Annotated in this window: 100 protein-coding genes, 2 tRNA genes and 1 pseudogene (2 of these 103 cut by a window edge); 56 read left to right on the forward strand and 47 right to left on the reverse strand. The window is 56.7% G+C overall.

The window, feature by feature from the left end; genetic code table 11:
• From nusA to HH1059_RS05735, 10 genes are all read left to right on the forward strand, one after another.
• On the forward strand, positions 1 to 495 hold the final stretch of the coding sequence (gene nusA / locus HH1059_RS05690) for a transcription termination factor NusA (RefSeq protein WP_096409146.1). Its footprint begins 1005 nt before the window's first position; 495 of the gene's 1500 nt are visible here — the last part of the coding sequence; its start codon lies beyond the left edge, outside the window; it ends in the stop codon at positions 493 to 495.
• 63 nt (positions 496 to 558) lie between these two features.
• A complete protein-coding gene (gene infB, locus HH1059_RS05695; protein ID WP_096409148.1) occupies positions 559 to 3324 on the forward strand; it encodes a translation initiation factor IF-2 in 2766 nt (921 codons plus the stop codon).
• A gap of 6 nt (positions 3325 to 3330) precedes the next feature.
• A complete protein-coding gene (rbfA, locus tag HH1059_RS05700) occupies positions 3331 to 3732 on the forward strand; it encodes a 30S ribosome-binding factor RbfA (protein WP_096409149.1) in 402 nt (133 codons plus the stop codon).
• 8 nt (positions 3733 to 3740) lie between these two features.
• Positions 3741 to 4658: a tRNA pseudouridine(55) synthase TruB gene (gene truB, locus HH1059_RS05705; protein WP_096409151.1), complete on the forward strand. Its 918-nt coding sequence runs from the start codon at positions 3741 to 3743 to the stop codon at positions 4656 to 4658.
• A 123-nt stretch (positions 4659 to 4781) separates the two neighbouring features.
• A complete protein-coding gene (gene rpsO / locus HH1059_RS05710; RefSeq protein ID WP_096409152.1) occupies positions 4782 to 5051 on the forward strand; it encodes a 30S ribosomal protein S15 in 270 nt (89 codons plus the stop codon).
• A gap of 39 nt (positions 5052 to 5090) precedes the next feature.
• Entirely contained in the window at positions 5091 to 7178 is a 2088-nt protein-coding gene (gene pnp, locus HH1059_RS05715) for a polyribonucleotide nucleotidyltransferase (protein WP_179948783.1), read from the forward strand.
• 393 nt (positions 7179 to 7571) lie between these two features.
• Positions 7572 to 9776 (forward strand): RelA/SpoT family protein, encoded by a 2205-nt coding sequence (locus HH1059_RS05720; RefSeq protein WP_096409156.1) that lies wholly within the window; start codon positions 7572 to 7574, stop codon positions 9774 to 9776.
• A gap of 70 nt (positions 9777 to 9846) precedes the next feature.
• Positions 9847 to 11610, forward strand: a complete 1764-nt coding sequence (locus HH1059_RS05725; protein WP_162549380.1) for an ExeM/NucH family extracellular endonuclease — start codon at positions 9847 to 9849, stop codon at positions 11608 to 11610.
• Positions 11611 to 11813: 203 nt separating this feature from the next.
• Complete coding sequence (locus HH1059_RS05730; protein ID WP_096409159.1) at positions 11814 to 13487, forward strand: P-loop NTPase family protein; 1674 nt, start codon at positions 11814 to 11816, stop codon at positions 13485 to 13487.
• Positions 13484 to 15226 (forward strand): GTPase, encoded by a 1743-nt coding sequence (locus HH1059_RS05735; protein ID WP_096409160.1) that lies wholly within the window; start codon positions 13484 to 13486, stop codon positions 15224 to 15226. The genes HH1059_RS05730 and HH1059_RS05735 overlap by 4 nt, the downstream gene beginning before the upstream one ends.
• Positions 15227 to 15336: 110 nt before the next feature.
• Here the strand turns inward: HH1059_RS05735 and HH1059_RS05740 are convergent, their stop codons facing one another.
• The 3 genes from HH1059_RS05740 to ectA all read right to left on the reverse strand — a co-directional run bounded on the left by HH1059_RS05740 (position 15337) and on the right by ectA (position 17622).
• A complete protein-coding gene (locus HH1059_RS05740) occupies positions 15337 to 15717 on the reverse strand; it encodes an ectoine synthase (RefSeq protein ID WP_096409162.1) in 381 nt (126 codons plus the stop codon).
• 51 nt (positions 15718 to 15768) lie between these two features.
• Complete coding sequence (ectB, locus tag HH1059_RS05745; protein ID WP_096409163.1) at positions 15769 to 17052, reverse strand: diaminobutyrate--2-oxoglutarate transaminase; 1284 nt, start codon at positions 17050 to 17052, stop codon at positions 15769 to 15771.
• A 75-nt stretch (positions 17053 to 17127) separates the two neighbouring features.
• The gene (ectA, locus tag HH1059_RS05750; protein ID WP_231902042.1) at positions 17128 to 17622 is read right to left on the reverse strand and encodes a diaminobutyrate acetyltransferase; all 495 of its coding nucleotides are present in this window, start codon (positions 17620 to 17622) and stop codon (positions 17128 to 17130) included.
• A 281-nt stretch (positions 17623 to 17903) separates the two neighbouring features.
• Here ectA and tsaB point away from each other — a divergent pair, with 281 nt between their 5' ends.
• Genes tsaB through HH1059_RS05770 form a run of 4 tightly spaced genes read left to right on the forward strand, consistent with a single transcriptional unit; the run spans position 17904 to position 21149 of the window.
• Positions 17904 to 18581 carry a tRNA (adenosine(37)-N6)-threonylcarbamoyltransferase complex dimerization subunit type 1 TsaB gene (gene tsaB, locus HH1059_RS05755; protein ID WP_096409167.1) on the forward strand — a complete coding sequence of 226 codons (678 nt, stop codon included), beginning with the start codon at positions 17904 to 17906 and terminating at the stop codon, positions 18579 to 18581.
• Positions 18582 to 18597: 16 nt separating this feature from the next.
• Positions 18598 to 19530, forward strand: a complete 933-nt coding sequence (locus tag HH1059_RS05760; protein WP_096409168.1) for a zinc ABC transporter substrate-binding protein — start codon at positions 18598 to 18600, stop codon at positions 19528 to 19530.
• 52 nt (positions 19531 to 19582) lie between these two features.
• Positions 19583 to 20338 carry an ATP-binding cassette domain-containing protein gene (locus HH1059_RS05765; RefSeq protein ID WP_231902043.1) on the forward strand — a complete coding sequence of 252 codons (756 nt, stop codon included), beginning with the start codon at positions 19583 to 19585 and terminating at the stop codon, positions 20336 to 20338.
• A complete protein-coding gene (locus HH1059_RS05770; RefSeq protein WP_096409171.1) occupies positions 20328 to 21149 on the forward strand; it encodes a metal ABC transporter permease in 822 nt (273 codons plus the stop codon). Before HH1059_RS05765 ends, HH1059_RS05770 begins: the two co-directional genes overlap by 11 nt.
• Before the next feature lie 174 nt (positions 21150 to 21323).
• Here HH1059_RS05770 and HH1059_RS05775 read toward each other — a convergent pair whose 3' ends face one another.
• Together HH1059_RS05775 and hisI are read right to left on the reverse strand one after the other, a co-directional pair.
• A complete protein-coding gene (locus tag HH1059_RS05775) occupies positions 21324 to 22088 on the reverse strand; it encodes a class I SAM-dependent methyltransferase (protein WP_096409173.1) in 765 nt (254 codons plus the stop codon).
• Positions 22089 to 22167: 79 nt separating this feature from the next.
• Positions 22168 to 22596: a phosphoribosyl-AMP cyclohydrolase gene (hisI, locus tag HH1059_RS05780; RefSeq protein ID WP_096409174.1), complete on the reverse strand. Its 429-nt coding sequence runs from the start codon at positions 22594 to 22596 to the stop codon at positions 22168 to 22170.
• A 111-nt stretch (positions 22597 to 22707) separates the two neighbouring features.
• Here hisI and HH1059_RS05785 point away from each other — a divergent pair, with 111 nt between their 5' ends.
• Both HH1059_RS05785 and HH1059_RS05790 read left to right on the forward strand, forming a co-directional pair.
• The gene (locus HH1059_RS05785; protein WP_096409176.1) at positions 22708 to 24243 is read left to right on the forward strand and encodes a bifunctional aminoglycoside phosphotransferase/ATP-binding protein; all 1536 of its coding nucleotides are present in this window, start codon (positions 22708 to 22710) and stop codon (positions 24241 to 24243) included.
• A gap of 17 nt (positions 24244 to 24260) precedes the next feature.
• A complete protein-coding gene (locus tag HH1059_RS05790; RefSeq protein WP_096409177.1) occupies positions 24261 to 25628 on the forward strand; it encodes a glutamate--cysteine ligase in 1368 nt (455 codons plus the stop codon).
• 225 nt (positions 25629 to 25853) lie between these two features.
• Here HH1059_RS05790 and HH1059_RS05795 read toward each other — a convergent pair whose 3' ends face one another.
• The 6 genes from HH1059_RS05795 to HH1059_RS05820 form a co-directional block, all read right to left on the reverse strand.
• Positions 25854 to 26702 carry a universal stress protein gene (locus HH1059_RS05795; RefSeq protein WP_162549381.1) on the reverse strand — a complete coding sequence of 283 codons (849 nt, stop codon included), beginning with the start codon at positions 26700 to 26702 and terminating at the stop codon, positions 25854 to 25856.
• Positions 26695 to 29139: an ATP-binding protein gene (locus tag HH1059_RS05800; RefSeq protein ID WP_096409180.1), complete on the reverse strand. Its 2445-nt coding sequence runs from the start codon at positions 29137 to 29139 to the stop codon at positions 26695 to 26697. Before HH1059_RS05800 ends, HH1059_RS05795 begins: the two co-directional genes overlap by 8 nt.
• A gap of 85 nt (positions 29140 to 29224) precedes the next feature.
• Complete coding sequence (locus tag HH1059_RS05805; protein ID WP_162549382.1) at positions 29225 to 29890, reverse strand: diacylglycerol/polyprenol kinase family protein; 666 nt, start codon at positions 29888 to 29890, stop codon at positions 29225 to 29227.
• Between the two features lie 10 nt (positions 29891 to 29900).
• Positions 29901 to 31112 carry a porin gene (locus tag HH1059_RS05810; RefSeq protein ID WP_162549383.1) on the reverse strand — a complete coding sequence of 404 codons (1212 nt, stop codon included), beginning with the start codon at positions 31110 to 31112 and terminating at the stop codon, positions 29901 to 29903.
• Between the two features lie 244 nt (positions 31113 to 31356).
• Positions 31357 to 32418, reverse strand: coding sequence for an NAD(P)/FAD-dependent oxidoreductase (locus tag HH1059_RS05815; protein WP_096409185.1), 1062 nt, complete (start codon positions 32416 to 32418; stop codon positions 31357 to 31359).
• Between the two features lie 57 nt (positions 32419 to 32475).
• The gene (locus HH1059_RS05820; RefSeq protein WP_096409187.1) at positions 32476 to 32754 is read right to left on the reverse strand and encodes a hypothetical protein; all 279 of its coding nucleotides are present in this window, start codon (positions 32752 to 32754) and stop codon (positions 32476 to 32478) included.
• Between the two features lie 208 nt (positions 32755 to 32962).
• On the opposite strand from HH1059_RS05820, the gene HH1059_RS05825 reads away from it, so the two are divergent.
• Entirely contained in the window at positions 32963 to 33745 is a 783-nt protein-coding gene (locus tag HH1059_RS05825; RefSeq protein ID WP_096409188.1) for an ankyrin repeat domain-containing protein, read from the forward strand.
• Positions 33746 to 33818: 73 nt separating this feature from the next.
• Here HH1059_RS05825 and umuC read toward each other — a convergent pair whose 3' ends face one another.
• The 6 genes from umuC to HH1059_RS05855 all read right to left on the reverse strand — a co-directional run bounded on the left by umuC (position 33819) and on the right by HH1059_RS05855 (position 41439).
• Positions 33819 to 35090, reverse strand: coding sequence for a translesion error-prone DNA polymerase V subunit UmuC (gene umuC / locus HH1059_RS05830; RefSeq protein WP_096409190.1), 1272 nt, complete (start codon positions 35088 to 35090; stop codon positions 33819 to 33821).
• Positions 35090 to 35518, reverse strand: coding sequence for a translesion error-prone DNA polymerase V autoproteolytic subunit (umuD, locus tag HH1059_RS05835; protein WP_096409191.1), 429 nt, complete (start codon positions 35516 to 35518; stop codon positions 35090 to 35092). The genes umuC and umuD overlap by 1 nt, the downstream gene beginning before the upstream one ends.
• A gap of 21 nt (positions 35519 to 35539) precedes the next feature.
• Entirely contained in the window at positions 35540 to 37675 is a 2136-nt protein-coding gene (locus tag HH1059_RS05840) for an ATP-binding protein (protein ID WP_096409193.1), read from the reverse strand.
• A 99-nt stretch (positions 37676 to 37774) separates the two neighbouring features.
• Positions 37775 to 38794 carry a bile acid:sodium symporter family protein gene (locus tag HH1059_RS05845; RefSeq protein WP_096409194.1) on the reverse strand — a complete coding sequence of 340 codons (1020 nt, stop codon included), beginning with the start codon at positions 38792 to 38794 and terminating at the stop codon, positions 37775 to 37777.
• A gap of 257 nt (positions 38795 to 39051) precedes the next feature.
• A complete protein-coding gene (locus HH1059_RS05850; protein WP_096409196.1) occupies positions 39052 to 41007 on the reverse strand; it encodes an AMP-dependent synthetase/ligase in 1956 nt (651 codons plus the stop codon).
• A 30-nt stretch (positions 41008 to 41037) separates the two neighbouring features.
• Entirely contained in the window at positions 41038 to 41439 is a 402-nt protein-coding gene (locus tag HH1059_RS05855) for a DnaJ family domain-containing protein (RefSeq protein ID WP_096409197.1), read from the reverse strand.
• A 143-nt stretch (positions 41440 to 41582) separates the two neighbouring features.
• On the opposite strand from HH1059_RS05855, the gene HH1059_RS05860 reads away from it, so the two are divergent.
• Positions 41583 to 42134 (forward strand): class I SAM-dependent methyltransferase, encoded by a 552-nt coding sequence (locus HH1059_RS05860; RefSeq protein WP_096409199.1) that lies wholly within the window; start codon positions 41583 to 41585, stop codon positions 42132 to 42134.
• Positions 42135 to 42395: 261 nt separating this feature from the next.
• On the opposite strand, the gene HH1059_RS05865 is transcribed toward HH1059_RS05860, so the two are convergent.
• Positions 42396 to 43754, reverse strand: coding sequence for an OmpP1/FadL family transporter (locus tag HH1059_RS05865; protein WP_096409200.1), 1359 nt, complete (start codon positions 43752 to 43754; stop codon positions 42396 to 42398).
• A 171-nt stretch (positions 43755 to 43925) separates the two neighbouring features.
• On the opposite strand from HH1059_RS05865, the gene HH1059_RS05870 reads away from it, so the two are divergent.
• The 3 genes from HH1059_RS05870 to HH1059_RS05880 all read left to right on the forward strand — a co-directional run bounded on the left by HH1059_RS05870 (position 43926) and on the right by HH1059_RS05880 (position 45620).
• Positions 43926 to 44408 (forward strand): hypothetical protein, encoded by a 483-nt coding sequence (locus HH1059_RS05870; RefSeq protein ID WP_096409202.1) that lies wholly within the window; start codon positions 43926 to 43928, stop codon positions 44406 to 44408.
• Between the two features lie 144 nt (positions 44409 to 44552).
• Positions 44553 to 45485: an exopolyphosphatase gene (locus tag HH1059_RS05875; RefSeq protein WP_096409203.1), complete on the forward strand. Its 933-nt coding sequence runs from the start codon at positions 44553 to 44555 to the stop codon at positions 45483 to 45485.
• Positions 45486 to 45534: 49 nt separating this feature from the next.
• A tRNA-Leu gene (locus HH1059_RS05880) sits at positions 45535 to 45620 on the forward strand.
• Positions 45621 to 45678: 58 nt separating this feature from the next.
• Here HH1059_RS05880 and HH1059_RS14070 read toward each other — a convergent pair.
• A pseudogene (locus HH1059_RS14070) lies at positions 45679 to 46116 on the reverse strand (AAA family ATPase); the annotation flags it as partial.
• Between the two features lie 129 nt (positions 46117 to 46245).
• On the opposite strand from HH1059_RS14070, the gene HH1059_RS05890 reads away from it, so the two are divergent.
• Positions 46246 to 46488: a hypothetical protein gene (locus HH1059_RS05890; protein ID WP_162549386.1), complete on the forward strand. Its 243-nt coding sequence runs from the start codon at positions 46246 to 46248 to the stop codon at positions 46486 to 46488.
• Positions 46489 to 46527: 39 nt separating this feature from the next.
• On the forward strand, positions 46528 to 47475 hold the full coding sequence (locus HH1059_RS05895) for a hypothetical protein (protein ID WP_162549387.1): 948 nt from the start codon (positions 46528 to 46530) through the stop codon (positions 47473 to 47475).
• Positions 47476 to 47735: 260 nt separating this feature from the next.
• Here the strand turns inward: HH1059_RS05895 and HH1059_RS05900 are convergent, their stop codons facing one another.
• On the reverse strand, positions 47736 to 48989 hold the full coding sequence (locus HH1059_RS05900; RefSeq protein WP_096409208.1) for an HD-GYP domain-containing protein: 1254 nt from the start codon (positions 48987 to 48989) through the stop codon (positions 47736 to 47738).
• Between the two features lie 149 nt (positions 48990 to 49138).
• Positions 49139 to 49387, reverse strand: a complete 249-nt coding sequence (locus HH1059_RS05905; protein WP_096409210.1) for an EAL domain-containing protein — start codon at positions 49385 to 49387, stop codon at positions 49139 to 49141.
• A gap of 99 nt (positions 49388 to 49486) precedes the next feature.
• Between HH1059_RS05905 and pyrF the strand changes: the two genes are divergently transcribed.
• Positions 49487 to 50287, forward strand: coding sequence for an orotidine-5'-phosphate decarboxylase (pyrF, locus tag HH1059_RS05910; protein ID WP_197710740.1), 801 nt, complete (start codon positions 49487 to 49489; stop codon positions 50285 to 50287).
• Here the strand turns inward: pyrF and HH1059_RS05915 are convergent.
• From HH1059_RS05915 to HH1059_RS05925, 3 genes are all read right to left on the reverse strand, one after another.
• Positions 50284 to 51192: an EAL domain-containing protein gene (locus tag HH1059_RS05915; protein ID WP_096409212.1), complete on the reverse strand. Its 909-nt coding sequence runs from the start codon at positions 51190 to 51192 to the stop codon at positions 50284 to 50286. The genes pyrF and HH1059_RS05915 overlap by 4 nt on opposite strands.
• A 152-nt stretch (positions 51193 to 51344) precedes the next feature.
• Positions 51345 to 52181: an aldo/keto reductase gene (locus HH1059_RS05920; RefSeq protein WP_096409213.1), complete on the reverse strand. Its 837-nt coding sequence runs from the start codon at positions 52179 to 52181 to the stop codon at positions 51345 to 51347.
• Positions 52182 to 52339: 158 nt separating this feature from the next.
• Complete coding sequence (locus HH1059_RS05925) at positions 52340 to 54136, reverse strand: PHA/PHB synthase family protein (RefSeq protein ID WP_231902045.1); 1797 nt, start codon at positions 54134 to 54136, stop codon at positions 52340 to 52342.
• 224 nt (positions 54137 to 54360) lie between these two features.
• On the opposite strand from HH1059_RS05925, the gene HH1059_RS13940 reads away from it, so the two are divergent.
• Together HH1059_RS13940 and HH1059_RS05930 are read left to right on the forward strand one after the other, a co-directional pair.
• Entirely contained in the window at positions 54361 to 54495 is a 135-nt protein-coding gene (locus HH1059_RS13940; protein ID WP_274521861.1) for a hypothetical protein, read from the forward strand.
• Positions 54496 to 54539: 44 nt separating this feature from the next.
• On the forward strand, positions 54540 to 58961 hold the full coding sequence (locus HH1059_RS05930) for a chemotaxis protein CheB (protein ID WP_162549388.1): 4422 nt from the start codon (positions 54540 to 54542) through the stop codon (positions 58959 to 58961).
• 2 nt (positions 58962 to 58963) lie between these two features.
• Here HH1059_RS05930 and HH1059_RS05935 read toward each other — a convergent pair whose 3' ends face one another.
• From HH1059_RS05935 to tnpA, 3 genes are all read right to left on the reverse strand, one after another.
• Positions 58964 to 60202: a PAS domain-containing protein gene (locus tag HH1059_RS05935; protein ID WP_096409216.1), complete on the reverse strand. Its 1239-nt coding sequence runs from the start codon at positions 60200 to 60202 to the stop codon at positions 58964 to 58966.
• A gap of 8 nt (positions 60203 to 60210) precedes the next feature.
• The gene (locus HH1059_RS05940; protein WP_096409218.1) at positions 60211 to 61407 is read right to left on the reverse strand and encodes a PAS domain-containing protein; all 1197 of its coding nucleotides are present in this window, start codon (positions 61405 to 61407) and stop codon (positions 60211 to 60213) included.
• Between the two features lie 144 nt (positions 61408 to 61551).
• Entirely contained in the window at positions 61552 to 61968 is a 417-nt protein-coding gene (tnpA, locus tag HH1059_RS05945) for an IS200/IS605 family transposase (RefSeq protein ID WP_096409219.1), read from the reverse strand.
• Positions 61969 to 61990: 22 nt separating this feature from the next.
• On the opposite strand from tnpA, the gene HH1059_RS05950 reads away from it, so the two are divergent.
• The 4 genes from HH1059_RS05950 to HH1059_RS05965 all read left to right on the forward strand — a co-directional run bounded on the left by HH1059_RS05950 (position 61991) and on the right by HH1059_RS05965 (position 66674).
• The gene (locus HH1059_RS05950) at positions 61991 to 63265 is read left to right on the forward strand and encodes an RNA-guided endonuclease InsQ/TnpB family protein (protein WP_096409221.1); all 1275 of its coding nucleotides are present in this window, start codon (positions 61991 to 61993) and stop codon (positions 63263 to 63265) included.
• A gap of 279 nt (positions 63266 to 63544) precedes the next feature.
• Positions 63545 to 64855, forward strand: a complete 1311-nt coding sequence (locus HH1059_RS05955) for a hypothetical protein (protein WP_162549389.1) — start codon at positions 63545 to 63547, stop codon at positions 64853 to 64855.
• 10 nt (positions 64856 to 64865) lie between these two features.
• On the forward strand, positions 64866 to 65972 hold the full coding sequence (locus HH1059_RS05960) for an extracellular solute-binding protein (RefSeq protein WP_162549390.1): 1107 nt from the start codon (positions 64866 to 64868) through the stop codon (positions 65970 to 65972).
• Between the two features lie 63 nt (positions 65973 to 66035).
• The gene (locus HH1059_RS05965; RefSeq protein ID WP_162549391.1) at positions 66036 to 66674 is read left to right on the forward strand and encodes a hypothetical protein; all 639 of its coding nucleotides are present in this window, start codon (positions 66036 to 66038) and stop codon (positions 66672 to 66674) included.
• A 15-nt stretch (positions 66675 to 66689) separates the two neighbouring features.
• Here HH1059_RS05965 and HH1059_RS05970 read toward each other — a convergent pair whose 3' ends face one another.
• The gene (locus HH1059_RS05970; protein WP_096409227.1) at positions 66690 to 67223 is read right to left on the reverse strand and encodes a hypothetical protein; all 534 of its coding nucleotides are present in this window, start codon (positions 67221 to 67223) and stop codon (positions 66690 to 66692) included.
• A gap of 85 nt (positions 67224 to 67308) precedes the next feature.
• On the opposite strand from HH1059_RS05970, the gene queA reads away from it, so the two are divergent.
• A complete protein-coding gene (queA, locus tag HH1059_RS05975) occupies positions 67309 to 68337 on the forward strand; it encodes a tRNA preQ1(34) S-adenosylmethionine ribosyltransferase-isomerase QueA (RefSeq protein ID WP_096409228.1) in 1029 nt (342 codons plus the stop codon).
• Positions 68338 to 68412: 75 nt separating this feature from the next.
• Here queA and HH1059_RS05980 read toward each other — a convergent pair whose 3' ends face one another.
• Positions 68413 to 68931, reverse strand: coding sequence for a SprT family zinc-dependent metalloprotease (locus tag HH1059_RS05980; RefSeq protein ID WP_096409230.1), 519 nt, complete (start codon positions 68929 to 68931; stop codon positions 68413 to 68415).
• A 229-nt stretch (positions 68932 to 69160) separates the two neighbouring features.
• On the opposite strand from HH1059_RS05980, the gene HH1059_RS05985 reads away from it, so the two are divergent.
• Both HH1059_RS05985 and HH1059_RS05990 read left to right on the forward strand, forming a co-directional pair.
• A complete protein-coding gene (locus HH1059_RS05985; protein ID WP_096409231.1) occupies positions 69161 to 71311 on the forward strand; it encodes an ATP-dependent helicase in 2151 nt (716 codons plus the stop codon).
• Positions 71295 to 73676 carry a DEAD/DEAH box helicase gene (locus tag HH1059_RS05990; protein WP_096409233.1) on the forward strand — a complete coding sequence of 794 codons (2382 nt, stop codon included), beginning with the start codon at positions 71295 to 71297 and terminating at the stop codon, positions 73674 to 73676. The genes HH1059_RS05985 and HH1059_RS05990 overlap by 17 nt, the downstream gene beginning before the upstream one ends.
• Here the strand turns inward: HH1059_RS05990 and HH1059_RS05995 are convergent.
• Genes HH1059_RS05995 through HH1059_RS13945 form a run of 3 tightly spaced genes read right to left on the reverse strand, consistent with a single transcriptional unit; the run spans position 73673 to position 75271 of the window.
• Entirely contained in the window at positions 73673 to 74650 is a 978-nt protein-coding gene (locus HH1059_RS05995; protein WP_096409234.1) for a ribonuclease H-like domain-containing protein, read from the reverse strand. The genes HH1059_RS05990 and HH1059_RS05995 overlap by 4 nt on opposite strands.
• On the reverse strand, positions 74619 to 75113 hold the full coding sequence (locus HH1059_RS06000) for an NfeD family protein (protein WP_096409236.1): 495 nt from the start codon (positions 75111 to 75113) through the stop codon (positions 74619 to 74621). The genes HH1059_RS05995 and HH1059_RS06000 overlap by 32 nt, the downstream gene beginning before the upstream one ends.
• A gap of 23 nt (positions 75114 to 75136) precedes the next feature.
• Positions 75137 to 75271 (reverse strand): hypothetical protein, encoded by a 135-nt coding sequence (locus tag HH1059_RS13945; RefSeq protein WP_274521809.1) that lies wholly within the window; start codon positions 75269 to 75271, stop codon positions 75137 to 75139.
• Between the two features lie 109 nt (positions 75272 to 75380).
• On the opposite strand from HH1059_RS13945, the gene tsaA reads away from it, so the two are divergent.
• Entirely contained in the window at positions 75381 to 75872 is a 492-nt protein-coding gene (tsaA, locus tag HH1059_RS06005; protein WP_096409237.1) for a tRNA (N6-threonylcarbamoyladenosine(37)-N6)-methyltransferase TrmO, read from the forward strand.
• Between the two features lie 35 nt (positions 75873 to 75907).
• Here the strand turns inward: tsaA and HH1059_RS06010 are convergent, their stop codons facing one another.
• The 11 genes from HH1059_RS06010 to HH1059_RS06060 all read right to left on the reverse strand — a co-directional run bounded on the left by HH1059_RS06010 (position 75908) and on the right by HH1059_RS06060 (position 84381).
• Positions 75908 to 76342, reverse strand: a complete 435-nt coding sequence (locus HH1059_RS06010; RefSeq protein WP_096409239.1) for a SoxR reducing system RseC family protein — start codon at positions 76340 to 76342, stop codon at positions 75908 to 75910.
• Entirely contained in the window at positions 76339 to 76635 is a 297-nt protein-coding gene (locus HH1059_RS06015) for an RnfH family protein (protein WP_231902046.1), read from the reverse strand. Before HH1059_RS06015 ends, HH1059_RS06010 begins: the two co-directional genes overlap by 4 nt.
• Positions 76628 to 77278 carry an electron transport complex subunit E gene (locus HH1059_RS06020; RefSeq protein ID WP_096410360.1) on the reverse strand — a complete coding sequence of 217 codons (651 nt, stop codon included), beginning with the start codon at positions 77276 to 77278 and terminating at the stop codon, positions 76628 to 76630. Before HH1059_RS06020 ends, HH1059_RS06015 begins: the two co-directional genes overlap by 8 nt.
• A gap of 109 nt (positions 77279 to 77387) precedes the next feature.
• Entirely contained in the window at positions 77388 to 78047 is a 660-nt protein-coding gene (locus HH1059_RS06025) for an RnfABCDGE type electron transport complex subunit G (RefSeq protein ID WP_096409240.1), read from the reverse strand.
• A complete protein-coding gene (locus HH1059_RS06030) occupies positions 78044 to 79114 on the reverse strand; it encodes an RnfABCDGE type electron transport complex subunit D (RefSeq protein WP_096409242.1) in 1071 nt (356 codons plus the stop codon). The genes HH1059_RS06025 and HH1059_RS06030 overlap by 4 nt, the downstream gene beginning before the upstream one ends.
• Positions 79111 to 80700, reverse strand: a complete 1590-nt coding sequence (rsxC, locus tag HH1059_RS06035) for an electron transport complex subunit RsxC (RefSeq protein WP_096409244.1) — start codon at positions 80698 to 80700, stop codon at positions 79111 to 79113. Before rsxC ends, HH1059_RS06030 begins: the two co-directional genes overlap by 4 nt.
• A complete protein-coding gene (locus HH1059_RS06040; protein WP_096409245.1) occupies positions 80690 to 81235 on the reverse strand; it encodes an RnfABCDGE type electron transport complex subunit B in 546 nt (181 codons plus the stop codon). The genes rsxC and HH1059_RS06040 overlap by 11 nt, the downstream gene beginning before the upstream one ends.
• 3 nt (positions 81236 to 81238) lie before the next feature.
• Positions 81239 to 81820 carry an electron transport complex subunit RsxA gene (gene rsxA, locus HH1059_RS06045; protein ID WP_096409247.1) on the reverse strand — a complete coding sequence of 194 codons (582 nt, stop codon included), beginning with the start codon at positions 81818 to 81820 and terminating at the stop codon, positions 81239 to 81241.
• A gap of 380 nt (positions 81821 to 82200) precedes the next feature.
• Positions 82201 to 82494, reverse strand: coding sequence for a type II toxin-antitoxin system RelE/ParE family toxin (locus tag HH1059_RS06050; RefSeq protein WP_096409248.1), 294 nt, complete (start codon positions 82492 to 82494; stop codon positions 82201 to 82203).
• The gene (locus tag HH1059_RS06055; protein WP_096409250.1) at positions 82482 to 82766 is read right to left on the reverse strand and encodes a CopG family ribbon-helix-helix protein; all 285 of its coding nucleotides are present in this window, start codon (positions 82764 to 82766) and stop codon (positions 82482 to 82484) included. Before HH1059_RS06055 ends, HH1059_RS06050 begins: the two co-directional genes overlap by 13 nt.
• Positions 82767 to 83022: 256 nt before the next feature.
• The gene (locus HH1059_RS06060) at positions 83023 to 84381 is read right to left on the reverse strand and encodes a sensor domain-containing diguanylate cyclase (RefSeq protein WP_096409251.1); all 1359 of its coding nucleotides are present in this window, start codon (positions 84379 to 84381) and stop codon (positions 83023 to 83025) included.
• Positions 84382 to 84962: 581 nt separating this feature from the next.
• On the opposite strand from HH1059_RS06060, the gene nifB reads away from it, so the two are divergent.
• From nifB to HH1059_RS13265, 12 genes are all read left to right on the forward strand, one after another.
• Positions 84963 to 86036 carry a nitrogenase cofactor biosynthesis protein NifB gene (nifB, locus tag HH1059_RS06065; RefSeq protein ID WP_096409253.1) on the forward strand — a complete coding sequence of 358 codons (1074 nt, stop codon included), beginning with the start codon at positions 84963 to 84965 and terminating at the stop codon, positions 86034 to 86036.
• 3 nt (positions 86037 to 86039) lie between these two features.
• On the forward strand, positions 86040 to 87251 hold the full coding sequence (gene nifV, locus HH1059_RS06070) for a homocitrate synthase (protein WP_096409254.1): 1212 nt from the start codon (positions 86040 to 86042) through the stop codon (positions 87249 to 87251).
• Positions 87248 to 87679, forward strand: coding sequence for a nitrogenase-stabilizing/protective protein NifW (locus tag HH1059_RS06075; protein ID WP_096409256.1), 432 nt, complete (start codon positions 87248 to 87250; stop codon positions 87677 to 87679). Before nifV ends, HH1059_RS06075 begins: the two co-directional genes overlap by 4 nt.
• A complete protein-coding gene (locus tag HH1059_RS06080) occupies positions 87660 to 88121 on the forward strand; it encodes a nitrogen fixation protein NifZ (protein WP_096409257.1) in 462 nt (153 codons plus the stop codon). The genes HH1059_RS06075 and HH1059_RS06080 overlap by 20 nt, the downstream gene beginning before the upstream one ends.
• On the forward strand, positions 88118 to 88966 hold the full coding sequence (nifM, locus tag HH1059_RS06085; protein WP_096409259.1) for a nitrogen fixation protein NifM: 849 nt from the start codon (positions 88118 to 88120) through the stop codon (positions 88964 to 88966). Before HH1059_RS06080 ends, nifM begins: the two co-directional genes overlap by 4 nt.
• A gap of 291 nt (positions 88967 to 89257) precedes the next feature.
• Positions 89258 to 90139, forward strand: coding sequence for a nitrogenase iron protein (gene nifH / locus HH1059_RS06090; RefSeq protein WP_096409260.1), 882 nt, complete (start codon positions 89258 to 89260; stop codon positions 90137 to 90139).
• A 57-nt stretch (positions 90140 to 90196) separates the two neighbouring features.
• On the forward strand, positions 90197 to 91642 hold the full coding sequence (nifD, locus tag HH1059_RS06095; RefSeq protein ID WP_096409262.1) for a nitrogenase molybdenum-iron protein alpha chain: 1446 nt from the start codon (positions 90197 to 90199) through the stop codon (positions 91640 to 91642).
• 15 nt (positions 91643 to 91657) lie between these two features.
• Complete coding sequence (gene nifK / locus HH1059_RS06100) at positions 91658 to 93229, forward strand: nitrogenase molybdenum-iron protein subunit beta (RefSeq protein WP_096409263.1); 1572 nt, start codon at positions 91658 to 91660, stop codon at positions 93227 to 93229.
• A 224-nt stretch (positions 93230 to 93453) separates the two neighbouring features.
• Positions 93454 to 93654 (forward strand): 4Fe-4S binding protein, encoded by a 201-nt coding sequence (locus HH1059_RS06105; protein WP_096409265.1) that lies wholly within the window; start codon positions 93454 to 93456, stop codon positions 93652 to 93654.
• A gap of 60 nt (positions 93655 to 93714) precedes the next feature.
• Positions 93715 to 94455, forward strand: a complete 741-nt coding sequence (locus HH1059_RS06110) for a dinitrogenase iron-molybdenum cofactor N-terminal domain-containing protein (protein WP_096409266.1) — start codon at positions 93715 to 93717, stop codon at positions 94453 to 94455.
• Between the two features lie 91 nt (positions 94456 to 94546).
• Positions 94547 to 94831 (forward strand): 2Fe-2S iron-sulfur cluster-binding protein, encoded by a 285-nt coding sequence (locus HH1059_RS06115; protein ID WP_096409268.1) that lies wholly within the window; start codon positions 94547 to 94549, stop codon positions 94829 to 94831.
• Between the two features lie 82 nt (positions 94832 to 94913).
• The gene (locus HH1059_RS13265) at positions 94914 to 95129 is read left to right on the forward strand and encodes a hypothetical protein (protein WP_162549394.1); all 216 of its coding nucleotides are present in this window, start codon (positions 94914 to 94916) and stop codon (positions 95127 to 95129) included.
• Between the two features lie 128 nt (positions 95130 to 95257).
• On the opposite strand, the gene nifN is transcribed toward HH1059_RS13265, so the two are convergent.
• Both nifN and nifE read right to left on the reverse strand, forming a co-directional pair.
• Positions 95258 to 96643 (reverse strand): nitrogenase iron-molybdenum cofactor biosynthesis protein NifN, encoded by a 1386-nt coding sequence (gene nifN / locus HH1059_RS06120; RefSeq protein ID WP_096409269.1) that lies wholly within the window; start codon positions 96641 to 96643, stop codon positions 95258 to 95260.
• 3 nt (positions 96644 to 96646) lie between these two features.
• Positions 96647 to 98104, reverse strand: a complete 1458-nt coding sequence (nifE, locus tag HH1059_RS06125; protein WP_096409271.1) for a nitrogenase iron-molybdenum cofactor biosynthesis protein NifE — start codon at positions 98102 to 98104, stop codon at positions 96647 to 96649.
• A 584-nt stretch (positions 98105 to 98688) separates the two neighbouring features.
• Here nifE and HH1059_RS06130 point away from each other — a divergent pair.
• From HH1059_RS06130 to gdhA, 3 genes are all read left to right on the forward strand, one after another.
• Positions 98689 to 99714, forward strand: coding sequence for a lipid A deacylase LpxR family protein (locus HH1059_RS06130; protein WP_162549396.1), 1026 nt, complete (start codon positions 98689 to 98691; stop codon positions 99712 to 99714).
• A gap of 5 nt (positions 99715 to 99719) precedes the next feature.
• A complete protein-coding gene (locus HH1059_RS06135; RefSeq protein ID WP_096409274.1) occupies positions 99720 to 102455 on the forward strand; it encodes a PEP/pyruvate-binding domain-containing protein in 2736 nt (911 codons plus the stop codon).
• 359 nt (positions 102456 to 102814) lie between these two features.
• Positions 102815 to 104164, forward strand: a complete 1350-nt coding sequence (gene gdhA, locus HH1059_RS06140; RefSeq protein ID WP_096409275.1) for an NADP-specific glutamate dehydrogenase — start codon at positions 102815 to 102817, stop codon at positions 104162 to 104164.
• 1 nt (position 104165) lies between these two features.
• Here the strand turns inward: gdhA and gspD are convergent, their stop codons facing one another.
• Entirely contained in the window at positions 104166 to 106178 is a 2013-nt protein-coding gene (gene gspD / locus HH1059_RS06145; RefSeq protein WP_096409277.1) for a type II secretion system secretin GspD, read from the reverse strand.
• A 237-nt stretch (positions 106179 to 106415) separates the two neighbouring features.
• On the opposite strand from gspD, the gene HH1059_RS06150 reads away from it, so the two are divergent.
• Positions 106416 to 107672 carry an HD-GYP domain-containing protein gene (locus HH1059_RS06150; RefSeq protein ID WP_096409278.1) on the forward strand — a complete coding sequence of 419 codons (1257 nt, stop codon included), beginning with the start codon at positions 106416 to 106418 and terminating at the stop codon, positions 107670 to 107672.
• Positions 107673 to 107876: 204 nt separating this feature from the next.
• On the opposite strand, the gene HH1059_RS06155 is transcribed toward HH1059_RS06150, so the two are convergent.
• Positions 107877 to 108764, reverse strand: coding sequence for an ATP-binding protein (locus tag HH1059_RS06155; protein ID WP_096409280.1), 888 nt, complete (start codon positions 108762 to 108764; stop codon positions 107877 to 107879).
• 66 nt (positions 108765 to 108830) lie between these two features.
• Between HH1059_RS06155 and HH1059_RS06160 the strand changes: the two genes are divergently transcribed.
• The 6 genes from HH1059_RS06160 to HH1059_RS06185 form a co-directional block, all read left to right on the forward strand.
• On the forward strand, positions 108831 to 109376 hold the full coding sequence (locus HH1059_RS06160) for a NapC/NirT family cytochrome c (protein ID WP_162549398.1): 546 nt from the start codon (positions 108831 to 108833) through the stop codon (positions 109374 to 109376).
• A 66-nt stretch (positions 109377 to 109442) separates the two neighbouring features.
• Positions 109443 to 110861 (forward strand): glutamate--tRNA ligase, encoded by a 1419-nt coding sequence (gene gltX, locus HH1059_RS06165; RefSeq protein WP_096409283.1) that lies wholly within the window; start codon positions 109443 to 109445, stop codon positions 110859 to 110861.
• A 283-nt stretch (positions 110862 to 111144) separates the two neighbouring features.
• A tRNA-Ala gene (locus HH1059_RS06170) sits at positions 111145 to 111220 on the forward strand.
• Between the two features lie 588 nt (positions 111221 to 111808).
• Positions 111809 to 113173: a tetratricopeptide repeat protein gene (locus HH1059_RS06175; RefSeq protein ID WP_096409284.1), complete on the forward strand. Its 1365-nt coding sequence runs from the start codon at positions 111809 to 111811 to the stop codon at positions 113171 to 113173.
• Between the two features lie 12 nt (positions 113174 to 113185).
• Complete coding sequence (locus tag HH1059_RS06180) at positions 113186 to 114838, forward strand: FecR family protein (RefSeq protein WP_096409286.1); 1653 nt, start codon at positions 113186 to 113188, stop codon at positions 114836 to 114838.
• Between the two features lie 134 nt (positions 114839 to 114972).
• Positions 114973 to 115343 carry the beginning of a PQQ-binding-like beta-propeller repeat protein gene (locus HH1059_RS06185; RefSeq protein WP_096409287.1) on the forward strand. The gene runs 4072 nt beyond the window's last position, so the window shows 371 of its 4443 coding nt (coding positions 1-371); its start codon is at positions 114973 to 114975; its stop codon lies off the right edge, out of view.

The following is a 115343-nucleotide window of genomic DNA, read 5'->3' on the forward strand; positions in this document are numbered from 1 at the left end:
GGCTGGGAGCTAAACGTGATGACTGCCGAAGAGGCAGAGGCTAAGAGTGAGCGGGAGGCGGGCGAGTTGCTGCGCTTGTTTGTCGATAATCTTGATGTCGACGAAGATGTCGCAACCGTTTTGGTCCAGGAGGGTTTCTCAAGCATAGAGGAAGTCGCCTATGTGCCCACGGCCGAACTGCTCGAGGTGGAAGAGTTCGACGAGGAGATAGTTGAGGCCCTGCGCGCTCGTGCACGCGATGTCTTGCTCGCTCAGGCCATCGCCCAACAAGGCAACGGCAGTGAATCAGGGCCTAGTGATGAGCTACTTGCGCTTGAGGGAATGGATGAGCAGACTGCTCAAGCGTTGAGTGAGCGGGGCATTGCTAGTGTTGAGGATTTGGCAGATCAGTCGGTCGATGAGTTGATGGAAATCGATGGCATGGATGAGCAGCGCGCCGGAAGATTGATTATGAAGGCTCGTGAACCATGGTTCGCTGATAGTGCAGATAACTAACTTGCTGAATAAACGATAGGGCTGACGAGGTCTTGATGTAGTGGGCCGCGTCTGGAGAGTGTTATGGCGGAAACGACGGTTAAGCAATTTGCGCAGACGGTAGGGATTCCTGTCGAGCGCCTGCAAATGCAGCTGGATGCAGCGGGTCTCGGGCAGCGTGATCAGGAGGCCGTGCTTTCGGCAGAGGATAAGGCGACTCTGCTCGCCCATCTGCGCCAAGATGGTGAGCAGCAGGGTGAGGAGGATGGCGCGTCGCCTAAGAAGATCACTCTCAAAAGGCGCAGCCACAGCCAAATCAAGATGCCGGCAGGGCGGGATACCAGCTCTCGCGGGCCGCGGCAGACACGAACTGTGAATGTTGAAGTGCGTAAGAAGCGTACTTATGTCAAGCGCAGCGATATCGAGTCCGAAGAGCAACGTAAGAGTTCGGCTGAGGATGAAAAGGCTCAGCTTGAGCGCGCCCTTGTAGAGGATCAGGCCCATCGTGAAGAGGCGCAGGCTCTGGGCGAGGCTGACAAGGCAGCGACCCCAAGTAGCGACGAAGCTGTGGAGAGTGTCAGCGAAGCCGATCAGGATGCGACAGCTGCTGTTGAGCAGGCAGATCATGCTAATGCAGGAGCCGAAGGCGTTGCAGAGGAAAGCGCGCAGGTCGAGACCGACACTGTCTCCGCCGCACAAGAAGGTGACGAGGAGACTGGCGAGACAACTGATCAATTGCAACCAGATCATGATCAGCCCGCTGACCCAGAACAGAAGGTAGCGGAGGAGACTGCCCGGGCTCAGGCTGAGGCGCTTAAGGATAAGCCTAAGAGTCAACAGGATGAGGCTAAGAAGCGTGAAGAGGAGCGCGAGCGCAAACGCACTGAGCTGGAGGCGAAAAGAGAGCGCGAGGCTGAAGAGCGCGCGGCCCGCAAGCAGGAAGTCAAGCCTAAGAAGAAGAAAAAGGATAAATCCGCTGAATCCTCGGCATCTCCGGGGCGCGGCGGAAAGCGCAAAAAGCAGAGTTCTGCTGAGCAGCAACAGACTGCGGCAAGCCAGTTGCAACAGGGGTTTGAGCGGCCAACCGCGCCGGTGGTGCGCGAGGTCGAGATACCGGAGTCAATAACCGTTGCTGAGCTCGCGGAACGGATGAGTGTCAAAGCGGCTTCATTGATCAAGGAGATGATGAAGCAAGGGGTGATGGCGACCATCAACCAGGCCATCGACCAGGAAACGGCTGCTATCTTGGTCGAGGAGATGGGTCATAAGCCCAAGCTGCAAAGTGATAATGATCTAGAGCAAGAGATCCTGCGTCAGAGCGAGGAGCCCGAGGGTGATCGGGTTGGTCGAGCCCCGGTGGTAACCGTTATGGGGCACGTCGATCACGGCAAGACCTCACTGCTCGATTATATCCGTCGCGCCAAGGTAGCTTCTGGTGAGGCGGGTGGTATAACCCAGCATATAGGTGCCTATCGGGTTGAGTCTTCCAGTGGTAGTGCAACCTTCCTGGATACCCCCGGCCACGAGGCCTTCACCGCAATGCGCGCACGGGGAGCCAAGATGACGGACATCGTGGTCCTTGTCGTGGCTGCCGATGACGGGGTTATGCCGCAGACTAAAGAGGCCGTCGAGCATGCCCGAGCCGCCGAAGTGCCTATCGTAGTTGCCGTGAATAAGATGGACAAGCCAGAGGCTAACCCGGATCGGGTCAAGCAGGAGCTGGCGCAGATGGAGGTCATCCCCGAAGAGTGGGGCGGAGATACTCAGTTTGTCCACGTCTCTGCTATCAGCGGCGATGGGGTTGATGAGCTGGTTGAGGCGATAGTGTTGCAGGCCGAGCTGCTTGAGCTAAGCGCTGTAGAGGATTGCCCTGCGCAAGGTGTGGTGCTGGAGTCGAGCCTGGATAGAGGGCGTGGCTCTGTAGCTACAGTGCTGGTGCAGAATGGCTACCTCAAACGCGGCGATACTATGATCTCGGGCACCGAGTTTGGCCGTGTCAGAGCTCTTATTGATGAGCATGGCAAGCGGATTGAGCAGGCTGGCCCCTCGTCGCCGGTTGAGGTACTGGGGCTTTCTGGTTTGCCCGAAGCAGGTGATGACTTTCACGTTGTTGAGGATGAGCGCAAGGCTCGCGAAATCGCTGCGCAGAGAGCTGAGCGCGAGCGCGAAAAGCGTCTGGCACAGCAGCAGAAGGCGCGCATGGAAAACCTCTTCTCACAGCTCAAAGAAGAGGATATGGCTACCGTTAACCTGGTTGTCAAGGCAGATGTGCACGGTTCGGCTGAGGCCTTGCGCCAGTCGCTTGAAGATCTCTCGCGTGATGAGGTCCGGGTGCGCGTTGTCTCCTCAGGAGTGGGCGGAATCACTGAGTCGGATGCCAACCTGGCTCTGGCCTCAGAGGCAATAATAATCGGCTTCAATGTGCGTGCCGATGCCGCTGCGAAGCGCATTGTGCAAGAGAACGGGGTAGACCTGCACTACTATAGCGTCATCTATGACGCCATCGAGCAGGTTAAAAACGCTATCTCCGGCATGCTTGAGCCGACCCTCGAGGAACGCATTCTGGGCACTGCTGAGGTGCGCGATGTCTTCCGCTCTTCGAAGATGGGCCTGATAGCCGGCTGCCTAGTTGTGGATGGGGTAGTGAGACGCCGCAACCCGATTCGTGTGCTGCGTGATAATGTGGTCATCTTCGAGGGCGAGTTGGAATCATTGCGCCGGTTCAAGGACGACGTTAATGAGGTGCGCGCTGGTACCGAGTGCGGTATCGGTGTCAAGAACTATAACGACGTAAAGGTTGGCGATCAGATCGAGTGTTTCGAGAAAATAGAGGTGCAGCGCAGCCTGTAGCAGGTTATGGCAAAAGATTATCCGCGCAGCCGCCGTATGGCCGAACAGATTCGCCGTGAGCTGGATGAGGTTATCCGAGAGGATGTAGATGACCCGCGGGTTGGATCTGTGACCCTTTCAGAGGTGCAGGTAAGCCGTGATTTGGGTCAGGCGCATATATATGTCTCCGTTCTTGGGGCCCAAGCAGAAGAGGTTGAATCCTGCGTGGAGGTGCTTAACCAAGCCCACGGCTTTCTGCGCACTCGGGTGGCGAAGAAGATTAGATCCAAGCGGATGCCGCAGTTGCGCTTTGTGCACGACACTGCCTTCGATCGAGCTGCACGCTTGAGTGCTATAATCGACGAGGTGGCACCCCAAAGCGAGTCTCAAGCCGAATCTGACGTTGATAGCGAAGCGAGCAAGGAGTAATACGCTACATGCCGAAGAGGCGCAAAGGACGCAAGGTAACAGGGATACTGTTACTCGATAAGCCCGCGGGTCACACTTCCAACGATGCCTTGCAGAGGGTGAAAAGGCTTTTCGGGGCGCGTAAGGCTGGCCACACGGGTAGTCTGGATCCCTTGGCTACCGGGCTTCTGCCAATCTGTTTTGGTGATGCCACCAAGGTATCTGGCTTTTTGCTGGATGCCGACAAGCACTATCAGGTCACCTGTAAGCTTGGGGTTGCAACAGATACCGGTGATGCCGAAGGTGAAATAACCGAACAGGTTGGAATACCAGATCTCGATGAGTCGAGTGTTGAAGCTGCGCTTGCAGGTTTTCGTGGGTGCATTGAGCAGTTGCCGCCGATGTACTCCGCCATTAAGCATCAAGGCCAGCGCCTTTACAATCTCGCTCGTCAGGGCGTTGAAGTCGAGCGTGACCTGCGCGAGGTAGAGATACATCAGCTGCTCCTGGAAGATTTGCGCGAAGGTGAGTTGGACTTGCGGGTGCACTGCTCGAAGGGGACTTATATTCGCACCTTGGCTGAGGACATAGCCCAGGCACTGGGAACAGTTGGCCATGTCATTGCGCTGCGCAGAGACGGCTTGGGGCCGTATCGGCAGCCGCAGTTGTGGACTATTGAGCAACTTGAGAGTTGTGCTGAACGTGGACGAGATGCCTTGGATGCTACTCTGGAGCCGATGGACACTGCTCTTGAGCAGTATCCGGCCATTGAGCTAGCCGATGATCTGGCATTTTTTGTCAGCCAAGGACAGCCGGTATTTGTGCCCAAGGCCCCGAGCGAGGGATGGGTTCGCCTGTATGACGCCAAACGCAAGTTCTTGGGTATGGGGCAGATTCTTGATGATGGGCGGGTTGGCCCTAAGCGCTTGATAGCGAAAGCCGCTTGATGGGCGCTGAATTATCAAAATCAAATCTGTCGGGGCGATTTCTTGTTTATATACCCTCGGCGAGGATAAACTAGCGGCCTTATCGCCGAGGCGAAACCGAGAGTTAGAGATCAGGAGTTATAAATGTCGTTAGATGTAGAAAAGAAAGCGGAGATTGTAAAGAACTTTCAGCGTTCTCCCTCAGACACTGGTTCTCCGGAAGTTCAGATTGCTCTGCTTTCGGCACGAATCCAGCATTTGACGGATCACTTTGCTGTCCATAAGCAGGATCACCACTCGCGCCAAGGTCTCCTTAAGCTGGTTAGTCAGCGGCGCAAGTTGCTCGATTACCTCAAGCGCAAGGATCGTAGCCGTTATCTTGATGTGATCAATCGGCTCGGGATCCGCAAGTAAGCGCAAGGGGAATAGTAGATGAGTGAGAGCGAGCTAAACCTGCCGACAATCAAGAGATCTTTTCAATACGGTGACCATGAAGTCACCCTTGAGACCGGAGGGATTGCCCGTCAGGCAGATGGTGCGGTAATTGTGAACATGGCTGACACTGTCGTTCTGGTAACGGCGGTCGGCGATAAGGATCCGAGTGCTGCGCGGGATTTTCTGCCCTTGACGGTAAACTATCAGGAGCGTACCTACGCAGCGGGGCGGATACCGGGCGGTTTTTTCAAGCGCGAGGGTCGCCCGTCTGAGAAAGAGACGCTTACCTGCCGGCTTATTGATAGGCCTATCCGTCCGATGTTTCCAGAGGGTTTCCGTCAGGAGGTGCAGATCATTGCGACCGTGCTCTCACTCAATGATGAGGTCGACCCGGATATTCCGGCAATGATCGGTACTTCTGCGGCGTTGGCCATCTCTGGGATCCCGTTTGATGGGCCGATGGGTGCATGCAGGGTTGGCTACATTGACGGCGAGTTTAGCCTCAATCCTACTTACAGCGATTTGGAAAACTCGGATCTCGATTTGGTCGTGGCGGGTTCGCGTGATGCGGTCCTGATGGTTGAGTCGGAAGCCAACCTGCTGCCTGAAAGTACCATGCTGGATGCCGTTCTCTTCGGCCATGAACAGCTGCAAAAGGCCATTAACGCCATCGATGAATTAGCAGCCGAGGTGGGTAAGCCACGTTGGGATTGGCAGCCGCCGCAGAAGAGTACTGCTCTTGAAGAAGCGGTTGCCGAGTGCATCTATGCGGAGCTTGAGCAGGCTTATCAGATAGCCGATAAGCAGGAGCGACAAGAAAAGGTAGCTGCCCTTAGGGATAAGGCAGTTGAGCAAATTGGCGATGATGAGCGCGAAGGATGGAGCTGCGCAGAGGTCGGTGAGGTCTTTAAAGGGCTTGAGAAGAAGATAGTCCGCGGTCGCATCATAGCCGGGGAGCCACGGATAGATGGGCGCGATAATCACACTGTGCGTCCGTTGAATATCCAGGCAGGTGTTCTGCCCCGCACACACGGATCGGCAATCTTTACCCGCGGCGAGACGCAGGCGATAGTCGTTACGACTCTCGGTACTGGACGCGATGCCCAAGTCATCGATGCACTTGAGGGCGAGCGCCGCGAACAGTTTATGCTCCACTACAACTTCCCGCCTTATTGTGTTGGTGAGACTGGCTTTATTGGCACCCCTAAACGTCGCGAGATAGGCCATGGCAAACTGGCCAAGCGCGGTGTCGAGGCAGTGATGCCTAGTCAGGAAGAGTTCCCGTATGTGATTAGGGTAGTTTCCGAGGTAACAGAATCGAACGGATCTTCCTCGATGGCTACCGTATGTGGCACCAGCCTTTCGCTTATGGATGCGGGGGTGCCCCTTAAGACGCAAGTTGCCGGGATTGCCATGGGTCTTATCAAGGAGGGCGATCAATTTGCTGTCCTAACCGATATCCTTGGTGATGAGGATCACCTTGGTGATATGGATTTCAAGGTCGCCGGTAGCCTGGACGGCGTTACAGCGCTGCAGATGGATATCAAGATCGATGGTATTACCCGTGAGATTATGGAGAATGCCCTGGAGAGTGCCCGCAACGGTCGTCTCCATATCCTTGAGCAGATGAATAAAGTGTTAGGGCAACCGCGCGATCAGATGTCGGAGTATGCACCGCGGCTGTTGACCATGAAGATTGACCCGGAGCGTATCCGTGACGTCATCGGCAAGGGCGGGGCTACCATCCGTGGACTTACCGAGGAGACGGGCACCAGCATCGACATCAGTGATGAGGGGGTTGTTACCATAGCCTCGGCTGATAAGAGTGCCGCGGAGGAGGCCAAGCGGCGCATCGAACTGCTTACCGCTGATGTTGAGGTGGGCAGGGTCTATGACGGCAAGGTTGCTAAACTCATGGACTTCGGCGCCTTTGTCAACATCCTCCCCGGTCGTGATGGTCTTGTACATATCTCCCAGATCTCCAATAATCGCGTTGAGAATGTTGCCGACGAGTTAGCCGAAGGGGATGCGGTGCGCGTCAAGGTCCTTGAGGTTGACCGTCAGGGACGGATTCGCCTGTCGATGAAAGCAGTCGAGGAAGAGTAGCGGCCGCTTTTCGGCGTTTTATCCCAGCCCGTCCCTAACCGGGGCGGGCTGCGGTCATTTTTGGTGAATTTTGCCAGTGCTAAGAAGAAGCACTAGGAGTAACCTCTACCAACTCCCCCGGAGCCACTCGACTGCCTCGGTTTGGAGGAGGCAGTGGGTCCACCCTAGGAGGCTTCATAGCGCCATCCCTGGCGACAAGAACTCCAAACCGGTGTGGTCGAGTGGCTCCGGGGGAGTATTAGATGTCCCCTAGGGTTTGTCCCTGCACCATTTTTAGTAGCAACCACTTGTATCCCCTCACTATCGCCCTCATAACAGCGCAAAGATCTGCGCAGCACTCGCTGAAGGTGCGATTGCCACGGATGGTTAAGCCACAATGGGGGTCCGGATAATATGGTCCAGACAGCTTTTACAGATATCGATGATCTCTCCACGCTGACTGTCGATGGCTGGCTGCGCCGGCTTCCTGCGCGCTTCGATAGTGAGGAATTGGGCTTAATTGCCCAGGCATGGGATCTGGCTCGGCACAAGGGCGATAATCTGCAGCGTCAGAGCGGTGAAAGCTATTTTGAGCACGGTGTAGCTACAGCGACGGCCTTGGCTGGCCTCGGCCTTGATGCAACCACCTTGGCCGCTGCTCTGGTCCACGACCTACCGGATCTGGATGGTAGTTATAAGCAGATTCTCCAGCGTAAGCTAAATGCCGATATCGCCGATTTGGTGCAGGGCGTGTGCCGTATGCACGGGTTGGGTAGTTTTCATGATTCGGCTGAACTGGAATCTGCTCACGGGAGCCGGGTTGAAGGCTTGCGCAAGATGCTGTTGGCTATGGCGCGTGATGTGCGTGTGGTCTTTATTACCCTCGCCGAGCGGTTGCACGATCTGCGCAGCGCTAAGGAGATGGATCCGAGCCAGCGCCAGCAGCTAGCCCGCGAGACTCAGGAAATCTACGCCCCGCTGGCTAATCGATTAGGGATTTGGCAGCTTAAGTGGGAGTTAGAGGATTTATCCTTCCGCTACCTTGAGCCTGATAGCTATCAAGAGCTGGCTAGCATGCTCGCGGAACGGCGTAGCGATCGTGAAGTCTATATTCAGCGGGTACGGGCCGAGCTTCAGGCAGCTCTCGACGAGCAAGGGGTTAGCGCCCAGGTCTATGGGCGACCTAAGCATATATTTAGCATCTATCGCAAAATGCAGCGCAAGGGATTGCGCTTTGATGAGCTCTATGACCTGCGCGCTCTGCGTGTCTTGGTCGATAGTGTGCAGCAGTGCTACGCCGCAATGGGTATAGTCCACGGGCTCTGGACACCCATCCCGCGTGAGTTCGACGACTACATTGCAACACCAAAGGAGAACAATTATCGGTCACTGCACACTGCTGTAGTCGGCCCAGAGGGTAAGGCACTGGAAGTGCAGATTCGCACCCACCAGATGCATCAAGAGGCCGAGCTGGGTATTGCTGCACATTGGCGCTATAAAGAGGGCGGCAAGCAGGATGCGAATTTTGAGCGCAAGGTCGCATGGCTGCGCCAACTTCTTGAATGGGGCGGGGAGGATGGCGAGGCCGAGGACTTCGTCGATCAGGTGCGTGCCGAGGTATTTGCTGACAGGGTCTATGCCCTGACGCCAAGTGGTGATGTTATAGATCTGCCTCGTGGAGCCACCCCGCTGGACTTTGCCTATCATATTCATACCAGCTTGGGGCATCGGTGCCGGGGAGCTAAGATAAATAACCGCATCGTGCAATTGACCCGTCAGCTTGAGAATGGTGACCGGGTCGAGATAATGACTGCGCGCGAGGAGCGCCCGAGCCGTGACTGGCTTAACCCGCAGCTCGGGTTCCTCTACACCAATAGGGCGCGGAGCAAAGTCCGCACCTGGTTCAAGCAGCGTGACCACGATAAGAATGTCGCTGCCGGTAGACAAGTACTGGATAAGGAGTTGACGCGTCTTGGTGTGGACGATGTCAGCATCGAAGAGCTAGCCAACCAGAGCCGGTACCAGAAGGCTGAGGCATTTCTATCCGCTCTGGGTCGGGGTGAGGTGACCAGCGGGCACATAGCCTCGTTGTTGCGTAATCGTTTGTTGCCCCAGCGTCCTGAGCCCCCCCCGGCCAATGCCCAAGCGCGCCGAGCTACCGGCAGCGAGGGTGACATAACAGTTGAGGGGGTAGGCAATTTGTTGACCCGGATGGCGCGCTGCTGTGCACCTGCCCCAGGGGACCCGATAGTCGGCTTTATCACTCGCGGATCAGGGGTTACAATCCATCGTCAGGACTGCAAAGATTTCGGTCATTTGCGCGAGCGTGAGCCGGAACGGGTGCTCGATGTAAGCTGGAGCACCGAGCCCGAGGGGCGCTATCCGGTAAGGATAAATGTTCGCTCCGCCGAACTTAATGCCGTGCTTGCTGAGATTACCCGCTTGGTATCCAGTGAAGGGGCGCGCTTAGGTGGCGTGACGACCCATACTGAGCAGGCCGATAGTTACCGTACCGAGCTCGACCTGCAGGTAAGTGATGTTCAGCAGTTAGCCCGGCTAATGGAGAAGTTGTCCGGTTTGGAGAACGTCGATTCGGTCTGGCGCGGCAGCAGCTCATAAAGGGATTTTGTAGAGATTTGCGCAGTGCAATTAGGTCTGCGCAATCAGCACTCGAAGAGGAGATGGCGACGTGGTTGACCAGGGAAGGAAGTCAGCGAGTATTGCTCGGCTAGGTGTTCTCATGGTGCTGGCATGGATTGCTGGCTGCGAAGGGCTCGATAGCCACGGCTCGGAGCAGTTAAAGCCGGTTTATTTGGTTGCTGGGCAGGGCAGTGACCGCGCCCAGCCCCAGGGTAGGGTTACCGTAAAGGGGGTGGTGAGCGGTGAGTTCCTTGGTGAAGATCAGCTTAACGGCTTTTTCATTCAAGGGCTGGAGAGCGCACCTGATGGCAAGCCGGCTGGATTGTTTGTCTATGCCCCGCAAATCGATGAATTTGCTGCCGAGAAGGTTGCTGCGTTGGAACAGGGCAGGGTAGTGCGCATAACTGGGCAGGCCGGTGAGTTCCATGGCCGTCCCCAATTAAGCCGTATTGAATCAATCGAGATAAAGGGCAAGGCCCCGCTAGAGAGCTACGAGTTGGCGTGGCCGGCGCAGAATAAGTGGCGATTTGAGGGGGTCCATGTAACCATCGCAACAGATATGTTAGTTAGCGGCAACTATAAGCTGTCGCGTTTTGGTAGCCTGAAGCTGACCCCCGAGCGGCGGGCCTTTCGGCCGACTAACTTTGCCCCTGGAGATGGCCCGGAGCAGCCGCGCCTGCGCGGACAAAGGCTGATTCTAGATGATGGCAGCTATTCGTGGTACCCCGATCCTATCCCCTACCTCAATGATGATAATACCCGCAGGGTCGGCAGTCGGGTCAAAGAACTAAGCGGGGTGCTCACCCACGCCTTTGAGCAGTGGCGTATCCACCCCACCGAAGAGCCAACCTTTAAGGACTCTAATCCGCGTCCGCAACCTCTTGCAGAACCGGCAGCGGAAGAGGTGCGGGTAGCCGCATTCAATGTCGAGAACTATTTCCTTACCCTCGGCGAGCGCGGGGCCTCAAGCCAGCGCGAACTCGAGTTTCAACGGGCCAAGCTAATTGCTGCGGCGAGCTATCTAAATGCCGACATATTGGCCTTGGTTGAGATGGAGAACCGTGCCGACGCCCCAGAGGGTTTGGTCGAGCGGCTGAGTAAGGCCACAGATCAGCCGTGGGAGCTAGTGCGTGATCCTGAGGCAGGTAGCGCTGATGCAGGCAGCGATGCTATCAAGGTATCCATCGCGTATCGTGCTGATCGCGTTAAGAGAGTTGGTGAGGCACAGCGCGATAGAGCCGAGGTCCATCACCGACCGCCATTACTGGCCGTTTTTCGGGCCAGCGGCGGGGAGCACGACGACGGCGAACAGCAGGGTGAGCCTTTTGCGGTGGCAGCCATCCACTTCAAGGCCAAGGTGGGCTGCCCTGAGAGCGGTGATATAGACCGCGGGCAGGGATGCTGGAATCTGCGGCGTAAGGAACAGGCAGAGGCACTGATTGAGTTTATCCGCGCCTGGCAGGAGGAAAATGACGATATACCGGTACTGATTGCCGGCGATCTCAATGCCTATGGTGATGAGGATCCGGCGAGAGTCCTGGCGAGCGCCGCGAAGGTCGATTTGTTAGCTGAGCATATCGCTTGGCCGCAACGCTATACCTATGTTTTTCGCGGGGAATCGGGTTATTTAGACCATCTTCAAGCTGCCCCCCGGTTGGCAGAAAGGGTTACAGCCGTTCACACCTTGCCGATCAATGCCGATGAGCCGCGCTTTTTGGAATTCGATGATGGCGGTCCGCGGGGCAGGTATCGTGACTCGAGTCCGTTTCGCTCGTCAGATCATGACCCTATCGCTGTAGATCTGCGCCAATAGGTGGCCTCTAAAAACTCCGCCGGCGCCGCCATCCGCCCCGGTGTGGAGGTCTTGGCGCCAGGGATGGCGCCATGAAGCCTCCAGGGATGGATTCACGGCGTCCTCCACACCGGGGCGGATGGTGGCGCCGGCGGAGTTTTTAGAGGTTCCCAATAGGCAAAAATAGATGAAATACAGGGGCATTTGCTTGTATCTTACCCGCCATGAATCGTGAACAACTTCACCAAGCGCTCAATCAGCTGCCGGAGCAGCTGTTAGCACTAGATAGTCTGATAGCTCGGGAGCGCCAGGCCCCATGGCTAGCTAGGCGTGATCAAGTCATTCGCCGCACTAGATCTATGCTCGGGCGCATTGAGCGTGTCGATGAGCCTCTCCTGGTGGTTATTGCCGGAGGCACCGGGGCTGGTAAATCGACACTCGCTAATACCCTGGCTGGAGATGCCGTCTCGGCCACTAGTGCCCGCCGTCCGACCACATCGAGCCCCACCGCAATTGGTCAGGTTGCTGACCTTGAGGCGGTTTTGCGCCACGGGGTTTTGTCCGCTCAGAGTGAATCCGGGTCAATTCAGGCGGTGCCGGTTGAGAGTGTCCCCGCCGGATTAGTGGTAGTCGACTCACCGGATGTAGATAGTATTGAGACCGCTAACCGGGATGTTGCCGAACGCTTGCTAGAGGTCGCGGACGTATGGCTATGGCTGGCTACGGCGCGTACCTACGCCGATGAGGCGGGGATGGTCTATTTGCGGCAAGCCGCACGGCTGGATGTCTCAAGCCTGGTAGTGCTGACGCAGGTCAGTCTTGCCGAAGCCGATGAGATCATTCCCGATCTCGAGGACAAGCTGCATGAGGCGGGCCACCGGCAGGTGGAAATATATGTTGTGCCGCAGGTAGATACGGCTCAACAGCAGTTGCCGGTCAGCGCGGCTGCTGCGGTAGTCGAGCGGATACGTGACTTGGCTCCCGAGCAGGAGCGCGCCGAACACCGGTGGCGAACCGTTATAGGCGGTGTGCGCGCCTTACCCGATGAGCTTGATGAACTTATCAGCGAGGTCGAAACTGATAGAGCTAGCGTGCTCGCCTTAGAGAATACCCTGGAGCAAATCTATGGCGCTGCGCCGCAGCGGGTTATTGAGCAGTTAAAGGATGCTGCCCCGCTGCGCCATGAAGTGCTGCGCCGCTGGAGTGAATTGGTTGGTGATGGATGGCTGCAGCGTCAGCTACATGCGGCGGCGAGCCGTTTCCCGCGCGGTATTTTCGATCGCCTGCCATTTTTTGGTAAGCGCGGCGAAGCTATTCAGCAGCAGGCTGTCGAGCAGGCTAGGGAAGGTGTGGCGGGATTGATAACGGAGGTGCTTGAGCATGCTGCCGGGGAGGTCGAGTCAAACTGGCGCGCTAACGGCAATGGTCGGGTTATCCTCGACAGGCTTGGTTCCCCTCGCGCTAGTGGTGAGGCAGCTCAGTACGAGCAAGCCCAGGAACTTGTTGAGGCTTGGGAAAAGAGGGTGGCTGAGCACGTTGCCACTATCGGCCAGGAGAAGTTGACCCAGGCGCGGCGAGCAACTACCGGGATTAACGCCACAGTAACCAGTGCCGCGGTTGTTCTGTTTACCCTCAGTGGTGGGCTGACGTTGGGGGAGGTGGCTTTGACCGCGGCCGGTTCAACCACCACTCACACGGTGCTCTCACGTATCCTCGGCGAGCGCAACGTCAATCAGCTCATTGAGGATATCCGGGTCGATCTTGAGCAGCTCATAGAGGGCCTTGCTAAGCAACAGGCAGGGCTTTATCGAGATTTGCTTGAGCAGGCTGTGCCGAGCGATGAGCATATAGTCGCTGTGCAGGAGTATCGTCAGCGGTTGGGGGCATTGCAATTATGATCCATCGGCAAGGAAGCTATAGCGATTCCGCAATTGATCATAAAGTCGCTCCTAACTGCGAGGGTGAGCCAACAGCGCAGCAGAGCTCGACAAATGCAGCATCAGGTAAGGGACATACCCAGCAATTACAGGCGTTGCAAGATATCGTCGATCTAGCCGAGCTCGGCGCGGGACGCCTAGATAACACTTTGCTTGATCAGCTGCGCAACCTAGAACAGCGCGCAGCGCAGCGCCTATCCCGATCCCGCGAGCATGTGGTTATCGCCCTTGCTGGAGGCACGGGTAGCGGAAAATCTTCGCTGCTCAATGCAATTATCGGCACTAACGTCTCCTCCCCGGGCGTCAAGCGGCCGACTACTGATCATGCCATTGGGGTTAGCATAGGGTCGGGAGAGGATGCGGCGCCGCTACTCGATTGGTTGCAGGTATTTGAGCGGCACTGTTTGGAGGCTGAGGGGCAGCTGAGCGGGATGGCTGGGGCGGTCATTCTCGATTTGCCGGATATAGATTCGGTTGTCGCGGCGCATTGGGATAGCGCCGAGCGGCTTATCGAACGCTGCGATTTGCTGATCTGGGTCGTTGATCCGCTCAAATACGCCCACGCCATAGGTCATCAGCGCTATTTAGCTAATTTGGCCCACCATGCCGAGGTCCTGGTGGTTACTCTTAATCATGCTGATCGTCTGGCTCAGGGCGATAGAGCTGATTGCATTAACCATCTCCAGCAACTGCTTGCCGAACATGGCCTTGATAAGGCCAGAAGCTTACCTGCTTCGGCCAATACCGGTGAAGGGGTTGATCTGCTTAGGCAGATCATCGCCGAAGAGGTGCGTGAGCGCAGGGCCCCGGTAGAGCGGCTGCGCGCTGACTCGCAAGCGCTCAAGCAACAGGTCGGGCAGTCGGTGCCTGATCCCGGTGTTTTCTCTATAGACACACACGAGCTGCTTGAGATGCAGCATGAGGCTCTCAATGAACGCGATCTGCTCCAAGCTGCGGCGGCTCTCTACCGGCGTATGGCCATCCAGTCGACCGCCTCGCCGCTAAAGAGGATGGTCTTTTGGGGGGCTAAAAAGCTATGGCGGGGGGTGTTCGGTAACGGGCAAGAGGGCAATAAACTCGCCAGTAAGGCATCAGATAAAACCGCCACCAACACCTCAGATCATCTCACTAGCGCGGATCGCCCGCCAATAAAAATTTCTGAGCAGCGCCTGCGTTATGGCTTGGTAGATGCAGTTGATCACCTTGTTCAGCGCCTGCCGGCACCGGCCGCTCATCGCCTGCGCGAGGCGGCTGCTCAAAGTGCTAAACCATTCGCCGCCGGACTGCGACAGCAGCTCGAAGAATCCCTGCTTATAGAGCCCCGTAGACGCTGGTGGTGGCGCTCGGTGGCACTGCTGCGAGGGGTGGGTGAACTCGCTGCGTTGGCTGGAATTGCCTGGCTTATGCTGCGCTCGCTAGCCGATTGGTTGGTCTTGCCGCCAGTGCCGGTACCAATGTTTGTCGGTGAATTGGGCTGGCCGCCGGTGTTGATATTCGGCGGTATCAGCGCCAGCATCCTCATTGGTCTTGCCGCCAGGCCGGCTGCTAGTGTCGGTGCCCGGCGTCACAGTGCGCTATTGCGCCGCCAGATAAGTCGAGTTGTTGAATCCCAAGCAGCAGAAAAGAACCTCGGCAGCCTCAGCGGTGAACTAGATAAGATCCGCCAACTCTCGCTGCGTGCCTGTCGCGGGGCAAATTAAGGGGGGCGATAAACAAACTCAATTTGCCCCCCATAGACATAGACCTGATGAATCCCAGGTGCCCGCAGCACACTCCACCAGCGCCGCTGTCCAGAGAACCGTTGCTCCGGTTAATCGAGAATCGGGTAAGTACCGTTTTCGTCATGCACCTCGCGACCGGTCAAGGCTGGGTTGAAGACGCACATTAATCGCAGCTCTTGTTCGGCACGAAGATAGTGTTTCTCGTGGCCGTCGAGGGCATAGAGCATGCCCGGCTCAATCGGGTAAGTCTCACCACCGACTACTTCGATCTCACCCTTGCCCGAAATGCAGTAGACCGACTCGACGTGGTTGGCATACCAGATAAACATGTCTGTTCCGGCCTTGATGATGGTCTCATGAAAAGAGAAGCCCATCCCGTCACTCTTGAGTATAAAGCGGCGGCTTATGAAGTTGTCCGTCTCTACCTCGCGCTCGGAACCGCGAATATCATCCAAATGGCGTACGATCATGCTGTGTTTTACCTTTAAATTGCAGATATGGTTAGTGAGCTGAACCTGATATCAGCTGATAGAGCAACGCTGCAGCGCCTCTCCGACCGCTCGGTCGATTATCTCGAGGCCGATATTTAAGTCCTCATCGCTAATGATTAATGGCGGAAGTAGTTTCAGCACATCGTCTTCGGGGCCTGAGGTCTCGATTATCATGCCGTTCTCAAAAGCCACTTCTGATACTGTGCCGGCTATTTCAGCGTCAGCGCTGAAGCGAATGCCACGCATCATGCCGCGACCGCGGTGTTCGCCGCCTGCTGCCGGGTACTTGTCAATGATCTTCTGCAGTGCGGAGTAGATAAGTTGACCCTTGCGTTCAGTTTCACGTTGCAGCTCGTCGTTGCTCCAGTAAAGCTCTAGGGCACGTTTAGCAGTGGCGAAGGCCAAGTTGTGGCCGCGGAAGGTGCCGTTATGTTCGCCCGGTTCCCAAATATCGTGCTCTGGTTTGACCAGGGTAAGGGCCAGGGGTAGGCCGTAACCGCTAATCGATTTGGATACGGTAACGATATCCGGCGAGATCCCCGCTTCTTCGAAGCTGAAGTATGGACCGGTGCGGCCATTGCCAGTTTGGATGTCGTCGACAACAAGCAGTAGATCGTGTTTGCGACATACATCCTCCACTGCTTTGAGCCACTCCATGCTGCACGCAGCCAGCCCCCCTTCGCCCTGCACAGTCTCAGTGATTATGGCGGCTGGCTTATCAATACCACTACCTTTATCCGCAAGCAGCTTGTCCATATAGTCGATGGTATCGACGTCTTTGCCAAAGTAGCCATCGTAGGGCATGCTCTCGCTGTAAGTCAGCGGGAAGCCGGCGCCACGGCGTTTGAAGGCATTGCCGGTGACAGCCAGGGAGCCTACCGTCATGCCGTGGAAGGCGTTAGTAAACGACAGCACCTTATGGCGTTCGGTCACCTTGCGCACTATCTTCAGGGCGGCCTCGACCGCATTGGTGCCGGTTGGTCCGGGGAACTGGACGCGGTAACTCATCCCGCGCGGCTCAAGGATATAGCGATTGAACGCATCGAGAAACTCAGCACGGGCAACTGAGGCCATGTCGAGGCTGTGGACAATGCGATCGCTCTCGATATAATCGAGCAGTACCTTCTTAAGTTCCGGGTTGTTGTGGCCGTAGTTAAGGACACTGGCTCCGGCGAAGAAGTCGAGATAGGGGTTGCCGTCGGTGTCGTAAATCCGCACCCCTTGGGCCCGGTCAAAAGGCTTGGGGAAGGTGCGAATATACGAACGCACCACCGATTCGTGGCGCTCAATGGTCTCCATTACATCTAGGGTCATGGCGCTGCCTCTCACTAGTGAAGTTGAATCTGGAGCACATGGGCTGTTTTAACGACTCCCATGGGCATGCAGCAATCAGCGAATAGGTGCGATGCGGTAAAGTTCCTCGGCCTCATGTCCTGCAGGGAAGTGATCTTCGCGGAAATATTCGCTTGTACTTACCGTAGCCCCGCGTTCGCGCGCTATTGCCTCAAAAAGGCGCTGCGAAGCGGTATTGGAGGGGGATATGGTGGTCTCAAGAGTAGTCGCTTGGGCTGCCCCGGGGCTATCCAGAAACGCCCTTAACAGCCTTTTGCCAAGCCCCTTCCCTTGGGCATTCGGATCTACCCCGATTTGCCATAGGAAGATGCTATAGGGACGCTTAGGCGGGCAAAACCCGGTGACAAAGCCGATCAGATGCTCGTCTTCCTCGGCTACAACGCACGTATCAGCGAACTCGCTGCTCAGGAGCAGGTAGAGGTAGCAGGAGTTAACATCCAACACGCCGGTTCGCTGAACCACGCTATGGATCGCCGCGCCGTCATCAATCGAGGGCGCCCGGAAGACGATGCTGTCGTCAGTGTAAGTCAATTGGCCACGCTCTTTAGCGTATAATTTGCTTAGTTTATAGCAAGCGCATGCGTTGTGGTCAAGCCCAACGGCAGGTCCTGAATATGCCAATATGGGGACGCTACAAGCCATCCCTGGAAGCTCTATGCTCGCCATCCATGGCGAGCAAAGCCCCATATTGGCATATCTCAGGACCTGCCGTTGGCTGCTTGATCCAGATGCTTATTCAAGGAACTGTTTTCAGGCTAGCGCTATAAGCTATAATTGCAAAAAAATTGCATCATCAATCGAGTAGTTGCTTAATGAGCCACTCCGTCATAATCGCCATCGAGACCGCAACCGAGGGCTGTTCCGTCGCTGTTGATACCGCGCATGGAGTAGTCGAGCGCTTTGTTGAAGCGCCGCGCGAGCATTCGGCAAGGCTGCTGCCGATGCTCGAAGAGGCCATGGCAGAAGCGGAAATCAGCTCAGCGCAGATTGCTGCTGTTGCATTTGGCCGGGGGCCGGGGGCATTTGTCGGGGTGCGCTTAGCCGCCTCGGTTGCTCAGGGTTTGTGTAGCGCCTGGCAGGTGCCGGCACTGCCGGTATCAACCCTCGAAGCGCTAGCCGCTGGGGCGGCTCGTGAACACGGCGCCGCTCGGGTGATTGCTGCCCTGGATGCGCGCATGGGGCAAGTCTATTGGGGAGCATATAGCCTGGCTGACGGGCAGCTGATGGAGGCTGAATCGGTCGATGCTGTTGCTGATCCTGAGCAGTTGGCAGCTGGTATATCTGGTGGCATATCTGGGCGTGACTATTTTGGGGTTGGCCGCGGTTTTGCTGCCTATTCCCATCTTTTGCCACGCCCTAGAGCAGGGCTTGCCGCGGATAGCTTGCCGCGAGCCGAGGATCTGTTACCGCGCGCGCGCAGCTTATTGGCGGCTGGACAGGCAGTCGCCCCAGATCAGGCGTTGCCGGTCTACCTGCGCGAAGGGGTCTAAGGACGCAATAATTACTATGCAGTTGAGAAAGATATCACTTTTAATTGTGTTGTGGTTGGTTGGCGCTAGCGCCCAAGCTTCGCAGGAGCCACAGGTCGTTGCCTCGATCAAACCTTTGCACTCTCTTGCCGCTGCTGTAATGGCAGATGTAGGCGAGCCGCAATTGCTGCTCTCCGCTGGAGATTCACCCCATACCTATTCGATGCGTCCATCTGATGCTCGAGCGGTGCGCGGGGCCGATTTAGTGCTATACGTCTCCGATCATCTTGAGGCATTTCTCAAGCCGGCATTGGAGGCGCGTGGCGATCAAAGTGGCAATATGGCGGCCGCCGACATGGATGGCATAACGCTGCTTGATGGCAGGCAGGGGGCTGACCGGGAGTTGTCTGAGCACTCCAATGGCCACGACCATGCACACGGCCATGGGCATGACCATGAGCGTGATTACCATCTGTGGCTTGATCCGCACAATGCCCGGGTAATAGCTCGGCAACTCGCTGATAGGCTGGCGGAGCTGGATGCAGCGAATGCGCAAAAATACCGACATAACGCCGAACAGTTGAGTAAGCGCCTCAAGGAGCTTGATGAGCGGATCAATGAGCGACTCGAGGGACTAAAGGGTAAGCCCTATGTTGTTTTTCATGATGCCTATCAGTATTTTGAGAGGCGTTATGGGCTGCAATCGGCAGGGGTTGTAACGCTGACCCCGGAACAGCAGCCGGGGGCCGGGCATCTGCGCGAGATCCGCAGGCGGATGGTCGAGGAGGATGTGGTCTGCGTCTTTGTTGAGCCGCAGTTTGAGCCATCCATTGTCCGGGCCTTAACGCGTGGAGTGGAGGTTGGTGTCGGTGAGCTCGACCCGATCGGGGCTGGACTTGAGCCAGGGCCGGAAGCTTACTTTAACCTGCTTGAGGATCTGGTCGAGTCGCTAAGAGACTGCCTTGAATAGAGCTGCTCAGGATAGGCGGTGCTAGACATTATAAGATGCCTAAGGGTTGCCATTGGACATACGGGCAGGTGAGCGAGATAACAACTGGATAAAGGGTAGGGGGATACGCGTTCATTATGCCTCCAGGTGCATAATTGATGGCGTAGATATTGATGTTAATGCTGGCCGTATTACGACCCTGGTAGGTAATAACGGCGCCGGTAAATCTACCCTACTGCGGGTTCTGATCGGGCTTACGCAGCCAAGCTCAGGTGCAGTAGAGCGCCGCGATGGGCTGCGGATTGGCTACGTCCCGCAGCATTTTAGCGTCGATTCAAGCTTGCCGATTACAGCACGGCGCTTTATTGCTTTGCGCGGCAAGGTCAGCAAGCAGCGCTGGCAGCAGGCAACTGCCGAGACCGCAGTAGAGAAGCTGCTTGAGCAGCCGCTGCAATCGCTCTCCGGGGGAGAGATGCGGCGGGTGCTGTTGGCCCGGGCGGTGCTGCACAACCCTGATGTGTTGGCCCTGGATGAGCCGGCCGCGGGCCTGGATGCCGGCAGTCAGGGGCAGCTCTATCGCTTGATCGGTAGCCTGCGAGAGCGCTACGGATGTGCCGTAGTCGTTGTCTCCCACGATCTTAACTTAGTTATGGCGGCTAGTGATGATGTGCTCTGCCTGGAAGATGGCCGCGTCGCCTGCCGCGGGGCACCGGCTTCGGTAGTCGAACATCCTGAGTATCGTAAGCTCTTTGGGGCGCACTTAGGGCCGGATACGGCGGTATTTCGCCATAGCCACCCGCATAAGGTGGAGCTTAGCGATGATCATTGATGATCTGTTGCTCTTCGCCTTGGCCGCCGGCTTGGGATTGGCGCTGGTCACCGGGCCGTTGGGCAGTTTTGTCGTCTGGCGCCGCATGGCCTATTTCGGCGATACCCTTGCTCATTCGGCGTTGCTCGGTATAGCTCTGGGGTTTCTCTTTGGTATCGACCTTAACTTCGGCATCCTGGCGGTCTGCACCGCTATGGCAGTGCTGCTGGTTGTCTTGCGCCAGCGCCAACGCCTGGCTAGTGACACCGTGTTAGGGATACTGGCACATAGCTCCCTGTCGCTGGGGTTGGTGGCGATTGCCTTCATGGAGGGTTTGCGCGTCGATTTAATGGGCTACCTATTCGGTGACATCCTGGCAGTCGGGGGCAGTGATCTACTGTGGATATACGGCGGCGGGGCGGTTGTTTTAGGAGGGCTGATAGCTATATGGCGACCCCTTTTAGCCTCTACCCTGCATGAAGAGCTCGCTAAGGTTGAAGGGGTGAGAACGTTGCCGGTACAGCTGGCCTTCATGGGGCTCATGGCCTTGACCATAGCCCTGGCGATGCAAATAGTCGGCATCCTGTTGGTGACTTCGTTGCTAATAATACCCGCTGCGACGGCGCGAGCCTTCTCAAGAACGCCTGAGCAGATGGCAGTAGTCGCTGCACTGATCGGCTGCTTAGCGGTTATTGGCGGGCTGCTGGCCTCTTTTCATTGGGATCTGCCGACAGGCCCGAGCATAGTGGTTGCAGCTACGCTGATCTTCGCCTTAGTAACGGCTGTGCGCGGCCCTGGAGCTGCAGGGGGGAGCTTTGCAGCCAAGAGGTAGCGCCATGGCAGGTCTCTACCCCACTAGAGGGCCTTAAAAAAACCTCGAGCCATTAGCTGCCCCGGTATGGAGGTCATGGCGCTAGGGATGGCGCCATGAAGCCTCCAAGGATGGATTCACGACGTCATCCACACCGAGGCAGCTAATGGCTCAAGAGGAAATGTGTTGCGATCTTTAGCGCCGCGGTCGCTTGAGTACCCATATCTCCAGCAGAGCCCACTCCTCTCCCGGGTAGTTCTCCTGCTCGAGGGCGGAGAGCTTGCGGTGGCGTGAGGCCATGCTGCCCACAAACTCCAGCTGTTCCAGGAGCACTCGCTTGGTGGCATCCGCCTTGTCAAGGGCGAAGGGGTTGAGGAAGTTGACTAGCATGTAACCTTCACGCTCGGTCTGAGCGAACGAATCGATAAGCTTCTGAATCGCCTCTGGCTCCAGGTAGACTAGGGCAGCTGTGGAGATGACGATATCGGCCTGGGCCATAGCCTCATTGACGGCGTTCTGTTGCTGCTCGGTGGGGGCGTTGAGATCAGCAGTAATGGTCTGATCAAACAGACCTGCCGACGCGCCGTAGGCCATGGCGTTGGCGGAGATATCGATTGCCGTGGTGTGCGCCGGAAAGCGCCGTGAGCCGTTGACTTGTCGGCAGGCCGCCTCGTCGCGCCAGTTCTCGCGGATCTGCTGAAAGTCCATGCCGTACAAGGTGGCCATGGTGGTATTGCCGAAACAGGCGCACAGGTCGAGGAAATTTAGCTGCTTGCCAGCAGAGGCTTGCTCTTTTGCCCAGGGCAGAATCAGCCGATCGAAGGTCTGGCGGTTGAAGTCATCCGAGACATACTCCAAATCATCAAGAATACGCTCTTTGAAGGGAACCGGTGTCTCGGCTACGTAGATGTCGTCAAAGTGCTGTTTTTTCTCGTCGGTCTTCACGCCCGAGTTGGACATAATTGGCTCCTTTGAAATTTGCTTGTAGTTGGCGCCCTCTGCGCGAGCGCGGGTGCTAGCCGGGGTATCGGCGCAGAGATCAGCGCCGATAAAGCCGATCGGGCGGGATGAGGGGGTCTTCTATTACCTCCACACTATCACCGCGGATGGCGTTATAGAAACACGACTCCCTGCCGGTATGGCAGGCCGGTCCTTGTTGATCTACCAAAAGGAGGATGGTGTCGCCGTCACAGTCGAGCCGTAAGTCAATCAGCCGTTGTACTTGGTTAGAGGTCTCACCCTTGCGCCAGAGCTTGGCCCGGGAGCGCGAATAGTAACATACTCTGCCTGTAGCGATGGTCTCTTGTAGCGCTTCACGGTTCATCCAGGCCATCATCAGCACCCGGCCGCTATCGTGCTGTTGCGCAATAGCCGGTAGCAGCCCATCATTGTTAAAGGGCAGGCTATCGAGGGTCTGTTGCAGTGGTAGACTTTCTCCGGTCTTTGCGGTCTCGTTTGTTTCGATCATGCGCGGTACTATAAGGGCTGAAAGCAGTTAAAATCTACACCTAAGCTACATGGTTGCTGAACAGTTAAGTAACTCACCTTGCCTGCTTAGCAAAACCAGCTAGGAGAGAAAGTGACCGATATAATCGATTCACTTGAACAGCATCGTAAGCTAGTCGAGCGGCTTTGTCGCGGACAGGGGCTTGGTTGGGAGGTCGATGAGGTTAAACGCATTGAGACCCACATCTCTACCGTTTTGCTTGCCGGTGAGTATGTTCTCAAGCTCAAAAAGCCTGTCAACCTTGGATTTCTTGATTTTTCCACCCTCGAGCGGCGTGGCCACTTCTGTGCTGAGGAGATTCGCCTTAACTCGCGTCTTGCGCCGCAGATCTACTTGCGTCGGGTAGAGATAACCGGCGACGTAGATGAGCCCGTTATTGAGGGCGACGGTGAGGTTCTTGAGTACGCAGTGCTGATGCGCCGTTTCCCTGAGAATGAGCTGATGAATCGGCTGCTGCGGGAGGGGCGTTTGCCGGATAACGCGATAATCGATTTGGCAGAGACGGTCGCGCAGTTCCACCGCTCGATACCGCAGGTCGAGACGGATAGTGACTACGGTCAGCCTGAGCGCGTTGCTGAGCCGGTTATGCAGAATTTTCAGCAACTGAGCGGGCAGAGTGCCGCCGAGTCGGTGCGTGCCGAGTTACATGCCTTGCGCCGCTGGAGCGAGGCTGAGTTGCGCCGGCTTGAACCGGTGATGCGCGAGCGGCGCGAGGCAGGCATGATTCGTGAGTGCCACGGCGATCTGCATTTGGGCAATGTGGCTTGGCATGACGAGCAGGTCATCGTCTTCGATGGCATTGAATTCGATCCGGCCCTGCGTTGGATCGATACCGTCAGCGAGATTGCCTTCACAGTCATGGATCTTGAATTCCAGGGGGTTAAGCGTCTGCGAAACATCTTTCTGGATGCTTATTTGCAGCGCACCGGAGACTATCAAGCCCTCAAATTACTACCTTTTTACGCTGTCTACCGGGCGCTGGTGAGGGCCAAGATAAACGGCTTTGAGGTTGAGCAGGGGGCCGGGTGCGGTGCTCAAGAAGCACTTGAGGAACACGTTCAGCTGGCGCGCAGTTTTACCCGGACGCGTAATCCGGAGCTGGTTATCACCTTCGGGTTGTCGGGGTCCGGGAAGAGTAGAAGGGCGCGGCGTCTGGTAGAGGAGCGGGGCTTTATTCGTTTGCGTTCCGATGTCGAGCGCAAGCGGCTGTTTGGGATGGATCCGCTAGATAGTTCCGAGTCAGGTCTGGATGAGGGTTTGTATACCCAAGATGCCAGTGATATGACTTATCAATACCTCTTGGACCAAGCGCGCACGGCCCTGCGCGCGGGCTTTTCGGTGGCGGTTGATGCCGCTTTCCTTGCAGCAAAAAGGCGTAAACCTTTTCTCGATTTGGCCGAAGAGCTAGGTTGCCGGTTCCGCATCTTGCACGTCAGTGCTCGTGAGGAGGTCCTGCGCGAGAGATTGCGCCAACGCATGGCCAAGGGTAAGGATCCGTCCGAGGCCGGCGAGGCGGTGTTGGATGCTCAACTTAAGAGCGCCGAGCCCCCCACAGGTGAAGAGGCCCCATTCGTTGAGATGATCGACACCGAAGAGCGATTTCAGTAAACCAGTAAAGGGAATACATGTCTGGAGCACCTAGCTCGTCTACCGAGCCAGTCACCCATATCCATCAGTTAATCGCCTACATTGAGCAAGGAGCCCGCCCCAAGCACGAGTGGCGCATTGGTACCGAGCATGAGAAGTTCGTCCACCGGCTGGAGGACTTCGGCCCGGTAGATTATGCCGGGGAGAGGGGGATTGGCGAGTTTTTGATCAGGATGCAGCGCTTCGGTTGGGAGCCGGTCCATGAGGCAGGTAATGTGATCGCCCTCAAGCGCGCTGGAGGGGCCTCTATCAGCCTAGAGCCGGGCGGGCAGATAGAGCTTTCCGGCGCTCAGTTAGAGTCTCTGCACGATACCTGTTCGGAGGTAGGCAATCATCTCGAGCAGGTCAATGAGGTCTCGCGCGAGCTGCAGGTGGGCATGCTAGGGTTCGGTTTCCACCCGCATTGGCGCCGCGAGCAGATCCCGTGGATGCCTAAGCAGCGCTACGATGTGATGGGCCGTTATATGCCGCAGGTCGGCAGCATGGGCCTGGATATGATGCTGCGCACCTGCACGGTGCAGGTCAATCTGGATTTTTCCAGCGAGTCTGACATGGTCCGCAAGATGCGCGTCGGCATGGCTCTGCAGCCGATTGCTACCGCCTTGTTCGCCAACTCGCCGTTGTGTGAGGGTAAGCCCAACGGCTATTTGAGCTATCGCAGTCGTGTTTGGGAGGATACCGATCCGGATCGCTGCGGGATTCTGCCCTTTGTCTTCGAGTCGGGCATGGGCATAGAGCGCTATGTCGAATACGTCCTCGACGTTCCCATGTACTTTGTCCATCGGGACGGCTTTTATGTCGACTGTGCCGGGGAGTCTTTCCGCGATTTTCTCGCCGGTCGTCTGCCGCAGTTACCCGGTGAGTATCCGACTCTGGGCGATTGGGATTTGCATTTATCGACCCTCTTCCCGGAAGTGCGGCTAAAGCAGTTTTTGGAGATGCGCGGGGCCGACGGCGGCGGCTGGCAAGGACTTTGTGCTTTGCCAGCACTGTGGACTGGACTTCTCTACGATAGCGCCGCGCTCAGTGCCGCTGAAGAGCTAATAAGTGACTGGAGTGGTGAAGAGGTTATGCAGCTACGCCATGAGGTACCCCGAACTGCCCTGCGGACGCAATTTCGCAATACTACGGTCCGGGAGATTGCCCGGGATGTTTTGGCTATAGCCGATGAGGGGTTGGCCAATCGTAATCGCCTGGATAAACGTGGCCGTGATGAGCGCCGCCATATTGAGCGGCTGTGGCAGACGGTGGATAGTGGTGTGACGCCGGCTGAGGAGCTGCTTGATGTCTTCCATAACCGTTGGCGAGGGGACATTGAGCCGGTCTATACTGAGTTTGCCTACTGAACTCGTCGCTGGAGCTTGCTGATAATCCTGCCGATTAGGCCGTTCTTTCCAACAGCCTCAAAAATCCCCCTGCGCCACTTGGTGCCCCCGGCGTGGAGGACGCCGTAAATCCATCCCTGGAGGCTTCATGGCGCCATCCTTGGCGCCAAGACCTCCACTCCGGGGGCACCAAGTGGCGCAGGGGGATTTTTGAGGCATCTTGCAGCAGATCAGAAGAAGCTCTCCTCAAGGTAGTACCAGTAGCGGGATGCGCAGCCGATCCACCAGTAACTCGGCTGCCTCGTAATGGATCAGCTGGCTGCGGCGGCTGAGGATTAGTTTACCTATACAATCATCTGCGACTATGCCGGCTATCTGCTCGGCATCGATGTCGGTTGTTGAGATCAGTCTTGCCCTTGGGTAGTGATCTAGGAGCCAGGGGCGCAGCTGCTTATCTATAAGCTCTGAGTCATTTTCCGGCTCAACAACTACCGTCGCTAGAGTCTCATGCTCGCCGAGCATGGCGTGGGCTAACCGTAACGTCTCGAGGCCAGAGTGGCTAGTAGAATCTGCTTCAATGAGAAGCGCTGCGCGCAGTTGCGTCTGTCTGCCTGCGACCGGCTGCTCCCAGACCATTACCGGCCCCGGGGCTTGGCGGGTAACAGCCCGAGCCGTTGAGCCGAGGCGCAGTCCCCGAGTTCGGGCGTAGCCGACCCGGCCGAGGATCAGGAAGTCATCAGCGCTGATTTTCTGCAGTGTCTCGGGGATGACCCGGCCCCGACTTACATGCAGCTGCCATTTTATCTGGCGGCTGCCCGCGCAGCGGTTAAGGGCCCTGCGTGCCTCTTCGGCACGGTGGCGCATGCTCTCTTCCAGGGAGTTGCGGTCGATCTTGCGCACAGCACCTGATAGGCCGATTTCACGCGCCCACGGGTAAGCGGCGCAGCGCAAGAGATCTTCCTCCTCGATAAATAGGGCAAGTAGCTCAGTCTGCCAGTGACAGGCTATATCAATAGCAGTATTCAACGCTTCAAGGCTGTTACGGGAGGCATCAATCAGCACAACAACCCGTTTGGGGCTGTACTCATTAACCATTGATTTCCCCCTGGGACTCATCCGGTGAGCTGTTATCAGCGCCTAACCTGTTATCACCCTGACTGTTATCATCCGCTCTGGAGCCATGCTGCGCCTGGGCGAATTTCTCCAGTCTTGCTGCTATCCTGGCGTATAGCGACCCTTCGCTCCAATTGCCTTCGGCATCCTGTTCACCCACCGGGGAGTCGGTCAGTAGATGCACAGCCTCATCGACGTAGTGCAGTGGATAGATATGGAATTGCCCTGCAGCTACAGCATCTCTGACCCTCTCGGCCAACATCAAATGGGCGACATTGCTCGCCGGCAAGGCGACCCCCTGGGTGCCGGTTAACCCTGCATCCTGGCAGATATCAAAAAAGCCCTCGATCTTCTCATTCACCCCGCCTACCGCTTGCACTTCGCCGAGTTGGTTAATCGAGCCGGTAAGGGCAATGTCCTGGCGCAGGGGTAGCTCACCGATAGCGGAGAGCAGGGCGCACAGTTCGGCTACCGAGGCACTGTCGCCATCGACGCCGGAATAGCTCTGCTCGAAGGCTATGCTGGCTGACAGGGATAACTCGCTCTCTGGTGCGAAGCGCTTGGCTAAGTAGCGGGAGAGGATCATCACCCCTTTGGAGTGGATATTGCCTCCGAGCTTGGCCTCACGTTCGATGTCGATCAGCTGCCCTTTGCCGGGCCGGGCGGTAGCTGTTATGCGGGTCGGGCGGCCGAAGCTAAAGTTGCCTAGCTGAAGTACAGAAAGCCCGTTAACGCATGCTATCTGCCTGCCATCCGTATTGATTACAAGTGTGCCACGACCGATCATCTGCCGACTGCGATCGCGCAACCTGGCGGCGCGCCGCTCCTGTGCGGCAAGGGTTTGTTCGATATGGCGGCGCTCAATGATCTGTTCATGATCGCCGGCAGCGTAATTATCGGCCTCCTGGAGTAGATCGGCTAGATTGCGTCCGCCCGCCTCAAGGCGCAGGCTGTCTTCGGCCATACGGCTGCTGTACTCGATTATCCGCGCTACGGCCTCGTTATTTAGATGGCGCAAATCAAGTTGTGCGGCGAATGTGGCAATTAGCCGGGCGTAGAGCCTCTCGGTTTCACTATCCCGCGGTAGATCATCCTCAATGTCGGCCTCGATCTTGAAAAGATCAGGGAAATCCGGGTCGTAGGCCGAGAGCAGGTAATAGATGATGCGGTCACCGAGTAGAACGACCTTAGTGTCTAGTGGCATCGGTTCGGGCTCAAGGGTTACCGTACTCCAGAATCCGTGGACCTGTTCAAGCGACTCAATTCGCACCTCACCGGCGAATAGGGCCCGTTTCAAAGATTGCCAGGCATAGGGCTGAGTCAAGAGTTTTTGGGCATCGATTATCAGGTAGCCGCCATTAGCCTGGTGCAAAGAGCCGGGTCGGATGAGCCTGAAGTCGGTTAACAGTGCCCCTTGAAAGACGTGATGCTCGGTGCGCCCGACTAGGCGCTGGTGGTTGGGCAGATCCTCGTATACTACCGGAGCCCCTTGGTCCGGTTCGTGGTTGACGATAAGGTTGCCCCGGTACTGGTTTAGTACCGCTTCCATAGAGTCCTGGTTATCCTGCGGCTTGAATGCCTCGATGTTTTCAATGATGTCATTGCGGATTGCCTCTAGGTGTTCGGCAGCTACCGGGTTGTCAGCGCCGTAGCGCTGATGAAGCTGCTGAATACGGTGACCGATAGCGAGCAGGGTCATCTCTTCGTTGAGCTTGCGGGTCTGCTCTTGTACCTCTTTGCGCCACTTCGGCGCCTGTTTTGCTATCTGCTCGAGCTTCTCCTGTAAATATTCGATATTCTTCTGAATTTCCTTGCGCTCTTGCTCAGGAAGCTGCTGAAACTTGTCCGGTTCGATGACCTCACCGTTTCTCACCGGGGCGATGGTGAACCCGGATGGTGTCTGGAGCAGGGTGGCGTCGAGCTGTTCGGCCTCTTGTTGGAGTTGCTCAAAGGCTTCGCGCTGGCGGCGGTTGAGTTGCTGTTGGAGCTCATGGAGGCGATTTTGATACTCATCGCTCTCGAATGTGGCGGGGATGTTGCTGCGCAGCTCATCGATAAGCTCATCCAGGTCAGCGCACCACTTCTCCCCCTCGCCGGCAGGTAGCCGGAGCAGTTTGGGGTAAGTGGAGTCGTCAAAGTTATTCAGGTAGCACCAGTCCGAGGGGGTTTGCTGTGAGTTGGCACGGGCCTGGATGAGACGCCGAGCCAGATGTAGTTTGCCACTGCCGTCGGGGCCGAGAACGAATATGTTAAAGCCGTGCCGGGAGATCTGTGTACCCAACTCAAGGGCTTCAAGTGCCCGCTCTTGGCCAGGGGGCTGTGCTATCGGCTCCAGCTCAGCGGTGGAGTTAAAGCCTAGGTCGGCTGCTGGGCAGATACGGTAAAGCCTATCCAAGGACAGTGGCTGCGGCTTGTGCATAGTCACCTTTTTTCAGCAGTGGTTGCCAAGTTAGGAGAAGCCAATACCTTTGGTGCTACAGTGGTGGGATTGGCAGTTTCTCCCCCTATATACCCAAGAGCAAGTAGGCCACGAAGGCCGTTGCCAGTGATACGGTCAGGTTATCTTCACCGTTGCGCGATATGGCTTCAAATAGGGTGGCTATAGTGCCAATCGCGACGGCTGGCAAGATCACCGTTGCCAGGCCATAAAACGGTGCCAGCACTATTACGGATAATGCCGTGCTGACCAGGAACATGGTCGCACTACCCTCAAAGCTCTTGGTGGCCCCGCGGATGTTATAGCGGTGCCGGCCTAGATAGTAGCCGACGAATCCGGCCAGGCCATCGCCCCAAGCCATGATGAGGATGCCGAGGACCGCAAACACCTCGCCTTCCAGCGGCCAGAGTACCGAGATGAGGATGACGTGGCTGAGCGCATAGTAGAAAAATCCGAGGTTGGTGCGCTTGGTGCCATCGCCGCTTACCAGGATCTTCAGCCGGGTAAGGCTTAGTATTACGCCGATGGTCACTAATGCCGTGGTGGTGATGGCGAGCCAGACTGGGATCTCAAACCACCAGGCGATAAGGATGATATGACCACCACCGATATGGGCGATCTTGCGGGCGAACTCCGGTTGGGCGCCGAAGTAGCGGCGCAGCCCTTCGGCGATAGCGATGATCGCGGCAATGCCAATGATTGCTAGAGCAGCATGAAATAGGCTTGTAGTCATATCTGGCGTCTCAAAAATCAAACCTCACTCCACTCGATAGCGCCCAGGTCGTACAGCCCCTATCGGCTGGCGAGGCATCCTCCATTGCCTCGCGATCCGGTCCCGCCGTACGGCCGTGGACCCAAGGTGCTAAGCAGGAATTACTTTTATTGTTGATGTTGGCGAAGGTGGTATAGAGCCGGGTTCTCTCATCGGCGTGGAAGACGATACCCAGGGCGCCCATCCGCGCACCATAGCCGCTGCGATCGGCGTCGATGGCGTAATATTGACCGCGCAGTTCGAGGTCTTCGGCGAGGTTGTACTTTACACCCAGACCGCCACCTAGTGCATCCACATACCCCTCAGGATCATCATTATTATTGTCAAAGTATGGGAAAGAGTCCTGGGTGATTTGCGCTAAGGCATAGAGGGTTAAGTTTTCGCTTGCCTCGAGTTTGACGCCTAGGCGGTAGCCCTCTCCGGAGCGGCGATCATCAAGTGTATCTCCCTCAGAGCCGTAATAGCGCTCATGCCCCAAGGCTAACCAAAACCGCTCGCCGACGTAGCGCAGCAAGGCGCTATAGGAGTTGAAATCATTATCATCGGCGGGGGTCTCTTCATCGCTATCACGATCCTCAGTATCGAAGCTATACTGCAACTCCACCCCCCAGCCTTGCTGCTCAGGGCTGATATAGCGGATACCACTGCGCATTCGCCCATCGAGGTGGGGGTTGTGTGGTCCGCGCAGCACATTGCGCGTGTCACCCATTTGACCGCTAAACAGATCGGTGTCACCGCGCAGGTCTTTCAGGACTGTGTTCATGTAGCCGAGCTTGATCGTCCCCCACTCATCCTCAAGGCCGAGAAAGGCGCTGCGCGAGGCCCAATCCGCCCCTCTGCCACGATTAAAATCGATCCATTGCTCCACTTCGCCGAGCAGTTTCAGGCCGGTATCGAGAGTATGTTCGGCTTGAATGCCGATGCGGCTAGAGTTGCTAGCTAAATCAAAGGCTGAGTATTCGTCACCGCCGTGGTAGTAATCGACCGATACGTTAGCGCGACCGTAAACCTCTATATCGGGGGAGTCATCCTCAGACAGCACCGCTGAGGGATAGCTGAGTGAGGCAATTAGCAGCGCGGCAGGGCCCAACAGGCGGCCATCAACCGACCATGAGCGCTGCCGCTGCGGGCGTGTTGCCCGGCTCACAGTAGCAGGAACCTCGAAATAACCCCTCGCTGCCATCAGCTGCCCCACTGTGGAGGACGCCGTAAATCCATCCCTGGAGGCTTCATGGCGCCATCCCTGGCGCCAAGACCTCCACAGCGGGGCGGCTGATGGCAGCGAGGGGTTATTTCGAGGTGCCCTAGCGGCTTTGAGAAGCTTTAGAAAAGGTCGGCTACGATTATGGCTAGTTAATCTGTCCATTTTTGCGGCTATGCCGTAGAGAATTGAATCAACACGCATCTAAGTAATCTGCCATGGGCAATCAGTGGGGCTCCGGCGGCTGCGCAGAAAGACACCCTTGGGGGATCGGAGCGCCGTTGAGCAGGTGCTCGGCTAGGGCGTCGGCGAGATAGGGTGCCTGCAAGACAGCACGGCTGCCGAGGCCGTTTAGTAAGGCTAGCGGCTTACCGGGCAGGCGGCCGAGGATCGGTTTTTTCGATGGTGTCGCCGGGCGTAGCCCGGCGCGGTGATCGCTGACTCTAACCGCCGGGGGGCGGGCTAGCAGGCGAGGTAGTTGGGCGAGGAGGGTTTGACGTCCGGTGTTGCTGACGATTGCCGGGGTGTCGGTCTGGCCGTAAGTAGCACCGAGTTTGGCCTCACCATTGGGCAGGGGAGCCATCCAGCCGCCGGCGGCGTGGAATATGTATGGCGGCAGTGGCTCTTCGGGCGCTAGGGTCAGGACCTCGCCGGGTATTGTGGTTAGATCTAGTTCGGCTAGGAAGGGGTTGTGCCGGGCGTTCGGACCCTCGCAAAAGATCGCCGCGGTAAAGCTTTGCTCGCCCCAGCGCACTCGGTCGGTGTCGATCTCAAGTTCGGCAGGATCGAAGCGCTGCCGGTATAGTGAGCCCTGCTCCCGGAGTAATCGTGCGGTAGCATCAAGAAGGGTCGGGGCATCGAGATGGCCGCCATGGATCTCGAAGCTGCCCAGCGGATCAGTGAGGATCCCGTTACAGCCGCCAGGCTGATGGAAGTCCCCGAGCCATCTGGCATACGGCTCTTGTTGCTTGCGCTTGCGATAGCGGGGGATCTCATCGCGATGGCAGACGTTGTGCAGCAGCGTAAAACGGTGCAGGATCCGGCAGCCGAAACGGCGCTCTAGCTCTTGGTAACGCTGCCAAGAGAAGAGTACGCTCGGCGATCCTGCCGCTGGAAAGGTCAGCCTAGGGCCGGCTAGGGGGGTTGCCAAGCCGCCGGTGATGCGCGATGCCGCGTCGGCCTCGGCGCTGTCAACAACGCTGACTTGGCACCCGCGCTTAAGCAGGGCGAGTGCCGTCAAACTGCCGGCAAGCCCCTGGCCGACAATCAGGTAGTGGTAAGACTCCAACTGATGTTTCCCTTATGGTTGGGTATGATGGGAGCGCAGTTAGCCAATCAACCGCTATCAATAATCCCTATCGTGCAGATCTAGGCTGCCCAAATCCCCCGCTGTGGGGTTCTCATTATTGCCACCGGGGGCGTTTGAGAAGGTTGCTTCTGCTATGTCGCCTGACTCAGGCATGAAAACTGTAACCGTGTCACCTTCAACGGTTCCGTTAGGTAAGCGGTTTAGGGGTACAATCTCCATGCTCGCTTCGGGGCCGATAAGGATTCTGGCCAAGCCTTGGTCTATGGAATCAACGGTAGCCATCTGACCGGCTTGGTGATCATGGTCGCTAATCATGACCGAGAGCCTCTATTGCCAACATTGTTGCGGACGGTGTAAGACGTATCACCAATAATAGCCGCTTCGATGCGCAAACTAAAACACCAAAGTTGGTTAGTCTAGTTCAGAGTATGGCTGGTGAGGCGAAGAACCGCGGATAATTATTTTGTTATCAGTGTCATTGTGGTGAAGTTGTACACTGACTACCGACAACGGAGGATGATAAATGAGGATAGGAAAAGTATGCCGGGCGAGCTTGCTCGGGTGGGGATTGGGGCTGTTGCTAGCATCGAGCGCCGCTCTGGCTAACCCTCAGGAAGAGCTGGTACATGCCGCCATCGATGGTGGCCCGGATGATATTGCCGCTGCTGTTGAAAACGGCGCAGACGTTAATGAGCCCCACGAGGGTGGCTGGACCGCCTTAATGATAGCGGCCGAACTCAATGATGCCGATGTGGTTAAGAAGCTTATCGACGAGGGGGCAGACGTCTCGGTACAGCGCGAGGCTAGCGGTTTCTCGGCGCTGATGATTGCCGCCGAGCACAATGATGCCGAGGTTGTGCAAGCCCTGCTTGATGCCGGTGCCGATACTGAGATGCGGGATAATGAAGACTGGACAGCCTTAATGCTGGCGGCCGCATGGAATGACCCCGAGGTGGTTGAAGTACTGCTGGATGGCGGAGCTGATATTGACGCGCGCAGTGACGGTGGGGGCACCGCGCTCATTTTTGCGGCGCGCAATAATAATGCGGCGATGGTAGAGGCCCTTATTGAGGGCGGCGCCGATGTCAATGCCCGCAATGAGTGGGGATTTACCAGCCTGATGGCGGCATCTTACGCCAATGAGCCAGGGGTGGTTAGCTCGTTGATTGAGGCCGGCGCCGATCCGACCTTGACTGATCGGCACGATCAAACAGCCGCCGACTGGGGTAGGCGCAATTCCCGAGTTCACGATACACAAGTCTATTATGCCATGCGCGATGCCGAGGAAGAGGTTCAGGAGGAGTGAGCGCTGGGGCTGGAGTGCTGATTAGCGCTGCAGGTCAGTCAGCTGTTTTCCTCAGGCAGTCGCGGAGACGGTACTAACGCACAACCGGCAGATCCGACCAACGCGTCGTATAGGCAGGTGATAGGTTTTTCCGGCGCATCCGCCAGCCGGCGGGGCCGCGGCGCTGCACTCCGAAGGTAACGGCGCTCTGGCCGTGGCGGCGATTGATCGCATCGACCGTGTGCATAAGCTGTTCGGAGCGAGCGCGTGCGCTGTGATCGGTGAACAGATCAGCGGATGCCGCCGGGGACTGTAGCTCGGCGAGCATAATGCCTGCCTTGATGTAGGCATAGCCAGGCTGCCAAAGCTGCTCGGCAATGTGGAGAGCGGCGGTGAGCAAATCGCGGGTATCGGCAGTAGGTACCGGTAAACGGCTAGAAGCCGAGGGCGTGTGCTGAGGCTCAGCCGCCAGGTGCGGGTTGGTGCGCAGAAAGACCGTTAGCGCCCCGGCATACTGACCGGTCCCCCGCAGGCGCTCGGCAGCGCGTACCGCGTAATCAGCAACAGCCTCGCGCATGGCCGAGTACTCCCTGATCGGGGCGCCGAAGGTCCGCGAGCAGATGATCTGCTGTTGCGGCGCAGGCTCGCTGTCAAGGTCGTGGCAGGCCCTGCCGCGCAGCTCCTCTGCGGTGCGTGCTAGAGTTACTGGGAAGAGCTGACGTATGCGGCTGTCCCGGAGGAGGGCTAGGTCGGCGGCGCTCCTAACACCAAGGGCTTCTAGCCGCTCGGCGAAGCGACCCCCGACGCCCCATACCTCTTTAACCGGGATGTTTTTAAGGGCCTTGGTGCGCCTGTCAGGTTCACGCAGGCATGCGACACCATTATGCTGGGGGTCCTGTTTAGCAATGTAGTTGGCGAGCTTGGCTAGCGTCTTAGTTGGACCGATGCCGACGCTTACTGGCAGTCCGACATCACTTAAGACTCGAGCCTGGACCTGGCGACCGAACTCTAACGGATCGCTCAGCGCATCCAGACCGGTTAGATCGAGGAAGGCCTCGTCAATGGAGTAGACCTCGACGGCAGGGGCGAGCTCTTCCAGGGTGCGCATGACTCGCGCCGATAGATCGGCATAGAGGGCGTAGTTAGAGGAGAAGACCGCGGTACCGGCGGATTGTAGGGTGTCACGGACCCGAAAGTAAGGCTCGCCCATCGGTACACCGAGCGCCTTAACCTCCGCCGAACGGGCTACAATGCAGCCGTCGTTGTTGGAGAGAACCACCACCGGGCGCCTAGCCAGATCGGGGCGAAACAGCCTCTCGGCACTGGCATAGAAGTTGTTCACATCAACTAGGGCGTAGATAGGCATCAGCGCAAGGCATGGATGACGAAGGTGACTACACCGAAGATCTCGAGCATTTCCGGGTCGGGGATAGCGATCGGCGCGTAATCTTCGTTCTCGGCCACCAGGCGCAGATTCGGACGGAGCTCCAGCCGCTTTACCGTCAGCTCGCCTTGCCAGGCGGCGATGACAATATCGTTGTGCTTGGCCTCGATGGCCCGATCGACAACCAGCACATCGCCGGGGTGGATGCCCGCCCCGAGCATCGACTCGCCTGCAGCGCGGACAAAGTAGGTCGCCGCCGGGTGATCTATGCACAGCTCGTTTAGATCAAGCGCCCGATCGACATAGTCCTGCGCCGGTGATGGGAAACCGGCAGTAACTGACTCCAAGAACAGCGGGCAGCGTAGCTTTGTGGGTTCTTTAGCGCACGGTTGAGGATCTGTAACCAACATCGATGTTATAACTCCGTCATATCAGCTCTGGGGATCGATGAGCCGTTGTTCTCCTGCCCAGCGGAGCACTGCGAGCAGGTCCTGGCGTTGCACCGGTTTAGTCAGGAAGGTATCGGCGCCGAGCTGCTCGCACTCAATGCGCATATGCTCCCCGGCGTGGGCAGTGAGCATGGCTATACAAGTTCTATCTAGGTTGCGCTCCTTTTCTTGGTGGCGGATTTGCTCAAGGGTCTGCAGACCATCAAGGTAGGGCATTTGGACATCAAGGAGCAGCAAATCGAAGCTCTCTTGACGCCACTTTTGCAGCGCCTGCTGGCCATCCGTGACTAATATAACAGTGGCGCCGAGTTGCTCGAGGATGGTCTGCACCAGTAGGGCGTTGGTCGGCTCGTCTTCGGCGACCAGAACTGAAACTCCCTGGTGAAAACCCTCTTTAGCATAACCATCTTCTGGAGTGGCGTTTGCTGGTTGGCCATCTCGACTAGGAGGCGTATGCTGAGAGCTAGTTCCGGGTAATTGCTCAGAGGGGCTGCTCTCTTCTCGATTGCAGGGAGTATGCTTGGCAGCGCTCACGGGTGCCTCATGGCCGTAGCGTTGCTCCTGATCGCCCTGAGGAGTATCTGCGGTAGCCCGTAAGTCGGCGCTAAAGTAAAAAGTTGAGCCGCGCCCCAAGGTGCTCTCCAGCCATAAGTCACCCCCCATCAGCCGGCAGAGTTCGCGGCTTATAGTAAGGCCTAGGCCGGTGCCGAGGGTGCGTGACCCGGACTGGTCTAACTGTGTGAACGGCTCGAAGATCCGTGTCTGCTCCTGGGCCGATATACCGGGTCCTGAGTCAGTTACCGCGACCGTGACCAGATCGTTGCTGTCTACTCCGGCGTGGACCGAGATGCTGCCCTGATCGGTGAATTTAATGGCGTTAATAACCAGATTGTAGAGAACCTGAGCAAAGCGCACGTCGTCGCCATAGACGTATTCAGGCAGATCATCGTCTATCCTGACAACAAGCTCTAACCCCTTTTCCTCAGCGTGTAGAGTGAGCAGCTCAAGCTGTTCCTGGATAAATGAGCGCAGATTAAAGAGCTCTTCGCGCAGTTGCACATTGCCGCTCTCTAAGCGAGAGAGTTCGAGCAGGGTGTCAATTAGCCCGTGCAGCCTGAATCCAGCACGCCGGCTGAGACTGATGTAGTGGCGTTGGGTCTCGTCGAGACCAGAGGAGTCTTGGAGTAGTTCGGTAAAGCCGAGGATAGCGTTTAGCGGGGTGCGCAGATCGTGACTGACGGCGTTGAGAAAGTCGGTCTTTACCCGGTTGGCCTCCTCGAGCTTGAGCTGCAGGTTCTTTTGTTCGGTGATATCCCGGGCTGAACCGACAAAGCGAACAGCTGCAGCGTTATCCTCGTAAACGGGGAATTCGCGCTCTTCAATCCAGCGCACCTCGCCGTCGGGGCGGATTATCCGGTAGGTGCCTTTAAAGCCCTGTCCGGAATCGAGACACTTTTTGTGTTCGCAGAAGATCCGCTCCCTATCCTCGGGATGGATGGCAGCAAAGAACTCTCCCGGATCTTTATAGAGAGCTGTGGGGCTTCTGCCCCAGACCCTGGCGAATGAGTCATTAACGTAAATAAACTTCTCTTTGTTTCTAATCCATATCGTCTCATCGATGGTCGAGGCGATCTCGGTGAAGCGTTTCTCGGTACGTTGGAGCGACCTTTCCGCTGTATGGCGATCAGTTATATCCAGGTGATTGACTACGACCCCATAGATTTTACCTTGCTTGGCCAAAGGGGTGGCCTGCATAAGGAACCAGCGCTCTTGGTATGGCGAATGGCAGGGATATTCATGCACAAATAGCCTTATATCCCCGGCGAGAATGGCTACAATGCCCTGATATGCCTTGGTTGCGTCCGGATCGCCACTCTCCATGGCTCTTTTCAGAACATCAAGATAATCGCTACCAATTTCGAGGGTGTGGCCGCTGCCGCCGTTATTCAGGGCGAAGCTTCGCCAGGCCTCGTTGACCATAATTATCTTGCCGGAGGTGTCTATGACGGCAATATTCGAGCTGAGGGCATCGAGGCTGGCATTGGCCAGTTCCTCATTGCTTATGCTGATAGGGGCTTGCGGATAAGAGCCCCGAGAGCTTTTATTATCGGTCGCCATATTCGCATTCTCTCGCGGTAGTCCCTCGCCGTGTGGGATTGATTAATCAGGGGGAACCGCGAAAATCCGCCGGTGGGGCGGTTTTTCGGATCTGCCTTTTTAATAGGTTGTGTCGACATCGCCGACTACCTTTCTGGGGTAACGGGTTTGGTACTCTTCACCGAACAGGCGTTTGTGAACCCTGGTGTTCTGGTGAAGCTCCCAGTCTACTTTACCTATGCGACGATAGAACAGAGTGACGAATGATGAAGTTACCACAATAAAGGCTGAGTAGAGTATGGCAATCCACAGCATTTCGCTTTGAATCGGCTCAGAGAAGCTGAGCAGGATAATGGCAAAGGCGATCGGCCCATTCTGGATGCCAGTCTCAAGCGAGATTGAGCGTTTAAATCGTGGCGGCATACGAAATGCTGTAGCAGTGCCATAACCGAACAAAAATCCAACTAGGCCTATGCAGATAGAGGCTACGTATATCTCCCAGGGGGTAGCTAGGAAGTATTCGGTACGTAGCAGCAGAGCGGAGAAGAGCAGAAAGAGAATAACTATTATCGCCATAAATCCGGCGGTATCCTCGGCGGTTTTGGCCCAATCGGGAGAAAACCGGCGGAGAACCATGCCGGCGGCCACTGGGACTATTACCACTAGCAGTGAGCTGACTATATTGCTATACGGGATAACAAAATGCCCCTCTTCGCCGCCCTTGCGCATCTGCTCATCGAGTTGAGCCGCGAAACCGCTGGCGTAGAGCTCGAGGAGCAGCGGCATCATTATCAGTGCTAGTACCGTCGAGGCAGCGGTCATTGAGATGCTCAGCGCTACTGAGCCGCGGGCGAAATAGGTGAACATGTTAGAGGTACTGCCCCCGGGTAGGCAGCCGATAAGGATCAAGGCGATTGCCTTGGCCGGCGAGAGCTGAAGCAGGTGGGCGAGGCTGAAGGCTATCAGCGGCATGAGGCCGAATTGGGAGAGAAACCCGATGAGCATGCCGCGGGGGCGGTATAAGGCGTTGCGGAAATCTTGCGGAGTAAGCGCTGCGCCCATGCCGAACATGATGATCAGCACCATGATGGCGAGTAGGCCTTGTTGGGCGGGGTTGAGAAGCTGCTGCTCGATTTCCATATTACCCTACCGTTGTTCCTGTTTGCTAGCTTAGTCCACGGTCAAAAATTAGTCTATAGGGCGTCTTTAAAGACTCCCCGGTGCCATTAGCTGCCCTGTTGGGTGCTTCTAAAAACTTTCCCGGTGCCACCATCCGCCCCGGTGTGGAGGGCGCCGTGAACCCATCCCTGGAGGCTTCATGGCACCATCCTTGGCGCCATGACCTCCCCACCGGGACGGGTGGTGGCGCCGGGGAGGTTTTTATCAGTACCGGTAACCTAATCATGGCCGGCATATAGTGCATCTATTTCATCGGCATATTTTTCGGCAATAACATGGCGCTTTACCTTTAATAGCTGCGTCAGCTCGCGCCCTGTGCTAAAGCCATTACTAAGTAACCGGAATAGGCGGACCCGCTCGTGGGCACGAAAGCCCTGCTGAGCGTTGATCCGCGACTTTATCTCGCTATCTATCCATAGGCGTGCTTCGGGTAGTTCGGCGAGTTCACTAATCGACTCGACGGCGAGCCCGGCCTCGCGAAAGCCCTCTAGCGAGGGGACTATGAGGGCCGCCGGTGAGCGCCGATCCTGGCCAACCACTACGCACTGCTCGATTAGCGGCGATTGGGTCAGCTGTAGCTCGATCGGGGCAGGTTCGATGTTTTCACCATTGGCCAAAACAATGGTCTCTTTGCAGCGGCCAACTATCTTGAGGCACTCGCGATAGGTGACTAGGCCGATATCACCGGTGTGCAACCAGCCATCACGCAGCACCTCGGCGGTTGCCTCGGGGTTACGGTAGTAGCCCTTCATGACCTGCGGGCCACGTACGACAACCTCGCCCTTCAAGTCGCGACCGTAATCCTTGCGGGTTGGGTCAGGGTAGAGTGTCTTGCCGGTATCCAGGCAGACTATGCGCAGTTCAGTGCCCGGTATTGGGGGGCCGACGGTGCCGATGAGCAGACTATCGTAGGTGCGCACGGCGAGCACCGGCGATGTTTCGGTTAGTCCGTAACCCTCGAGGACGGGTATGCCGAGATAGTTAAAAAATTGATCTATGCCATCAGGCAAGGCGCCGCCACCGGATACCGAGCCCTTGAGGTTGCTGCCCACGGCCATGCGCACCTGCTCAAGGACTGCGGCGTTAAAGAAGCCGTACCACGGCAGGATTATAAACCAGCGCAGGGCGTGACCGATGCCTAGCAAGCCGTTGCTGAGCCAGCTGCGGCGGTGCATGTCGGTGCGCCGGCCGGTTAGAAAGAACACCGACTCCTTATAGTAGTGGCTGAGGAAATAGGCCGTGCGAAAGAGGGCACGGCGCATGGGGTGGCGTTGGCGCACCCCTTTGAGGATACGTTGGTGCAGGTTTTCCCAGAGCCGCGGCGCCGAACCGATAAAGGTCGGCTCAACATTGCGCAGGTCCTCTTGCAGGGTTTTTACCCCCGAGTAGTAGGTGCAGCAGCCGTTACTGATGGCAAACATCTCGAAGACCCGCTCGAAGACGTGCCAGATCGGTAGGATCGAGACCACACGGTCGGCGCAGCTGATCTGCACGGGGATGTTCTCGATCTGCGAGATCATGTTGGCGTGAGTGAGCATGACCCCTTTCGGGGCGCCGGTGGTACCGGAGGTGTAGATCAAGGTAAAGAGATCTTCGGGCTGAATGCGCTCGATGCGCGCCTCAACATTGCGGTCGCCGGCCTGCCTGAGCTCTCGGCCACGTTCGATTAGCTCATATATATGCGGCGAGTGCTGGCGTGCCCCGGCGCCGGGCTCAAGGAGTATGAGCTTGTTGAGATCGGGCAGCTGAGCGCTCAAGGCGACTACCCGGTCGTGCAATTCGGCGGTTTCGACGAAGGCAATGCGCACCCCGGCGTGACCGAATATGGCGACTATCTCATCGTCGGTTACATCGCTGCCGCGAGGGACGTTGGCGGCCCCGGCAAGCTGGGTGGCGCAGTCGGCGATGATCCACTCCAGGCGGTTATCGGCGAGGATGCCGATATGGTTTTGGTGCTCGACGCCGAGCTCGATGAGCGCCGTTGCTAGGGCCTGGCCCATCTCGTGGAGTTGGCGAAAGCTGGTCGGGATCCACTCGGTCGCCTTGCGCCGCGTAGCGAAGGCCGGCAGGTCGGCAAAGGTCTCCGCCGCCCTTTGGTAGAGCAGGGCGAGGTTGGGGGCGGTAATGCGTTGATAGTTAGAAGGGGCGGCCTTGAGACTGGGCAAGTTGATCATGCTCGCGCTGACTCCGGATTTGTGCCTGACTCAAAGCTCGGTTTTGTTGCTGCCGCGCTCCAGATGGCGCATGAGGAGGGTAGTGTACTCGGGATCCTGTGCCCACATGGGGGAGTTATGGCGGCTGCGCTGATTCTCCAGACGCGCGTAGAGTAGATCGAGCTTGCGCTGGGCATAATCACGGGTGGCGTGATCGGTTTCACTGATGCTATCGAGCAGATCTGCGACCTCGGCTATTTCGCGGCGGGTGTGCAGCTCTGGGGGCAGAAATCCGGCGTTACGCAACAGCTTATATCCCGAGCGCAGGTGTTCCGGGACTGAGCTCAGATCATCGAGTTCGAGGGGTTTGCCGGCACCGCTGAGGTTGTCTAGGTCGCCCCTTTCAACTGCTTCTGTTATGTGCTGTTCGGCAAGCCGATCGATAAGGTCCATGCTCTATCCAGTCGCTTGTTGGTTAACTAATGATCGCCGCTATAGTACATCAGCATCGTTGCGCCGCTACAATATCAGAGTTTTAATGATCTTGTTATCGAGGCGTGCGACAATACCCCTTTTTGGAGAGTCAGAAGATAGCTATGCCGCTCTGGGAGTTGGCTGTAATAGGCTTGGCCGTATTGGCAATCGCCTCGGTAGTCTTTTATACGGTAGTCACCGGCACGGCGCCGATGCCTAGTTCTGCAGCGGCACGCGATCAGATGGTGGCTATGCTCTCGGAGCCGCGCTCGGGCGATATAGTCGATGTCGGCTGCGGGACGGGAACCTTGTTATTCGCTCTCGCTGAACGTTTCCCCACCGCTCAGGTGACCGGCTATGAGCGCTCGCCGCTGCCTTACTGTATAGCTCGCCTGCGCTTATTTGCCGGCCAGTTGCGCGGTAAGTATCAGAATGTGACGCTCATCTGGGACGACTTTCGCCGCCGCTCCCTCGCCGGTTCCGGGGCAGTCTTTTGTTATCTCGATCGGCGTTCTATGCAGCAGTTAGGCGAGCAGCTTGCTGAGCAGTTGGCGTCGGGGGCGTTGGTCATTAGCAACGCCTTTGCGATCCCCAACTGGCGACCACTGCGCGTCTGTCGTATTGCAGGCAACAGCGCCCTGCCTATATATCTCTATCGGGTCCAGCCGCAGTAAGTAGGGTAGGTAGGGGGGGCTCGGCAGCTGCTGTTTAGAGCTGCCGAGGCTCCCGGTAGGCCTGCGCGTTGTTTGTAAAAGGCTAGGCAAAAGGGAACCTCTAAAACTTCGCCGGCGCCACCATCCGCCCCGGTGTGGAGGACGCCGTGAATCCATCCCTGGAGGCTTCATGGCGCCATCCCTGGCGCCAAGACCTCCACACCGGGGCGGATGGTGGCGCCAGCGAAGTTTTAGAGGTTCCCAAAAGGCTAGGCCGCTGGTCTAGAACCTCCAGTTGGCCGATGCGGCGAAGACCTGGACGTTGGATTCGTATTCGCCTTCGACTGGATCGTTAATAGCGTTTTGCTCTGCTAGATCTTCGGCCAAGGTGATTGCTGCATCATCGAGCCAGATATAGGTATAGGCGAAGTCGACGGTTAAGTTGCTAACGGCCTCGGGCTGCCAGGTGCCGCCAAGGGCCACCCAGGTGCGGTCCTCATCGGGGATGCGCGGGGTGCGGTAGCGGTCGCTGGTAGGGGTCTGATCGTAGGCGACACCGAGGCGGAAGTCCCACTGGTCACTGTGATCGTAGCGGGTGCCGAGGGAGAACATCCAGGTGTCGTCCCAGTCGTAGGTCTCCGGCTCGTTGTCAACATGATCGGGCAATATACTGGCATCCTTTTCTATGGCTAGCTCTTCGAAATCGCTCCACTGAGTCCAGGTTGCATCGGCGAGCAGTGTCCAGCGTTGGTGGAGCTGTTGGGCTATGCCCAGGTTAACCGAGGCTGGGATATCGAGATCGGCTTCGCCGTCGGTGCTGCCGTCGGTATGTGCCCCTCCTTCTTGATAATCCGCATCACCCTCTAGGGTGTGGCCCATGCCGTGGCGATAGGCGATGCCGAGCTGAGTGCCATGAGTGGGTGTGAAGTGGGCTCCAAGGTTAAAACCGTACGCCCAGGAGTCGCCTTCAACGGTCAATTTGCCGTCGCCGTCAGTCTCTAGGGTGGGGACGTGTTCATTATTGATTTCATTGGTCTTTTCAGGGACCATGCTCGAAAGACTAGCATCGGCATACTGCGCCGATAGGCCAACCCCGAGGGCGAGCTGCTCGTTGACTCGCCAGCCGAGCGTCGGGTTGATGTCAATGGTCATGAGATCGGTGTTGACGGCGTCGTAGCGTCCCACCCAGTCCTCCGGGTAGTCGGTCTCCATGCCGTAGGGGACGTTGATGCCGAGCCCGAAGCGCAGGCCTGGAATTATATCGGTGGCGGCGTAGAATACCGGTACGAAGGCATCTTCGCCGCCGCCGGCGGATTGTTGGCCGGGCATCTCGCCTTGTGATGGGTGCGCTTGGCTAAAATCCGGAACCTCCTCAGCCTCAAAATCAAAGGTCGGACTGATGTAACTCAGGACCACTTCCGCCTCGGGGTCGTGGCCGAGGTGGACGCCGAGAGTGGCCGGATTGAAATACATGTGGCTGATATCGTGGGCGTCTGCGCTGCGCCCGGCGAAGGCACTGCCGAGTAGCGAGGCGCTCTGTTCCTGGAGCTGGAACGCGGCCGCAGAGGCGCCGCCCGAGAAGGCGGTAAGGGTAAGCAGGCACGGGGCCGCGATAAACAGACGGCGGTTCAGATTTGGCATGTGCTCCTCCTAGCTGTAATCATCGCCAGCTTGTTGTCACTAGTTTTATGCTTCTAAGTAAAATGCTATATATATTGTATTGACCGCAGCCAATACTATAATGAGGGCTGCGTCTGCGCAAAGCGTAAGGTCTTTGGCTTGCGTTTGGTTTGTGAGCAAAGGTAACTGCCCATGGAGACAACCTGGCCCTTATGGCTGATAACAGCCGCCGCTTTAGCGACCATAGAGCTGGCTGCTTCGGATCGCGATCGGCGAGCTCGCGGGGTCTCCCTATCTATAGCAGCGGGGGCTGTTGTTGCGGCTCTGGTAAGCTTCGCCGGGCTCAGCCTAGCCGTAGAAGCAGTAGTGGCGGCGTTAGCCGCGGCCTTCGCTTACCTGCTCATGCCGCAGATATTGCCCCGCCTGGACGCGCGCCGGCAACAGCCGGTTAGTGGCGAGATCTTAAATGTGCGTATCGACGTCAATGGGCTGCCTTTCATCGAGCGTGAAGAAGGGGTACCGATACCGGCTGCCCTAGAAGATAGGGGCGAGCTGGAGATGGGCGCTGCGGTACGCCTGGTGCGGATAGAGGATGGCGTGGCGCTAGTGCGGATGGTCGGCCCAAGCAGCGGCAGGAAACCGCCGCCGCTGTCAGCCTGTAGGCTAAAGCGCTGATTGATCTGCCAAGGCAGCGAGGGGCGCAGGCAGTGCTGCTGGTCGCCACCTTAGCGGTATTTCCACAGCGATTGTGCGAATTATCTGGTAAGATGGCAACTGACAAAAATCATATTAAGCATGGATCTCTCTCGGAGAAGATAGATGGCTAACGAAAAATTCCGCCTCGTCACCCGCAGCGACTTTGACGGCTTGGTCTGCGGTGTTCTGCTCAAACACCTGGACATGATTGATACCGTGAATTTCGTCCATCCGAAGGATATGCAGGATGCCAAGATAGAGATCGGTAGCCGCGACATAACTACCAATCTACCTTACGTTGAGGGTGTCCACCTGGCCTTTGATCACCATCTATCTGAGACGATCCGCAATGAGGGACAGCGCGATAACCATATCATCGACCCCGATGCCCCTTCTGCGGCCCGCGTGGTCTGGAGACACTACGGGGGGCATGATGCCTTCCCAGCGAAATGGGACGAGATGCTAGCGGCGGTCGATAAGGGTGATGCCGCACAGTTTGATAAGGAAGAGGTGCTTAATCCCCGCGGTTGGGTGCTGCTTAACTTCCTCATGGATGCCCGCACCGGTTTGGGGAGATTCCGGAATTTCCGTATCTCCAATTACAACCTCATGATGCAGTTGATTGATTACTGCAAGGATCACAGCATAGATGAGATCCTCAAGCTGCCCGATGTGCAGGAGCGGGTTGACCTTTACTTTGAGCACGAAGCTAAGTTCAAGGAACAGCTAAAGCGCTGCTCGACCGTCCATGATAACTTGGTGGTTCTGGATCTGCGCAATGAAGAGACGATCTGGCCGGGGAATCGCTTCATGATCTATGCGCTCCACCCGCAGTGCAATATCTCGATCCATGTCATGTGGGGCTATCAGCAGCAAAACACGGTCTTCGCAGTTGGCAAGTCGATCTTTGATCGCAGTTCTCGCACCAATGTTGGCGAGTTGATGCTCGAATACGGCGGCGGCGGACACGAAGCGGCCGGGACTTGCCAAATCGATACCGACCGCGCCGATCAGGTCCTGCAAGAACTGATTGAGCGAATTACCAAAGATGGCTAAGGATGGCTGATGCAAAGCCGATGCGGTGTGTGATATATTAAGTCCATAAGCCGGGGTGGCGGAACTGGTAGACGCGCTCGACTCAAAATCGAGTGGGCTTCGCCCATGTGGGTTCGAGTCCCACCCCCGGCACCACTTCCTTATTATGGGAGGTCATCGGCACGCGCAGCTGCCTTTGGCTGGCGACTTCGTGGATCTTCCTGACCAGCGCATCTGCCCGGCTCGGATGCACCCCATTGTCGATCTCTTCTATGATCAGCAGCGCTCCCGCCGGCGCGGACAAAAGCGCTGCGCCTACGGCCAGCGCGCGCAGGGTGCCGTCGGATAGCAGCGGGGCATCAACAAAACGCTGCTGCTCGCCGAAGGTCTCTTCTAGTTTCACCATCACATCCTGACGGGGAGTCTCAATGAACTGGATGTCGGTGATTTCTTGCTCGGGTAAGGAGCGGATGATGCTCAGTAGTTCCTGTTTGCCTGCTGGGTCCTGACAGAGCCGATAGAGCACCGCGGAGAGATTACTACCGTCCTCTTTGGGATGCTTGTCGCCAGCATACTCGTAGTCACGCATTTGCGCCGGGCGCGGATCAAGAAAAACGATATCGCGTAGCGTCTCACGCAGGGTACGGGTCACCTCGGGGATGAGCTCCTGAGCCTCGCTGTGAGATTGCTGGAAGCGCCCGGACGTCCTGATTATTCGTTCAAATCACAAGCATTGAGCATAACTTGCTTGCTTGATTGAATGAGTTGTGTTGACAAGCAAATGTCAAGTGAAGGAACGACCCTGCTCGGTTTGAGCCTCAAGTATTGGCTTAGCGCGGCGGATATGGCGCTTCTTGAGTCTATCTCACAGGGACAGTCGCCTGAGAAGCAGGTTTGGCTGATCAATATGATTATCAATCGTCTTGGTATATTCCTAAATTGGTTGGAGGGGGGGGGTGATAATCGGCCGCATTTGCTTTTCGACTCTGCCTGTCGGAGCATGTCTCGCAATCGGCATGGCTGACTTTGCAGGTGTGCTGCACTAACTAACAGTGAGGCAATCATGACTCGAAAAGAGTTGCGTACAATCTCGTTGATAGGTGCTAGTGCCCTAGTTGTTGGATGCGCCGCGTTTGACGAACGGGACTTGCAAAGATGGGCGATGGATAGGGCTACAGATGAGGTGATCGATAGAGCCACTTCTCCGGCGGACGGTGAAGCTGATGAAGAGGAGCGGCAAGACAGGCAGGATAGAGGGTTGGAGGAGGGTGATAGGACGGTAGAAGCTGGCCAGTGTACGGAAGAGCAAATCGCGAAGATGATTCAGCGGGATATTTCTCGGGAGGTGATTGGCCACGTCTGTGCATCTGACACCGATGCTGTTGCGACTTCAGAAGAAGATGATAGTGAAGATGAAGAAAAGGATGTTGAATTAGAAGATGAGCGGCTTGCTGAGGTTAGCGATGAGGAAGACGTTGAGGAGGGGGTGAGCGCTGAGCCTGAAACGACTTCTGCTGAGACAGAAGAGGAGCCGTACGACGCTGATCGCGAGCCCCGGCGGACGTTTATCGGGGGAGGGTATTATCAGCTTGCGCAGCGTGTGCAAGTTCGTACTACCCAGACTGATCGGGAGCAATTCGACGGGCCTAGCATCGTTTTACGGCAAGCATTCCACGATTATTGGACGGGTGAGATCAGATACTATTCTATCAACCACGATGATCACTCCGAATGGGATGTTTCTGGGTTAGTTATCAACCTGTGGCTGAGCACAAACGCGTTTGAACCTGGCTGGAACTTTGGAGTTGGCGGCGGTTTTTATACGGAGGACTGGGAGCAGGAGAGCTTTGCTGGTTTTAATATTGGCCTTTTGATCGGTTATAGGTGGGAAAACTTTGGTTTTGATCTTGTAGCGGGAGGGCGAGATACTTCAGACCAAGATGACACTCTTTATGGAGACTCGGAGGTATCGCACTCAACAGGCTCACTGAATTTCCTCTACCAATTCTAGATGTCCAGTTGTTTCGGTAGCGCTCGGCTCCGGCCTGTCAGTAGAAGCACTGGAAACTCAAACAGGTAAGTGCATCGCCGGCAGGTTCTAGCTTTGTGGGCACCGGGCGCGCGATATCGCGTTCGTGCAGCGCGACTGGTTATACCCTGCGACCTGCGGGTGGGCCCGAATTCCAGGGTCGAATGCAGAATATGGCGCCGGGGAAGCTTTACAGGTTCCCGCTTGCCTATGGGGTAGCTTAGTGGCAAAAATTATTTTAATTAGCCATTAACATGCGCCTGAGAATTGCCGCTCACGAGAAGCCGCTCCTCGAGAAAAGCCCAGTCGGTCAGGGACTCGCTGCTAATAACGGACAGACCATTCTCGCGGCTGACGTTTATCACTCGTGGGGGGTCGATATGTTCCTCCCGCTCAATGTCGTAGACAACACGAACGATCGGCTTGGCCGAGTTCTCTCGACTGACGTTCTCTACAACACCAAGCTGCCCGTTACTCAGTCTCACGATCGAACCAGGTGGATAGACCCCTATGCATTTGATAAAGCGCTTAAAGAGATTTTGGTCGAACTTCGCGCCTGCTTCGGCCATCATTTGCCTTAGCGCTTGCGTTGGAGTCATGCCGTCCTTATAGCAGCGCACCGCGGTCAGTGCGTCGTAAACGTCGACAATCGCGGCAAGGCGCGCCTCGAAGGGGATCTTCGATTCCGGCAGGGCGTCTGGATAACCTTTGCCGTCGACGCGTTCATGGTGCAAGCGGGCGACTTCAAGGGCCTTCTCAGGGATGCCCGGCGTATCTTTAAGGATTTGGTAGCCGTGGCTAGAGTGCTTTTTGATCTCTGTAAACTCTTCATCGGTCAGCGCTCCCGGCTTTTGTAAGATCTCGTTGGGCACCCGAACTTTGCCAATATCGTGCAAAAAACCTGCTATGCCAAGGGTTCGAACGTGGTATTCGCCTAAGCCGTAAAAGCTGGCGAAGATCATCATCAGAACCCCGCAATTTACGCTGTGCTCATAAGTGTAGCCATCTCGGGTGCGTAGTCTTCCTACTGACAGCATAGCTGCGGGGTTGTTGGCGACTGAAGTCAGTAGTTCATCTGCGGTAGACTGTAGACCCTTAAAGTTAGGGAACTCTTCCTGGTGGTAAACTCCCCTAAAGAGTTCCTGAACAGTCTCCCTTGCCTCAAGAGTCGTTTCCTGAGCCTGCTCTAGCGAAGGAACGACTTTCTTTGATTTCGGGCGTTTGCCTTGCTTGCTCCGGACAGCTTCTTCGCTATTTTTTTCTTCGACTTTATCCTGCTCAACCTTTTTGCTCTCATCAATCCAAACGTGATCTACCCCGAGCTGTCTTATCTTATTAATGCTAGGAGCATCGAGGTAGAAGCTGTTGGTAAGAAAAGGGTGCCGTAGCCAATCTAAGCCCAGATCATGCAGATACATCCCAGGCTTTAACTCGCCCACAGGTATCCTGCTTATCTCTTTGTCATCTTTGATCTTTTCTTTGCCTTCCGCGTCCATCACCCCTTCCCCATGGACTCCACAGCCTATGTCTTAAGTCGCTTGATAGCTCCGGCCGGAGCAACTTGATGGCCTGGGTAGCACGTAGTCAACCCGTGCAGTATCAAGGTAATAAGGTTACCAGGTCCAGTACATTTCGCCAGCTACGCTTAAAGTCGCGATTTTAGGTCGGTTGCCACCCTGGGCGTCGATATCGGTCGGGCGAAGAAGAATCCCTGTACGAAGTCGACGTCGGGGTAGAGGGCGGTCAGTGCCTGATGTTCAGTCTCGACTCCCTCGAGCACCACTAGGCTACCGGCCTCGTGGATCAGGGCAACGAGGTTATTGAGGATTCTCCGCTGTCCCTCGGCATGCTCCTCGACTGCGCGCTGGATTAGGGAGCGGTCGAGTTTAACCAGATCGGGCGTTTAGACCGGCTTGGACGTTCCCTTTTTTCTAGGCAGGGAGTAAAATGCGAAGTTTACCGATTTCAGGTAACCCTTTGAGAGTAAATATCCATGGTCGAAACAGAGGCTATCGCTAACCGACAATCCTCCAAGCCTATCCCCCCTGAGGAGAGGCTTATTGTCGCCCTAGATATCCCTAATACCAAGCAGGCCAAAGAGCTGGTGGAGCATCTCGGAGACAGCGTCAGCTTTTATAAGCTCGGCCTGGAGCTGTTCATGGCCGGGGGCTACTTCGAGCTGGTGGAGTGGCTGCGGGAGAGAGGGAAACGGGTCTTCGTCGATCTGAAGTTCTTCGACGTTCCTGAGACCGTTGCTTCGGCGGTTCGTCAGCTCCGCCAATATGGAGCAGACTTTGCCACTGTGCATGGCAATGACTCCATGCTGAAAGCGGCCGCAGGGGAAAAAAACGGAACAAAAATACTAGCGGTAACGGTTCTAACCAGCCTGGATCAGGGGGATATGGAAGATCTGGGGTTCGAGGCGGATATCAACAAGATTGTCCTGTCTAGGGCCCGGCGGGCCCTGGAGGTGGGTTGCGACGGGGTCATTTCTTCCGGCCTGGAAGCCCAGGATCTTCGCAAGTCCTTGGGTGAGAACTTCTTGATCATTACCCCCGGCATCCGACCGGGCAGTAACCAGCGCATCGACGACCAGAAACGCACCGTGGACGTGGAGGATGCCTTCCACAAAGGGGCCGACTACATCGTGGTGGGCCGACCCATCCGCGATGCCGATGACCCCAAGGCCGCGGCGGAGGACGTCCAGGCTCGCATTCGGTCCCTGTTTGCCGCTGACGGGGGTTCAGCCCGGTCCGTTATTACTCCAAGCGCTGTAAATTACAGAGGGGGCTAGCTGTCAGTTGGGCGCCAGAGCAAGTCGCAGCAAAGTACGTAAGGGCTGCTTTCGGCGGGTGGTGTTTCGGCGATCGACAGCGTGACACAGATGTGGTTGCCGGTGCTGGATCGGTAAGGGCGTGAGACCTTCAGGCGTCGGAGTTCCATGCAGGCATCCCGGTAATAGTGGCGGCGCAGCCAGTTGCCGCCCTGGGTGTCGATGAGCGGGCGGTAGCGCTGGTCAGGGACTTGAGCAAAGAGTCTATCCCTGGCGGTGGCGGTCGCCGGATCGGCGGAGTAGCCACACCTTTTGGGCAGCACGTGCTCGTCGACCTGCTCACCGCGACCGTTGAGGACGTAACAGCGCTGAACATAAGGCATCTTGAGGAGATCCGCGCAGCTGTCGTGAAGTCCGGTGCCTGCCTCAAGGCGGGCAGCGGCGCGTAAGAATGCCTGGCCGTAAGGGCGCAGGAAAGAGCGTTCCTGGGTAAGCTCCTCGAGGGCGTGTTCAGTGAACTTTTCTGTGATCTGGCGCAGTGGCTCCAGGCCGAGATCCGGGGGTGACTGCGGTCCAACTAGGGTCGGTCGGGCGAAGAAGAATCCCTGTACGAAGTCGACGTCGGCGTCGAGGGCGGTCAGCGCCTGATGCTCGGTCTCGACTCCCTCGAGCACCACTAGGCTACCGGCCTCATGGATCAGGGCAACGAGGTTGTTGAGGATTCTCCGCTGTCCCTCGGCATGCTCCTCGACGGCGCGCTGGATCAGGGAGCGGTCGAGTTTAACCAGATCGGGCGTCAGTTCCAGGAGCCGCTCGAAGTTGGAATAGCCTGTACCGAAATCATCCAGAGCCACCAGGCATCCGAACTCCCGAAACCAGCTGACTGCATCGGCTAGGCGCTGGTTGTCTCCGGGGGTCTCGAGCATCTCAATAGAGATGTTGATATAATTGGCCCATGAGTTATAGAGAAGCGGACAAAAAAACGGCCAAAGTAGCGGCGGCTAACTGGCTCCAGGGAAACTTTAGAAGCGACCAAATTAAAATTAGCATGCTTACCAATGAATGGCGCAGCAATGGCTCACACAATCGCCAACGGTCGTGGCCCCTGTGGTGGCGGAAACACGTCATTAAGCTCGGCACGCTGTTCTTCGCTAAAGGATATTTCTAGAGCGCCCCGGTTCTCGGCTACTCGCTGCGGTGAGCGCGTTTTAGGTATCACCATGATGTCACCCTGATCAAGCAGCCAGGCTAGGGCTGCTTGGGCCGCTGTCATCCCATAGCGCTCTGCGAACTGCTCTAGGCGCCGGTTTTTTAGGAGATTACCTTGGCCGAGAGGGCAATAGGCCATTACTGGTATGCCGCTACCTCTTAGTAACGGTAGGGTATCCCACTCGATGCCGCGCTCGTTGAGGTGATAGAGGAGCTGATTGGTAGCGCAGCCTTCGCCCCCTGGCACCTTATGGAGCTCCCGCATATCGTCGGCATCTAGGTTGCTGACGCCCCAATAGCGGATCTTGCCACCGCGTTGCAGGTCCTGGAAGCCGGCCACGGTTTCCGCGAGCGGCTCTCCCCCTCGCCAGTGCAGCAGATAGAGGTCGAGATGATCGGTGCCTAGGCGCCTCAGGCTACGCTCGCAGGCGCTAATAACGCCTTTTCGGCTAGCGTTCCACGGAAACACCTTGCTAACCAAAAAGACCTCCTCGCGCCGTCCGGCAATGGCGTCAGCCACAACACGCTCGGCCCCGCCGTCCCCGTACATCTCGGCGGTATCGATGAGGCTGAGTCCTTCATCCAATCCCGCCTTGAGCGCTGCCACCTCATCTTTGCGCTCGGCGCTGCGCTCGCCCATATGCCAGGTACCTTGACCGAGGGCTGGTACCTTTTCACCGCTGGGTAGGATTACGCTCTGTTCCATGGGCACCCTCGTAACTCTTATATAGTGCTAGCTGGGGAAGTTATCGACGGTATTTTTCAGCAATCGCCAGCAATCACTAGGCCAAATTGCTTATCCCATCAAGCACGCCGCTTCGCCCCGTCGCCCCCGCCACGCGGTGGCGGGGGCGTCCAGACCCACTAGATCGCACCCTTCGGTGCACGCACCTTAACGTAGCGCCCGGGTGCCGGCTCGATTCCTTCCGGCGGGGTGCGCGCAGTAACGCTATCGCCGGCGTATTTAGATACCCATGAGCGCCAATCCGGCCACCACGAGCCCGAGTGCTCTTTAGCCGAATCGAGCCAGCGCTGCGGATCAGCCAACAGGCGATTGTGGGTTCGATAGCCATACTTACCGGAGTTCTCAGGGTTGATTACCCCGGCTACGTGGCCGGAGCCGCCGAGTACAAAGCGAACCGGACCGCCAAGTAAGCGGGCACTACGGTACGTGCTTTGCCAAGGGGCAATATGGTCGGCTGCGGTGGAGAGGAAGTAGGCCGGGGTCTTAATCTTGCCAAGATCAATCGGGCGCCCGGCGATCTCGAGGGCAGCGGGCTCGCGCAGGCGGTTTTCGAGATAGAGATTGCGCAAGTACCACGACTGCATGCGCGCCGGCATGCAGGTGTTATCGCTATTCCAATAGAGTAAATCGAATGGGACCGGTTCGCGGCCGAGCAGGTAGTTGTTGATTACGTAGCCCCAGATCAGATCGTTTGCCTGGAGTAGATTAAAGGCCTGACCGAGCATCGCGCCCTGCAGGTAGCCCTTATTAGCCATATATTGCTCGAGCTGAGCGATTTGCTCCTCGTCGATAAAGACAGAAAGCTCACCGACCTCCGAGAAGTCGAGCATAGTGGTCAGGAAGGTAGCACTAGAGATACGATCCTCTTCACCGCCGGCAGCTAGCCAGGCTAATGTCGTCGCCAGCAGGGTGCCGCCTATACAGTAGCCGAGGGCATTGACCTGCTGCGAGCCGGTTATTGAGTTGATAACCTCAAGTGCGGTTAGCGGTCCCTCGGTGAGGTAGTCGTCGAAAGTGGTCTCGGCAAGCTCGGCCCCAGGGTTGACCCAGGAGATAACGAACACCGTATGGCCTTGAGCTACTGCCCAGCGTATCCACGATTTTTTTTCGTTGAGATCAAGGATATAGTACTTGTTTATCCAGGGCGGGACGATTAGCAGGGGGCGCTCGTGGACGGTTTCGGTCGTCGGGCTGTACTGGATAAGTTGCATGAGACGGTTTTCATAGACCACCCGGCCCGGGGTAGCAGCAATATCTTGACCGACCGTAAATGCCTCGGGGTCAACATGGCGCAGGCGCAATTGGCCGTCACCGTCGGCGAGGTCCTCGAGGATATTTGCTAGGCCATTGAGGAGGCTTTCGCCACCGGTTTCGATAGCCTTTTCTGCCACTGCCGGGTTGGATAAGGCGAAGTTGGTCGGTGATAGAGCATCAATGTACTGACGCATATAAAACTCGACCATCTTCTTCGATTGGGGGTCAAGATCATCGGCCTGTTGGACTGTCTCAAGCAGGCGATTGGCATTAAGCAGGTAGCTGCGGCGGATAAAATCGTAGACCGTATTTTCGAACCATGCCTCGTGCTGAAAGCGCCGATCGGGTTTGCCGCCGTCGGCTGTTTCAGCCGAGGTGTTCGGTGACAGGCTCTCTTGCCAGAGCTTGAAGCCGTCACTGATAAGTTCGGACTGGAGCTTTATCAGCTCCTGCGGGTTCTCCAGCAGAGAAGTGCCGAAGCGCTGAAAGGCGCGGCTTATCAGCATGGGGTCGGGGAACATGAAAAAGTCGCCGGTTAACTGGCGACGCGCGATACCGGCGGCTAAGCGACTGCTTGCAACGCCGATGCGTTGCCAGTGTTCAGTCATGCGCAGGGCATAGTCGCTGTCCGACGACTTGCTCTTATTGTCGCTCGTACTCATATTTTTTAATCCTTGTTGGCTCCAGGCTTCCAACCCCCATTTTGTCCGCCGAGTCTAGCAAAACCGTGGTGCTGCCCAAAATCACACGTAACGGAACCTCTAAAACTCCCCGGTGAGCTTAGCTGCCCCAGTGGAGGAGGTCTTATAGCTGAATGTTGCGATTCCCCCAGGGGAACCTCTAAAACTTCGCCGGCGCCACCATCTGCCCCGGTGTGGAGGACGCCGTGAATCCATCCCTGGAGGCTTCATGGCGCCATCCCTGGCGCCAAGACCTCCACACCGGGGCAGATGGTGGCGCCGGCGAAGTTTTAGAGGCACCCCCAGGTAAGTATTGCCAGGCGGGTGAAAACATGTTCTGATTTAGATACAACAATTCAAAATGCTATTTACAGGGCAGAGAAAGGTGACTAACCCGCCCTTTAACCTTCAGCATGACAGCGGTGAGGGACCATTACTAGTCGGGGTAGCCGCCTCAGCCGGGGGGCTGGAAGCGCTACGCGAGCTATTATGCCACTTGCCGGAGGAGAGTGACCTAGCCCTTATCGTAGCTCAGCACCTCTCCCCCCATCACCGCAGCATCTTGCCTGAGTTGCTGGCTACTGAGGCGAAGCTATCAGTATGTGCCGCTGAGGACGGCGCTCAGATTGTCTCAGGCACTGTCTATGTGACCCCTTCTAATAATGACGTGACCGTGGAAGCAGGGCGCATTCGGTTATCGCCGCCGCCCGATCGGATTATGCCGAAACCCTCGGCTGATCGTCTCTTTCGCTCGTTGGCGGAGGATTGCGCTGAATCGTGTGCTGGGGTCGTGCTTTCCGGGACCGGCAGTGATGGAGCAGCCGGAGCGAGGGCGATCAAGGCCGCCGGTGGCGTTATCTTCGTCCAGGAGCCGAAAACCGCGCTCTATGATGGTATGCCCCGGGCTGCGCTAGATACTGGCTGTGCCGATGCTGTACCGTCATTGGCCGGTATAGCCGAGCGGCTATGCTGGTTGGCAGCAGGCGAGTTGCAGGTTGAGGAGGCCATTAGCGGCGGTGATGCCCTAGAGAGGATTATCCAGCTGGTATATCGCGGTAGGCGTATGGATCTTAGCGCCTATCGCGAGCCGACCTTGCAGCGGCGCTTACATCGGCGCTTGGTGGCGACCGGCAGTGCCGACTTGGAGGCTTACGAGCGGCTCCTGCTCGAAGATGATAGCGAGATGGATCGGCTCTGCCGCGAGCTGCTTATATCGGTGACTGAGTTTTTCCGTGACCGGGAGGCATTTCAGTCACTGCATCGGATTATCGAATCTATGGTGCAGCACCGCGCTTGTGGTAACGAATTGCGTGTCTGGGTGCCGGGCTGCGCTACCGGGGAGGAGGCCTACTCGATCGGGATTCTGCTCTTTGAGGTTCTAGGTGAGCAGTGTTCGAATTACTCGGTACAGATTTTTGCCACCGATCTTGATGAAGAGGCCCTCACCGAGGCTCGCCTCGGGGCCTATCCGGCCGGGGCCGTACAGGATTTGCCCCCGGATATAGTCAATAAGTACTTTGCCCGTGAATCAGGTCAGGTTAGGGTAGTCAAGATGCTGCGCGAGGCCATGGTCTTTGCCCGCCAGGATCTGCTCAACGACCCGCCGTTTACCCGCCTTGATCTGATCAGCTGCCGCAACGTATTGATTTATTTACGTCCTGAAACTCAGCAGCGGCTTCTCGAGATATTCCACTACGCTCTACGGCAATCCGGCCGGCTCTTTCTCGGTCGAGCTGAGGGGATCAGTGGACGTGATTATCTCTATACCCCGCTTGATGCTGCGCAGCGGCTCTATCAGCGGCGCAACGATGTTCAGGCAGTGCAGCCGAACTTCGGCGGTCGGTCGCGCCGGTCGCAGAGCAATATAACTGATTCTCGCTCTGCTGGGCGCAGCAAGCAGCAGGGGCTGGTTGACAGGGCTACGGAATTGACTATGCAGGCCTATGCCCCGCCGAGCGTCCTTGTCGATGCCTCGGGAATGGTGCTGCGTAGCGATCGCGCTGCTGAGTACATGCGATTGCCCGATGGTGAAATCAGCCTCGGGGCGCAATCGTTGGTACGTGAGGAGCTGCGCTCTGATTTCATCACTCTGCTAGCTCGCAGCCATCGCGAGAGCTGTGTGCAGGAGGGTAGTCCGATCTCGGTTGCTGGCATGGAGCAGCAGGTGCGGCTGCGGGTAGTTCCGGTAACTGGGGCTGCCGCAGGGGATGCAGTGCACTATCTGGTCTTTTTCGAGCCTGTTGCCGCTGCCCTTGAGCACGAGTTTGATCTGGAAGAAGCAGACGATGCCGCACAGCGGGTTATCCAAGCTCTGCAAGCTGAGTTGACTGCTACTCGAGAACACTTGAACGTGATGACTGAAGAGCTTGAGCGAGCCAATCAAGAGCTGCAGTCGACTAACGAAGAGTTGCAGTCGTCGAATGAGGAGTTGCAATCGACCAACGAGGAGTTGGAGACCAGTAACGAGGAGCTACAATCGACCAACGAGGAGTTGACTACCGTCAACGAAGAGCTAAACCGCCGCAGTGAAGAGCTCTCGGCTGCCTATGATGACCTTAATAACATTATGGATAGTCTAGGCGATCCGCTGTTGGTGCTCGACGAGCAGCATTGTGTTAAGAGCCTGAACAGCGCGGCGCGCAATTTCTTCGGGATTGAGGGCGAACGGATCGGAATGCCGATTGCGGCAATAAGTAGTTCTTTAGATGTAGAGGACTTGGTGCCGCGGGTACAGCAGGTCCTCGAGCAGGGCAAACCTGAGGAAGAGCAGATTACCACCGCTGGTGAAGGGTTCCTTTTGCGCCTTCACCCTTATCGCGATCATCACGGGGTGATCCGTGGTTGTGTTCTGTTTATGGTTAATCAAACCGGAGTCATCCGTGCTGAACAAGGACTACGCGAGAGCCAGGCGCGTTTGGTTGGGGTGCTGCGTCACGCTCCGTTGTTGGCTGCTTTTACCGCCGAGGATGGCCGGTTTCGTTTTGTAAATCCTGCCTTTGAGCGCTTTTTCCGGCTTGATCCTGGAGATGCGCTGGGTTCTTATCCGCATGAGGTTTTGCCGGAAGAAGCTGCAGAGGAATTGGTCTCTGGTGACCGTGAAGTGCGCGAGACGCTGGGCTCATCTGTCGTCGAGCGCAGCTTGGTAATCGATGGGCGTGAGCGGCGCCTATGGATATATCGTATCCCTATCCTCGCAGAACCAGATAGTGGCCAACTTGATGCCGTATGCACTCTCGCCTTGGAGGTCACAGAGTGGTGGCAAGCGGTCGCGCAGACGCGGTTGCAGGCGCAGGCACTGGATTCTGCTGCCGAAGGTATGGTGTTAACCGATGCCACCGCCGATGATCAACCTATAGTCTATTGTAATCGCGCTTTTACCGACTTGACTGGTTACACAGCCGAAGAGGTATACGGCGAAAATTGCCGCATTCTCCAGGGCCAGGATACCGACGAGGAGGCCAGGGCAGTAATGCGCAATGCACTGCAGCGTCAGCAAGCTGTTGAGGTCACCCTGACCAACTATCGCAAAGATGGTACTCCATTCCTTAACCATTTGCGGGTTGCCCCGATACGTGATGAGCACGGTGAGGTAACCCACTATTTAGGTATTCAGACCGATGTAACCGCAGCCGAGCAAGCGCGCCAGGAGCTGTTGCAGGCCAAGGCCGAGGCCGAGGCAGCAAGCCGGGCCAAGACCGAGTTTCTCTCTTCAATGAGTCACGAGCTGCGTACGCCTCTAAACGCCATTCTCGGTTTTACGCAGTTACTACGCGGCGATGCTGAGCCCGATGCCGAGACTCGCCAGCGTTACTATCAGCATGTGCTGCATGCGGGATGGTTTTTACGAGACCTAGTCAATGAAGTTCTCGATTTAGCCCATATCGAGGCCGGACAGCTGGTTGTCAATCCTGATCGGCAGGAGCTCACAGCGCTCGTCGAGCAGTGTACGGCATTCGTTTGGGGTGAGGCGCAAGAAAATGAGATCACGATTGAGGCACAGATAGGTGGCCAGGTATGGGTCGAAGCTGACCCCGTGCGAACCCGGCAGATATTAGTCAACTTGCTCTCTAACGCCGTGAAGTATAACCGCAGGGGAGGCTGTGTAACTCTTACCCTCGGTTATGAAGATGATGATTGGGTAACGGTCGATGTTACAGATACTGGTTACGGTATTGATGAGGTAGGCAAGTCGCTGCTTTTCAAGCCGTTCGAGAGGTTAGGGCAGGAGCGCAGCACCATTGAGGGGAGCGGCATCGGTTTGGTTGTCTCACAACACCTAGCCCATTTGATGGGTGGGCAGCTTAGACTCCATAGCAGTACTCTCGGGCAGGGCAGCACTTTTCGGCTCTATTTACCGCGGACCGAGGCACCTTCTCAGATAGGTGGTGATCACGTTGCTCGGATGACTCCTTCAGCAGGTGGAGGGGAAGGTGCAGATCAACGCCAGCTCAAAGTGCTCTATGTTGAGGATAACGAGCTGAACAAGATACTGGTTCGCGGCTTAATTCAGCGCTATGGGCATGTTGAGTTGATTGAAGCGGCTACGGGTGCTGAAGGCATTGCAGCTGCTGAGCGGGAAGAGCTGGATCTGATCCTGCTCGATCTTCACCTGCCTGATATGACCGGCTTTGACATAATGGCGGCACTGCGTGAGTCTAATCTTGCGGCTAACACAATGGTTGTTGCTGTAAGTGCTGATGCTTTGCCTGAGCAGCAACAGCGGGCTCATGAAGAGGGCTTTAGCGAGTATTTGGTAAAGCCTTTCCGGTTAGAGGATCTGGAGCGTCTTCTGGTAGCTGTGGGCTAGTGCTAACCGTTTGCGCGGGTTTTGGGTATTTGACGCAGGACGGTGGAGAACTGAACGACTTCTCCTGAGGCATCACGGTGGCCAATGATCACCTGGGATGTTGGGACCTCTTCGCCAGATTCGTTAAGCAGCGCGGTTTCGCCGTGCCAGATACCTTCACTGAGCGCAGTCGGTACGCCCTCATTGAGGATGAGATCGGCCGCCCACTGCGGGTGGAAGCGAAGGATAGAGTCCTCTACCGATTCCGGCAGCTCGGGGCTGTTTTGATCTGCATTATTATTATAAATACCTGCGCCTAAGCCGACGAGCTCTATGCCTGCTGTGTTGACATATATCATCTTGCCTTCGTAGTCATGCAGAGCGACAACATCTGAAGTGTTATCGAGGATATCGATGAGCTGTTTCTGGTAATTCTCTTCTTTACGCTGCTCGGTGACATCCTCAACGGTGGCTATTATGCGCAGCGGTTTTCCTAAGTCGTCTGTCTCGAAGTGACCTCTTTCTAAGACTATGCGCACATCGCCATTAGCAGGGAGTATGCGGTACTCACTTGCCCAGGGTTGCTGGTCGCGTAATGCCTGCTCAAACTCAGCCTCTACAGCTTGCTGATCATCGGGATGGATAACGGCCAAAAAGCCCTTTTGGGAGGGGTCAAATGCCGCTTTCTCAACGCCTATGCTGCGGTAGACCTCGGTTGAGCTGAAGGTATAGCCGGTTCGTAAGTCCCACACCCAGCTGCCGAGTCCGATTTTCGCCAAGCGCTGGGGTTCAGATAGCTCAAGTTCGCATTTTTTGGAGCTGTGGTTATCTTCGTGTAACGGAGTGTCGTTTTCTCTGTGAGGTGCAGTATTCGATTGCCTGCGGCGCTCCATTACATCTCTTAGCACTAAGATCACGCCTATCACTGCAGACTTGTCATCTCGCAGTGGTGAGGCGTCGATACTCACCGCAAACGGCTCGGCATTATTTTTCTTCAGCCGCACCGGCTCATAGCAACGGATGTCCTCTTGGGTAGCTGCTACTAGGGCCAAACGATCAGCAACGGTAAACCTTTGCGGTAGCTGCGAGTAATAATCTACAACGGTGTCGAATGAGCGGCCCAGTAGCTGCTCTGCATCAGGGTAACCGAGTAGCTCGCAGGCCTCTGAATTCAAATAGGTAAAGTAGCCGGCAACATCAAGCGCACAGACACCGGCCGGGCAGCGGTCGAGCATGTTGTTATAAAACTCTTTAGCTTCCACCTTCTAAATCAATCCTTGGTGATACTTTTCACAGTGCCCATGAAAAGTTTGGGATTGCCGGTTTGGCTAAATTCGACGACCTTGCCGAGCGATTCTATCCACTGCCACCCCCCATCGGGTCTCTGGCCCCTGACTTGCAAGGTGTATGAGTCTTGTTGGGGGTTAGCAAAAACCGATTTTACAGCATCTTCTAGCGCTTGGCGGTCGTCGGGATGGACCCGAGAAATGAACTCGGAATAATCCATCAAAATACCTTCTTGCGCATCGTAACCGAGCAGACGCAAAGTTTCGGCATCCCAGTAAACGCTCTGCGTCTCAACGTCCCACTCCCATATGCCAAAACGGGCTACGGACTGGGCTGGTCGATAGCGGTGCTCGCTGCGGGCTAGGGCCAATTCTGTCTCTTTATGCTTGGTGATATCAACTAAATAACCGGAGTGGTAGTCGCTACCAGTCTGGCGCCGTTCGATAACGGTGAAATCGTAAACCCAGCGGTAGCTGCCATCGGCGTGCAAGAGTCTGTAGGGTTTATGCTCAAAATACTCTGAGCCGATCGAGCGGTGGTACTCAACCTCTTGTGAAACCCGTTCAAAATCATCAGGGTGAACCAACTGGGGATAAATCACCGCGCCACCGATTAAATCTTGTGGCTTATAGCCAAGCACACTGAAGACGTTTGGTGAAACATATGTAATCGGCCAGCCTGGCACCATTTGCCATTGGAAGATCACTGTGGGGCCGCCGATAAAGAGTCGACGCTCAAGCTGCAGAGCTTCCTTTTGCAGGATAAGTTCCTGCTTGATCGCATGTCGCGAACTGCGATCCTGAAAGGCGACAATCAAATTGTCCACCTGGCCCTGTTCGTCAAAGATCGGCGCGGCGTTAATGCAAACCGGTAGAATGGTTCCGTCGGCTCGCCAGAGAAACTCATCTTGATCTTCTATCGGGTGGTGGCTCTCTAAAGCGTTGATGATTGCACAACCTGGCACTTCGTTAGGGGTGCCGTTTGAGCTAGAATAGTTGGCAGGTCGATGGGTGAGTTCGTAAACACCTTTACCTATTACCTCGTGCTCAGAGTCGAAACCGAGCATTGTGAGGCCGGCCTTGTTCATAAAGGTTACCTGGCCAGAGTGGTCGACCCCTAGCACGCCCTCCGCTAAGACTTGCAGGATCTGCCAATGGCTACTATTGCTTAACTGCGTCATTCCGCCCCTCTAATGCCCTGTTGGGCTTATCCTCTGTAAGTGTAGTATTGCCAGTTACTTTCTACCAAAACGCGCCGCAGTGCTCCGCCTAAAGCCGCGCAGCGGCTTAGGGGGTGGTGAAGCGGCGCATGGCGCGCAGCGCCATTACTCTGGGGCTTCCTGTTGTTCGATGTACTGCTTCAAGACCGACAGCGGCGCACCACCGACGGTAATGATGCAGTAGCTGCGGCTCCAGAATACCGGTTTGCGCCAGTAATACTGTTGAAGATGCTCCCCGAACTCCTTGCGGATGAGCCGGGAGGTCACCGTCTTTAGATTGTTGACGAAGGCGGAGGGGGCGGTGCGCGGTGTCAACTCCAAGAGCAGGTGCATATGGTCGGGCTCGCCGTTGAGCTCCAGCACCTCGCCTTCCCACTTTTCGGTCGTCGCCCGAGCGATTGCCTCTAAGCGGGAGAGCATCGGTTGGGTGATGCACGGGCGCCGATACTTGGTAACCACAACCAAGTGGTATTGAAGTCGGAAGGTGCAGTGATATAGTCTCTTTAGTGGTTGCGATTCCATAACAACCAAGTATACTGGGAAGATGATCCAACGCAAAGCCACCTATCGACTTTACCCAACAGCTGAGCAGCTTGCCGCCTTGGAGCATCAGCTGTGGGTTCACTGCCTGCTGTGGAACGAGGCGCTCGCCGAGCGGCGCTGGGCTTGGAGCGAGCGGCAGGAGTCGTTGGGGTTCTCGGCACAGTGCAAGCGGCTGACCGAGTGGCGTAGCCAATCGAAACTTCTGAGTGGACTCAATGCCCAGTCTGAGCAGGTCACCCTCAAACGGTTGGATCTGGCGTTTCAGCACTTCTTTCGCCGGGTGAAGCAGGGCGAGACGCCGGGCTTCCCCCGCTTCAAGTCCCTGCACCGGTTCAAGGGCTGGGGGTACAAGACCCACGGCGACGGCTGGCGGCTGTTGACCAACGAGCAGATGCAGCACGGCACCCTGCGTCTCTCCGGCGTTGGTGCGGTCGCCGTTCGGGGCAGACCCCGCACCCCTGGCACACCCAAGACTTGCGAGATCATCAAACGCGGTGATCGCTGGTATGCCAGCATTACGCTGAACTGCGAGCCGGTGCGAGAGTGTGGCGAGAAGATGGGCGGGCTCGACTGGGGCTTGGAGACCTTCGCCACTGTGGCGACCGCGCAAGGTGCCGAGACCATCGATAACCCCCGCCACCTTGCCGGCACCTTGGATGCCATCCGTGGCGTACAGCGCGAGATCTCCCGCAAGGAGGAATCGGCCAAGAAAGCGTCAGGTAGGAGCCGGGGGTTCCCCATCTCCAACCGGTTGCACAAGGCTTACAATAAGTTGCGCCGGCTGCACCGTAAGGTGGCCAATCAGCGCCACGATTTTCTCCATCAGGTCTCTGCCCGACTGATCAAAGAGTTCAGCGCTCTGGGCCTGGAGGCGCTGAGCATTCGGAACATGACCGCCAAAGGCGGTCAGCATAAGAGGGGCTTGAACCGCGGTATTCTTGATGCCGCTGGCGGGGCCTTCCATCAATTGCTCGGGTACAAAGCGGAAGAGGCTGGTGCTTGGGCGGTGGAGGCCCCGACGCGGCAGATCAAGCCCTCACAGACCTGTCACGCCTGCGGGCAGCAGGAGAAGAAACCGCTCAGTCAACGCTGGCACAGCTGCCCTTGCGGAACGTCCTGTTCACGGGACGAGAACGCGGCTCGGGTGCTGTTGGCTTGGCTGGAGCGGAGTTTATCCGGTCGGGAACCGGCCGATGCGTGGAGGGAGGTCAGACCGGGTCATCCTTTGGATGAATCGGCACTCCCGTCGAAGCGCGAAACTCACGCCATAGCGTAAGCTTGGCGGGAGTAGTTCATAAATCGCGCCGCAGTGCCGCGCCTATAGGTAAACTCTAAAATCTTCGCCGGCGCCACCATCCGCCCCGGTGTGGGGGTCTTGGCGCCAGGGATGGCGCCATGAAGCCTCCAGGGATGGATTCACGGCGTCCTCAACACCGGGGCGGATGGTGGCGCCGGAGAAGTTTTAGAGGCACCCTATAGCAGCGCAGCGGCTTAGGCGCTGTTTTGGAGGCGACCTGATTGGTGGGAACAGATGCACAGTAGGGGTGGGCTGCACTTGAGAAGACTACTTGGATCGAGTGCTAAGCCTATAGGAAGACCAACTGCCGATTGGTGTCGGTTTAGCGCTAGCTTGGCCCTTTGTTCACTGCTCGGGATCGTGATGTTTGCCGCCCCTGCAAAGGGTACTGCCGCTGCAGCTACCGGTGAGAACAATGCTGAGAATCGGCTGCTGACGGAAGATGATTTTGAGATCGGCGGGGCCTTGCGATTTAACTACGCCGCGCAGCGCTCTGATGGTGATCAACGCGATCGCGGTGGCGATGCCTCTTTGGACCTGTTCCGCCTTAATATCGAGGGAGAGCAGCAGGGCATTGAGTTCTCCGCTGAATACCGCTGGTATACCAATCAGGATGTGCTCCACCACGGCTGGGCTGGGTTCGGGGCCGGGGAGCATGGCCAGGTCAGAGTCGGGGTAAGCCAAGTTCCGTTCGGGATTTTACCCTATGCAGCGCACAACTATTGGTTCGGCATACCCTTTTATGTCGGCTTGGGCGATGCCTACAAATTGGGCGCACAGTATATTCGTGAGAATGGGCCGTGGGATCTGCGTTTGGCCTTCTATAAGAATCCGGTGGAGAACGATCCGGGTAATTTAGAGCGCTATGGCTTTGATCTAGTTAATCATGCTGGATGTGCAGATAATGATGATAATGCAGCTAGCGATAACGGTAGTGGTGATAATGATAATGGTAGCGGGGAATCGCAAGACTGTACTCGCGAGAGCAATCAAGCCAATCTGCGCCTAGCCTATACCCTTGATGAGGGTGGGAGCTGTCCGGTTGAGCTTGGCCTCTCCGGTCAGTGGGGCATGGTCCCCAACTCTGAGACGGGTGAAGATGGCAGCCGCTGGGCCGGCGCCGCGCACCTGGATATGCGCTGCGGGCGCTGGGGAGTGCAGTTACAAGCCGGGCGTCAAGTTATAGATGTTGACTTGGACTCAACCGATGGCGATGGCGAGGAAGATACCGTCACCTTCGGCGGCATGGACGGCAAATATCAGGTAGCAAGCAAAGCCAACCTCGGTGTGCTCAATATCGCTTACAACTTCCCCGTGCCGTGGGAGAACATCGACTCGCTAACCTGCTACAATGATTTTAGCATCTACCATAAGGATGAATCGGATTATTCAAACTCCAAGATAAACACCACCGGCTGCGCCATAGGGCGCGGTCCGCTGTTTATCTACGCTGACGTGATACGAGGCAAAAACGCGCCTTTTTTGGGGGATTCGGGCGCAGAGACCCTCGGCGAGGGTGGTGCCGGTTGGGATACCTATTACAACCTTAATCTAGGTTACTATTTTTAAGATGAAAGCTATGGCTAGTCGCGGTAGTAAAATCCTTATCGCCTTCATGCTTGCTGGATCGGCAGGATTAGCCGCCGGTGCTGCAGCCGCTAAGGATCTGACCGTGGTCAGTTGGGGCGGTAACTACACCCGCAGTCAAATGCTCGGTTTTATCCTCTCATACCAGGATGAACTGGAGCGCGATGTTGATGTTATAGATTTTGATGGCGGGCTGTACGAAATCCGTCGTCAAGTAGATTCGTACAACGTCAGATGGGATGTGGTTGACCTTGAGCAGCTCGATGTCATTCGCGGTTGCCGCGCGGGTTTGCTCGAGCCGATAGATGATCTGGAGCTTGCCGACTCTCCCGACGGCGTGGCCGCTGAGGACGATTTTATCGACGGCGCGTTTAGCGAATGTGGGGTGGGCTCGGTGGTCTGGTACACCGTCATCGGCTTCAACGCCGATGATTTCGGCGCGCAGCCGCCTTCAACCATGGAGGACTTCTTCGATCTCAATGAGTATCCCGGCAAGCGCGGTATGCGGCGCACCCCTATGGGTAATCTAGAGTGGGCGCTGATAGCCGATGGTGTCGATCCGGATGAGGTCTATGCGCAGCTGGAGACCGAACAAGGGCTGGATCGTGCCTTCAATGTGCTAAATCGCATAAAACCCAATATAATTTGGTGGCGCGATGGTCAGCAGCCAATAGAGCTGTTACGCCAGGGGCGGGTGCGGATGAGCACGGTTTACAGCGGGCGTGTTTGGGGCGCCAATGAGCAGCACGACGCAGACCTAGAAGTTATCTGGTCACATGCACAGCGTAGCATGCAGCAGTGGGCAATTACCCGCCACGGTCAAAATCAGGATAAAGCTCGGGAGTTTATCCAGTACGCAACGCAGACCGGTAGCATTGTTGGCCAGGTCGAGCATATCCCGTATCGACCGGCACGGCGCTCGGCTGAGTCCTATGTGCCTGAGCGAATGCAGGATTATCTGCCCAAGACCGAAGAGGATCAAGTCCAGGAGTTTGTTGTCGATGCGCAGTGGTGGGCGGATAACTTCGAAGAAATAAATGCCCGCTTTGAGCGCTGGATTGATAGGCCTGTTCGGGTGCCGAGGGGGCTGCGCCGGTAGTTATTCTATTTAATCATGCGCGCTATCGACTAAGGTCGGGCAAGAGCCCGGGGAGCGTCCGAGATGAGAAGGGGAACGTACTTCTTTTTGGCACCAACTTTGGCGTTGGTACTGTTTAGTGGTGGCGAGATCGGCAAGCGCGATAACAGCAGCATAACGCAAGGCAACCTCTCTGCGGGGTCTGTGCTTGCTAGCCTAGCCCCAAGTTTTAATGCAGCAGAGGCCCGGCGGGGGATATTTCGCCCCCGGGGAGGCTCGCCGAGGGGGCCGCGGCGAGATCAACAGCCGCAGCGCGGCCAGGATCAGCAGCGGGATATGGCGCCCAGAGGAGCAGCAGCCGCCGCAGCGGCACCGATGATAACCAGCCCGGGGCTATTGCTAGGTGGTCTTGGTGGCCTGGCTGCAGGGTATATGCTCTTCAGTCAGGCGCATGGTCAACCCCCGGTAAATATCGAGCAGATGATCGTCCACGGTTATCTCGATCCTCGGGATATTCCTGGTCGGCCTAGCCACTGGCTAGTCGAGGAGGGTGAACTGGTGCGCAAGAACATAACCGCCGAAGCCCTACCTGAGCATAGCGAACTTGCCGAATACATCCAGCCCATGGATAAAAGAGAAGATGGCGAGATGCTATACGAACTGCGTATTGCCTTCGAGGATCTCGCCCGGCTAAAGGAAGAGGGCGAACTGGAGAGAGATTAGCCTCGGTTCGACAGCTCAGCCGCTCTCATCGGGAATCTTGACGGCCAATGCGACCTTGAGCTGCCGAGCATCGCTATCGCTGCTTATCTCTACTACCCGGATGTGGCTCAGCACACTGTCGGGCAGATAGCGAGCCCAGTCCTGATCCTTGATGCGCTTGCCAATGTCCACTAGCACCCGTGAGCCTACTACTTCAAACTCCTCGCGCTTACCTAGCGCCTTGAGGGCAAAGGGGTATGCCAGAGAGGGGGAGGTGCGTTCCAGCTTAAGGTCTATCGACTGGGGCGGGGCGCCAGCAGCCGGGGCCCTTGCAGAGAAAGTGGCGGAGAAGGGAATCCACCAAGGACCGATTTTCTTGCGGCCAGTGAAGATTAGCTGAGAGTTTGCCGCTATGCTCAGAGCCAAGTCGCTAACTGACGGTTCGTCGATCTGGCTAACTACCGCGGCTAGTGCAGACTCAGGAATGGGGATAGAGATCCTGCCCCGCTGCAGATCTTGGATAATGTTCTTGCCCCGGTTGGTCAGCCAGTTGGGAAAGAATAGGCCCATAGGGTTTGCTACCTCAGCTTAATTTAATTGGAATTTTACCACATATTGATATCCTTGCCGGCAAGTGATTCTTCAGGAAGAGAGAGTGCACAAGAGCGATTTCCACTACCAGTTACCCGAGCGACTGATTGCTGAGCGTCCCGCTCAACGTCGCACCGATAGTCGCATGCTGGTGCTTGAGCGCAGCAGCGGCGAGATTGCTGATAGGCAGTTCACCGACTTGCTGAACTACCTGAGACCGGGCGATCTGCTCGTGCTTAACGATACCCGGGTTATCCCGGCGCGTTTGGCGGCGCGTAAGAGTAGTGGCGGCGCGGTAGAGGTGCTGCTTGAGCGCATAGTTGATCCTGACAATGGTGAGATTCTTTGCCATCTGCGCGCCAACCGAGCCCCCAAGCCTGGTGCTGTCATCATCCTGCCTGAAGGGGTTGAGGCGGATGTTGAGGGCCGGGCAGGGCGGCTGTTTCGCCTCAAGCTCAGAAACGTTGACCGGGATCTGATCGACTACCTGGAGAGGGTAGGCCGAGTGCCGCTACCGCCATACATACGCCGACAGGATGATGCTTGCGACCGGGAGCGCTACCAGACTGTCTTTGCCGCCCGTCCCGGTGCTGTAGCCGCGCCTACAGCTGGCTTGCACTTCGATGAGAGGATGCTCGAAGAGCTACGCGCGTTGGGGGTGGAGATCACTCAGGTTACTCTGCATGTCGGCGCCGGTACGTTCACGCCGGTTGATAGTGAGGATCTAACCGCGCACCAGATGCATGCAGAGTATTTGGATGTCTCCGCGCAGGCAGTTAGTGCTATCGATGCTGCACGTGAGCGCGGCGGCCGGGTGGTTGCGGTCGGTACCACTGTGGTGAGGGCGCTGGAGAGCGCCGCAGCGCAAGGTCAGCTGCGGCCTTATAGTGGGGAGACGGACCTGTTCATAACCCCAGGTTTTCGGTTTCGGGTTGTCGATGTCATGCTGACCAACTTCCACTTACCAGAGTCGTCCCTATTGATGCTTGTATCTGCCTTTGGTGGCTATGAGCAAGTTATGGCCGCATATCGCCATGCTGTGGAGCAAGAGTACCGGTTCTTCAGTTATGGCGATGCCATGCTGTTACTTTAAGACGCCTCTAAAGACCTCCCTTTAAGCCCTAGAGCTGCCTAGGTTTGGAGGTCTTGGTGCCAGGGATCCATTCACTCAGTGCGTTAGTGGATCGTTGCACCTCGTACACCGGTATATTGCCTTGCCCTGCTGGATCCGGTTATGCCGCGTTGTACTGACGTATACATCGCCGCAGCTACAGCGGTAACGCCAGCGCCGTTGCACCCCAGGTAGCCCGGTGATATCCAGATCGTGAGTCCGCTTAGGGGTAAAGCCTACTGCCTCCATGACGCTGCGCCAGGCTGGATCGTGACCGCAGGTTCCGTGCAAGGCGTAGGCGGCAAGGTGACAGAGTTCATGGACTACGGTGTTGGGTAGGATTATGGCAAAGCCGTCGTCGCGCTCGAGCATAGGCCGGTTAAATGCCACTAACCAGTGGCGCACATCGGCAATACCAGCGCGTGAGCCGCGCTCAAACCATTCGGTGCGCGGTAGGGGGGAGTGCTGCAGGCGTGGATAGAGTGCATTCAACTCTTGCCACCACTCGGTTGTCGCTTGCTCTACCTGCTGCTGGCGCAGTTCAAGATCGGCTCGCGGTTGTGTATCCTGTGCCACTGCTGCTCCACCATTAAAGCCTTATAGCTGAGAGTATAATCAATAATCTCTTTGTTTAAGTTGCCCAAGGGTACCTCTAAAGTCGCCCCGGAGCCGGATGGTCGCCCTGGTGTGGAGGGCATGGCGCCAGGGATTGCGCCATGAAGCCTCCAGGGATGGATTCACGGCGTTCTGCAAACCAGGGCGACCAACCGGCTCCCAGGGGAAGCTTTAGAGGTGTCTTGAGTTTGTGCTATTTAACAGCAATATCCGCCTCATTGTGGAGGTCACGGCGCTAAGCATAATGCCCGAATACACCCCTGAACAACTGCAGGTCATCCACCACCCCCGTGGCCACGCCAAGGTCAGTGCTGCGGCCGGCTCCGGCAAGACCGCCACGTTAATCGCCCGAGTTATTGAGCTGCTGCGCCGCGGGGCGGATGCCCGAAGGCTGCGGGTATTGATGTTTAATCGCTCGGCTCGTGAGGACTTTCAGCAGCGCTTGAGTGCAGCTTTGCACCAGCACGGTATAGCCACTACGGTCTCGGTGCAGACCTTTCATAGTGCCGGTTACCGGCTCTTGCAGCGACTTGAGCAAGAAGAGATAGTGCCGCGCCGGCGTCTCCTTACCGAGCAGTGGCGCATACGCGCCTTGGCCCGGGCTGCCCTTGAGAACGCGCTTGGCCAGAGCACGTCGCTAGCGACCCTTGAAGATGAAGATATCGACACCTTTCTCGGTTTTATCGATGTCGTTAAGGCCGATATCCGCCCGGTCAGTGAGGTCTACGCCGATGCCGCCAACCTGCTAGGCGAAGCTCTGCCCGAGCACTACGTAGCGGCCTACCAGGCGTTCGAGGAGCAGTGCAGCGAGCAGCGGGTGCGCACCCTGAACGACCTAGTCCACCGTCCGGTGCAGGAATTGATTGCCGATCAGGGGCTGGCTGAGCGCTTTCGCAACCAACTCGATCACCTCATAATAGATGAATATCAGGACGTTAATGAGGCGCAGCAGCAGTTGATCCGCTGTGTTGCTGGGGAGCGGGCTGAGGTTATGGTAGTCGGCGACCCTGATCAATGCGTCTATCAGTGGCGCGGGGCGCGCCCGGAGTATATTGTGCGTCGATTCGGGGAAGATTTCAGCGGGGCGAGCGAATACCTGTTGCCCCATACCTTTCGGTTTGGTCATGCGGTAGCCCTGCTCGGCAATCACAGTGTCGCCCATAATCGTCAGCGCGACGGTAAGCTCTGTCTAGCAGCCCCAGGCACCCCGCAGACTGAGGTTGAACGCCGCCGCGATGATGATCCGCAGCTCTATCGCAGTATCATCGCTGAGCACCTGAACTCGGGGGGCAAGCTCGCTGATATTGCGGTGTTAGTGCGCTTATACAGCCTCGGTGCTGCGGCCGAGCTGGAGTTGCTCGAGGCCGGCGTGCCGTTCACTCTGGAAGGGCGCGAGAGCTTATTTCAGCGCCGCGAGGTGCGTGCCTTGCTCGGCTATTTGCGCTATGCCGCCGGCAGGCTTGGCGAGCGGCTCAGCGACGGCAGTGCACCTGCCGAGCTACTCGGCGAGATGTTGATGTTGCCGCTGGCCGGGCTGCGCCGTAGCGAGGCTCGCGATGTAGCCCGTGGATTCAGCCCTAGTGGCTTACCGCTAGGGCGCTATCTCAACACCATCGCAGCCGAGTTGCCGGCCTGGAAGGCCCGCCGGCTGCGCCAACGCAGCTCCTTTCTTAGTGATCTTAGCCATTTTCACCTCACTGATCCGGCGGTAGATGTCCTCGATGAGGTCTTGGATGGGTTAAATATCTACGCAGCCATCGCGCAATCGGGTGGCAGCGCCGAGGTGGCGAGTGATCGGGCCATGATCTGTGCTGCTCTGCGCCGTTTTGCCATTGAGGGCGGGTGGGAGCTTGGCGACTTCCTGGAGCGTTGTGATGAGCTGATCGCTAAGGCGCTGGAATGGCAGCGTCAACCCCCCGCCGATGCCGTCTGTATAACATCCATCCATCGCGCTAAGGGCTTACAGTGGCCTATCGTAGTGGTACCTGGGTTAACCGAAGGTAGTTTTCCTTATTTAGCCAATGGAGCCAATGCTGCCACTTTGGAGGCCGAGCGGCGGCTGTTTTATGTCGCCATTACCCGAGCGCAACAGCGTCTCTACCTTGTCCATCCACATGATCGCCATCTTGAGAAAGTTATAGCTTCTCAGGGAAAGCGCCGTTTTGATTTAAGCAAGTCCAAAGCCTCACGCTTTCTCGCCGAGGCCTGCCCCCAAGCCTCAGTTAACGCCGCGGTGGCGATTGCCCAGGGACGGCCTCCGCCTGCAGGCTCGATGACCAAGATCGTCAAGAGCTATGCCGATCAGCTAGCAAATGAGATAGATCATGCCGCAAATCAATAGCGATGATCCTGTAATGCGTCTTTCAGCGCGGCTGAAGCAGCGCTATAGCAAGCGCATCACCGGTGAGCTTAGTCTGCCTGCTAAACCGGCTAACTACGCCGAGCTGCCTGGTGAGCTAGATCAACGCTTGGTTAACGCGCTGCGCGCGCGAGGTGTTGAGCGCCTGTATAGCCATCAGCACCAGGCCTGGGAGGCCATCCGCGCTGGGCAGAACTGTGTAGTGGTAACCCCGACCGCATCTGGTAAGACCCTGTGCTATAACCTGCCGGTGCTGCACGAGTTGTTGAGTGGCTCGTCTAAAGCGCTCTATCTGTTTCCGACTAAAGCCCTGGCACAGGATCAACTAGCCGAGTTAACCGAGCTAAATCAGCAGGGCGAACTAGGTGTGCGGGCCTTTACCTTTGATGGCGATACCCCGGGTGATGCGCGCAAGGCGGTGCGCACCAAGGGCGATATCGTAATCTCCAATCCAGATATGCTCCACCAGGGAGTGCTTCCCCACCATACCAAGTGGGCGCAGTTCTTCGAGCAACTCGCCTATGTGGTAATTGATGAGGTACATACCTACCGCGGCGTCTTCGGTTCGCATATGGCCAATTTACTGCGCCGCCTTAGGCGCATATGCCGGTTTTATGCGGTTGATCCGGTATTCATTTTTACTTCGGCGACCATCGCCAATCCCCGCCAATTAACCGAGACCCTGGTTGAGGATGATGTTACGCCGATTACTGAGAGCGGGGCTCCGCGCGGGGCCAAGCAGCTGCTGCTGTGGAACCCTCCGGTCATAGATCACGATTTAGGCATCCGCGCCTCGGCGCGCTCGCAGACCACCCTTATCGCTAGATTTGCCCTGCGCGCCGGCATGAAGAGCATCCTTTTTGCGCGCAGCAGGCTTATGGTTGAGGTGTTGACTAAATACCTTAAGGATATCTTTGATAGCGATCCGCGCCGACCGAGTAGGGTTGCGGCATATCGGGGCGGCTATTTGCCAACTGAACGCCGGCAAACGGAGAGCTCACTGCGCAGTGGCGATATCGATTGCGTAGTAGCGACCTCGGCGCTCGAGCTCGGGGTCGATATCGGCAGTCTGGATGTCGCCATCCTTAATGGTTACCCCGGGACTATTGCCGGGACCTGGCAACGTCTCGGTCGGGCTGGGCGGCGTGAGCGCACCGCTCTGGGGGTTGTGGTGGCGAGCAGCGAGCCGCTGGATCAGTATATGATCCGTAATCCGCAGTTCTTTCTCGGTGCCTCACCTGAGCACGCCCGGATTGCCCCTGATCAGCTACTGATACTCCTTGATCATGTGCGCTGTGCCTCTTTTGAGCTGCCTTTTCGGCAGGGCGAAAAGTTTGGCGGTGAGGATTTGGAGCAGATTCTGGATTACCTGGTTGAACAGGGGTTGTTGCACCGGGAGGGGGAGAGGTGGCATTGGATTGCGGACAGCTATCCGGCAAATGATGTAAGCCTGCGTTCGGTAGCCGATGGTAACTTCGTGGTCATAGATATCAGCGCAGGCGCTCAGCGCGTGATTGCCGAGGTCGATTACACCACGGCACCGGTAACTATTTATGAAGGGGCAATATATCTAATCCAGGCCCGTCCTTATCAGGTAGAGCGCCTTGACTGGGAGGGGCGCAAGGCCTATGTGCGCGAAACCCGGGCAGATTATTATACCGATGCTATCGACTATACCCGCTTGAAGATCCTCGAGCGCTTTGAGGGCGCGGCGCAGGGCCGGGGCGAGGCTGCTCGGGGCGAGGTGCACCTGGTCCGCAGGGTTGCCGGCTATAAGAAGATCCGCTACTACACGCATGAAAACGTCGGCTACGGTGATATCGAGCTGCCCGATCAAGAGATGCATACCAGTGCTGCTTGGTGGACGATAAATCCGCAGGATCTGGAACGCGCCTTCAGCTCCCGCCACCACGCCCTCGATGGCTTTCTCGGTGCTGCGTATGCTTTGCATCACGTTGCCGCGCTGCGCTTGATGGCCGAGCCGGGGGATCTAGGGCGCGCGGTCGGCGATGGTGACGCTGAATGGTTTGCGGTTACCGGCCCGCGCGGTAGGGGGCAAATCCGCGATAGTGAAGGGCGGCAGCATGATCCGGAACAGGCCGGACGATTTAAGCCGGCGGTCTTCCTTTACGATAATTACCCGGGTGGCGTCGGACTGTCAGCGCCGCTTTTCGATATGTGCGGATCGGTTGTGCGCGATGCCCGCGAGTTGATAGCTGGCTGTCCGTGTAGCTTTGGCTGCCCGGCTTGTGTCGGGCCAATCCTGGGCAGTGAGCAGGAGCGGGGCGAGTCGCCTAAGGTCTCAGCTGTGCGGGTGCTGGAGTTGCTGAGCGGAGGTTCTGGCTAGCTGGCGTGCAGATCATTCAGGGCGGCCCATAGGGCTGCTAGGGCGGTTATGTCAGCGGCGTTATGTTCGAGTACATCCTTTAGCCGCCGACCGTCGCCGCGTTGTAAATAGTCAAGCCAAGCTGCTGGTGCTTCTGCTCCGGGCAAATCATCGAGTCGGTAATGTCCGAGTAAGCGCTTCTCAGCCGTAACCAGACGGCAGTTAGGCCAGCTGTGGCGAAATTTACGGCGGGTAGGGTGGAGCAGATCGAGATTAACAAGGTCATCGACCTCCAGAGCTATGCCATTTAATCTAGCCCTGCTCTTGAGTAGGGGTATGTCGAATGACTTGCCGTTGTAAGTCACCACCCCCTGGGCATTGGTAAGAGAGCGGGTTAGTTGCTCGAGTTGGCTTGGTTCGGCGCCAAAACCGCTGAGTAACCACTGCTTAATCGTCAAGCTATCGGCGTTGATCTGCCCGGCCCCAATCAAGAAGGCTATGGTACCGGTTCCCCCGGCTAGCCCGGTAGTCTCAACATCGAGAAAAACCGCCTCTGATGGATGCAGCTGCGCCCCTTCCGGCAGGTTATCCAGCCCGCTGCCAAGTGCTGCTAGCGGCTGTCTGCCATAGCTGCTGTGCAAGCCGACCTTAACTTCAACCTCTATTAGACCGTGCTCAAGGAGTTGCCCGCCGACTAGCTCGGCCAAGGCCTGGCTATCCGGAGTTTGTCGCTGGGTGGGGTTGAAACGTTTATCTGACCGCACTCTGCTGCGCTCGAGCCGTGAGCGCAGACACGCTTGTTTTTCTTGCGCAGAGGGGGAGGGTGTATTGGCCGCTATAGTGGTTGCAGAGCTATTATCAGCATCCCGATGCGATTCGATATTGCCGGTCTGGGCACGCAGCTTGTCTAGGCGTTTGGCTAGGTTCATGGTGATGCCACTATCAATAGTCTCTTCAAGGCGATTAGCTGTCCAGTCTGCTGCCCACTGCCGCATCAACAGGCCTGATAACGGCCTTAACCCCTTCCAGGCGAACGATCTGAACTGCGCTGCCGTCTTCTATCTGAGCTTGGCTCTGCGTTTCAGGGGTGGCGGCATACTCCTCGCCCATTGCCGCCACCCGTAGATTTCCCCGGGCATCGTAATAGGCCTTGAACGCTGTGTTATGAAGCATCTGTGACTGGGTAGTGCTCGGCGGCCCGCCGCCAGGTCCGTAGCGGCGATATATCCAAACCGCTAACGGCAGGGAGAGGATGCCGATGACAGTGGCCACTACGAATTGCCAGAGCAGGGGTGCGCCCATTAGCGCCATGGCCATACCGGCCAGGGCCATTACCGAGAACAGAAAGAGGACTCCGCTGGCGGCCCCGGCTAGCAGCAATTCGATGCCAAAAAGGACTACAGCAACAGCTAGCCATACCGTCCAGGCACCCTCTGGGTCGCTCATCAACTCCATCATGGCTACTCCGCGAGAACGGTCTATTACATGGGGCGCATGATCAGCCCAACAATTACAAGTGCCACTAGCAGTGACAGGATGCCGGCTATGACCGGGTGGCGGCGTATTCCTCCCGGCTCGGCCAGGTCACGAACGGTATCGCGGATACGATCCATCATAGGAGTAACGCTCCTCGGTTGCTTTTTTGGTTAGTCTAGCTACCTCAGCGGATGGTAGTATTATTACTAATTAAAACATAAGAAACCACAGGATGGACTCTTAACAGTCATGCATGATGCCATAGCGATGTACCCCATAGGGGTCATTCACACCCCGCATAAACAACGTCAGGGTGCTCCCATTCAGCCCTCTGGGGCTGCCGAAGTCGCCGGTCGGGTTGAGGTGTTTGAGGAGTTTGCCGCCGGATTGCGCGATCTGGACGGCTTTTCGCACATAACTCTGGTTTTCGTGTTCGATCGCAGTGATGACTTTGAGCTTGAGATAGTACCGTTTCTCGACTCTGAGTATCGCGGTGTGTTCGCTACCCGCGCCCCCCGCAGGCCTAATCCGATTGGCATCTCTACAGTGCGATTAACCAGCATCGAGGACAATATCATCAACTTCCAAGGTCCGGACATGCTAGATGGTACGCCGCTTTTGGATATCAAGCCGTGCACCCCGGAACTCTCGCCTCAGGAGCCGGTCCATCGTGGCTGGCTGGAAGGCAATGAGCGGGCGATGGCTGCCCGCAAAGCCGATGATAGGTTTGGTAGTACTTGACGGCGCTAATCGGGGATAATCAAGCAGCCCTTATTTTAGCTGTTGCGCCTCTTTAAGCGGACTTGATTTGCGTCTTTACCGCATCTATTGAGCAGCAATCTTGCGACCGCGAAACCGGCTATCAGACCTATACCGGCGCTAATGGCAGTCAGCCAGGACGGCAGGCCGAATGCCAGATCAGCGCCAAGCGCTGCGGCGACCATGAAGGCAAGGGGGAGCAAATAGACCAGCATAGCGCCGGTCAGCAGATCACCCGAGCCGATCTCAAGCGTCACCGTCTCGCCCACTTCAGCGCCCGCGGTGTTCTCTACCCACAATCCCGGGTTGCCGCGGGTGCGCTCGAGCACGCTGACACCGCAGGCCATGCGGGCACTGCAAGCACCACAAGCTGCCGGCCGATCGGCCTCGATACGGGCCTGTCCGCCGTGGACTTCGGCTACTACTGCTTCGCGCTGCAGGCACTCGCTCATGACTGATTCTGCTCCTCCCGATCGCGCCGGGGAACGCTCTCTGGGTCAGCGGTTATGGGGCGGTAGAGTTCCACCCGGTCACCCTCTTCAAGCTCTCGATCTGGTTTTACCGGCTTGCCGAAGATGCCGAGCTTGAGTTGTTGCGGATCGGCCGCCGGGAACCTTTGTTGTACCCCCGAATGGGTGACGGCATCAAGGGCAGTGCTGCCTGCCGGCAGGCTAAATTCGCGCCAGAAGTGCTCGCCGTGCTCAACGTAGGCCACCGAGACGCGCATTGTAGACTGCTCATGCATGATTGCCTCCAGCCAGTCGCCGGTCAATCAGCCGTTTACCGGCCATGATAAAGCCTAGGGCTATAAACCCCCCAGGGGGTAAGATCATTATTAGAAACCCGGCGTAATCATCAATTAGGGTCATTTCCAGGAAAGTGAAGGCTTCGCCGAGCATCAGTGAGGCGTCAGCGAACAGCGTTCCCGAGCCGAGAATCTCACGCACGCCGCCGAGTACTATGAGGGTCAGGGTGAAACCGATACCCATCATTAGCCCATCAAAAGTAGCCTCACTGGTAGGTCGCTTTGAGGCAAACACCTCGGCCCGGCCGAGAATGGCGCAGTTGGTAACAATGAGCGGGATGAACAGGCCTAAGGCTTGGTAGAGCTCATTTAGGTGGGCCTCCATGACCAGGTCGACTATGGTCACCAAGGTGGCGATGAGCAGGATAAAGACCGGTATGCGGACTGGATCGGTAATCATCCCGCGCAAAGCCGAGACCAGTAAGCCGGTCATAACCATCACGAATAGTGTCGCGAGGCCAAGTCCGAGGCCGTTGGTGGCGGTCGATGTAACTGCTAACAGCGGACAGAGGGCAAGCAGCTGAGCAAAGACAACGTTGTTATCCCACAGCCCGTCACGGGCGATGCGCCGCCATGTGCCCATGCGTGGGCTGCTATCTGCTGTTGCATCCTGCTGCGCTGCGCTGCTGACTGATTCTGCGAATGGTTCGCCGGTGGAGTCGGCAATATTATTGGTGGTCATGGCTATCCCACTATTCATCGGTCGCGTCGGTGGCTGAGACCTGCTGCGGGGCAAGTAACTCATCGCGGTGTTCGGCGAATATGGTCAAGGCATCGTGGACCGCCTCTACCACAGCCCGGGCGCTTATGGTGGCGCCGGTTATTTGATCGAAATCACCGCCATCCTTCGCTACTGCCCAGTCTTCAGGGGGTGGATCAGCAAGTGAGCGCTGCTCGAACTGATCGATCCAGTCAGAGCGCCGCGCCTCGATATCATCACCCAAACCGGGAGTTTCACGATGTTCGGTGACCCGCGCAGCAACTACCTGGCCATCTCTATCGATGCCAACTATTACACCGATTTGCCCGGCGTAACCCTGTGCGCTGCTCTCCATAGCGATGGCCGCTATCTGCTCATCACCGTCGCTTAGCTGCCAGGCCCTCGCCGTGCCGCGCTGATCACCAAGTTCCAATTCCAGCTCACGCTCTAGCGGTGCCGCGTCGTGATCAGTCGGTGGCAGGACTGCCATAATCTGCTCGGCAAGGCGTTGTTGTTGAGCGGCCTTTATCTGTTCGCGAGTCTGCTCATCGCTGATTACCAAGGCGGTGCTACAGACCAGTGCCACCGTGCCGAGAAGAGTGACATGGTAAGCTGTGCGCTGCTGATAACTCGGTCGCTGCGGTGTGCTCATGGCCTCTGCTCCTTGCCATTCAAGGGATTACCGAGGCGGTCGCGGCCGTAGATGCGCGGACGTAGGTAGTGATCGATGATCGGCGTAAAGCAGTTCATTAGCAGTACAGCGAATGCGCTCGCCTCTGGATAGCCGCCATAGGTTCGCACTAGCCAAATGATCGCCGCACAGCCGGCGGCAAAGATGGCTCTTCCGAAGGGAGTAGCCGGGGATGTGCTTGGGTCGGTGGCGATGAAAAAGGCGGCGAGTAGGGTTGAGCCGGCGAGTATATGGACGCTTGCAGAGGCGTAACGATCTGGGTCGAGCACATGGAAGCCGGTGCTTAAAACGGCCAGGGTGACGAGCATTACTATAGGTATATCCCAGGCAATGATCCGCCGGGCTAGCAGATAGATGCCTCCTGCTAGCAGGAGTAGCGCCGAGCTTTCCGCTAGGCTGCCCGGGGCGTAACCGAGCAAGGCCAGCCAGGGGTCGAAGACATCCGGTAAAGCCGCCTCGATTGTTCTGCCTTCAGCGAGGGCGGTACGGGTAGCATCGAGAGTGGTGGCGCTGGTGACCGCATCCCAGTCGACAGCGCCGAGAAAGGTGATCTGCAATCCTTCCAGAAAACCTGGCGATGCACCGGAGGTAAGCGGCGCCGGCTCAACCCAGCGGGTCATCTCTACCGGGAAGGCGATAAGTAGGGCGACGCGGGCGACCATGGCCGGGTTGAAGAGGTTTTGCCCGGTGCCGCCGAATACCCCTTTAGCAACTATAATCGCCACCAGGCCACCGGTCACGGCTATCCACCACGGTGCCCAGGGCGGCAGGCTCATGGCGAGGATTAAGCCGGTGACTAGGGCGGAGCCATCACGCACCCCGCCGGTAGGGCGCCCGGCAAGGCGTAGGCAGAGCAGTTCGGCGAGGATAACCGTAACGAGAGTAATGGCCACTAGGTTAAAGGCGGGCCAGCCGTAGAGCCATATGCCGAAGAGGGTTGCTGGGGCAGCGGCAAGCATGACTTGCCGCATAATGCTCTCCAGGGTTAAGGGTGCCCGGGTATGAGGGGCGGCAAGGGGCTCACTCACGACTCGGTCTCCTGTTCTAGTTGCTCGCGGGGCTGTGTTTCAGGCTGCTGCTGCGCCGGCGCTGCGCGATGTTTTGCTGTCTGCTGTTCAACCTCCTCTTCCTTCTCTTTTGGCTTTTGCTGTTCCTGTTCTTGCTGTTTTTGGGCGGCACGGCGTTTGCGCCGTTCGGCGGCCGCCTTTTTCTTCGCCTCGGCCTCGCGGCGTTGCCGCTCGGCGCGGTTCTCAGCGAGGCGCTTTTGGAGTTCGGCGCGCTGGCGTGAAGCTGCGTTATCGGCGTGGCGACCACGGGCGTAGTGAAAGAGCTGCACTAACGGGCGGGCTGATGGGCAGACATAGGCGCAGGAGCCACAGGTGAGGCAGTCGAGCAGGCCGTTATCGATAGCGCCATCAAGATCTTCAGAGGCGGCGCGGTTGGCGATCTCAAACGGCATTAATCCCATCGGGCAAGAGTCAACACAGCGCCCGCAGCGGATGCACGGCAATCCGTCCGGTTCACGGATCTCGGCAGCGGTCAGAGCAATTACCCCAGTGGTCCCTTTAGCTAGCGCTGCTGATGTCGGCACCTCTTGGCCCATCATCGGGCCGCCGGCGAGGATGCGCGCCGGCTCGCACTTAAGCCCGCCGGCTAGCTCGATCAAGTGGGCAAGCGGGGTGCCAATGGGGGCTTCGAAGTTGCCGGGCTCTTTGACAGCGCCGCCGCCGACGGTCACCGGGCGCCTTATCAGCGGCTCGCCCTGGCGAATGGCGCGATGGACAGCGTAGGCAGTGCCAACATTATGTACTACTACACCGATATCCGCGGCTCGCTTGCCTGCCGGTACTTCGCGTCCGGTGAGGGTGTAGATGAGGTGTTTTTCCGAGCCTTGTGGCCAGAGGCTGGGTACCGGAATAACTTCAGCGTAGCCGAGAGACTCAGCGGCTCGCTGCATGGCGTGGATGGCCTCGGGCTTATTATCTTCGATACCGATGGCTGTGCGTTGGGCGCCGAGGGCATGCGCCATAAGCCGGGCACCGTCGATTATCCCCGCGGCCCGCTCGCGCATCAGCCGATCATCACCGGTAAGGTAAGGTTCGCATTCGCCACCGTTGATTATCAGCGTCTGCACCGAGCTATCTGGGGTTAGTTTGACCGCGGCCGGAAAGGCGGCGCCACCCATACCGACAATCCCCGCTGCCGCGACCCGTTCGGCAATCAGCTCACTGTCGATCTGCTCAGCAGCGGCAGTCAGCGGCGGTGGCAAGTTTGGATCCCACTCCCTGTTGCCATCTGGCTCGATGACAACGGTTTTGACCGGCAGGCCCGAGGGGTGCGGGGCGGGGTGCTCGGTTATATCGATAACAGTCCCTGAGCATGGGGCGTGCACGGCAGCCGATATGCCGGCATCGGGCTGACCGATCAGTTGCCCTTGCAAGACCTTGTCGCCAGGCTCGACCAACGCTAGCGCCGGGGCCCCGATATGCTGTGCCAAGGAGACGAACAGCCTAGCTGGGGGGCGAATCGGCACTAGCGGGCAATCAGCTGTGGGGTGTTTGCGCGAATCCGTCCTCACTCCCCCGCGAATCAGCTTTGGTCTGCTAAGCAGCATGATCTATCACCTCCTGCGGGCGCGGCCAGCGCCAATTGGCTAGGGTGATCGTCTCGGGCACCATCTGCAGGGTTTGAGTAGGACAGGTCTCGATACACGCCACGCACCCGGAGCAGGCTTCCGGCAAGACGCCGTGGATCTGATTCGGGGCGCCGATGATGGCGTCGGTAGGGCAGACCTTAAGGCATTTCAAGCAGCCGATGCACAGATCCTCATCGACCACCTTGGCGACCATGCGTGGTCCCTCTTGTTTTTGGCCGTAACTGAGTGGCCGACCGGTGATACGGGCTAGCTCCTCAGCTACTGCCCGGCCTCCTGGTGGGCAGAAGTCGACCGGCAGTTCACCGTCAGCTACGGCGACTGCACCCGTGGCACAACCGGGATATCCGCACTGACCGCAGTTGGTGCCGGGTAGGGCGCTTTCAATCTCAGCGGCTATCTCGTCGGGTTCACCCTTTAAGTAGTGGTGGGCAATGGCGAGCACCCAGCCGAGGGCTATAGCCATCAGAGTCAGAACCAGCATTGCTGCGTACATGGCTTAGGCTCCTGGAAGTCCGGTTAGTCCCATGAACGCCAGCGCCATTAGGCCGGCGACTATAAAAGCTATTGGTGCCCCCTGGAATGCTGCAGGCACGGCGGCGCAGGCCAAGCGCTGGCGCAGCCCGGTGAAAAGTATCAGCACTAAAGTAAAGCCGAGTGCTGCACCGAAACCGAACATCACACTCTCGATAAAGTTATGGCCTTCTTGAATGTTGAGCAGGGCTACTCCAAGCACCGCGCAGTTGGTGGTTATCAGCGGTAGAAAGACCCCGAGTATCTGGTGCAGGGTGGGGCTTAGGCGGCCAACAGCCATCTCGGTGAACTGCACGGTGCCGGCAATAATCAGGATGAAACTGAGGATGCGCAGGAACTCAAGATCGAGCGGGATAAGGATAGCTGTCTCGATAATCCAGCCCGCGGCTGCGGCCAAAGTCAGCACGAATGTAGTCGCCAGCCCCATCCCTAAGGCGGTATCGAGGCGGTTGGATACCCCCATGAACGGGCACAGGCCTAGAAACAGGGTCAGTACTACATTGTTGACCAGGGCGACACCAATCAGCAGTAGCAAATAGTCAGCCATTGGGAATCCGTTTGAATAGGCTTTTGCTGATGTGATGCATTAAATGTGCCAGTTGGCTGGGGGCGCTTGGGCTCATCCCCCCGAGCCACTTGGCTGTCCCGGCGTGGAGGACGCCGTGAATCCATCCCTGGAGGCTTCATGGCGCCATCCTTGGCGCCAAGACCTCCACGCCGGGACAGAGCCAAGTGGCTCGGGAAGGAGGGGTTCCAGAGGTGCCCTTATAGATGGAGCCGTGAGTGCTTATCAGGTATCGCTACGGGGGGGGTTGGCGTGATTATCCCCACAACTGGGCGTGCGGTGGTAAGATTAATAATAGGGCACCAAATTAGTGCGCTTCACTTCATTGGAAAACGTCCCTGGCGCGTAGACTGTGGAACAAGTCACCGGGGGTAGTGCAATTCTCTCTGATGACGGATGGCGAGGATACGAACCTCACTCCATGCGGGGACATAACGGTAAAGCGCAACATAGCCGGTCTTGCCGTAGGAGATAACAAGTTCGCGGATCTCTCCAGCAACTTGCCGTCCCAACAGTGGATGGTGGCTCAGCATGTCGACGGCGGTGGTAATTGCGGTAACGGCTCTGTCAGCAGCACCCTGATCCTGCTCAAGCAGAAAGAGCATTGCGCGCTCAAGGTTGTCGAGGGCATTGGGCGAATAGACTACCTTCGCCAAGGATCAGGCCTGTCACTCTTATCACCAGCAGCCAGCTGCCTCAGCCAGCGGTGCACGTCTTCGATCTGATAAACCTCGCCGCCCTCGTCGATGGCTTGGTCGGCCTTTGCTGCCTCCTGTATGAAGTTATGGAGGCTCTCTTCACGTGATACCTCGCGCTCCAGCGCCTCGACCATGACGCTGTGGGCGCTGCGTTGGGTTAGCTCGGCTACACGTTGAATGCGTGACCTGAGTTCCGGGTCAATCTTAACGGAAGTGGTTGTATTGTCCATTACCTTGCTCCCGACAGGCTATAGCCAAATAGTAATACCCACGTTGGGCCCTGACAAGCGCTTCGAAGAGGCATAGACACAACAGAAAATAATATATGAGCCGTTTAGCAGCCCCGGTGTGGAGGTCTTGGCGCCAGGGATGGCGCCATGAAGCCTCCAGGGATGGATTCACGGCGTCCTCCACATCGGGGCTGCCAAATGGCTCAGGGGCGAGCCTGTTGCTAAGCGAGGCGCCAAAGGTTACTCGATCGGTTTTTCACGGATAGTAAATCACCATGTTGCGTCCCGAGCGCTTGGCCTTGTAAAGGGCGTTATCGACCCGCTTAAGGGCGGAGTTGGGGGTGTCGTTATCGAAGATTTGAGTGGCGCCGAGGCTGATGGTGATATGACCTACTCCAGTGAAGGGGTGTTCGGCTACGTCTAGCCGCAGTCTCTCGGCAAGGCTTTGAGTGCCTGTGGCGTCGGTCTCGGGAAGGATGATGACGAACTCCTCACCGCCCCAGCGCGCGAGTACATCGGGGTCGCGAAGATTTTCAGTCACCCGCACAGTCAGCTCGATAAGTACCCTGTCGCCGGCGTCGTGGCCGTATGTGTCATTGAGAACCTTAAAGTGGTCGATGTCGAACATGATCAAGCCGATCTCATTGCCGTAGCGATTATGCCTGGAAATGGCCTGATCAAGCTCGGTGTCAAAGCGTTGGCGGTTGAATATACCGGTTAGATGGTCAGTAGTGGCCTCATACGCTAAGGCCTTTTCTAGGCGCTTTTGTTCGGTCACATCGCGCAAGATAGTCGATATGTGGCTAAGTCTGCCAGATTCGTTGTAATGGGCAATGAGCACTTGCGAAACTGGAGTCTCATTATTTTGTTGATCACGGATAGCCGTTTCACCCTGCCAATAACCATCGCGAAGAGCAGTCGGCAGGGCCTGGCCGGTGATTTTTTTTAGAGCCCAGTCTGGGTATGCCTGGGCAAGGGGAGGTGCGACCTGCAACTGCTCTCGTGGAGATTGGCTGCCATCTGGGTCACACTGGCGGTTTTGCCCCTCGAGGGAGAGTTGGGATTGGTCGTCGTGTATATCAAAATACCTTTTGCCGGAGGCGTTTAGATACAGGGTCTCGCCCTCGGGGGTATTCATCGCGACTATATCTGGGGTGCTATCGAGGATGGTGACCAAACGGCGCAGGTTATCTTCTAGGTCAAGCTGCTCTTCAGGGGTTGCGTCGAGCTTCTGAAAAGAGACTACCGCTCCGGTGAGCTGGTTGCCGCTTTGGGATTCTTTGCTTTCACTAGCATTGGCGTGGATTTGATTTCGCCCATAGGTTAGTCGAGTAGCGCTAATTTCTACCCAGTGGGGAGAGTTGTTGAGGCGGTGCAGCAAATATCTCCCCGTCCACGACTGCCGCTTGCCGCTTATAATCTCTTGCACGCGCTCTTCTAAGCCATCCGTGGCATCGCTGCGGGTCAATTCACCCAAGGTTTTACCGATAAGTTCAGCAGCTTCCCTGCCAAGCATTTCAGCGAGTCTAGCATTAACTTGCTGTATTTGGCCGTTAGTGTCGATCTCAGCCAAGGCAACTGGGGCTTGCTCGAAAATAGCTTGATATTCTTTCATTATTCTTGGCTTTATTTCCCTGCCCCCAGTAAAGCATTCGGCTTTAAGGGTTTTTCTAAAATCACTCGCGCTAGGCGTAATCCATAACCGCAGGCTTTGGATGTGCCATTACAGCTAGTTTACTAGTATTTAGGAAAGTATTGCTAGCTAGCTCTCATGCGGGGACGGCGTAATTCCTTCCTTGGAGAGCGTCTCTAGGGGACCTCTAGCAACCTTTAAACCGCCCATTGAGCCTGGCCGCCCCGGTGTGGAGGTCTTGGCGCCAGGGATGGCGCCATGAAGCCTCCAGGGAAGGATTCACGGCGTCCTCCACACCGGGGCGGCCAGGCTCAATGGGCGGTTTAAAGGTTGCTAGGAGGCTTTGCAGCCGCATCTTCTTTCGGCGGTCATTGGTTCCCCTTGATGTTTAGCAGGATGGCACCGTACTGAAGTTGCTGGTTTTCTAGCAAAGCGTTTCCTCAAACGACATGCGGCACGCATCTTGCAAATTGCATCTCAATAGATAAATACGCACCTCGTCGTTATAGCTAAGCCGGCCTCAGCAAGGTTACGGCCCAATCACTGAGGTAAAAGGGGATAACATGAAAGACTCCACCCCCCACCAGAATGCCGCATCAGCACGCTCAGCCTGTAGCGGGCCGCGCGATGGGACAGGAAAACTGCCGGTAGGGGTGCGCGAGAAGATTCGCAATCACCCTTGCTATTCTGAGGACGCCCACCACCACTTTGCCCGTATGCATGTCCCGGTAGCCCCGGCTTGCAACATCCAGTGCAATTACTGCAACCGTAAGTACGACTGTTCTAATGAGTCGCGCCCCGGTGTTGTATCGCGGGTGCTCAAACCGGAACAGGCGGTGCGCAAGGTGGCCGCGGTGAGTCAGCGAATACCGGAGTTAGCGGTTGTCGGTATTGCCGGTCCAGGCGACCCACTGGCCAATGCGCGGCGGACTTTGCACACCTGTGAGTTATTGCGCGAGAGCTTCCCAGAGTTGCGCTTGTGTTTATCGACCAACGGTCTGGCCTTGCCTGAGTATGTTGATCAGCTGTGCAGCTTAGGTGTTGAGCACGTAACGGTAACCATCAATGCGATCGACCCGGCGGTAGGCGCCCGGATTCACCCGTGGGTCTTCTATGAGCATCGCCGCTATACCGCCGAGCAGGGTGCCGAAATACTACTCAACCAACAGCTTATGGGTATCGAGCAGCTGGCAGCCAAGGATGTATTAGTAAAGGTTAATTCGGTGCTCATCCCGGGAATTAACGATGATCATCTGCCCGCGGTGAGTAGTGCAGTGCGCCAGCGTGGTGCGTTCTTGCACAACGTTATGCCACTGATCTCCGAGCCAGAGCACGGCACCGCTTTCGGCCTTAGTGGTCAGCCCGCCCCGAGCACTGCCGAGTTGCAGGCCGTGCAGGCGAAGTGCGCCGGGGATATGCCGCAGATGCGCCACTGTCGACAGTGCCGGGCGGATGCGGTGGGTTTTCTCGGCGCTGAACAAAGCGCCAATCTTACCGCCGAGCAACTACCTGAAGAAGGGGCGGCGGAAGACCCATACAGCAACCCACCGGCAGACATATATACCCTCTTGGCCCGGCAACAAAGCCGCCGTCAGGCGTTTGCTGAGGCGGATGCGGAGATTGAGGATGAGGGCTGAGTTATGGCTTTAAATAGGCTTTGTGGCGCAGAAGATGGTCCGGTGAGATCCCGAGAGGGCGATGTAGATCGCACCAGCACAACTGCAGCTGTAGAAGTAGTTATCGACGATACCACCTTGCGCGATGGTGAGCAGTCGGCCGGGGTCGCCTTTAGCCGGGATGAGAAGCTGGCCATCGCTACTGCGCTTGATCAGCTTGGTGTCCTTGAGTTGGAGGTCGGAATCCCGGCGATGGGCGAGGAGGAGCAGGACGATATACGCGCCCTGGTTGGTGCCGGTTTGGCTGCCCGGCTATTGGTCTGGTGCCGGATGCGCGGTGAGGATATTGCCGCATGTGCCGATCTTGGTGTCTGGGGGGTTGATCTCTCCATCCCGGTCTCCGATCAGCAGATCGAGCATAAGCTCGGCACTTCGCGCGGCTGGGTCTTGGCGCAGATTGAGCAGCGGGTGGCCGAGGCGCGAGCGCTGGGGCTTGAGGTTTGCGTTGGCGGGGAGGATGCGACCCGGGCCGACCCCGATTTTCTCCTCGAGGTGGCCGGCTGTGCCGAGGCGGCTGGCGCGCGCAGACTGCGCATCGCCGATACCGTGGGGATCGGCGAGCCGTTTGCGATACGCGAGCTGTTTGCCAACCTGCGCGCGGTTAGCCGGCTGGAGTTGGAGATGCATGCCCACGACGATTTCGGCCTGGCTACCGCAAATACCTTGGCCGCGGTGATGGGTGGAGCCAGCCACGTTAATACTACTGTCTGCGGGCTTGGTGAGCGCGCCGGTAATGCTGCCTTGGAGGAGGTGGCTTGCGCACTTTATAGGCTGCTGGGAAGGCCCTCGAGCATTGATCTGCACGGTTTGACTGGGGTGGCGGCTTTGGTCGAGTCGGCATCAGGCAGGCCGGTGCCGTGGGGTAAGAGCATCATCGGAGCGGGGGCCTTTAGCCACGAGGCGGGTATCCATGTCGATGGCCTGCTCAAGGATGAGCGTAACTATCAGGGCATAAACCCCGATGATCTGGGTCGTCAGCATGAACTCGTGCTGGGTAAGCACTCTGGCACCAGTGGTGTGATAAGTGCGTGTCGGGCGGTGGGCTTGGAGGTTACCCGCGATCAGGCGCGGGCTATGCTGCCGCAGATCAGAAGCTGGAGTGTTGAGCACAAAAGAGCCCCCTCAGAGCATGAACTGCAGGGGTTAGTTGCACGGGTGATGGGGGTATTTCGATGAGCTGGCAGGTGGTTTTAGAGCGGGCGCTGGCGGCGCTGGAGGATAACGCAGGCACTGTGCAGGGTACCCAGGGTGGTCCCGATGACCACGATGATGGCATTGATGATATTGCAGAACTCAGTGCCGAGGCCTTCTTCGAGGCCTTAGGGGTGGAGTATCGAGCCGACCTGGTAAGAGTCTATCGGCTGCACATCCTGCAGCGCTTTCATGACTATTTGCGCAATCAACAGGTGCCAGCGGATCAGCAAGAGGCCCTCAAACTGGCGGGCGCGATGCTCAGCCAGGCCCACGATGATTTCCTCAACTCAGATCCGCGTACCGAGGCAGTGCTGAGGGTTTATCAGCAACAAACAATTGATCTGAATACGACAACTATCCCGATATCAGCTATACGACGGGGGAGGGGCCATGCAAAGACAGCGCTTTGAGCTAGGTGCAGCGGTGCGAGTAGTCCGCAACGTGCGTGATGATGGCACGTATCCAGGGGCGCAGCGTGGCGAACTGCTGGTTCGCCGGGGCAGTGTCGGCTATGTCCGCGAGGTAGGCACATTCCTCCAGGACCAAATCATCTACAGCGTCGATTTTCCCAGTGTCGGTAAGATCGTCGGCTGCCGCGAGGAGGAGTTGATTGACCCGCTCCAGCCTTGGGTCGAGTGTTCTTTCGAGGCGCGTGAACAGGTTACTCCGAAGCGGCGACTGGCAATTGATGGCGCGGTGGTGGCTGAGCCGGGGATGGTCGGAGAGATCCTCCAGGTGCTGCGCGATCACCCCCAGGCTCCGGCCTATCACGTGCGTTTCCCAGGGCGCACACTGCTCGTCCCGGAGCGTAGCCTGGAGTCAGTGGAGGCGCGGGAGGGAGAGGCTGTATGAGCGCGGCGAATTACCGCCTGATGCGCTCTGCGCTGGGGCTTTTTGATTGCGCCCCAGCACAGCTCGGCGCTGAGCAGTTGGAGCAGGCCCGCGAGCAGGCGGCCAAGGAACAGGCAATCGAGGAGCTTATCCTGCGAACAGCCGAAGCTAGCGCCGTGCAGATTGATGATAGCGATGTTGAGCAGGCTGTTGAGCAGATTGTGCAGCGTTTTGCAGATGCCAGGGAGTTCGAGCAGGCATTGGCAGATAACGGACTGGATCGTGGTGCACTGGCTAGTGCAATAGCACAGGAGTTGCGCGTTAATGGGGCACTGGAAAGGGTCGCTGAGCAGGTCCCGCCGGTGAGTGAAGAGGAAATAGAGCAGTTCTATCGGCGCCATCCGAAAAAGTTCTGGCGTGACGAAGTCCGCACAGTGCGCCATATATTGATAACCATCAACGATGACTTTGCCGAGAATAGGCGCGCGAGCGCTTATCAGCGAACCTCTTCGCTGGCTGATCAATTAAGCCAATCATCTCAGGCGGTTACCGAGCATTTTGCGCAACTAGCCGAGCGCTACTCTGAGTGCCCCAGTGCGATGCACGGCGGCCTGATCGGTTCGCTGCCCCGTGGGCATTTATATCCAGAGCTCGACTCCGTGCTGTTTCGTATGGAGGAAGGCCAGGTTAAGGGAGTAGTTGAATCGCCCATGGGCTATCACGTACTCCTCTGCGAGCAAATCACGCCGCCCGGCTTGGTGCCTCTTGAGCAGGTGCGCGAGAAGATCGCCGAGACGATCCAAGGCCAGCGCTCCGAGCAGGCTAAACGCCAGTGGATCAAGGCCTTGCAAAAATGCGGTTGCTAAAAGCCATTCGCTCACCGCAAGGGTTCTCTTCTAAGTCGACCCCTAACTCTTCCCTTAAGGGGCTCTCTAAAACTCCCTCCGGAGCCGCTTAACTACCTCGGTGTGAAGGTCTTGGCGCCAAGGATGGCGCCATGAAGCCTCCGGGGATGGATTCACAGCGTCTTCCACACCGAGGCAGCTGAGTGACTCCGAAGGAAGTTTTAAAGGTTCCTTAAATATTTGGCACACACATTGCATTACAAAAGTTGAAGGTCACTTTGTGACTCTAACCAGAAACCCATAACGGAGGTTATTCAAATGCGCCAAGCAGCTATCTACGGTAAAGGCGGTATAGGTAAGTCAACCACTACTCAGAATCTTGTCGCCGCACTTGCGGAGATGGGCAAGAAGGTGATGATTGTCGGCTGTGATCCGAAGGCCGACTCGACCCGCCTGATGCTCCACGCGAAGGCCCAAAATACGGTCATGCACCTTGCTGCAGAGGCCGGCAGTGTTGAGGACCTGGAGCTCGAGGATGTTATGCAGGTCGGTTTTGGCGATGTCCGCTGTGTTGAGTCGGGCGGTCCAGAGCCCGGCGTAGGCTGTGCCGGTCGCGGGGTTATCACCGCCATCAACTTCCTCGAAGAAGAGGGCGCCTACGAAGAGGACATCGACTACGTCTTCTACGACGTGCTCGGTGACGTCGTCTGCGGCGGGTTCGCGATGCCGATCCGCGAGAACAAGGCACAGGAGATCTATATCGTTGTCTCCGGCGAGATGATGGCCATGTATGCAGCCAATAACATCGCTAAGGGCATCGTCAAGTACTCCAGCTCAGGCGGTGTGCGCCTCGCCGGTCTGATCTGTAACTCACGCAATACCGATCGTGAAGATGAGTTGATTGATGCCCTTGCTAAGGGGCTCGGCACTCAGATGATTGGCTTTATCGCGCGCGATAATGTCGTACAGCACGCCGAGATAAGGCGCATGACCGTCATCGAATACAACCCAACCTGTAAGCAGGCTGATGTCTATCGCGAATTAGCCAAGAACATCGACGAAAACAAAAACTTTGTCGTGCCGACCCCAATGGAGATGGATGATCTAGAGAACCTGCTTATGGAGTTCGGGATCATTGAGGATGTCGATGAGAGCATCGTCGGACAGAAGGCGGATGAAGGCGCATCGGCTTAATGGGCGGCGGGAAATGCAGCTGAATTACGCGTCTTACACAAAGGGGAGCAACCACCCATGTCGAGCATGAATCGCCAAGAGTCAGAGGCCCTCATTGAAGAGGTCCTTGAGGTCTATCCCGAGCAGGCACGCAGTGATCGGGCTAAGCACCTGACCGCCAATGATCCGAATCTGGATGATGCCAGCAAGTGCATGACCTCTAATCGTAAATCTGTCCCCGGGGTGATGACCCAGCGTGGCTGTGCCTATGCTGGCTCGCGCGGGGTAGTGTGGGGGCCGGTCAAGGACATGGTGCATCTATCGCACGGTCCGGTCGGCTGCGGTCAGTACTCGCGCGGCGGACGGCGCCATTACTACAGCGGGGTGACCGGGGCGGATAGCTTTACCACTATCAACTTCACCTCCGATTTCCAGGAGAAAGACATCGTCTTTGGCGGTGATCATAAGCTGAAGAAGATCATCGACGAGATCGAGATGCTCTTCCCCCTTAACAAGGGCACTACGGTGCAGTCCGAGTGCCCGATCGGACTGATCGGTGACGATATAGGGTCAGTCGCCCGGGAGGCCGGTAAGCGGATTGACAAAGCCGTATTACCGGTCAGCTGTGAGGGCTTTCGCGGGGTATCGCAGTCACTCGGCCACCATATCGCCAATGACGTTATCCGTGATCACGTGCTCACTAAGCGTTACGACGAGCGCCCTGAACCGGGGCCCTACGATGTCGCCATCATCGGTGATTACAACATCGGTGGTGACTTGTGGTCATCACGGATCCTGCTCGAGGAGATGGGCCTGAACGTCCTCGCGCAGTGGTCAGGTGATGGCACGCTGGCCGAGATGGAGGAGACCCCGCGGGTGCAGCTCAATCTGCTGCACTGCTACCGCTCGATGAACTATATCAGCGAGTTCATGGAGGAGAAGTTCGGTATCCCATATATGGAGTACAACTTCTTCGGGCCGACCAAGATCGATCAGAGCATCCGCGATATCGCCGCACGGTTTGACGAAACCATTCAGGCCAACGCCGAGAAGGTTATAGCCAAGTATCGGCCATATATGGATCAGGTGGTTGAGAAATTCCGGCCGCGACTTGAGGGCAAGAAGGTCATGCTCTACGTCGGCGGGCTGCGTCCGCGCCACGTTATCGGCGCCTATGAGGACCTGGGGATGGAAGTGGTCGGTGCCGGTTATGAGTTCGCCCATAACGACGACTACGACCGTACCTTCAAGGAGCTCGGCGATGGTGCACTGATCTATGACGATGCGAGTGCCTACGAGCTTGAGGAGTTTGCCAAGCGCCTCAAGCCCGATCTGATCGGTGGCGGGGTCAAGGAGAAGTACGTCTTCCAGAAGATGGGCATCCCGCTGCGCCAGATGCACTCCTGGGATTACTCCGGCCCATATCACGGCTATGACGGCTTTGCCATCTTTGCCCGGGATATGGATATGGCCCTGAACAACCCGTGCTGGGGTGCGTTAACCCCGCCCTGGAAACGCACCTAAGCAGGAGGTATAGCAATGAATAATGATGCTGAAGCAATCAAGCCGTGTTATCCGCTGTTTCAGGACGATGAATATCAGCAGATGCTGTCGCGCAAGCGGGAGGGGCGCGAAGAGGGCTACTCCGCCGATAAGGTCCATGAGGTCTTCATGTGGACTACTTCCGAGGAGTATAAGGAGCTCAACTTCTCGCGCGAGGCACTGACCATCGACCCGGCCAAGGCCTGTCAGCCGCTCGGGGCGGTGCTCTGTGGGCTGGGTTTTGAAGGCTCACTGCCTTACGTCCACGGCTCGCAGGGGTGCGTGGCCTATTTTCGGACCTACTTCAACCGTCACTTCAAGGAGCCGATTGCCTGCGTCTCCGATTCGATGACCGAGGATGCCGCGGTCTTCGGCGGCCATCCGAACATGAATCAGGGCCTGCAGAATGCCTACACCATCTATCAGCCGAAGATGCTGGCGGTGTCGACAACCTGTATGGCAGAGGTTATCGGTGATGATCTTAATGCCTTCATAACCAACGCTAAGAACGAGGGTTATCTGCCGCAAGAGGTGCCGACCCCGTTTGCTCACACCCCGAGCTTTGTCGGCAGCCACGTCAACGGCTGGGACAATATGTTTGAGGGAATAATCCGCTACTTCACCATCAACGAGATGGAGTCTAAAGAGGTCGGCAGCAAAGCCAAGATCAATCTGGTGCCCGGCTTCGAGACCTATCTGGGCAGCTATCGCTGGCTGCATCGGGCGATGGGTGAGATGGGGGTCGATTACAGCCTGCTCTGTGATCCCACCGAGGTCCTCGATACCCCTGCTGATGGCGAGTATCGCATGTACGCCGGCGGGACCAGCATCGATGAGGTCAAGGATGCGCCGAACGCTCTCGATACCCTGCTGCTCCAACCCTGGGGACTGACGAAGACGAAGAAGTTTATCAAGCAGACCTGGGGGCAGCCGTGTAGCGATATCTCGGTGCCAATCGGCCTGGAGGGGACCGATCAGTTCCTGATGAAGGTCTCGGAGCTGACCGGTAAGCCGATCCCAGAGTCGTTGGAGAAGGAGCGGGGGCGACTGGTCGATATCATGACCGACTCGCACGCCTGGCTGCACGGCAAGCGCTTTGCCCTGTGGGGGGATCAGGACTTTGTTATGGGGGTCACTAAGCTGCTTACCGAGATCGGTGCTGAGCCTACCCATATCCTCTGTAACGGTGCTAATAAGCGCTGGGGTAAGGCGATGCGCAAGATGCTCGATGAAACGCCGTTCGGTGAGAAGGCCGAGGTCCATGTCGGTAAGGACCTTTGGCATATGCGCTCGCTGGTCTTCACCGATCGCCCGGATTTCATGATCGGCAATACCTACGGCAAGTATATCCAGCGTGATACGGCCTATCTGGGTAAGGATTTCGAGGTGCCGTTGATCCGTCTCGGTTTCCCCATCTTCGATCGCCACCATCTGCACCGTAACTGCATATGGGGCTATGAGGGGGCTATGTACATCATCACCACGCTGGTCAATGAGGTGCTAGCGCGCCTCGATGAGGAGACGCAGAAGCTGGGAGAGACCGACTATAACTTCGACCTGATCCGGTAGTTATAAGCTGGCCCCGGTGGGTAAGTGACCGGGGTGCCGCTGCCTGGCCTTGTGGGTTGGCCTTGTGGGTGCCTGACCTTAAGTCGGTGGTTTGAACTCAAGCCGGTGGCTTTGATTAGGCAGGCGCCCGTTAAGCCAAGTCCCGCAAGGGCGAGCAAAAACGGTGTGGTTACAGGCGGCGGCAACCTTGCTCTTACCCACCTTGATGCGAAGGAGTAGAGACAATGGCAATGTTTATCGATGCGGATGTTTGTACATCTTGTGGAGACTGCGAGCCGGAGTGCCCGGAGGGGGCGATCCGCAAGACTAAGATGGGAACCTACGAGATTGTGGCTGATCGCTGCACCGAGTGTGAGGATCAATTCGATATGCCGCGCTGTGAAGAGGTCTGTGAGGCCGATGGGGCTATTCAGCCGATCGATTAAAGGGGCGCAGAGGCCTGCAGGCTCTGGTGATTACCCAACCATGTTCTGAGGAGCCCGATTATGAGTAACGAACTACTAACTCGAGCCTTGGCGCTAAGGATCGGCTTAGCGGCACGGCAGATACCTGAAATCGAGGTGCATCAGCTCATTGCATTACTCAATCGGGTCTGTGGTGCGCCGCTGGATGAGGAGAAACTTGCCGCCGTTAGTGCCGCCGAGCTGCGCCGGGGAGCTCGCGTGATGCATTACGACGGTCTTTATGAGGCAGCAGATGCGGCCTTGGAACGTGCTTGTAGTGCCCTGCGGGGTGATTCCCAAAGTGAGCAGGGTGACGGCGAGCAATTTGCGGGGTTGCCGGAGCCGGTCGAGGAGCTGGCGGATGTTATGGCGATTCGAGTTGCCTGCGCCTCCAATTCAGCGGCGAATCTCGATGGCCACTACGGCTCTTGTGCCCGCTTCTTGGTCTTCCAGGTTCTGCCCGGCGAGGCGCGGTTGATCGATGTGCGTTCGACAGCTGAGGTTGCCAGCGGTGTTGCTCGAACCGAAAAGAGTGCGGCCCGCGCTGCGCTCATCAATGACTGCCATATTCTCTACTGCTGCTCGATTGGCCCGCCGGCGGCGGCCAAGGTAGTCAGGGCCGGATTGATGCCGGTTAAGCGTGCCGATGGTGGCAGCGCGCCGGAGCTTATGGCGGATTTGGCTGACATGCTCACCAGCAATCCCCCGCCGTGGCTGGCTAAGCTGCTGGGCCATGAACAGCAATCGCGGGTTCGCTATGCCGATTTTGCCGGCACCAGTTAGCAACACAACAGCGGCTGGGTTGCTCAGCCGCTGTGGAACTCAACCTTGATACCACAAAAATTCTTGTTTACTAGTGCGGAGGAAGATTTGTATGGCTAGAGCTAAATTGACATTTCAGGATATCAACTTAACCGTTAACGCCCCGGTTGGCTCGCGAGTAGTAGAGCTATCCGATAAGGTCGGTTCGGGCATAGCTTACGGCTGCCGCGAAGGCGATTGCGGAACTTGCTTGATGACAGTAGTTGAGGGGATGGAGAACCTCAGTGAGCCCTCGTCGGTAGAGAAGAAGCTGCTTAAGGAGAATGTCGCCGGTAAGAATGACAGAGTCGCCTGTCAGGCCCAAATACTCGGTGATGTGACGGTAAAACCAGCCTGATCTCAGCTATCTTGTAAAGGCCTTGGTTCCAGGAATGGTGCCAAGGCCTTTATCATCCGATCCCTGCCCAAATCGACTGCGCATGGATAGTACTCTGCTGGGCAGCAACCTCTGGCTACCTGCAACCGCTTACAAACGATCTGAGACCTGTCAGGACGAAAGGCTCAACCTCATTGTCGATGTCCAGATCGACCCCGCCACTGCCGCCGACAACAGCTACCTCCAAGAGGCGGTCACGAACAGCGAACAGACCCGGGGCAGTAGGTGGCGCAGGGGAAGCTCTGAAACCTTCTCCTGAGCTACTGTGGCTGCCCCGAAGTGGAGGACGCCGTGAATCCATCCCTGGAGGCTTCATGGCGCCACCCCTGGCGCCAAGACCTCCACTCCGGGGCAGCCACAGTAGCTCTAGGAAAGGTTACAGAGCTACTAACTAGGCTCTGCTTCCGGATGCTTGAATACAGAGCGATAAGGCTTGAGGGCAGGATGGTGCTCACGGTGCTCAAGGAGGGCATTGGCCAAATCAAAGAGCAGATCGCGACTGCCCCGATAGCCGACCCGCGAGCGGGTATGCAGGCCAAGACGCTCCCAGATCGGATACCCGTGCTGAACTATCGGGATACCCAAGCGCTCAGCAGTGGCCGCCGCATGGCCGCTGCCGACGATAATCTCGGCCCCATTCTCGCGGGACGCCAGCTCTAGATCTTCTAAATCGCCAATCTTGACAGTGCTCGCGGCGATACCCTCGAGTCCTCTAGCGTTATCATCCGGAGCCACCAGGCTGACAATCTCCATGCCGACCGAACTTACCAGATTACTTAACCCGGCGAGCAGATCCGCCTCACCGGCCATGCCTATCCGGCTTTGACCAAGGACTAGGTGGGTGTCGAGAAGGGCGTCCTGGAATTGCTGGCGCTGCCGCTGGATTTTGCGTGGGACGGCGCGCCCGCTAATCTCGCGCAGGGCCATTATCAAACGGTCGGTTTGCTGCATGCCCATAATGTGATCGAAGCGAATATCGGGCACCCCTGTGCGGTTGGTGAGCAGATCCGCTGCGGCATACAAGGACGAACCGATCACAATGGTTGCTGCAGCGTTGCCGCACTCATCGAGTGACTCTACCGCGGTACCAGCAGTGGTCAACGGGTCAAACTCACACGCTTCTAGGTGACCGTCGAGCGATGCGCTTAAATCGGGTATGGCTACCGGCTCTAGGCCAAAGGCACTAATCAACTCCAGCAGCTCTTCCACATCACCGGGGGTCAGCGAGCTGGAGAGGAGTAAATTAACCCGCCGTGAAGATTTGCCTGGGCGGGTTCTGGCGAAGGCTGTATTGGGCAGAGTGGCATCGAGGATAGCGGTTAGCGTGGCGGCATAACCACTCTCCAAGCTGCCGGTAAAATCGGCTGTGTTAACCGGCACTATGGTAGTGGTGGCGGCTAGTTCGGGGTTATTGCGGCGAAAGTCCTTGACTAGGCGCTCGATATCAGTCCCGGCCGTTTCGGTAAGGCCGGTGGTGAGCACGGTAATCAGGCTCGGTGAGTTTTTGGTGCAGATCGTGTGCAGCGCCTGCTCAATGTTCTCATCAGCCCCCATGATGGCGCTGGTTTTATCCACCGCGCTGCTTTGCAACGGGATAGGTTCATTGAAGTGGCGGACAAAATAGACCTTGCCGAAGGCGGTGCACCCTTGTGAACCATGTAGAAGTGGCATGGCGCGGCAAAAGCCGAGGGTGGCGAGGCTGCCGCCGAGGGGTTGACTGGCCTTAAGGGGGTTAACGGTCAGCGCTTTAGTACGGTGTTCTATGCTGGGCATCGTTTAGGCCTCTTCATGTTTAGCTGTGGTAACGCCCTGCCGAGGCATATCCCAGGGCGCCGGCTCACGAACTTGCGGCCATATCGGGCTGTCTATGGTCAGGCAAAGCTGCCGGGCTAGCTCAATCATCCCTTCATAACCGGCATAGGCGTGGGGGCGCTCCTGGTTGATATCGAGAAAGGGGATGCGCGCCTTAAGGGCGGTGTACATATTCCGGCCTCCGGCTATGAGGACATCGGCCTGCTGCTCTTTGAATGTGTCGATGAGCAATTGCGGTCCACCACTGTCGAGCATCCGGGTCTGTTCGCCCATCAGCTGACGTATCCGCTCCTTGTCAGCATCAGTCGATTTGCGCGTGCCGGTAGCCACTACCTGCATGCCTAGATCCTGCAGCGCTGAGACTATCGACCAGCTCTTTACTCCGCCGGTATAGAGCAAAGCCCGTTTGCCTTTAAGTCGCTCGCGCCAAGGCTCAAGGGCCTCACTGACCCGTGCCTCCTCACGCGCGATAAGCTCTTCGGTGCGCTGCGCTAGATCTGGATCGTCGAGCAGATGGGCGAAGTTGCGCAGCGCCGCTGAGGTATCGGCTACGCCGTAAAAACTGCCTTCAAAGTAGTTGGTGCCGTAATCCTGCTTGAGCCGTTCAGCGACATTCATCATCGCCTTTGAGCAAACCACCATGTTTGCTTGACTACGATGCAAGGTCTGAATCTCGTGAAAGCGTGAATCCCCCGAGATATTGGCAAGCAAGCGCAGCCCTAGCTCATCGAAAAGGGGGGTTACGTGCCATAGCTCGCCGGCGATGTTGAACTCACCGATCATGCCGATATCGTGTACCTTTATGCCGGGGCGCTGGGCTGATGGTGCGACCGGTTCCGGTTCACGGGTGCCGATGACGTGATCGATGAGGGTAGCGCCGGCGATACGATTGCCGTAGTTCTTAGCGCCATAAAAGCCGGCGCAATCAACCGGCACAACCGGCAGCCCATAGTCACGTTCGGCATCACGGCAGACGGTATCTATATCCTGTCCGCTCAAGGCAGGTACGCAGGTGGTGTAGACGAAGACCGCAGCCGGTTTATAATGGTGCACGGCGTGGCTGATTGCCTCATACAGGCGCGGCTCACCGTGGCCCATAATAAGGCTTTGCTCATCGATATCCGTGGTCATGCCGATACGCCAGAGCGTCGGCCCGGTAGAGCGGGTGCCGCGGTTATCCCAGGAACTACCGGCACAGGCAATAGGGCCGTGGACGATATGGGCGGCGTCTGCTATTGGGAGCAGCGCTATCTGTGCACCATCGAAGGCGCACCCGCCGGCTGTTGCACCAGGTTGGGGCTTCGGGCAGGCGCCCTTTTTGCACCCAGACTTGGGATCGCTGCGGGGTTTGGCTGATGAGTCGGGCGATGTGCTCTCCCGCTTAGTGAGGCTGTCATCGGTGGCTGCTTCCTCGGTTGGCATGACTATCTTACCTTTTGAGCTTGTTGCATGTCCGGGGCTGGTTGTGCCCCATGGTTTTAATGATTTCTGCAAGTAGCGTGCCGCACGGTTTGGCTCGCCTCGGCAGAGTCTTAGCGACGTTGAAGCCCCCGGGTGGGGGGATTCTCAAACATCCCCTGAGTCAATTGGTTGCCCCGGTGTGGAGGACGCCGTGAATCCACCCCTGGAGGCTTCATGGCGCCATCCCTGGCGCCAAGACCTCCACACCGGGGAAATCCAATTGGCTCAGGGGATGTTTGAGAGGTGCCCCCTGGTGCTTCAACAGCCACATCCTTACAGCCGAAACCCCTTATGTATGCTAGTTGGCAATACTGCCTGAAAGGCTGCTAGAGGCTTGTGAGCGCTTTAGGTTTGTTCAGGAATTCCGATAACTAGAGAAGGGCGCGAATATTTGGTCGACCAAGGGCAGGGATCGCAGGGTCCGCCTCTACTTGGCCTATCTTTACGGCTCGGGTGGATTTGGGCTGGGTGACTTAACAGAGGCATTAGAAGCTTTCCCCGGGTGCTGCAAGCACATGATCAATCATGATGGATTAAGGGATCTAATGAGTAGCAACCGTAGCTGCTTTTTGGGACGATTTTTTATTAGAGTCGTTCTGCTTTGTGCGGTGTTGATTACGACTCTTGCCTATGCCGGATTGGTTACGGCGGGGAATAGGAGTATCTCCGTAACCCACGAAAACGATATGTTCACCGGGCGGGATCATTACTACACTGCTGGTAGTAGTATTACATGGTACGGTCAGCGGCGCCGACATATAGGCATTGCCGATCAGATCGCTGCCGCTTTGCCGGCATTCCCGCTCGCTGGTACCCGGCGGTTGGCGATGTCTGTGGGACATAAGATGTATACGGCTGAAGATATAGAGGAGGATAACCCTCCTGAAGATGATCGGCCTTACGCTGGCTGGGCATATTTGAGTTCGAGTCTTATTGTCGAGTCTGGGTGGCGGCAGAGCATAGCCGACGTAAGTGTTGGTGTTGTTGGGCCGACGGCACAGGGTCATGAGGTGCAACGTGCCGTTCACGATCAGATCGATGCATCTCCCGAGCCCCAGGGTTGGGATTATCAGCTACATGATGAAGTGGGTGTGGTGGGCCGCTACACCGATCGCTATCGGGCCCGGTTGGTGTTTGGTTCTGGTAGAGGAGTGAACTGGGGTTTGGATATTATACCGGGCTGGACGCTGTGGGCCGGGAATGTCTATACCGCCGCTGAGGCTGAGCTAATAGTACGCTTCGGGGCGAACCTACCAGACGATTACGGCGGCCCGATATTCCATCCGGTCACCAACCCGGAGAGCTTCTTTCGGCCCAATCGCGGCGGTTGGTACGTCTACGCCCGCGGGGTGAGAAGGCTCGTTGCGCATAATATCTTTCTCGACGGTAATACTGTCAGGGATAGCCGCGAGACTGAGAAAGAGCGCTATGTGAATCAGTTATATGCCGGTATTGCCTTCCACGGGCCTAGAATGAGGGTCAGTGCCACATATTCTATGCCGGAGCACGAATTTGTTGCGCAGCAGGAGAACGACCCATACTGGGCAATGCAAGCTAGCTGGGCGTTTTAGGGCATATGGGTATGGACGATTATTGTCCGACAGTGCGGGTTTCGACCGGCTTAGAGGGTCTGGATGAGGTCCTTGATAGCCTGCGCATCGGTGATAACGTGGTCTGGCGCGTCGAGGATCTGGCCGATTACCGGCGCTTCATCCGCCCCTTTGTCGACGCTGCTAAGCAACAGGGGCGCTCGATTATCTACCTGCGCTACGGCCAGCACGAACCTTTCTTGACTGATGAGCCCAACGTCAGGGTAGTGGATATTGATGCGTTGGGCGGCTTCGAGGGATTTACCCGCGAGGTCTATCAGCTCATCAGCGATCACGGCAGTGGCGCCTTCTACGTCTGCGATTGTCTCTCTGATCTGCTAGAGGCGTGGGCAACCGATTATATGGTCGGCAATTTTTTCCGTGTCGTTTGTCCATATCTGTTTGAGTTGGACACAGTTGCCTATTTTGCCCTGCTACCGCAACGCCACTCGCACACGACACTCGCGCGGATTCGTGCCACCACCCAGGTGATGATTGACGTGCGCTGCTCAGCCGAGGAGCTGCATGTGCAGCCGGTAAAGGTGTGGCAGCGATATTCACCAACCATGTTTCTGCCCCACCGTTGGCTTGATGATCAGTTTGTGCCGGTTATTGATAGTCACGATGCCACCCGGCTGCAGGCTGAGCTTGAGCGGCGCCATCAAAGCCAGCGCCAGCGCCGCTTGCTCGATTACTGGGATCGACTATTCCTAGAGGCTACCGAGGTTATCGCTTCGCGTGCTCAGCCTCACCGGCAGGATCCGCGTCTGGGCGAGCGTTACGAGCAGGTCAAAGAGCGCATCCTCAATGTTCTGGTCAGCCGCGATGCGCGCATTCGCGACTTGGCAAGCCGGTACTTGGAGCTGGAAGATTTGCTCGCAGTAAGGGCCAGGATGGTAAGTAGCGGGACAATTGGTGGCAAGGCTGTCGGCATGTTGCTGGCGCGCAAGATTCTGCAGTATGAAGGCGCGCAGCAGATAGGCACGCGTCTGGAGCCGCACGACTCTCACTATCTGGGCTCGGATGCTTACTACGCCTATATAGTCCATAACGGCTGGTGGCCGATACTTATGCGTCAGCGCTGTGCTGGCGAGTACTACAGTGCTGGCAGAGAGCTTCACCAAGCTATGCTCAGTGGTGAGATGCCGCCGGAGATCCGCACTGAGCTGGAACGGCTACTCGATCACTACGGTCAGTACCCGATATTGGTGCGCTCGAGCAGCTTGCATGAAGACGGCTTTGATAACGCCTTTGCGGGTAAGTATGAGAGCATCTTTTGCGTCAATCAGGGCAGCCCGGAGCAGCGCTTGGAGCAGCTTGAGGAGGCGATAAGGCGCATCTACGCCTCTACCATGAGCGAGGACGCCCTAGTCTATAGGATGCAACGCGGCCTGGCTGATCAGGAAGAACCGATGGCGCTACTGCTGCAGCGGGTCAACGGTCGCTATCATGGCAAGTATTACTTCCCGGATGCTGCTGCGGTAGGGATCTCGCGCAATATCTTCGTTTGGGATAGCGATATGGATCCGAGCGCCGGTATGCTGCGCTTGGTGATGGGATTGGGTACGCGGGCGGTGGATAGAATAGGCGGCGATCACGCCTGCGTTGTAGGCCTCGATCAGCCGTCTAAACGGCCATTTCGAGACCGTGATGATCTCTACCGTTTCTCGCAGCACCAAGTTGATGTTCTGGATGTTGCGGCCAATGAGCTAGCCACCCTCAGCCTGCGCGATTTGACTAAGTCTGATGATGACCTGCCGTTAAGTAGGTTAGCCGAGTTCGACCGCCGAGCCAGCGCCCAGGCAAAGTCAATGGGCGATACCAGCGCGGTGTGGCGGTTGACATTCACGCCACTGTTGCGTGATAAGGGCTTTGTCGATCTGGCTCGATCGATACTGCGCACGCTGGAGGAGGCCTACGAGCATCCGGTCGACATTGAATTGACCATCCATTTCGATGCCGATGGCAATAGTTTCGTAAACCTGGTCCAGTGCCGGCCTTTGCCTACCTTGGGCAGCGCAATCCCGCGGCCAATGCCGGCTGAACTGCCTCCGGCGCAGCTATTTTTTGCCACCCAAGGCCACTTTATGGGCGGTAATATAGATTTGAATATTGAGCGTGTAGTACACGTCGATGGGCATAAATATAGCCAGCTAAGTACCTCGCAAAAATATCAGGTTGCCCGCATTGTAGGCGCAATAAACCGCTCTTTAGTGACTGGCTTTGATGATCGAAACAGGTCTGCGCCGAGATCTATTAGCGTAGAAGCAGAAGCGGGTGCAGGCGTGGATCCGGAAGCGAGGCTGTTATTGATCGGCCCGGGGCGCTGGGGCACAAGCTCACCAGAGCTCGGTGTGCCGGTTCGCTTTGCCGATATCAACAACGTCGCCGCTCTTGTCGAGGTGGCTGAACTAGGCGGCGATCTGATCCCCGATCTCTCCTACGGCTCGCACTTTTTCCAAGACCTGGTCGAGTCGGGGATTGCCTATATAGCACTTTTCCCAGCCGATAGCGATACAACCTATAATCCGCACTGGCTAGAAGAGGGGGCTGCTGCGTGTCGGCAGGAACTGCCCCTCGATGCCTCGGCGCATGAGCCGGTTGACCCAGAAGTGGCCGCGGCCATTGACTACTACGTAATCACCGACAAGACCCTGCGCCTGGTCAGCGATGTCGTCGCCCAACGCATGCTCTGTTATTTGGAAGAGCCTTCCAGTATATAGCCTACAAAGGTTAAGGAAAGTATTGCCAGCTATCTTTCATATAGGATCTTTGCCGCAGTAGTGCGATCGTAAAGCCTCCAGAGGGTGCTTCTAAAAAATCCCCTGAGCAAATTGGATTGCCCCGGTGTGGAGGTCTTGGCGCCAGGGATGGCGCCATGAAGCCTCCAGGGATGGATTCACGGCGTCCTCCACACCGGGGTAGCCAATTGGCTTATGGGGATTTTTTAGATGTTGCTCAGGGAGGGATTGGCGGAATCCCCCGTATAGACGCTAGCCGGCAATACTTTCCTTAAGCTCAGCAAGTTGTATTAGAATCTCGCCTTGGTTCAGTAAATATCAAATTGCGGAGTAGAGGATTAATGGCTATCAAGCTCGATGAAAGGCTGGAGAAGATCTATCAAGAGGTTATCAAGCGTAACCCGGGCGAGAGCGAGTTCCATCAAGCTGTCCATGAGGTCCTTGAGACTCTCGGTCCGGTTATTGGCAAGCACCCGGAGCTGGCCGAGTATAAGATCATACAGCGTATCTGTGAGCCTGAGCGGCAAATCATCTTCCGCGTGCCGTGGCAGGATGACTCAGGACAGATCCATATCAACAGGGCCTTTCGAGTCGAGTTTAATAGCGCTTTGGGGCCGTATAAGGGGGGGATGCGCTTTCACCCTTCGGTATATCTGGGAATTATCAAGTTCCTCGGTTTCGAGCAGGTCTTTAAGAATGGCCTGACCGGCTTGCCTATCGGCGGCGGCAAGGGGGGTAGTGATTTCGACCCGAAGGGGCGCTCTGACGATGAGATCATGCGCTTTTGTCAGAGCCTGATGACCGAGCTCTATCGCCACCTGGGGGAGTATACCGATATACCGGCCGGGGATATCGGGGTAGGCGAGCGTGAACTAGGCTATCTGTTTGGCCAATATAAGCGAATAACCAATCGCTACGAGTCGGGAATCCTGACCGGCAAGGGCATAAATTGGGGTGGTAGCTGCGCGCGCAAGGAGGCCACCGGCTATGGTACGGTCTACTTCCTCAATGAGATGCTCCAGGCCCGCGGCTTGGGGTTGGATGGCAAAAAGCTAGTTATCTCCGGGTCCGGCAATGTTGCCATCTATGCCATGCAGAAGGCGACTGAACTAGGGGCTAAGGTTATAGCCTGTTCCGACTCGGGCGGGTTTGTGGTTGATGAAAAGGGCCTGGAGCTTGACCGAATCCGGCGCATCAAGGAGATCGAGCGCCAGCGGATAAGCGTATACGCCGATGAGGTCAGCTCGGCCCGCTATGTCCAGGAAAAAAGTATCTGGTCGATTCCCTGCGATGTCGCCCTGCCTTGTGCGACTCAGAACGAGTTGGATGGCCACGACGCCAAAGAGCTCGTAGAAAACGGCTGTATCGCCGTTGCTGAAGGGGCGAATATGCCCACCACCCCGGAGGGAGTACGGCTATTTCAGCAAGCCGGGATCGCATATGGGCCGGGCAAGGCTGCCAACGCCGGCGGGGTCGCGACGAGCGCCTTGGAGATGCAGCAAAACGCCAGCCGCGATTCGTGGACGTTTGATTATACCGAGGAGCGGTTGCGGGAGATAATGGTCGACATCCATCGTAATTGCTATGAGACAGCCGAAGAGTACGGTATGCCGGGCGATTACGTCTCGGGCGCGAACATCAACGGCTTCCTGCGGGTGAGTGACTCGATGCTGGCTATGGGGCTAATCTGAATCAATGGCCCGGACGGGGAGGGCGGCCGATCCTCCCCCCAGCATCGTGATCAGAGACCCCGGCCTGTTCCTCGTATGCAGGGGGCAGGCTCATTAGATCGGCAGCCTCTTCGAGCACCGGCACGTCGTTCCCATCCATATAGCCTACGCCGCGCTGCTGTGAGGCGAGCTGACGGTTGCGCATCATGGTGTATTTGGGGCTAGTCACAGCCCTGGCGTCATCGCGGTTCTCAACGATGCGCGGGCGGATGAAGACCATGAGGTTTTGCTTTTGCTGATCCGCCTGCTCATAGCGAAACAGCCGCCCAAGAAAAGGGATGCTGCTCAGTCCGGGCACCCTTTGGGTGCCAGCGCTTACTTGATCGTCTATTAGGCCGCCAAGGACAATGATCTGACCATCGTCGACCATTGCAGTTGTGGTTATGGAACGCATGCTGGTAACCAGGTCCTCGGCACCATCGGGAGGGTCTTCGACACCGGAGATTTCCTTCTCTATTTCCAGTTTCAAGGCGTCACCCTCATTTATCTGGGGTACTATACGTAATTGAATGCCGACGTCTTCGCGTTGGATAGAGGAGAAAGCCTGCCCCGACTCCTCAATGGCGCGACCGGTTACAAAGGGGACATTCTGGCCGACCACAATCTCGGCCTCCTCGTTGTCCATGGTCATTATAGAGGGGGTTGAGAGGATGTTAGTGTCGGAGTGGCTAGCAAGTACACGCAACATGGCGCCTAGATTGCCGCCGCGGTCGGCTGCCCCAGCTGTAATACCAGATACGCCCGGCGGCGTTCCTTCTTCAACTGCTCGAGCGATGTTGCTCAGCGAGCCCTCACCGGCGGCCCCAAAATTGATCACCCCAACACCACGCTCGCCAAGCGCTCCCCACTGCACACCGAGTTCGCGTTCCCGATCGGCGGACACCTCGGCAATGATCGCCTCGACATGGACCTGAGCGCGCCGAACATCGAGTCTGTTGACCACGCTACGCAACGACTCTACCGCGTCCGGCGGCCCATCAATGACCAGAGAGTTGGTGCTCTCGTGGGCATGGATGCTGATATCGGCCATCTCCTCAGCACCGTCCATCATCCCTTCTGCTAGCCCCTCTAGGACTGGGACGATCTCTTCGGCATCGGCGTAGCGCAGATAGGAAACCGCGGTGCCTTCCTCTTCGGATAGTTGCTCATCGAGTTCCTCGATAAGCTTGAGTACGGCACTGCGCCGAGTCGGGTCTCCAGCCACCAAAACGCTGTTGCTGCGCTCATCGGCAGTCAGGACGAGGCGCCGGCCAGCCCGCTCCTCGGGCTCTATATCAGTAACCATCTCGACCATCTCACTGGCCGAGGCGTTATCTAGCCTGATCACCTCGGTGGTGCCGCTGGTATCGCGGTCGACTTGAGCGAGTATCCGCTTGATACGCTCAATATTTCCTGCCGATTCAGAGATTATAAGGGTGTTGGTCTCTTGGTAGGCGGCCAATTCGGCCTCATCAGAGATTAGCGGGCGCAGCAGAGGGACTAGCTCGCCAGCCTCGGAGTGCTCCACCTCAATAACCCGAGTCACAAAATCGTATTCACCGTGTGCGGTCTCGCCCTCGTCTACCGGCACCTGGTCACGTTTGGCGATATTTTTGGGGACTATACGTATTGCCCCATCTACTGGAATGGCCGCGAATCCGTGAATCTGCAGCGCAGACAGAAAGACCTGGTAAAGCTGTTGATCATCTACCGGATGGTGAGAGATTATGGTTATCTCGCCGCTAACCCGTGGATCAACAATGAAGTTGCGACCGGTGCGTTCGGCGACCATCGCCACTACGGACTCGATATCAGCATCTTCAAAGTTGAGCGTAACTCCACCGTCGCCCTCAGCCCAGGGGTCCCCGTCTGTCTTATCGGCTTGCAGGTTAGTTGTATAGATTAGAGCTAGAACAGATAACAGCACATACGCTGCGTAAATAACCCGGGGGTAGGTGGTATTGTGGTGATTTTGGTTGTTATTCAGGCTAAACATAAACTATTATCTGCTTTGAGGGTGAATACCGGGGAAATGATTACTTGCTTGCAGACACGGGGAAATGGCCTGTTGCTATTAAACGACATCCAATAGGCTTCGCCAACTTTAGACACATGGTGCGCGCGTTGGTTCCCGGAGTCACAGGCGTTACTGCTGCAGCTTGACAAGCAGGATTAAATAAGCATCTTAACTTGTTGATTAAGATGCCTAAAAACGGTCAAGATAGGGGGGTCTATGGTGGCAAACAGGGGGGAAAGTTCTCGCATACAGATCGATGTGTGCTATTTACGCCCCGGCCTATACGTGACCGATCTTGGCGTACACTGGGCCAAACATCCCTTCTTAAAAAACCAGTTTGAGCTGGATGCCCAATCTATCCTAAAAATCCGTGGGATGGAGCTTAAAAAGGTAGAAATTGACCTGGATAGAAGCTCGCCAGATGCAGTGCGCGACCTGTATGGGCCGGCTTGGGTAGCCGAGGAGGACGATTCGGACAACGCTGAGAGCGAGTCGGAGCCAGCGCATGAAGATACCTCCCTGACTGGAGCCAAAGGACTGGGTGGTAGTGCTAAGGCCCGTCCCGGCAAGGTTACCCGTGAAGCAAGGCGCTTTGTACGCGGCATGCTGGAAGGTGCTCGCGCCGGCAAGTCCATCGACATGAAGGATGTCAACTCAGTAACCGAGGAGATTTACTCATCTCTGTGCACCAATAAAAACGCAATGCTTGCCCTAGGGCGGGTTCGCTCGCTCGATGGCTACACATATCAGCATAGTGTGAATGTCGGTGTGCTGATGATGGCCTTTGGCCGTTACCTTGAGATGGATCATAAGCAGGTACAGCTGCTCGGCGCCGCCGGCTTGCTCCACGACATCGGCAAGGCCTTCGTGCCAGAGCATATACTGCTCAAACCGGATCGCCTGTCGAATGAAGAGTACAAGACCATCAAGGCCCACCCATCCAAAGGGGCACAGCTGTTGCGCGGACAGCAGGGGATACATCCGTTAATTGTCGAGGTAGCTGAGAAGCACCATGAGCGTGTCGATGGGACGGGGTATCCTTTCCGCCTGGAGGAGAAACAGCTGCGCCGCGAAGTCATGATGGCCGCTATAGTGGATGTCTACGACGCCGTAACCGCAGTGCGCGCCTATCATCGGGGCAAGCCGCCGGCTGGTGGCTTAAAGGTTATAATAGATGGCAAGGGTACCCACTTTAATGCCGAGCTAGCTTATGATTTCGTTCGCTGCATAGGCGTCTATCCGGTAGGCAGCCTGGTGCGCACCAATGCCGATCAACTCGGCATTGTCCTGGAGTGCACCGCGCATGAGCCATCACGCCCGATGCTCCGCGTGGTCTACGATATCAAACGGGACAAGAAGCTGACCTCGCCATATATCCTTGATCTTGGTGAAAGTGCCAGCAAGCTACAGGTTGTAGGCTACGAGGATCCAGAGAAATGGTCGATAAAACCGGAGAAATACCTCGGATATTAACCCTGCATTAGGGAACCTCTAAAAACCTCCCCGGCGCCATTATCTGCCCCGGTGTGGAGGTCTTGTCGCCAAGGACGGCGCCATGAAGCCTCCAGGGATGGATTCACGGCGTCCTCCACACCGGGGCAGATAATGGCGCCGGGGAGGTTTTTAGAGGTTCCCATTAGTTTCCGCAGAGTCAGCGGTGAAGTTTTACCCTTTTGCCTAATCTAGGTGCTCCTCGCCAAGTTGGTGGCGGCCTGCCCAGTCACGGGCAAATTGCCATGCGACCCTACCACTGCGCGAGCCACGATCCAGAGCATAAGCTAATGCCGCTCGGCGGACACGTTCGCCTGCCGGATCGCGATGGCCTAGATGCTCCAGCCAGGCGCGGCAAATCTGCAGATAGCGCTCCTGATCGAAAGGGTGGAAGGAGAGGCGAATGCCGAAGCGTTCAGCGAGCGATATCCGTTCCTCGACGCTATCCCCTGGGTGGATCTCATTATCGTAGACGCGCGCCTGCTGGTTATCCTGCATCTGCTCCGGGACTAGGTGGCGACGGTTAGAGGTGACGTACAATAGGGTGTTATCAGCGCTGGAGGTCAGTGAGCCATCGAGGACGGCCTTAAGGGCCCGGTACTGCTGATCGTTGGCATTGAAGGAAAGATCGTCACAGAAGATCACAAACCGCTCCGGGCGCTCGGCGGTAAGCTCAAGGATATCGGGCAGATCGCCTAAGTGCTCAGGCTCGACTTCGATAACCCGCAGGCCGTGCTCGGCGTAGGAGCTGTGCAGCGCCTTAATCAAGGATGATTTGCCGGTGCCCCGGGCGCCCCAGAGCAGGGCATTGTTGGCAGGCAGGCCGGCCAAATGCTGCCGGGTGTTGCGCTCAAGTGTCTGTTTTTGCTGCTCGATGCCGTGTAAATTGGCTATATCTATGCGGTGGGGACGACGGATCGGCTCCAGTTTACAGTGGCCAAATCTGCTTGCGCAGCGCCACCGGAAAGCGGTTGCGGTAGACCAGTCGGGTTCGGCGTTGGGGGTGTCGATAATCTGCTCGAGCCGTTCAATCAGCCCCTCAACACGCTCAAGAACTCTTGTAGGCTTAGTCATAATTTTTTCTATGCTTTATTATATATCGGCAGGAGCTGGTAAAGAGAGTACCAAGAGGGGGTTATTGTGGCAGATGAGAGAGCTGGAAATCGAGGTGTCGCTGCGGTGCTGGGTTTTGTGGCCATCGGCATCGTCATCGGGTTAATAGTGGCTGCAGGCAGCGCTACTATGGTCGAGGTGACTAATAAAACCGAGTACTGCGTCTCCTGCCACATCTATGATGATCTCTATGAGGATTACAAGCAGACTGCGCACTATAGCAACACAACAGGATTCAAGGCTGGCTGTGTCGATTGCCACCTGCCGTTCGATAACTGGTGGAATATGGTCACCACCAAGGCCGACCACGGCATAGGTGCTATGTGGAAATATTACATAGGTGGGGTTAATACCCCGGAGGACCTCGCCGAACGCCGCGAGGAGCTTGCTGATAGTGTCTTTGAGTGGTTTCAGGAGACCAATAGCAAAACCTGTAAAAGTTGCCATTCACCGCAGCGTTGGAACCTCGACGAGCAGAGCTCCCGCGCGCAGCAGGCCCATGATGGGTTGGATGAGGATGACGGTTGCATTGGCTGTCATCGACAAGACGCGGCCCATCCGCCCACAGATTAAGCTGTGCTAAAGTGGGGCACCAAACAACTCCAAATACAACACGACAAGGAAAGGCAATAGCCCGTTATGAGCATGATCCGTACCCGTTTTGCCCCGAGCCCGACCGGTTATCTGCACATCGGCGGTGCCCGCACCGCTCTGTACTCCTGGCTGCACACTCGCCGCCATGGCGGTCGCTTTGTGCTGCGTATCGAGGATACCGACCGCGAGCGCTCTACCCCCGAGGCGGTTAACGCCATACTCGAGGGGATGTCATGGCTTGGGCTGGATTATGACGAGGGTCCTTTCTATCAGACCGAGCGCTTTGAGCGTTACCACGAGCACTTGCAGCACCTTCTCGAGAGCGGCCAGGCCTACTACTGCTACTGCACCCGGGAGCGCCTTGAGCGGGTGCGTGCCGAGCAGCAGGAGCGTAAGGAGAAGCCGCGTTATGATGGCCGCTGTCGTGACCTGAGTGGGCCGCCATCAGATGAGGTAAGTGACGAGCCGGTGGTGCGCTTTCGCACGCCGCTGGAAGGCCATGTAGTGATCAACGATGGTATTCGCGGTAAGGTCAAGTTCGATAACTCCGAGCTTGATGATCTTATCATCGCCCGCTCCGATGGCTCGCCCACTTATAACTTCACTGTCGTTATCGATGATCTGGAGATGGGGGTGACCGATGTAATTCGTGGTGATGATCATCTCAATAACACCCCGCGCCAGGTCCATCTTTATCATGCACTCGGGGTCGAAGCGCCGCGCTTTGCCCACGTGCCGATGATCCTCGGTGAGGACGGTAAGCGGCTGTCCAAGCGCCACGGTTCGGTTAGTGTGCTGCAGTATCGTGACGAGGGCTACCTGCCCGAGGCGTTGCTCAACTACTTGGTGCGGCTAGGCTGGTCGCACGGCGATCAGGAAGTTTTCAGCGTCGATGAGCTGATCCAGCTGTTCGATATCAACGACGTTAACCACTCCGCTTCGACCTTCAATCCGTCTAAGCTGCTGTGGCTTAACCAGCAGCACATAATGGGCTCTGATCCGGCTCACATCGCCCGGCATGTGGCTCCGTTTCTCAGCGAGAGGGGAGCAGATCCGGTCTCTGGACCGCCGTTGGAAGAAGTAGTACGCGCCCAGCAGGAGCGGGCCAAGACTTTGGTCGAGATGGCGGATAACAGTCTGTTTTTCTACAAGAGCCCCGACTCTTATGACGAGAAGGCAGCGAAGAAGAACCTGACCGCTGACACTGCAGCTATTCTAGAGCATTGTGCTCACTGTTTTGCCGGTCTGCCCAGTTGGGATAGGGAGAGCATCCACGGGGTTGTCAATGAGTCGGCACAGACCTTCGAGGTAAAGATGGGTAAGGTGGCGCAGCCGTTGCGGGTGGCTGTCACTGGTACAACGGTATCACCGCCAATTGACGTTACCCTGGAACTGCTCGGCCGCGATGAGGTTGTCTCCCGAGTCAATGCGGCGGTTGAGTGGGTGCGTGCTAAGGCCGCCTGAATTTGAATCGAGAAGGTTGGGGATTTTGGAAATTTCTAGCGGTGTCCCGAAAAACTTCCCCGGCGCCATTAGCTGCCCCGGTGTGGAGGACGCCGTGAATCCATCCCCGGAGGCTTCATGGCGCCATCCCTGGCGCCAAGACCTCCACACCGGGGCAGCTAATGGCGCCGGGGAAGTTTTTCCGGTCGCCGCTCCAGTGGCTGTTCAAGATCCCTGCAGGAGTTAGGTCCTTCACCCCCCTTGACGGGGGCAGGGGCATTTACTAGACTACGCAATCTCAAAAGGGGCCATAGCTCAGCCGGGAGAGCGCCTGCATGGCATGCAGGAGGTCGGCGGTTCGATCCCGCCTGGCTCCACCAAATTGTAAAAAGGGCTGCATATTGTCGCAGCCCTTTTTTCGTTTAGGCCTCAAGCAACTCTTCTTCCGCTTTACTCATTCTAGTCCTCTGGGCCTGCCGGTCTTCGTCTTTACGCCCCGCCACATGGGATGATCCACTAGCGAACAGCACCTAAGAAAGGCTGATTCGGATAGGCATTTTGGTGGTAATGCCCCAAAACCAACGGGCAACGGTGGGCAGTTTTTATTGGTAATTTTTGCCTCTTACCTCTTGCAACCCATAACGACTTTGGCAGAATTAACTTGTGTCAAGCAGTCGAATATCTCTTCTACCAAATCCGTTGCGCACCTGTTTAGTAGCTCATATGGGCACTGCATGCTTGTGCGGGGCATTTAGGGACGCCTTGGAGGGGCGTGCAGCACCGGCTAGGGGGAGGGCACTACTATGAGGCTTCCTGAATTTGTTTTCAATGCGCAATAACGATCTGACTACACCTGCCAACATTACCCAAAGCAAAGGAGGCTAGCAGTGCATAAAGGTCCTCGCCACCTGCTTGAGTGTCACTTGGCAAAATATCCTTGTCGACGAGGTGTTTTTAGGCTTGGGCCTGTGCGGTTTAGCCTAGCGTTTCTGGTACTCCTTTGTTGCTCGGGCTTTGCTGCAGCCGAAAATGAGACTCACTGGCAGGATGCGGTTACGCAGATTGAGCAGTTTATAGATCAGGGCGATTATGATGCAGCCATCGAGGTAGGACAGGATAATGAACAGCACACGGGCATACCTGAATTCGATCTGGCTGTCGGAAGGGCCCATTTGTTTGCTGGTGAAGGTGAGCGGGCAGCACGCGCCTTTGAACGAGTCATAATAGTTCAACCTGGCCACGACCGGGCGCGCCTGGAACTAGGCCGAGCACTTTATGTCATCGAAGACTACGAGACCTCCAGGGATCACTTTACTCAGGTTATTGAGCGTGAGCCACCAGACCAGGTGCAATCCCAGGCCCAACGGTTTGTTGACGCCATAGATCGGGCCATGGCTGCAGCTCGTCCGGCAACAGATGCCTGGGTATCGTTGCGCGGCGGCCACGATAATAACGTTTACAGCACTAGTGGCGAGGACTTTTTGTTAAGTGTCGAAGGGCTCGAAGCGTTTGGTATTGATCAGCTGGAAGTCGAAGAGGAGGTAGAATCTGACCAATTTTTGGAGGGGGCTGTGGGGGGCTTTTACCACACCCCTTGGGTGGCTGACCGGCAGTGGCGCTTTTCCGGGCAGGCTCAGCACCGTGACTATGAGCGTTTCAGTGAAGTTGATCAAAGTGTGGTGCAGGCAGAGGCAACACGGGTTGTGCGCACATCCGAGATGGAACAATTCCATCTCGGCGCTGAGTTGCAGCAGGTTTACATCGATGGTGATTATCAGCGCACCCGGGCACGGTTAACCCCGGAATGGAGGCGCAATACAGGTCCGACAGATCAGTGGCGCTTTCAGCCGGTGATAGGTTATAGCGACTACGATAATGACGATCTTGACACGCTACGCGGTGAGCTTGGCGGGAGCTGGGTTAGGCTTATATCTGAAGACCTTGGGGTTATTTTGCTAACCCGGCCTGTAGTACACCATGAGCAGACTGACATCGATTACATGGTCCGCACCGGATTTGATGTGGACGCTAACTTTATTGTGCCGGTTAATGATTGGAATACCTTCTCGATGGCGCTATCGTCCGGTTATCACCTATATCATGACGGTGCTGATGAGGATGATTATAAGCAAGCCTATGATAGGCGATACGAGGACGATAGCGCGGAGCGTGCGTTTTTGGTAGGCATTAATTTTAGCTACAGCGTTGATGTTCCACAGGAGCCGTGGCGAATTACCGCGATGATAAATCATCGAAACAAAAACTCTAACATAGACACACGAAATTATGAGCAGACCCTCATAATGGCTGATTTTCGCTATACCTGGGAATAGTGAGGCTTGCATATGAAGACCGCCGCCCTAACTAGAGCAACCCTGCGTAAAACCCCTCTAGCTGTTGCCGTAGTTACCATGGCATCCCCTCTTGCATTGATGGCTGATCAGGCCGACGAGATTGGTGTGGTACTTGCGGCAAGGGGCGAGGTATATGCCGAGAGAGAAGACAGTACCAGGTCATTGGATAGGCGGGACCCTGTTTATGTGGGTGATACCGTAATTACCTCAGAACGGAGCCGAGCGCAGATACGCCTTGAGGATGATCAGAGCCTAACCCTGACCTCTGAGACTCAGCTCGAATTCGAGGCTTATGAATATGATCCGGAGACGGAAGAGGGCGAAAGTCGAAAATCGCTACTCGAAGGGGGGCTGCGTGCCATTAGCGGGGCAATTGATGGTGAGGACGACTTTTCAGTAGAGACACCGGTAGCGGTCATAGGCGTTCGCGGCACCATATCTGATATCGTTCACAGCGACGAGACTGGCACCGTGGGCGGTACACCCCGCGGCGGCGGCTGGGTAGAGAACGTCGGCGAAGAGAGTGAGCGTGCCGATGTCGGTGAAGGTGAGCCTCATGACTATTATGAGGTCGAAGATGCCGATCTGCCGCCCACCACAATGGCTGAACGCCCAGCTGCCCTTGAGGGCCTCACAGAGGAAGATGAGGAGGAAGAGGACGAAGACGAGGAGGAGGACGAAGACGAAGACGAGGACGAGGATGACGAAGAGGAGGATGAGCCTGATGAAGATGCCGAGGAAGAAGATGAAGAGGCCGAAGACGATGATATAGGGCCTGATCCAGACGGCGATGGTGATAACGGTCAAGATGATATGGACTCGGAAGATGTAATGGATGACCGCTTATCCGATTTGTTGTCAGATATTGGGGCCGATCAAGCGGCATCAGATGCTGAGTTCCAAGGGGTAACCTACTTTGATGGTAACAAACATAGCATGGCTAGCCTCCGGGTTGCGGATTGGAAAACCTACCCGGTATTTCAAAACATAGAAGAAGACAAGTATCTAGTACGCGAAGAGGACGATGATTACGTATTCGATCAAGCCAGTGACCCGGAGGTATATTGGGGGGCTTGGTATGCAGAAGATGGTGAAGAGTTGATCAGCAATATAATTTACTCTGAAAGCGAAGATGACCCAATTGACGCAGACCACCCGACATTCTGGATTCATGGCGATGTTATGTCGGCTGATGATATAGAAGCGATTGAAGATTCGCTTGTTTTGAATGATGGGCTGCTGCACGATTCTGACAATAATCAAGTTGTAAGTTTGGCTGACAGATATAATATTCTTGATGAATCGGAATTAAACGTTAGTAGTGATTCAGCAGAAGTGCTTTTGCATTTTCGTGATCCCGAATTTAATCATAATGGCGACTCAGTGGAAAAAGATTGGTTTCTCGACTACACTGAGACAGCACGCTTTGATCCGGGAGGTGAGGGTATCTTACTGAAAACTGATGAAGAAAATTCTGAGCTCACGCTTGATGATCATTCTTCTCAGGTCGAAGGGGAAATGCTTTTAGAGATCTTCGGCGACTCAAATGCTCCAGCCGCAGGTGCTGTCTTTGATGCGATCGCTGATGATTTCGATGACATTGATGACGACTTCAAAATCGAAGGTGTGCTCCATTTTAAGTAGGATTATTGAGGAAGTTACTCACATCGATCTTCTACAATCTGGGAGCCACATGACTCAGGTAGTGATTATTAAGAATTTACGGTGAGACTTGGGATCGCTGGAGCAGAGAGTCCATATGAACCTCGGGGGCAGCCATGGCAAATGATGAATTATGGTACAAAGATGAGGGCTTCTGGTTTAACGGGGAGGCCCACGACGACTCCGTAAGGGATCTAGCGCTCGGCCATGAGATACTTTATAGCGCTAGCGACGACGGCACCGTAGGTTTCTTTGACCGCGAGACCGGCGAGCACCTCGGCTCTTGGGAATATGGGTCTGAACTCGACAAGATACGCGCTGTAGAGGTAACCGAAGGTTACGTCTACATGGCGGGTACTACGGGCAATATATATCGCGCCGAGAAACCGACAGATTTAGAAGATATTCAGCAGCCGGATGATGATGAATTCATCGAGTTTGAACCTAATTACGATCAGTATGGAGTCCACGATCTGGCCATCGACTA

Source organism: Halorhodospira halochloris, assembly GCF_002356555.2.
In the GTDB taxonomy this organism is placed as follows: Bacteria; Pseudomonadota; Gammaproteobacteria; order Nitrococcales; family Halorhodospiraceae; genus Halorhodospira; species Halorhodospira halochloris.

What these genes read in the sequence shown, in the direction of transcription:
- HH1059_RS05790 (WP_096409177.1), top strand. Translation starts at nt 24,261, where the DNA reads ATGTCTGGAGCACCTAGCTCGTCTACCGAGCCAGTCACCCATATCCAT.
- rsxA (WP_096409247.1), bottom strand. Translation starts at nt 81,820, where the DNA reads ATGGCTGACTATTTGCTACTGCTGATTGGTGTCGCCCTGGTCAACAAT.
- HH1059_RS06115 (WP_096409268.1), top strand. Translation starts at nt 94,547, where the DNA reads ATGGCTAGAGCTAAATTGACATTTCAGGATATCAACTTAACCGTTAAC.
- pyrF (WP_197710740.1), top strand. Translation starts at nt 49,487, where the DNA reads ATGGTCGAAACAGAGGCTATCGCTAACCGACAATCCTCCAAGCCTATC.
- HH1059_RS06040 (WP_096409245.1), bottom strand. Translation starts at nt 81,235, where the DNA reads ATGTACGCAGCAATGCTGGTTCTGACTCTGATGGCTATAGCCCTCGGC.
- HH1059_RS05970 (WP_096409227.1), bottom strand. Translation starts at nt 67,223, where the DNA reads ATGGGCCTATTCTTTCCCAACTGGCTGACCAACCGGGGCAAGAACATT.
- HH1059_RS06110 (WP_096409266.1), top strand. Translation starts at nt 93,715, where the DNA reads ATGAGTAACGAACTACTAACTCGAGCCTTGGCGCTAAGGATCGGCTTA.
- HH1059_RS05990 (WP_096409233.1), top strand. Translation starts at nt 71,295, where the DNA reads ATGCCGCAAATCAATAGCGATGATCCTGTAATGCGTCTTTCAGCGCGG.
- HH1059_RS05805 (WP_162549382.1), bottom strand. Translation starts at nt 29,890, where the DNA reads ATGACTACAAGCCTATTTCATGCTGCTCTAGCAATCATTGGCATTGCC.
- HH1059_RS05760 (WP_096409168.1), top strand. Translation starts at nt 18,598, where the DNA reads ATGCAGTTGAGAAAGATATCACTTTTAATTGTGTTGTGGTTGGTTGGC.
- rpsO (WP_096409152.1), top strand. Translation starts at nt 4,782, where the DNA reads ATGTCGTTAGATGTAGAAAAGAAAGCGGAGATTGTAAAGAACTTTCAG.
- HH1059_RS05795 (WP_162549381.1), bottom strand. Translation starts at nt 26,702, where the DNA reads ATGGTTAATGAGTACAGCCCCAAACGGGTTGTTGTGCTGATTGATGCC.
- rsxC (WP_096409244.1), bottom strand. Translation starts at nt 80,700, where the DNA reads ATGCTGCTTAGCAGACCAAAGCTGATTCGCGGGGGAGTGAGGACGGAT.
- HH1059_RS06015 (WP_231902046.1), bottom strand. Translation starts at nt 76,635, where the DNA reads ATGCATGAGCAGTCTACAATGCGCGTCTCGGTGGCCTACGTTGAGCAC.
- HH1059_RS05920 (WP_096409213.1), bottom strand. Translation starts at nt 52,181, where the DNA reads ATGGAACAGAGCGTAATCCTACCCAGCGGTGAAAAGGTACCAGCCCTC.
- gltX (WP_096409283.1), top strand. Translation starts at nt 109,443, where the DNA reads ATGAGCATGATCCGTACCCGTTTTGCCCCGAGCCCGACCGGTTATCTG.
- HH1059_RS05825 (WP_096409188.1), top strand. Translation starts at nt 32,963, where the DNA reads ATGAGGATAGGAAAAGTATGCCGGGCGAGCTTGCTCGGGTGGGGATTG.
- gspD (WP_096409277.1), bottom strand. Translation starts at nt 106,178, where the DNA reads ATGTTTAGCCTGAATAACAACCAAAATCACCACAATACCACCTACCCC.
- HH1059_RS06055 (WP_096409250.1), bottom strand. Translation starts at nt 82,766, where the DNA reads ATGGACAATACAACCACTTCCGTTAAGATTGACCCGGAACTCAGGTCA.
- HH1059_RS06025 (WP_096409240.1), bottom strand. Translation starts at nt 78,047, where the DNA reads ATGAGCACACCGCAGCGACCGAGTTATCAGCAGCGCACAGCTTACCAT.
- nifM (WP_096409259.1), top strand. Translation starts at nt 88,118, where the DNA reads ATGAGCGCGGCGAATTACCGCCTGATGCGCTCTGCGCTGGGGCTTTTT.
- nifB (WP_096409253.1), top strand. Translation starts at nt 84,963, where the DNA reads ATGAAAGACTCCACCCCCCACCAGAATGCCGCATCAGCACGCTCAGCC.
- ectB (WP_096409163.1), bottom strand. Translation starts at nt 17,052, where the DNA reads ATGACCCTAGATGTAATGGAGACCATTGAGCGCCACGAATCGGTGGTG.
- nifN (WP_096409269.1), bottom strand. Translation starts at nt 96,643, where the DNA reads ATGCCCAGCATAGAACACCGTACTAAAGCGCTGACCGTTAACCCCCTT.
- HH1059_RS05820 (WP_096409187.1), bottom strand. Translation starts at nt 32,754, where the DNA reads ATGATTAGCGACCATGATCACCAAGCCGGTCAGATGGCTACCGTTGAT.
- HH1059_RS06155 (WP_096409280.1), bottom strand. Translation starts at nt 108,764, where the DNA reads ATGACTAAGCCTACAAGAGTTCTTGAGCGTGTTGAGGGGCTGATTGAA.
- HH1059_RS05770 (WP_096409171.1), top strand. Translation starts at nt 20,328, where the DNA reads ATGATCATTGATGATCTGTTGCTCTTCGCCTTGGCCGCCGGCTTGGGA.
- HH1059_RS13265 (WP_162549394.1), top strand. Translation starts at nt 94,914, where the DNA reads ATGGATAGTACTCTGCTGGGCAGCAACCTCTGGCTACCTGCAACCGCT.
- HH1059_RS05995 (WP_096409234.1), bottom strand. Translation starts at nt 74,650, where the DNA reads ATGCGGCAGTGGGCAGCAGACTGGACAGCTAATCGCCTTGAAGAGACT.
- HH1059_RS06130 (WP_162549396.1), top strand. Translation starts at nt 98,689, where the DNA reads ATGAGTAGCAACCGTAGCTGCTTTTTGGGACGATTTTTTATTAGAGTC.
- HH1059_RS13945 (WP_274521809.1), bottom strand. Translation starts at nt 75,271, where the DNA reads ATGATGGATCGTATCCGCGATACCGTTCGTGACCTGGCCGAGCCGGGA.
- hisI (WP_096409174.1), bottom strand. Translation starts at nt 22,596, where the DNA reads ATGATCGAAACAAACGAGACCGCAAAGACCGGAGAAAGTCTACCACTG.
- HH1059_RS05925 (WP_231902045.1), bottom strand. Translation starts at nt 54,136, where the DNA reads ATGAGTACGAGCGACAATAAGAGCAAGTCGTCGGACAGCGACTATGCC.
- HH1059_RS05720 (WP_096409156.1), top strand. Translation starts at nt 7,572, where the DNA reads ATGGTCCAGACAGCTTTTACAGATATCGATGATCTCTCCACGCTGACT.
- HH1059_RS06105 (WP_096409265.1), top strand. Translation starts at nt 93,454, where the DNA reads ATGGCAATGTTTATCGATGCGGATGTTTGTACATCTTGTGGAGACTGC.
- HH1059_RS06135 (WP_096409274.1), top strand. Translation starts at nt 99,720, where the DNA reads ATGGGTATGGACGATTATTGTCCGACAGTGCGGGTTTCGACCGGCTTA.
- HH1059_RS06150 (WP_096409278.1), top strand. Translation starts at nt 106,416, where the DNA reads ATGGTGGCAAACAGGGGGGAAAGTTCTCGCATACAGATCGATGTGTGC.
- HH1059_RS05855 (WP_096409197.1), bottom strand. Translation starts at nt 41,439, where the DNA reads ATGGACCTTATCGATCGGCTTGCCGAACAGCACATAACAGAAGCAGTT.
- HH1059_RS05900 (WP_096409208.1), bottom strand. Translation starts at nt 48,989, where the DNA reads ATGGACGCGGAAGGCAAAGAAAAGATCAAAGATGACAAAGAGATAAGC.
- HH1059_RS05775 (WP_096409173.1), bottom strand. Translation starts at nt 22,088, where the DNA reads ATGTCCAACTCGGGCGTGAAGACCGACGAGAAAAAACAGCACTTTGAC.
- HH1059_RS06075 (WP_096409256.1), top strand. Translation starts at nt 87,248, where the DNA reads ATGAGCTGGCAGGTGGTTTTAGAGCGGGCGCTGGCGGCGCTGGAGGAT.
- HH1059_RS06180 (WP_096409286.1), top strand. Translation starts at nt 113,186, where the DNA reads ATGAAGACCGCCGCCCTAACTAGAGCAACCCTGCGTAAAACCCCTCTA.
- HH1059_RS05840 (WP_096409193.1), bottom strand. Translation starts at nt 37,675, where the DNA reads ATGGCGACCGATAATAAAAGCTCTCGGGGCTCTTATCCGCAAGCCCCT.
- nifV (WP_096409254.1), top strand. Translation starts at nt 86,040, where the DNA reads ATGGCTTTAAATAGGCTTTGTGGCGCAGAAGATGGTCCGGTGAGATCC.
- HH1059_RS06000 (WP_096409236.1), bottom strand. Translation starts at nt 75,113, where the DNA reads ATGATGGAGTTGATGAGCGACCCAGAGGGTGCCTGGACGGTATGGCTA.
- HH1059_RS05845 (WP_096409194.1), bottom strand. Translation starts at nt 38,794, where the DNA reads ATGGAAATCGAGCAGCAGCTTCTCAACCCCGCCCAACAAGGCCTACTC.
- HH1059_RS05870 (WP_096409202.1), top strand. Translation starts at nt 43,926, where the DNA reads ATGGAGACAACCTGGCCCTTATGGCTGATAACAGCCGCCGCTTTAGCG.
- umuD (WP_096409191.1), bottom strand. Translation starts at nt 35,518, where the DNA reads ATGTTGGTTACAGATCCTCAACCGTGCGCTAAAGAACCCACAAAGCTA.
- tsaB (WP_096409167.1), top strand. Translation starts at nt 17,904, where the DNA reads ATGAGCCACTCCGTCATAATCGCCATCGAGACCGCAACCGAGGGCTGT.
- HH1059_RS05860 (WP_096409199.1), top strand. Translation starts at nt 41,583, where the DNA reads ATGCCGCTCTGGGAGTTGGCTGTAATAGGCTTGGCCGTATTGGCAATC.
- HH1059_RS05740 (WP_096409162.1), bottom strand. Translation starts at nt 15,717, where the DNA reads ATGATCGTACGCCATTTGGATGATATTCGCGGTTCCGAGCGCGAGGTA.
- HH1059_RS05890 (WP_162549386.1), top strand. Translation starts at nt 46,246, where the DNA reads ATGTCAAGTGAAGGAACGACCCTGCTCGGTTTGAGCCTCAAGTATTGG.
- tnpA (WP_096409219.1), bottom strand. Translation starts at nt 61,968, where the DNA reads ATGGAATCGCAACCACTAAAGAGACTATATCACTGCACCTTCCGACTT.
- HH1059_RS05960 (WP_162549390.1), top strand. Translation starts at nt 64,866, where the DNA reads ATGGCTAGTCGCGGTAGTAAAATCCTTATCGCCTTCATGCTTGCTGGA.
- HH1059_RS05965 (WP_162549391.1), top strand. Translation starts at nt 66,036, where the DNA reads ATGAGAAGGGGAACGTACTTCTTTTTGGCACCAACTTTGGCGTTGGTA.
- HH1059_RS05915 (WP_096409212.1), bottom strand. Translation starts at nt 51,192, where the DNA reads ATGCTCGAGACCCCCGGAGACAACCAGCGCCTAGCCGATGCAGTCAGC.
- HH1059_RS05850 (WP_096409196.1), bottom strand. Translation starts at nt 41,007, where the DNA reads ATGATCAACTTGCCCAGTCTCAAGGCCGCCCCTTCTAACTATCAACGC.
- umuC (WP_096409190.1), bottom strand. Translation starts at nt 35,090, where the DNA reads ATGCCTATCTACGCCCTAGTTGATGTGAACAACTTCTATGCCAGTGCC.
- nifD (WP_096409262.1), top strand. Translation starts at nt 90,197, where the DNA reads ATGTCGAGCATGAATCGCCAAGAGTCAGAGGCCCTCATTGAAGAGGTC.
- HH1059_RS05875 (WP_096409203.1), top strand. Translation starts at nt 44,553, where the DNA reads ATGGCTAACGAAAAATTCCGCCTCGTCACCCGCAGCGACTTTGACGGC.
- HH1059_RS05800 (WP_096409180.1), bottom strand. Translation starts at nt 29,139, where the DNA reads ATGCACAAGCCGCAGCCACTGTCCTTGGATAGGCTTTACCGTATCTGC.
- rbfA (WP_096409149.1), top strand. Translation starts at nt 3,331, where the DNA reads ATGGCAAAAGATTATCCGCGCAGCCGCCGTATGGCCGAACAGATTCGC.
- tsaA (WP_096409237.1), top strand. Translation starts at nt 75,381, where the DNA reads ATGCATGATGCCATAGCGATGTACCCCATAGGGGTCATTCACACCCCG.
- truB (WP_096409151.1), top strand. Translation starts at nt 3,741, where the DNA reads ATGCCGAAGAGGCGCAAAGGACGCAAGGTAACAGGGATACTGTTACTC.
- HH1059_RS06080 (WP_096409257.1), top strand. Translation starts at nt 87,660, where the DNA reads ATGCAAAGACAGCGCTTTGAGCTAGGTGCAGCGGTGCGAGTAGTCCGC.
- HH1059_RS06060 (WP_096409251.1), bottom strand. Translation starts at nt 84,381, where the DNA reads ATGAAAGAATATCAAGCTATTTTCGAGCAAGCCCCAGTTGCCTTGGCT.
- nifE (WP_096409271.1), bottom strand. Translation starts at nt 98,104, where the DNA reads ATGCCAACCGAGGAAGCAGCCACCGATGACAGCCTCACTAAGCGGGAG.
- infB (WP_096409148.1), top strand. Translation starts at nt 559, where the DNA reads ATGGCGGAAACGACGGTTAAGCAATTTGCGCAGACGGTAGGGATTCCT.
- HH1059_RS05865 (WP_096409200.1), bottom strand. Translation starts at nt 43,754, where the DNA reads ATGCCAAATCTGAACCGCCGTCTGTTTATCGCGGCCCCGTGCCTGCTT.
- HH1059_RS05950 (WP_096409221.1), top strand. Translation starts at nt 61,991, where the DNA reads ATGATCCAACGCAAAGCCACCTATCGACTTTACCCAACAGCTGAGCAG.
- HH1059_RS05730 (WP_096409159.1), top strand. Translation starts at nt 11,814, where the DNA reads ATGAATCGTGAACAACTTCACCAAGCGCTCAATCAGCTGCCGGAGCAG.
- HH1059_RS05895 (WP_162549387.1), top strand. Translation starts at nt 46,528, where the DNA reads ATGACTCGAAAAGAGTTGCGTACAATCTCGTTGATAGGTGCTAGTGCC.
- nifK (WP_096409263.1), top strand. Translation starts at nt 91,658, where the DNA reads ATGAATAATGATGCTGAAGCAATCAAGCCGTGTTATCCGCTGTTTCAG.
- HH1059_RS05940 (WP_096409218.1), bottom strand. Translation starts at nt 61,407, where the DNA reads ATGACGCAGTTAAGCAATAGTAGCCATTGGCAGATCCTGCAAGTCTTA.
- HH1059_RS06020 (WP_096410360.1), bottom strand. Translation starts at nt 77,278, where the DNA reads ATGGGCACATGGCGGCGCATCGCCCGTGACGGGCTGTGGGATAACAAC.
- HH1059_RS05810 (WP_162549383.1), bottom strand. Translation starts at nt 31,112, where the DNA reads ATGGCAGCGAGGGGTTATTTCGAGGTTCCTGCTACTGTGAGCCGGGCA.
- HH1059_RS06010 (WP_096409239.1), bottom strand. Translation starts at nt 76,342, where the DNA reads ATGAGCGAGTGCCTGCAGCGCGAAGCAGTAGTAGCCGAAGTCCACGGC.
- HH1059_RS05735 (WP_096409160.1), top strand. Translation starts at nt 13,484, where the DNA reads ATGATCCATCGGCAAGGAAGCTATAGCGATTCCGCAATTGATCATAAA.
- gdhA (WP_096409275.1), top strand. Translation starts at nt 102,815, where the DNA reads ATGGCTATCAAGCTCGATGAAAGGCTGGAGAAGATCTATCAAGAGGTT.